At 71.6% G+C, this 95438-nt stretch carries 84 protein-coding genes and 1 riboswitch (1 of these 85 running past the window's edge); of the genes, 37 read left to right on the top strand and 47 right to left on the bottom strand.

Features of this window, described 5'->3' with window-relative positions:
- Nucleotides 1-263: 263 nt before the first annotated feature.
- The 6 genes from ACGFYQ_RS03715 to ACGFYQ_RS03690 all read right to left on the bottom strand — a co-directional run bounded on the left by ACGFYQ_RS03715 (nt 264) and on the right by ACGFYQ_RS03690 (nt 6764).
- Nucleotides 264-1406 (bottom strand): glycosyltransferase family 4 protein, encoded by a 1143-nt coding sequence (locus ACGFYQ_RS03715; protein ID WP_393739507.1) that lies wholly within the window; start codon nt 1404-1406, stop codon nt 264-266.
- Nucleotides 1407-1430: 24 nt separating this feature from the next.
- Nucleotides 1431-2537 carry a hypothetical protein gene (locus ACGFYQ_RS03710; RefSeq protein ID WP_393739505.1) on the bottom strand — a complete coding sequence of 369 codons (1107 nt, stop codon included), beginning with the start codon at nt 2535-2537 and terminating at the stop codon, nt 1431-1433.
- Nucleotides 2538-2562: 25 nt separating this feature from the next.
- Nucleotides 2563-3606: an NlpC/P60 family protein gene (locus ACGFYQ_RS03705; RefSeq protein ID WP_393739503.1), complete on the bottom strand. Its 1044-nt coding sequence runs from the start codon at nt 3604-3606 to the stop codon at nt 2563-2565.
- A 235-nt stretch (nt 3607-3841) separates the two neighbouring features.
- Nucleotides 3842-4867, bottom strand: a complete 1026-nt coding sequence (locus tag ACGFYQ_RS03700) for an NlpC/P60 family protein (RefSeq protein WP_393739501.1) — start codon at nt 4865-4867, stop codon at nt 3842-3844.
- A gap of 252 nt (nt 4868-5119) precedes the next feature.
- Entirely contained in the window at nt 5120-6484 is a 1365-nt protein-coding gene (locus tag ACGFYQ_RS03695) for an NYN domain-containing protein (RefSeq protein ID WP_393739740.1), read from the bottom strand.
- A gap of 40 nt (nt 6485-6524) precedes the next feature.
- Nucleotides 6525-6764, bottom strand: a complete 240-nt coding sequence (locus ACGFYQ_RS03690; protein WP_008738811.1) for a hypothetical protein — start codon at nt 6762-6764, stop codon at nt 6525-6527.
- Nucleotides 6765-6928: 164 nt separating this feature from the next.
- Between ACGFYQ_RS03690 and ACGFYQ_RS03685 the strand changes: the two genes are divergently transcribed.
- Nucleotides 6929-7630 carry a rhomboid family intramembrane serine protease gene (locus tag ACGFYQ_RS03685; RefSeq protein WP_393739499.1) on the top strand — a complete coding sequence of 234 codons (702 nt, stop codon included), beginning with the start codon at nt 6929-6931 and terminating at the stop codon, nt 7628-7630.
- 126 nt (nt 7631-7756) lie between these two features.
- Here the strand turns inward: ACGFYQ_RS03685 and ACGFYQ_RS03680 are convergent, their stop codons facing one another.
- Nucleotides 7757-8089, bottom strand: a complete 333-nt coding sequence (locus tag ACGFYQ_RS03680; protein ID WP_393739497.1) for a hypothetical protein — start codon at nt 8087-8089, stop codon at nt 7757-7759.
- Between the two features lie 52 nt (nt 8090-8141).
- Here ACGFYQ_RS03680 and ACGFYQ_RS03675 point away from each other — a divergent pair, with 52 nt between their 5' ends.
- Both ACGFYQ_RS03675 and ACGFYQ_RS03670 read left to right on the top strand, forming a co-directional pair.
- Nucleotides 8142-9284, top strand: a complete 1143-nt coding sequence (locus ACGFYQ_RS03675; RefSeq protein ID WP_393739495.1) for a hypothetical protein — start codon at nt 8142-8144, stop codon at nt 9282-9284.
- A 42-nt stretch (nt 9285-9326) separates the two neighbouring features.
- The gene (locus tag ACGFYQ_RS03670; protein ID WP_008738815.1) at nt 9327-9608 is read left to right on the top strand and encodes an Lrp/AsnC family transcriptional regulator; all 282 of its coding nucleotides are present in this window, start codon (nt 9327-9329) and stop codon (nt 9606-9608) included.
- 348 nt (nt 9609-9956) lie between these two features.
- Here the strand turns inward: ACGFYQ_RS03670 and ACGFYQ_RS03665 are convergent, their stop codons facing one another.
- The 6 genes from ACGFYQ_RS03665 to ACGFYQ_RS03640 all read right to left on the bottom strand — a co-directional run bounded on the left by ACGFYQ_RS03665 (nt 9957) and on the right by ACGFYQ_RS03640 (nt 17422).
- On the bottom strand, nt 9957-11378 hold the full coding sequence (locus ACGFYQ_RS03665) for an aminotransferase class V-fold PLP-dependent enzyme (protein ID WP_393739492.1): 1422 nt from the start codon (nt 11376-11378) through the stop codon (nt 9957-9959).
- Nucleotides 11379-11598: 220 nt separating this feature from the next.
- Nucleotides 11599-11715, bottom strand: a riboswitch (SAM riboswitch).
- Nucleotides 11716-11992: 277 nt separating this feature from the next.
- Entirely contained in the window at nt 11993-13057 is a 1065-nt protein-coding gene (gene trpD, locus ACGFYQ_RS03660; RefSeq protein WP_393739490.1) for an anthranilate phosphoribosyltransferase, read from the bottom strand.
- A 175-nt stretch (nt 13058-13232) separates the two neighbouring features.
- Nucleotides 13233-14864 carry a cytochrome bc complex cytochrome b subunit gene (locus ACGFYQ_RS03655; protein WP_393739488.1) on the bottom strand — a complete coding sequence of 544 codons (1632 nt, stop codon included), beginning with the start codon at nt 14862-14864 and terminating at the stop codon, nt 13233-13235.
- Complete coding sequence (locus tag ACGFYQ_RS03650; protein ID WP_393739486.1) at nt 14861-15919, bottom strand: Rieske 2Fe-2S domain-containing protein; 1059 nt, start codon at nt 15917-15919, stop codon at nt 14861-14863. The genes ACGFYQ_RS03655 and ACGFYQ_RS03650 overlap by 4 nt, the downstream gene beginning before the upstream one ends.
- Nucleotides 15916-16725, bottom strand: a complete 810-nt coding sequence (locus ACGFYQ_RS03645; RefSeq protein WP_393739484.1) for a c-type cytochrome — start codon at nt 16723-16725, stop codon at nt 15916-15918. Before ACGFYQ_RS03645 ends, ACGFYQ_RS03650 begins: the two co-directional genes overlap by 4 nt.
- 76 nt (nt 16726-16801) lie before the next feature.
- Nucleotides 16802-17422, bottom strand: coding sequence for a heme-copper oxidase subunit III (locus tag ACGFYQ_RS03640; protein WP_393739482.1), 621 nt, complete (start codon nt 17420-17422; stop codon nt 16802-16804).
- A gap of 199 nt (nt 17423-17621) precedes the next feature.
- On the opposite strand from ACGFYQ_RS03640, the gene ACGFYQ_RS03635 reads away from it, so the two are divergent.
- Complete coding sequence (locus ACGFYQ_RS03635) at nt 17622-18026, top strand: hypothetical protein (protein WP_215140598.1); 405 nt, start codon at nt 17622-17624, stop codon at nt 18024-18026.
- Between the two features lie 88 nt (nt 18027-18114).
- On the opposite strand, the gene ACGFYQ_RS03630 is transcribed toward ACGFYQ_RS03635, so the two are convergent.
- The 4 genes from ACGFYQ_RS03630 to coxB all read right to left on the bottom strand — a co-directional run bounded on the left by ACGFYQ_RS03630 (nt 18115) and on the right by coxB (nt 22608).
- The gene (locus ACGFYQ_RS03630; RefSeq protein ID WP_393739480.1) at nt 18115-19359 is read right to left on the bottom strand and encodes an Ig-like domain-containing protein; all 1245 of its coding nucleotides are present in this window, start codon (nt 19357-19359) and stop codon (nt 18115-18117) included.
- A 152-nt stretch (nt 19360-19511) separates the two neighbouring features.
- A complete protein-coding gene (locus ACGFYQ_RS03625; RefSeq protein ID WP_266629969.1) occupies nt 19512-19910 on the bottom strand; it encodes a cytochrome c oxidase subunit 4 in 399 nt (132 codons plus the stop codon).
- Nucleotides 19907-21640: a cytochrome c oxidase subunit I gene (gene ctaD, locus ACGFYQ_RS03620; protein WP_393739477.1), complete on the bottom strand. Its 1734-nt coding sequence runs from the start codon at nt 21638-21640 to the stop codon at nt 19907-19909. The genes ACGFYQ_RS03625 and ctaD overlap by 4 nt, the downstream gene beginning before the upstream one ends.
- A complete protein-coding gene (gene coxB / locus ACGFYQ_RS03615; protein ID WP_393739475.1) occupies nt 21637-22608 on the bottom strand; it encodes a cytochrome c oxidase subunit II in 972 nt (323 codons plus the stop codon). The genes ctaD and coxB overlap by 4 nt, the downstream gene beginning before the upstream one ends.
- A gap of 338 nt (nt 22609-22946) precedes the next feature.
- On the opposite strand from coxB, the gene ACGFYQ_RS03610 reads away from it, so the two are divergent.
- Complete coding sequence (locus ACGFYQ_RS03610; protein ID WP_393739473.1) at nt 22947-24326, top strand: cysteine desulfurase/sulfurtransferase TusA family protein; 1380 nt, start codon at nt 22947-22949, stop codon at nt 24324-24326.
- A 276-nt stretch (nt 24327-24602) separates the two neighbouring features.
- Here ACGFYQ_RS03610 and ACGFYQ_RS03605 read toward each other — a convergent pair whose 3' ends face one another.
- Nucleotides 24603-25577: a carbohydrate kinase family protein gene (locus ACGFYQ_RS03605; protein ID WP_393739471.1), complete on the bottom strand. Its 975-nt coding sequence runs from the start codon at nt 25575-25577 to the stop codon at nt 24603-24605.
- Nucleotides 25578-25709: 132 nt separating this feature from the next.
- Between ACGFYQ_RS03605 and ACGFYQ_RS03600 the strand changes: the two genes are divergently transcribed.
- Both ACGFYQ_RS03600 and ACGFYQ_RS03595 read left to right on the top strand, forming a co-directional pair.
- Complete coding sequence (locus ACGFYQ_RS03600) at nt 25710-25946, top strand: hypothetical protein (RefSeq protein WP_393739469.1); 237 nt, start codon at nt 25710-25712, stop codon at nt 25944-25946.
- A gap of 80 nt (nt 25947-26026) precedes the next feature.
- Entirely contained in the window at nt 26027-27472 is a 1446-nt protein-coding gene (locus tag ACGFYQ_RS03595; RefSeq protein ID WP_393739467.1) for a hypothetical protein, read from the top strand.
- Between the two features lie 87 nt (nt 27473-27559).
- Here ACGFYQ_RS03595 and erpA read toward each other — a convergent pair whose 3' ends face one another.
- Nucleotides 27560-27916 (bottom strand): iron-sulfur cluster insertion protein ErpA, encoded by a 357-nt coding sequence (erpA, locus tag ACGFYQ_RS03590; protein WP_008738845.1) that lies wholly within the window; start codon nt 27914-27916, stop codon nt 27560-27562.
- A 302-nt stretch (nt 27917-28218) separates the two neighbouring features.
- On the opposite strand from erpA, the gene nadA reads away from it, so the two are divergent.
- Nucleotides 28219-29406: a quinolinate synthase NadA gene (gene nadA / locus ACGFYQ_RS03585; RefSeq protein WP_393739464.1), complete on the top strand. Its 1188-nt coding sequence runs from the start codon at nt 28219-28221 to the stop codon at nt 29404-29406.
- Between the two features lie 111 nt (nt 29407-29517).
- On the opposite strand, the gene ACGFYQ_RS03580 is transcribed toward nadA, so the two are convergent.
- The 3 genes from ACGFYQ_RS03580 to cobS all read right to left on the bottom strand — a co-directional run bounded on the left by ACGFYQ_RS03580 (nt 29518) and on the right by cobS (nt 34407).
- The gene (locus ACGFYQ_RS03580; RefSeq protein WP_393739462.1) at nt 29518-32664 is read right to left on the bottom strand and encodes an efflux RND transporter permease subunit; all 3147 of its coding nucleotides are present in this window, start codon (nt 32662-32664) and stop codon (nt 29518-29520) included.
- A 146-nt stretch (nt 32665-32810) separates the two neighbouring features.
- Nucleotides 32811-33548: a response regulator gene (locus tag ACGFYQ_RS03575; protein ID WP_393739460.1), complete on the bottom strand. Its 738-nt coding sequence runs from the start codon at nt 33546-33548 to the stop codon at nt 32811-32813.
- 37 nt (nt 33549-33585) lie between these two features.
- Nucleotides 33586-34407, bottom strand: coding sequence for an adenosylcobinamide-GDP ribazoletransferase (gene cobS, locus ACGFYQ_RS03570; protein ID WP_393739458.1), 822 nt, complete (start codon nt 34405-34407; stop codon nt 33586-33588).
- A 78-nt stretch (nt 34408-34485) separates the two neighbouring features.
- Between cobS and ACGFYQ_RS03565 the strand changes: the two genes are divergently transcribed.
- Nucleotides 34486-35259, top strand: coding sequence for a hypothetical protein (locus ACGFYQ_RS03565; protein WP_393739456.1), 774 nt, complete (start codon nt 34486-34488; stop codon nt 35257-35259).
- Between the two features lie 83 nt (nt 35260-35342).
- Here the strand turns inward: ACGFYQ_RS03565 and ACGFYQ_RS03560 are convergent, their stop codons facing one another.
- Entirely contained in the window at nt 35343-35621 is a 279-nt protein-coding gene (locus ACGFYQ_RS03560) for a hypothetical protein (protein ID WP_393739454.1), read from the bottom strand.
- A gap of 13 nt (nt 35622-35634) precedes the next feature.
- The gene (locus ACGFYQ_RS03555) at nt 35635-36426 is read right to left on the bottom strand and encodes a PspA/IM30 family protein (RefSeq protein ID WP_393739452.1); all 792 of its coding nucleotides are present in this window, start codon (nt 36424-36426) and stop codon (nt 35635-35637) included.
- 317 nt (nt 36427-36743) lie between these two features.
- Between ACGFYQ_RS03555 and ACGFYQ_RS03550 the strand changes: the two genes are divergently transcribed.
- Together ACGFYQ_RS03550 and ACGFYQ_RS03545 are read left to right on the top strand one after the other, a co-directional pair.
- On the top strand, nt 36744-37352 hold the full coding sequence (locus tag ACGFYQ_RS03550) for a DUF3043 domain-containing protein (protein ID WP_393739450.1): 609 nt from the start codon (nt 36744-36746) through the stop codon (nt 37350-37352).
- A gap of 122 nt (nt 37353-37474) precedes the next feature.
- Nucleotides 37475-38182: a class I SAM-dependent methyltransferase gene (locus ACGFYQ_RS03545; RefSeq protein ID WP_393739448.1), complete on the top strand. Its 708-nt coding sequence runs from the start codon at nt 37475-37477 to the stop codon at nt 38180-38182.
- 138 nt (nt 38183-38320) lie between these two features.
- Here ACGFYQ_RS03545 and ACGFYQ_RS03540 read toward each other — a convergent pair whose 3' ends face one another.
- Nucleotides 38321-38533, bottom strand: coding sequence for a hypothetical protein (locus ACGFYQ_RS03540; protein WP_393739446.1), 213 nt, complete (start codon nt 38531-38533; stop codon nt 38321-38323).
- Between the two features lie 104 nt (nt 38534-38637).
- Here ACGFYQ_RS03540 and ACGFYQ_RS03535 point away from each other — a divergent pair, with 104 nt between their 5' ends.
- The 6 genes from ACGFYQ_RS03535 to ACGFYQ_RS03510 all read left to right on the top strand — a co-directional run bounded on the left by ACGFYQ_RS03535 (nt 38638) and on the right by ACGFYQ_RS03510 (nt 45848).
- Nucleotides 38638-39843, top strand: a complete 1206-nt coding sequence (locus tag ACGFYQ_RS03535; protein ID WP_393739444.1) for a bifunctional adenosylcobinamide kinase/adenosylcobinamide-phosphate guanylyltransferase — start codon at nt 38638-38640, stop codon at nt 39841-39843.
- Between the two features lie 35 nt (nt 39844-39878).
- Nucleotides 39879-40775: a DMT family transporter gene (locus tag ACGFYQ_RS03530; RefSeq protein WP_393739442.1), complete on the top strand. Its 897-nt coding sequence runs from the start codon at nt 39879-39881 to the stop codon at nt 40773-40775.
- Between the two features lie 33 nt (nt 40776-40808).
- Nucleotides 40809-41873: a nicotinate-nucleotide--dimethylbenzimidazole phosphoribosyltransferase gene (cobT, locus tag ACGFYQ_RS03525; RefSeq protein WP_393739440.1), complete on the top strand. Its 1065-nt coding sequence runs from the start codon at nt 40809-40811 to the stop codon at nt 41871-41873.
- An 84-nt stretch (nt 41874-41957) separates the two neighbouring features.
- Complete coding sequence (locus tag ACGFYQ_RS03520) at nt 41958-43853, top strand: phosphatidylglycerol lysyltransferase domain-containing protein (RefSeq protein ID WP_393739438.1); 1896 nt, start codon at nt 41958-41960, stop codon at nt 43851-43853.
- A complete protein-coding gene (locus tag ACGFYQ_RS03515) occupies nt 43850-44569 on the top strand; it encodes a hypothetical protein (RefSeq protein WP_393739436.1) in 720 nt (239 codons plus the stop codon). The genes ACGFYQ_RS03520 and ACGFYQ_RS03515 overlap by 4 nt, the downstream gene beginning before the upstream one ends.
- A gap of 100 nt (nt 44570-44669) precedes the next feature.
- On the top strand, nt 44670-45848 hold the full coding sequence (locus tag ACGFYQ_RS03510) for a sensor histidine kinase (RefSeq protein ID WP_393739738.1): 1179 nt from the start codon (nt 44670-44672) through the stop codon (nt 45846-45848).
- 149 nt (nt 45849-45997) lie between these two features.
- Here ACGFYQ_RS03510 and ACGFYQ_RS03505 read toward each other — a convergent pair whose 3' ends face one another.
- From ACGFYQ_RS03505 to ACGFYQ_RS03485, 5 genes are all read right to left on the bottom strand, one after another.
- Nucleotides 45998-46813: an endo alpha-1,4 polygalactosaminidase gene (locus tag ACGFYQ_RS03505; RefSeq protein WP_393739434.1), complete on the bottom strand. Its 816-nt coding sequence runs from the start codon at nt 46811-46813 to the stop codon at nt 45998-46000.
- Entirely contained in the window at nt 46810-47460 is a 651-nt protein-coding gene (locus tag ACGFYQ_RS03500; protein ID WP_393739736.1) for a spherulation-specific family 4 protein, read from the bottom strand. The genes ACGFYQ_RS03505 and ACGFYQ_RS03500 overlap by 4 nt, the downstream gene beginning before the upstream one ends.
- A 26-nt stretch (nt 47461-47486) precedes the next feature.
- Nucleotides 47487-49010 (bottom strand): hypothetical protein, encoded by a 1524-nt coding sequence (locus tag ACGFYQ_RS03495; protein ID WP_393739432.1) that lies wholly within the window; start codon nt 49008-49010, stop codon nt 47487-47489.
- On the bottom strand, nt 49007-50521 hold the full coding sequence (gene pelF, locus ACGFYQ_RS03490) for a GT4 family glycosyltransferase PelF (protein WP_393739430.1): 1515 nt from the start codon (nt 50519-50521) through the stop codon (nt 49007-49009). The genes ACGFYQ_RS03495 and pelF overlap by 4 nt, the downstream gene beginning before the upstream one ends.
- 105 nt (nt 50522-50626) lie before the next feature.
- Nucleotides 50627-52654 carry a hypothetical protein gene (locus tag ACGFYQ_RS03485; RefSeq protein ID WP_393739428.1) on the bottom strand — a complete coding sequence of 676 codons (2028 nt, stop codon included), beginning with the start codon at nt 52652-52654 and terminating at the stop codon, nt 50627-50629.
- 346 nt (nt 52655-53000) lie between these two features.
- Here ACGFYQ_RS03485 and ACGFYQ_RS03480 point away from each other — a divergent pair, with 346 nt between their 5' ends.
- The 8 genes from ACGFYQ_RS03480 to ACGFYQ_RS03445 all read left to right on the top strand — a co-directional run bounded on the left by ACGFYQ_RS03480 (nt 53001) and on the right by ACGFYQ_RS03445 (nt 68845).
- Entirely contained in the window at nt 53001-54536 is a 1536-nt protein-coding gene (locus ACGFYQ_RS03480; protein ID WP_393739426.1) for a leucyl aminopeptidase, read from the top strand.
- A gap of 287 nt (nt 54537-54823) precedes the next feature.
- Entirely contained in the window at nt 54824-56212 is a 1389-nt protein-coding gene (gene lpdA, locus ACGFYQ_RS03475) for a dihydrolipoyl dehydrogenase (protein ID WP_393739424.1), read from the top strand.
- Between the two features lie 53 nt (nt 56213-56265).
- Entirely contained in the window at nt 56266-58050 is a 1785-nt protein-coding gene (gene sucB, locus ACGFYQ_RS03470) for a 2-oxoglutarate dehydrogenase, E2 component, dihydrolipoamide succinyltransferase (protein WP_393739422.1), read from the top strand.
- 131 nt (nt 58051-58181) lie between these two features.
- Nucleotides 58182-59582 carry a hypothetical protein gene (locus ACGFYQ_RS03465; protein WP_393739420.1) on the top strand — a complete coding sequence of 467 codons (1401 nt, stop codon included), beginning with the start codon at nt 58182-58184 and terminating at the stop codon, nt 59580-59582.
- Nucleotides 59575-64509 (top strand): tetratricopeptide repeat protein, encoded by a 4935-nt coding sequence (locus ACGFYQ_RS03460; RefSeq protein ID WP_393739418.1) that lies wholly within the window; start codon nt 59575-59577, stop codon nt 64507-64509. The genes ACGFYQ_RS03465 and ACGFYQ_RS03460 overlap by 8 nt, the downstream gene beginning before the upstream one ends.
- 108 nt (nt 64510-64617) lie before the next feature.
- Nucleotides 64618-65241, top strand: a complete 624-nt coding sequence (locus ACGFYQ_RS03455) for a GntR family transcriptional regulator (RefSeq protein WP_393739734.1) — start codon at nt 64618-64620, stop codon at nt 65239-65241.
- 286 nt (nt 65242-65527) lie between these two features.
- Entirely contained in the window at nt 65528-68212 is a 2685-nt protein-coding gene (aceE, locus tag ACGFYQ_RS03450) for a pyruvate dehydrogenase (acetyl-transferring), homodimeric type (RefSeq protein WP_393739416.1), read from the top strand.
- Nucleotides 68213-68326: 114 nt separating this feature from the next.
- Nucleotides 68327-68845 (top strand): DUF4240 domain-containing protein, encoded by a 519-nt coding sequence (locus tag ACGFYQ_RS03445; protein ID WP_393739414.1) that lies wholly within the window; start codon nt 68327-68329, stop codon nt 68843-68845.
- 9 nt (nt 68846-68854) lie between these two features.
- On the opposite strand, the gene ACGFYQ_RS03440 is transcribed toward ACGFYQ_RS03445, so the two are convergent.
- Nucleotides 68855-69625: an SDR family NAD(P)-dependent oxidoreductase gene (locus tag ACGFYQ_RS03440; RefSeq protein ID WP_393739412.1), complete on the bottom strand. Its 771-nt coding sequence runs from the start codon at nt 69623-69625 to the stop codon at nt 68855-68857.
- An 87-nt stretch (nt 69626-69712) separates the two neighbouring features.
- Here ACGFYQ_RS03440 and ACGFYQ_RS03435 point away from each other — a divergent pair, with 87 nt between their 5' ends.
- Nucleotides 69713-70366 (top strand): TetR/AcrR family transcriptional regulator, encoded by a 654-nt coding sequence (locus ACGFYQ_RS03435; protein ID WP_393739410.1) that lies wholly within the window; start codon nt 69713-69715, stop codon nt 70364-70366.
- Nucleotides 70367-70426: 60 nt separating this feature from the next.
- Here ACGFYQ_RS03435 and ACGFYQ_RS03430 read toward each other — a convergent pair whose 3' ends face one another.
- Complete coding sequence (locus ACGFYQ_RS03430; protein WP_393739408.1) at nt 70427-70987, bottom strand: hypothetical protein; 561 nt, start codon at nt 70985-70987, stop codon at nt 70427-70429.
- Nucleotides 70988-71128: 141 nt separating this feature from the next.
- Complete coding sequence (gene glnA, locus ACGFYQ_RS03425) at nt 71129-72538, bottom strand: type I glutamate--ammonia ligase (protein WP_393739406.1); 1410 nt, start codon at nt 72536-72538, stop codon at nt 71129-71131.
- A gap of 186 nt (nt 72539-72724) precedes the next feature.
- Here glnA and ACGFYQ_RS03420 point away from each other — a divergent pair, with 186 nt between their 5' ends.
- On the top strand, nt 72725-73192 hold the full coding sequence (locus ACGFYQ_RS03420; RefSeq protein ID WP_393739404.1) for an RDD family protein: 468 nt from the start codon (nt 72725-72727) through the stop codon (nt 73190-73192).
- A gap of 99 nt (nt 73193-73291) precedes the next feature.
- Here the strand turns inward: ACGFYQ_RS03420 and ACGFYQ_RS03415 are convergent, their stop codons facing one another.
- The 5 genes from ACGFYQ_RS03415 to ACGFYQ_RS03395 all read right to left on the bottom strand — a co-directional run bounded on the left by ACGFYQ_RS03415 (nt 73292) and on the right by ACGFYQ_RS03395 (nt 76915).
- On the bottom strand, nt 73292-73990 hold the full coding sequence (locus tag ACGFYQ_RS03415; RefSeq protein ID WP_328925326.1) for a DUF4191 domain-containing protein: 699 nt from the start codon (nt 73988-73990) through the stop codon (nt 73292-73294).
- A gap of 10 nt (nt 73991-74000) precedes the next feature.
- Entirely contained in the window at nt 74001-74198 is a 198-nt protein-coding gene (locus ACGFYQ_RS03410; protein WP_069923792.1) for a hypothetical protein, read from the bottom strand.
- A 413-nt stretch (nt 74199-74611) separates the two neighbouring features.
- Entirely contained in the window at nt 74612-75565 is a 954-nt protein-coding gene (gene lipA, locus ACGFYQ_RS03405; RefSeq protein WP_393739401.1) for a lipoyl synthase, read from the bottom strand.
- A gap of 107 nt (nt 75566-75672) precedes the next feature.
- Nucleotides 75673-76473: a lipoyl(octanoyl) transferase LipB gene (lipB, locus tag ACGFYQ_RS03400; RefSeq protein WP_393739399.1), complete on the bottom strand. Its 801-nt coding sequence runs from the start codon at nt 76471-76473 to the stop codon at nt 75673-75675.
- A gap of 43 nt (nt 76474-76516) precedes the next feature.
- The gene (locus tag ACGFYQ_RS03395) at nt 76517-76915 is read right to left on the bottom strand and encodes a hypothetical protein (RefSeq protein WP_393739397.1); all 399 of its coding nucleotides are present in this window, start codon (nt 76913-76915) and stop codon (nt 76517-76519) included.
- Nucleotides 76916-77088: 173 nt separating this feature from the next.
- Here ACGFYQ_RS03395 and ACGFYQ_RS03390 point away from each other — a divergent pair, with 173 nt between their 5' ends.
- Nucleotides 77089-78531 carry a regulator gene (locus ACGFYQ_RS03390; protein ID WP_393739395.1) on the top strand — a complete coding sequence of 481 codons (1443 nt, stop codon included), beginning with the start codon at nt 77089-77091 and terminating at the stop codon, nt 78529-78531.
- A gap of 51 nt (nt 78532-78582) precedes the next feature.
- Here the strand turns inward: ACGFYQ_RS03390 and ACGFYQ_RS03385 are convergent, their stop codons facing one another.
- The 3 genes from ACGFYQ_RS03385 to ACGFYQ_RS03375 form a co-directional block, all read right to left on the bottom strand.
- Nucleotides 78583-79830 (bottom strand): NAD(P)/FAD-dependent oxidoreductase, encoded by a 1248-nt coding sequence (locus ACGFYQ_RS03385; RefSeq protein WP_393739393.1) that lies wholly within the window; start codon nt 79828-79830, stop codon nt 78583-78585.
- 166 nt (nt 79831-79996) lie between these two features.
- Entirely contained in the window at nt 79997-80884 is an 888-nt protein-coding gene (locus ACGFYQ_RS03380; RefSeq protein ID WP_393739391.1) for a TIGR01777 family oxidoreductase, read from the bottom strand.
- 262 nt (nt 80885-81146) lie between these two features.
- Nucleotides 81147-81887, bottom strand: a complete 741-nt coding sequence (locus tag ACGFYQ_RS03375) for a VIT family protein (protein WP_393739389.1) — start codon at nt 81885-81887, stop codon at nt 81147-81149.
- A gap of 87 nt (nt 81888-81974) precedes the next feature.
- Between ACGFYQ_RS03375 and ACGFYQ_RS03370 the strand changes: the two genes are divergently transcribed.
- Together ACGFYQ_RS03370 and ACGFYQ_RS03365 are read left to right on the top strand one after the other, a co-directional pair.
- On the top strand, nt 81975-83060 hold the full coding sequence (locus ACGFYQ_RS03370) for a PP2C family protein-serine/threonine phosphatase (RefSeq protein ID WP_393739387.1): 1086 nt from the start codon (nt 81975-81977) through the stop codon (nt 83058-83060).
- Nucleotides 83061-83135: 75 nt separating this feature from the next.
- A complete protein-coding gene (locus ACGFYQ_RS03365; protein WP_393739386.1) occupies nt 83136-84020 on the top strand; it encodes a thermonuclease family protein in 885 nt (294 codons plus the stop codon).
- A gap of 78 nt (nt 84021-84098) precedes the next feature.
- On the opposite strand, the gene ACGFYQ_RS03360 is transcribed toward ACGFYQ_RS03365, so the two are convergent.
- Nucleotides 84099-84353 (bottom strand): hypothetical protein, encoded by a 255-nt coding sequence (locus tag ACGFYQ_RS03360; RefSeq protein ID WP_393739385.1) that lies wholly within the window; start codon nt 84351-84353, stop codon nt 84099-84101.
- Between the two features lie 106 nt (nt 84354-84459).
- On the opposite strand from ACGFYQ_RS03360, the gene ACGFYQ_RS03355 reads away from it, so the two are divergent.
- Entirely contained in the window at nt 84460-84849 is a 390-nt protein-coding gene (locus tag ACGFYQ_RS03355; protein ID WP_393739384.1) for an ArsC/Spx/MgsR family protein, read from the top strand.
- A 40-nt stretch (nt 84850-84889) separates the two neighbouring features.
- On the opposite strand, the gene ACGFYQ_RS03350 is transcribed toward ACGFYQ_RS03355, so the two are convergent.
- Nucleotides 84890-85867 (bottom strand): transposase family protein, encoded by a 978-nt coding sequence (locus ACGFYQ_RS03350; RefSeq protein WP_393739382.1) that lies wholly within the window; start codon nt 85865-85867, stop codon nt 84890-84892.
- Nucleotides 85868-86545: 678 nt separating this feature from the next.
- Between ACGFYQ_RS03350 and ACGFYQ_RS03345 the strand changes: the two genes are divergently transcribed.
- Both ACGFYQ_RS03345 and ACGFYQ_RS03340 read left to right on the top strand, forming a co-directional pair.
- On the top strand, nt 86546-87055 hold the full coding sequence (locus ACGFYQ_RS03345) for a lactococcin 972 family bacteriocin (protein ID WP_393739380.1): 510 nt from the start codon (nt 86546-86548) through the stop codon (nt 87053-87055).
- Between the two features lie 44 nt (nt 87056-87099).
- Nucleotides 87100-87888, top strand: a complete 789-nt coding sequence (locus ACGFYQ_RS03340; protein ID WP_393739731.1) for a DUF6518 family protein — start codon at nt 87100-87102, stop codon at nt 87886-87888.
- Nucleotides 87889-88235: 347 nt separating this feature from the next.
- Here ACGFYQ_RS03340 and ACGFYQ_RS03335 read toward each other — a convergent pair whose 3' ends face one another.
- A complete protein-coding gene (locus tag ACGFYQ_RS03335; protein ID WP_393739378.1) occupies nt 88236-89051 on the bottom strand; it encodes a class I SAM-dependent methyltransferase in 816 nt (271 codons plus the stop codon).
- A gap of 86 nt (nt 89052-89137) precedes the next feature.
- On the bottom strand, nt 89138-89998 hold the full coding sequence (locus tag ACGFYQ_RS03330; RefSeq protein ID WP_393739376.1) for an alpha/beta fold hydrolase: 861 nt from the start codon (nt 89996-89998) through the stop codon (nt 89138-89140).
- 65 nt (nt 89999-90063) lie between these two features.
- Here ACGFYQ_RS03330 and ACGFYQ_RS03325 point away from each other — a divergent pair, with 65 nt between their 5' ends.
- Together ACGFYQ_RS03325 and ACGFYQ_RS03320 are read left to right on the top strand one after the other, a co-directional pair.
- On the top strand, nt 90064-90525 hold the full coding sequence (locus ACGFYQ_RS03325; RefSeq protein ID WP_393739374.1) for a MarR family transcriptional regulator: 462 nt from the start codon (nt 90064-90066) through the stop codon (nt 90523-90525).
- 88 nt (nt 90526-90613) lie between these two features.
- Complete coding sequence (locus ACGFYQ_RS03320; protein ID WP_393739372.1) at nt 90614-91147, top strand: hypothetical protein; 534 nt, start codon at nt 90614-90616, stop codon at nt 91145-91147.
- Here the strand turns inward: ACGFYQ_RS03320 and ACGFYQ_RS03315 are convergent.
- Entirely contained in the window at nt 91140-92006 is an 867-nt protein-coding gene (locus tag ACGFYQ_RS03315) for a Gfo/Idh/MocA family protein (RefSeq protein WP_393739729.1), read from the bottom strand. The genes ACGFYQ_RS03320 and ACGFYQ_RS03315 overlap by 8 nt on opposite strands.
- Before the next feature lie 323 nt (nt 92007-92329).
- Here ACGFYQ_RS03315 and glnII point away from each other — a divergent pair, with 323 nt between their 5' ends.
- Both glnII and ACGFYQ_RS03305 read left to right on the top strand, forming a co-directional pair.
- The gene (gene glnII, locus ACGFYQ_RS03310; RefSeq protein ID WP_393739370.1) at nt 92330-93349 is read left to right on the top strand and encodes a glutamine synthetase; all 1020 of its coding nucleotides are present in this window, start codon (nt 92330-92332) and stop codon (nt 93347-93349) included.
- Nucleotides 93350-93792: 443 nt separating this feature from the next.
- Complete coding sequence (locus ACGFYQ_RS03305) at nt 93793-94392, top strand: winged helix-turn-helix domain-containing protein (RefSeq protein ID WP_393739368.1); 600 nt, start codon at nt 93793-93795, stop codon at nt 94390-94392.
- Between the two features lie 72 nt (nt 94393-94464).
- Here the strand turns inward: ACGFYQ_RS03305 and ACGFYQ_RS03300 are convergent, their stop codons facing one another.
- Nucleotides 94465-95438: the 3' portion of a PepSY-associated TM helix domain-containing protein gene (locus tag ACGFYQ_RS03300; RefSeq protein ID WP_393739366.1), read on the bottom strand. 514 nt of this gene lie beyond the right edge of the window; the window shows 974 of its 1488 coding nt (coding positions 515-1488); its start codon lies beyond the right edge, outside the window; it ends in the stop codon at nt 94465-94467.

The raw sequence follows: 95438 nt of genomic DNA, 5'->3' as shown, positions 1-95438 counted from the left end.
GCGCGGGTCGCTTTATCGCCCCGCCCAAAATTTCCCCCCCCCGCGGGCTTTGGCGCCGCGGGGGTCTGGGGGCGGAGCCCCCAGCAGCGGCGCCGCACCACTTCAGCCCCGCCGGCGTGTGAGGCGTGGGGGTCCCCCCGGACGGAGTCTGGGGGAGGGTCTGGGGCGGAGCCCCAGCAGCGGCGCCGCAGGTGCGCCGGGGTGGCGGCCGACCCCGCCACGCCGCAGGTGTGCCGGGGTGGCGGCCGACCCCGCCGGAGGCGCTAGAGCAGGGCCCGGAGGCGGTCCGCCAGGAGGTCCCAGCGCCACTTCTCCTCGACCCAGGCACGGCCGGCCGCGCCCATGCGCGCCCGCAGGGCCGGGTCCAGCAGCAGCGCGATGACGCGGTCCGCCGCCTCGTTCGGGGCACCGCCCCGGACGACCCAGCCCGTCTCCCCGTCCAGCACCGCGTCAGGGGCCCCGCCGGAGTCGCCCGCGACCACCGGCAGGCCCGTCGCCGAAGCCTCCAGGTAGACGATCCCGAGCCCCTCCACGTCCAGCCCGCCCCGCCTGGTCCGGCACGGCATCGCGAAGACGTCCCCGGCCCCGAAGTGCGCGGGCAGCTCGGCCCACGGGACCGCTCCCGTGAAGACCACCGAGTCCGCGACCCCCACCGACACCGCCAGCGCCCGCAGGTCCGCCTCGTACGGCCCGCCGCCCACGATGAGCAGCACCGCGTCCGGCACCGCCACCAGGATCCGCGGCATCGCCTCGATCATCGTGTCCTGCCCCTTCCGCGGCACCAGCCGGGAGACGCAGACGACCACCGGCCGGTCGGTCAGTCCCAGCCGCGCCCGGACCTCCGCCCCGCCCGACTCCGGGTGGAAGGTCTTCTCGTCCACCCCCGGCGGCAGTTGCACCATCCGGGCCGCCGCCCGGTCCGTCACCGCCGAGGCGATCCGCGAGCGCGTGTACTCCCCCAGGTAGGTCAGCGTGTCCGTGCCCTCGCCGATCCGCCGCAGCAGCTGCCGCGCGCCCGGCAGCTGGGCCCAGCCCGCCTCGTGCCCGTGCGTGGTCGCCACGATCCGCCGGGCCCCGGCCCGCCGCAGCGCCGGGCCCATCAGACCGAGCGGGGCCGCCGCCCCGAACCACACCGACTCGCAGCCGTGTTCGCGCAGCAGGCCCACCGCCCGCCGCGTCACGCGCGGCGTCGGCAGCAGCATCGTCGTGCGGTCGCGCACGACCTGGAACGGCTGCTCCGCGTCGAAGGCCGCGGTGGCCTCGCGGCCCTCCGCGCTGTGCTTCCACGTGGAGGCGTAGACGACGACCCGGTCGGGATCCAGCCGTAGCGCCATGTTGTGCAGGAAGGCCTGGATGCCGCCCGGTCGCGGCGGGAAGTCGTTGGTCACGATCAGCGTCTTGTGCATCGCCTGCCAACGTACCGGACGCCCTCAGCGCAGCTGCTCCCGCAGTGCCTCCTGCCAGGCCCGCGTCAGCCCGGGCAGGTCCACGCCCAGCGCCCCGTCCAGCGCCACCGGCAGCGGCTCGCGCCCTGCCCGCTCGTAGAGCCGCACCAGTGCCGCCTCCCCCCACCGGTCCGCGATCAGCCGGCAGGCCAGCCACGCTCCCTCGTACGCGCGGGCCACCGCGTCCGGGTCGCCGCCGAAGGCGAAGGCCTCCGCCGGGGGCAGCCCACCGGGCACCTCGCCCCGCCGCACGGCCCGGCCGAGCGCGGGGGCGCCCTGCGCCGGCGTGGTGGAGCCGCCCCGGTACGCCGCCCAGTCCGCGAAGCCCTCGGAGAGCCACAGCGGGGTCGTGGCGGTGGTCGCCGCCCGGGTGGCCACGTGGGTGACCTCGTGGGCCAGTACGATCCGCCGGCCCGCCCCGCCCAGCTCGGCCCACCCCTCGGGGTTGACCACGACCCGGTCCGCGGGGGCGGGTCCGGCGCCCACCCGGCCGGTGGTGACGGCGCCCAGCCCCCGGTAGGCGTCGGCCGTCCCGCCCAGCAGCTCCGCCATCCGCTCCAGGGATCCGGGGACCAGCACCACGACCCGTCCCGCCCACGGCTTCGGCCACGCGGAGCTCGCCGCGGGCACCGCCCGGTCGGCCTCGGCGGCGATCGCGGCCAGGTCGGGGGCGCCCGAGCCGCCCAGGACCAGGGAGTGCTCGCCCCGGACCACCGACACCGGCCCCTGGTCCCACAGCTGCGGCAGCGCGCCCGGAGCGGGCCGGTCCGCGCGGACCCGCCAGCTCCCGCCGTCCATGACCAGGTCGAGCGCGCGCGCCGAGCCGGCCGGGGCCGCGTCGTAACCGGCCAGCCGGTAGCGCAGCTCCGCCCGTACGAGGGCCCGTACGCCGTCCCGCCGCACGGAGGCGACCTCGTACGCCCAGTCCTCGGCGGGGATCCCGGAGAGCTGCGCCGGCGCGGTCCGCGACCACGCGGCCACGGCCCGGCGGACGTCCCGCTCGGCCGTGTCGGCCGGCCGTACCGCGCACCCGGCCAGCAGGACGCACAGCAGGAGCGGCAGTACGCGTACGAGACGACGACCCGGGAGCATCAGCCGATCGTACGCACGGCCCGGGTCAGGGACGCGTCACCGAGGACACCGGCATCATCCCGACGGGGTCGTAGCGGACCCGGGCGCCGGGGTAGGGCGCGTGCACCACCTGACCGTTGCCGACGTACATGCCGACATGGCTGGCGTCCGAGCGGTACGTCACCAGGTCGCCGGGGCGCGCCTGCGACAGCGGGACCTGGCGGCCCGCGTACCGCTGGGCCTGCGAGGTGCGCGGCAGGGAGACGCCCGCCTGGCGGTAGGACCAGACCATCAGCCCGGAGCAGTCGAATCCGGAGGGGCCGGTGGAGCCCCACACGTACGGACGGCCGACCGCCGACCGGGCGGCCATCACGGCGGCCGAGGCGCGGCCGGAGGAGGGTCCCAGGGAGGAAAGGTCGGGCAGGGCTTCGGGGCGGCCGCCCGCGCGCGAGGCGCGCTCGAAGTCGGCCCGTTCCTCGGAGGGCATGGCGTTGAGCAGCCGCCGGGCGGCCGCGAGCTTCGCCGTGACGGAGCGCTTGTGCCGGGCCACGTCGGCGCGCAGGGCGTCGAGTTCGGCGAGTTTGCGGGTGGCCTCCCGGCGCTCCTGGCCGAGCCGGCGCTGCTCCTCGCGGAGTTCGTCGAGCTGGCGGGCCTGGCGGCCGGTCAGCCGGTCCAGGGCGGCGGCCTGCTCCAGGTAGGCGTCGGGGTCCTCGGACAGGATCAGGCCGACGGTGGGGTCGATGCCTCCGCTGCGGTACTGGGCCCCGGCGAAGGTGCCGAGGATGCCCCGCATGGTGTTGATGCGCTCCTGGCCGCGGGCGACGGCGTCCTGGGCCCGGCTGACCTCCGTGCGGAGCCTGTCGGCCTTCTCGCCCGCCTCGTTGAAGTGCTCGGTGGCCTGCTCGGCCTCCTCGAAGAGCCGGTCGACCTGGGCGCGTACCCCGCCCGAGGGCTCCTGCGGCAGGCCCGGGGCCGCGCCCGCGGGTGCGCCCGTCATGACGGCCGCGGCGCCGGCCGCGGCGGCGGTGAGGACGGTGACCTTCGTGTTCCGGTCGAGGCCGCCGAGCCCGGGCCGGCGATGGGATGCCACGTGAAACCGCTCCCTTCCGCTGTGCGGGGCCCGGGTCCGCCCCCCGTGGACGGCCGTGTGCCGGGTTCCGCGCTGGCAGACAGTAGCGGCGCCACCGGGCACCGACCAACGACCGCCGGCGGGCACACACAGTGACGCCCCGCCGGAGACGCAGGTCACCGGCGGGGCGTGTGGTCAGAGCGGGTCCGCGCAATTCGCCCGGATGGGCGGTGTGCGGTGCGTCATCGAGGGAGCGTCAGATGCGGACGCCGAACTGGAACGGCATGTTGTCCATCGACTCGTACTTGATGCCGCCGCGCGGGTTGGAGGCGTGCAGCGTCATGTTGTTGCCGGCGTAGAGGCCGACGTGGTGCAGGTCCCCGTAGAAGAAGACCAGGTCACCGGGCTGGAGCTGGCTGCGGCTGATGCGGGTGCCGTCGTTCGCCTGGGTGTAGGTGGTGCGGGTGATGGTGACGCCGGCCTGCTTGTAGGCCCACTGGGTCAGCCCGGAGCAGTCGAAGGCGCTCGGGCCGGTGGCGCCGGAGACGTACGCGCCGCCCAGCTTGGTCTTCGCGGCGGCGAGGGCGGCACCGGCGCGGCCGGAGGCGCTCACGTTGCCGAGGTCGACGCGGCTGCTGTCGCTGCGGCTGGCGCGCGACTCCTCGTCCTTGAGCGCCGCGCGCTCCTGCGCGGTCAGGGTGTTGAGCAGGGCCTGGGCCTCGGCGAGCTTGTCCTGCGAGACCTTCTTCTTCTCGCCGAGCTCCTTGCGGGTGGCGTCGAGGTCGGCGAGCTTGCCCGCGGCCTCCTGGCGCTGCTGCGCGAGGCTGCGCTGCTTGGCCTGGATCTTCTGGACCGCTTCGACCTGCTTGCCGCTCAGGTGCTCCAGGGTGGAGGCCTTGTCGAGGTAGCTGTCGGGGTCCTCGGAGAGGAGGAGCGCGAGCGACGGGTCTATGCCGCCGTTGCGGTACTGGGCGCTCGCCATCGAACCGAGCGTGCTGCGCAGCTCGTTGAGGTCGCCCTGGCCGCGCGCGACCTGGTCCTGGAGCTGCCCGATCTCCTTTTCGAGCTTCTCCTGGCGCTCCTTGGCCCCGTTGAACTTCTCGGTGGCCTGCTCCGCCTCTTCGTAGAGCTTGTCGACCTGGGACTTGACCTCGTCCTTGCTCGGCTTCGCCGGAGCGGCGGAGGCTCCCTGGGCGGAGAGCACGACGGCCGCGGCCGCTGTCGCGGTCAGTACGGTCACACGAGCGCGGTTCGGCTGCTTGGGTCGACGGTGGGACGCCACGAAGGCGAGCTCCTTCTTCCTAGAGCCGCCGAAGAACGCAACTCGGCAGCACCTCCGCCGCCACCCCGAATGAGTGATCTACCGCACGAAGGTTTGAGCAGACCCTAGTGACCCATCTGTGATCAGTTCAAATCCTGTCGGGAAAAAACTCGGCCGCCGACCAGGTTCTTTACCTACAGCGCACGCTCTGTGCCGGGCACTTGACGATGCGTTCCCTGCAAGCCCTGCCAATTCCGGCATTCAGGCGAGGAGTTACGAAACGCGCGAAAGCCGCTTCAGCAACAAAGCGGACGTCACGGGCCGCGCGCCCGCGGCGGCCACCCCGTCGGCGACCTCCCGGTCCGTGGAGACCACGACCACCGGCCGGCCGGGCGGCTCCGCGCGCACCAGCTGGCGGATCAGCTCGTCCGCCGTCACCCCGGCCTTGGAGAACAGCACCCGTACCCCGCGCGGCGGCGCGAGCAGCACCGGGGCCGCCAGTTCCGCCCCGTCGAAGACGCAGGTCATCTCCGCGCCCGTCTGCGCGGCCAGCATCGACAGCCCGCCCAGCAGCCGCAGCCGCTGCTTCTCCAGCGGCATCGTCGGATAGCCCGTCTTGGTCACGTTGTAGCCGTCGACCACCAGATGCGCCTGCGGCAGCGCCAACAGCTGGTCCAGCAGCGCCGGATCGGTCTCCGACAGGGCCCGCGCCGCGATGTCCTTCGGCGTCATCCGGCCCGGCTCCACCGCCTCCACGGTGTCCGCCGGGCGGGTGGACACCGGCGGCAGCGCCAGCTCGCGGCGCAGCCCCGCCGCCGCGTCCAGCACGGTGTCCAGCAGCAGCCGCAGCCGCATGTCCTCGATGCTGCGTCCCTCGCGGGTGGCCCGGCGCGAGGTCTCCAGCGCCGTCTCCACCTCCGCCAGCCGGGACTTGAGCCGCCGGGTCTCGCTCTCGGCGGCGGCCACCCGCGCGGCCGCCTCGCCGCGGATCCCGTCGATCTCGGCGTTCACCTTGCGCAGGGCCGCCTCGCCGCGCTTGACGTCGCTGAGCGCGCTGCGCAGCTTGCGCTGAAGCGATTCCGCTTCCTTGCGGGCCTCGTCCAGCTCGGCCCGCACCTGTTCGCCGCCGGTGCGCTGCAGTTCCCGTACCTGGGCCAGCTCCTCGCGGAGCCGGTCCAGCTCGCGCCGGGTCTCCTCGCCGACCCGCTCGGCGTCGGCGCGCTGCGCCTCCTCGCCCGCGGCGGCCACCAGCTTGACCCAGCCGACCGGCCGCAGGACGTACGCGGCGGCCGCCACGTCCAGCGGATCGGCGGCGGCGGGCGGGGCGCCGGACTCCAGCGCGGCGGCCAGGTCCGCCTGCGCCTCGCGCAGCTTCTCGGCCACCCGGCCGCGGAACACGGGGTCGGTCTCGACCGCCGCGGCCATGGCGTTGCCCGCGAACTTGGCGCGCCGGGTCGGGGTGAACCGGGCGTACTGGCGCAGCTGCGCCGGAAGGTCCGCGACCGTCAGTCCGCCGAAGGCGTCCGAGACGAGCGCGACGACCCGGCGCCGCACGCCTTCCGGCAGCGGGCGGTCGAGCACCTCGGCGGCGTCGCCGGCCGCGTCGGCCGGCTCAGCGCCGCTTGCTGGCTCCACAATCCGTCACCCCTACCGTGATCTACCTGTGGGCGCGGCTCCCTCAGGAGTCCGCGCCCGGCCTGTCCACGAGCTCGATCTGGTCCACCGCGTTGCACCAGCGGCAGCGGACCGACTCGATGGTCTCATTGACCACCTCGCGCTCCTCGACCTTCGGCTCCCCGGCGAGGTCCAGGTGGACGTACTCGACGACCTTCGACGAACGGGTGACGTCGAAACGCGTGAGGTTGCCGCACAGGGTGCAGCGCCACCGGGTGGTGTCGGTCGGCAGGGGAACCGTCATCAGGCCGCTCACTCCTTCATAGCTGCTGAAGCTGCTGTAGCTGTTGTAGCTGATTCAATTAAAGCCGTCTGCTGAGCCGTCTGCGCCGTTCGGGGAGACCGCAGCTCGTAACCCTACGGCCTGCCACCGCTTCAGGTGGGCCTGGTTGCGTCATGCTCTGTCACATGATCGTAAGGTGGCAGGCCGTTCGCGAGGCCGCCCGGGGACCGGTGGTCACCCATGCGCTGATCGCGGGCTGCGCGGTGGTGTTCGTACTGAGCCCGGCCTCGGGGCTGAACCCGGGCTACGGGACGGGCGACGGGCTGCTGGCCGCCGGGACGGACTACTTCCGGCGCTGGGGCGTGATCCCGGACGAGCTCTTCACGGGCACCCCCCGGGCCTGGCTGACCCCGCTGACCGCGCTGTTCGTGCACGGCAGTTGGCTGCACCTGCTCGGGAACATGCTCTTCCTCTTCGTCTTCGGCGCGATGACGGAGGAGCGGATGGGCCGCCCGGCGTTCCTCGTCTTCTACGTCTGTACGGGGTACGTGGCCCTGGCGGCGTACGCGGCGGCCAACGCGGGGTCCTCGCAGACCCTGGTCGGGGCGTCGGGGGCCATCTCGGCGGTGCTGGGCGCCTTCCTGTACCTGCTGCCGCGCGCCAGGGTGACGAGCCTGTTCCCGTTCCTGTTCTTCCTGCCGCTGCGGTTCCCGGCGTGGATCGTGCTGCTGTTCTGGTTCGCCCTCCAGTGGGTGGCGGCGCACCGGGCGGGCAGCGGGCCGGGGGTCGCCTACCTGGCCCACCTGGTGGGCTTCTCGGTCGGCTTCCTGTACGCGTGGGCGCGCTATCGGCGTACCGCCGAGAGGTGTTCCGTAGTCCAGGAGTAGCCGGTCTCGATGTTGTGGAAGGCGGTGACGGCGCAGGCGGCGTCGTTGATCGTGTTGAAGTCGACGCGACCGCTGTTCAAGTTGTAGCGAACCAGTCACGCAGCGTGCCATTGTCGGCTAATTTCATCACGGGAGGTGACGACGATGCAGGCTGCCCAGGCACGCAAGTTCCGAGGAAAGAACAAAGCCCCGAAGTGGACCAAACCCGATGACGGGATGGTGTCGGTGATGGTGCTGCCGCTGGCCGTCACCGATCCCGCCGACCTCGCCCGGCTGGGCAAGCTCTTCGGCGCGATGTGGAACATCAAGCGAGCCGTCCGGAAGGACGCCCGCGCCAAGGTCGATGCGTACTGGGCCGCCAAGCACGAACGCGGCGAGCACGGGGCGAAGGCCGTACGGCAGCGTCTCGGCCTCTCCCGTGAGGCCCTTGAGCGCCGGACGCGCCCGCTCCCATACCACTGGGAAGAAGTGGGAGACCTTCCGCCTCGTCGGCACTCTCCGCGGGCACGTCATGGCTTACACAAACGGCGGGCAGCACGCGTTGATGCCGCCCCGGCGGATGTCCAAGCCCGAGCTGCCTTCCGGCACGGTGCCCACTGGCAAGACCTCCCCATCGGGCAAACCGCTGATGCGGAAGGCGACGTGGTGGGACCACACCGGCCCCCTCGCCGTCGTCTTCGCGGGCGGACCTGACTCCGGCGCGGGTGACCTTGTGCTCCCGGTACGGATGCCACAGCAGCCCGGCCAGTACGCCCGTGTCGAACACTTCCTCTCCACCCCCGGCCGCTGGCACAAGGTGGATCTCGTCCGCCGCCGGAAGGCGGGTGCGCCGGGCGGCTGGGTGTACGAGGCACAGCCCAAGGCGGTGACGGTTCCGGGCGGTGCCCGCGCAGCCCGGTCCAATGGGGTACCGAAGCAGGCGTACCGCCGTGACCGCCTCTCGGCCGGTTACCGGGAGCTGCGCACCCGACAGGCCGAACACGCCGCCTCCATCGCCGAGCACCGCCGCCACCGCGCCCGCAGCGTGGCTCGCGACATCATCGCCGTCCACGGCGCCGTGCTCGTCGCGGAGGACTGCGACATCCGCAGCTGGTACCGGCTGTGGGGCAAACGCCTCTCCCGGACCACACCCGGCCTGCTCATCGCCGCGCTCGACCGCGAGTGCCGGGCCGCAGGCGGACGGCTCGTCCGCGCCTCCACCTGGTCCACCGCCCTGTCACAGCACTGCCTGTGCGGAGAGCGGGTCAACAAGACGCTGCGGGACCGTGAGCACAAGTGCATCGCGTGCGGCCTCGTCGGCAAGCGTGACCTCGTGTCCGCCGCGCTGGCCGCGTTCGTCCGCCTCACCGACGTGGACGACCCCAAGACCGCGTACCTGGACACCACGATGTCCCGGCACGCACAGATCATCTTCTCGACTGGGCTGGAAGAAGCCCTGTGTGAGTCAACCGCAGCGAGCCAGAACACCTCTCGGGGCGCTGGTCACGTGGCAGTCCCGCCCCAGCGCGGGACCTCTGCTCACCGAACCGCCGGAAAGCGGCCCCGAGCGACCCCGGATGACACACGCACCGTGCGTGACCACGCCGGAAAGCCCGGATGCCGCCCCGGCTGCAATCCTCAGCTCACCTTTGGTGACTTACGGATCAAGTCTTAGAGTGAGGCGACCAGCGACGGCCACCGAGGGAGACAGCCAGCCGTGATCACCGCGATCGTGCTCATCAAGACCAGCGTGGACCGCATCCCCGAGATCGCCGAGTCCATCGCCGCGCTGGACAGCGTCAGCGAGGTCTACTCCGTCACGGGGACGTACGACCTGATCGCGCTGGTCCGCGTGGCCCGCCACGAGAACCTGGCGGACATCATCCCGGGCCGCATCAGCAAGATCCCGGGCGTCGAGGCGACGGACACGCACGTGGCGTTCCGTACGTACTCCCAGCACGACCTGGAAGCGGCCTTCGCGATCGGCCTCGACGCGTAGCGCCTCCCGCGGGGCCTGCGGGTACGCCCCGGGCTTCGCCCCCTGCCCCTCCGCTGCGCGGCCCTGGCTCCGGTGCGCCTCAAGCGCCGGCGGGGCTGGGTTCGCCCCCCGGGCGGGGTCTTGACCGCCGGCCCGGTCCGCGGGGTCCCTCCGGGACGTCTCCTCGGCTCGCGCACCAAGCCTCGTCACGGCGTTCAGCCGTGGTTGCGCGCTCGTCCTGCGGGGACGCCCCTGCGCGCCCCCGCTCCCCCCGGCATGCAAGACCCCGCCCGGGTGCGGGGGGAGTCGATTCACACCCCGCACCCGGGCGGGACCCCGCCCCGCCGGCGATTGAGGCGGACAGCAAGCTCAGACCGCCGGGACGCAGCGGCCCTCTTCCGTGCGGTACTGCCACTTCGCGCCGTCCGCGACGAGTTCCTTCACCGCGCGGACGAAGCGGGCCACGTGCTCGTCGGGGGTGCCGGCGCCGAAGCTGACGCGGATGGCGTTGAGGGAGCGCTCGCCCGGGGCGGCCTCCGGGGCTCCGCACTCGCCCTGGGCCTGGGGCTCGCTGCCCAGCAGGGTGCGGACCAGGGGGTGGGCGCAGAAAAGGCCGTCGCGCACGCCGATGCCGTACTCGGCGGAGAGCGCCGCCGCGAAGTGGGAGCTGTTCCAGCCGTCCACCACGAAGGAGATGACGCCGACGCGCGGGGCGTCGTCCCCGAAGAGGGACAGGACGCGGACCGCCGGGACATCGGCCAGGCCCTCGCGGACCGTGGCGATGAGGTGGCGCTCCCGGGCGACCAGGGCATCGAAGCCCGCCTCGGTCAGGGCCTTGCAGGCGGAGGCGATGGAGTAGACGCCGATGACGTTCGGGGAGCCGGCCTCGTGGCGGGCGGCGGTGGTGTTCCACTCGACGTCCACGCCGCCGTCCTCGCGCCGGGCGACCTTGCGGGAGGCGCCGCCGCCCGCGAGGTACGGCTCGGCGTCACGCAGCCAGTCCGCGCGGCCGGCGAGGACGCCCGAGCCGAAGGGGGCGTAGAGCTTGTGCCCGGAGAAGGCGACCCAGTCCACGTCCAGGTCCTGTACGGAGACGGGGTGGTGCGGAGCGAGCTGGGCGGCGTCCAGGACGATCCGCGCGCCGTGGGCGTGCGCGGCCGCCGCGAGTTCCTTCACCGGCCACAGCTCACCGGTGACGTTGGAGGCGCCGGTGACGCAGACCAGGGCCGGGCCGTAGGGGTCCCGGTCGGCCAGCGCCCGCTCCAGGGTGGCGACGGCCTCGTCCGGGGTGCGGGGCGCGTTGAGGTAGGTGACCTGCGCGTTCGTCCAGGGCAGCAGCGAGGCGTGGTGCTCGGTCTCGAAAACGAACACCTGGCAGTCGGCCGGGAGCACGGCGGCGAGCAGGTTCAGGGAGTCCGTGGTGGACCGGGTGAAGACCACCTGGTCGGAGGGGCGGCAGTCGAGGAACTCGGCGACCGTGACGCGGCTCTGCTCGAAGAGGTCGGTGGAGAGCTGCGAGAGGTAGCCGGCGCCGCGGTGCACGCTGCCGTAGTACGGGGCGTACGCGGCCACGTCGTCCCAGACCCGCTGGAGCGCCGGGGCGCTGGCCGCGTAGTCGAGGGCCGCGTAGGTGACCTCGCCGCCGGTGACGAGCGGGACGGTGACGTCCCGGCCGAGGACCGGCAGCGGCTCGGCACAGGCGGGGTCGACGGCGGTTGCGACGGCGGTGGCGGCGGTGGTCGCGGTGGCGGCGACGGCGGTGGCGGCAGCGGCGTTCAGGGATGCGGACATGGCGGAATCTCCCGGCAGGCAGGGGTGAATGGCTTCGGTGTGCCCGTACGCGACGCGGGTACGGCTCGGCGGCCGACCGGGGTACGGGAAGTCCTCGGACGAAGGCGGGTACACGGAAGTGACCCTGATCCGAGGGTTGAAGAAGGGGCGGAGTCGCCCTATCGCATTCGCTTGCTCACGGAAAACGCTCCTCGAGAGACCAGGACCCCTGGTGTCGAGGGATCCGCGCTTGCCGTAGACCTCGCTGCCTACGACCTGGTCATCACCCGGGGCACCCCGCCACGGAAGGAGGGTTGCCGGACAGCAAGCCGGGGCCTAAACGCTGTCACTCGTGACCTGTCCAGCATCCTGCCACATGATCCCCCGTACGCAAGACCCCGGTCCGAATGGCGGACCGGGGTCTTGGCCGAAAACGATCAATCGGAATCAGGCGCGCTGCGCGCTGCGCGCACGCTACGCGTTGCTCGCCGCCACCCACCGCCGCCTTCTCCACGCCGTGCTCGCACCGCTCGGCCGCGGGCGGCCTCGCGGGCTTCGCCCGGCTGCGCCGGCCTCCGGCCGTCGACACGCGGGGCCGGGTCCGGGAGGCCACGCCCCCCGGACAGCGGCGCACGCTAGGCGTTGCTAGCCGCCACCCATCGCTCCAGCGCCGCGCGGGCCGCGCCCGAGTCGATCGACTCCGCCGCGCGGGTGATGCCCGCCGCGAGCTGCTCCTCCAGGGTGCCGGTGCCCGGGTCCAGCGCGACCAGGGCCGCCGCCGAGTTCAGCAGGACCGCGTCGCGGACCGGGCCCGTCTCGCCGGAGAGGAGGCGGCGGGCGACATCCGCGTTGTACGAGGCGTCCGCGCCGCGCAGCTCCGACACGTCGACCAGGGCGATGCCGACGTCCCGCGGGTCGAAGGCCTGCTCCGAGACCTTGCCGTCCCGGACCCACCACACCCGCGAGGTCGAGGTCGTGGTCAGCTCGTCCAGGCCGTCGTCACCCCGGAAGACCAGCGCGGAGGAGCCCCGCTCGGCGAGCACGCCCGCCACGATCGGGGCCATCCGGGCGTCGGCCACGCCGGTGGCCTGCGCCCTGACCTTCGCCGGGTTGGTCAGCGGGCCGAGGACGTTGAAGGTGGTCCTGATGCCCAGTTCCTTGCGCGCCCCCGCCACGTGCCGCAGCGCCGGGTGGAACTTCACCGCGAAGCAGAAGGTGATGCCGGCCTCCTCGGCGACCTCGACGACCCGCGCGGGGGTGAGGTCGAGGTTGACGCCGAGCTTCTCCAGGACGTCCGAGGCCCCGCTCGCGGAGGACGCGGCCCGGTTGCCGTGCTTGACCACCTTGGCGCCGGTACCGGCGACCACGATCGCCGACATCGTCGAGATGTTCACCGTCTTGGCCCCGTCGCCGCCGGTGCCGACGATGTCCACCGTCGGGCCCGACACCTCGATCAGGTTGGCGTGCTCGTACATCGCCCGTACGAGGCCGTTGATCTCGGCGACCGTCTCCCCCTTGGCCCGCAGCGCGACCGTGAAGCCGGCGATCTGGGCGTCGGTGGCCTCCCCGCGCATGATCTTGTCCATGGCCCAGGCGGTGTCGTCCGCACTCAGGTCCTGGCCGGTCAGCAGGGCGTCGAGAACGCCCGGCCAGCCACGGGCCGCCACGCTGTCGCCGCCTGCCGGGGTCACAACGTTCATGGTCCGCTCCTGCTGCTCATCGGGGATTCCGTCGTCGAATGGGAACGGCTTCAGCCTATCCAGCCACGGAGACGGCAAAGAGCCCCGTCCCAGACACTGGACGGGGCTCTCGCCGTGGCGACACCAGGACTGACCGAAATCAGTCCCTCATTCGATCAAGCGGCCGAACGGGAGATCAGTGGTGGCCGTGGCCGCTCTGGATCTCCTTGTACTCCTCCACCGTGGGCTTCGGAATCTGGTTGCCCTCGGCGTAGAAGCCCTTGCTGAGCTTCGCGCGCAGCTTCTCGCCGAGCTTCACCTTGCGCTCGACACCGTTCTCGTCGACCGTCGGGCCGATCTCGACCGGCTCGTAGGTGACGTACGAGGTGAGCGTGTGCAGCTTGTCCTGCGAGAGCGGCTCGTGGACCTCGATGAACTCACCGTGCGGCAGGCGCTTGATGATGCCGGTCTCGCGACCGTGCAGCACCTTGTCCCGGTCCCGGCGCTGGAGGCCGAGGCAGATCCGCTTGGTGGCGATGAAGGCGAGGACCGGGACGACGAAGAAGCCGATCCGGACGAACCAGGTGATCGAGTTGATCGAGAGGTGGAAGTACTGCGCGAACATGTCGTTTCCACCGCCGATCAGCAGGACGATGTACTCCGCGATCCAGGCGACACCGAAGGCCGTACGGGTCGGGACGTTGCGCGGGCGGTCCAGGATGTGGTGCTCGCGCTTGTCCCCGGTGACCCAGGACTCGATGAAGGGCCAGACGGCGATCGAGCCCAGCACCAGCGGGAAGAGCAGCAGCGGGATGAACACGCCCAGGACGAGCGTGTGGCCCCACAGGTTGATCTCCCAGCCGGGCATGGCTCGGATCAGGCCTTCCGGCATACCCATGTACCAGTCGGGCTGCGCACCGGTGGACACGTGGTCCGTGCGGTACGGGCCGAGCGCCCAGATCGGGTTGATCGAGGCGATGGCCGCGATGGCCGCGATGACACCGAAGACCAGGAAGAAGAAGCCTCCGGCCTTGGCCATGTAGACCGGCAGCAGCGGCATGCCGACGACGTTGTTGTTCGTCTTGCCGGGACCCGCGAACTGGGTGTGCTTGTGGTAGAAGACCAGGATCAGGTGGGCCACCAGCAGGCCCATCATGATGCCGGGCAGCAGCAGGATGTGGATCGAGTAGAACCGCGCGACGAAGTCGCCGCCCGGGAACTCTCCGCCGAAGAGGAAGAACGACAGGTACGTGCCGATGACCGGCACGGACAGGATCGCGCCCTCCATGAAGCGGACACCGGTGCCCGACAGCAGGTCGTCCGGCAGCGAGTAACCGGTGAAACCGGTGAACATGCCGAGGACCAGCAGCAGGAAGCCGAAGATCCAGTTGACCTCACGCGGCTTGCGGAACGCGCCGGTGAAGAAGACGCGCATCATGTGCACGACCATGCCCGCGACGAAGATCAGCGCGGCCCAGTGGTGGATCTGCCGGATGAGCAGACCACCGCGGACGTCGAAGCTGATGTCCAGCGTCGAGGCGAAGGCCTCGGACATCAGGACGCCCTGCATCGGCACGTACGAGCCGTGGTACACGACCTCGTTCATGCTCGGGTGGAAGAACAGCGTCAGGTACACACCCGTGAGGATGATGATGATGAAGCTGTAGAGGCAGATCTCACCCAGCATGAAGGACCAGTGGTCCGGGAAGATCTTGCGCATGTTGGACTTGGCCAGGCTGTAGATGCCCAGGCGGCCGTCCGCCCAGTCCGCTACGCGCTCGCCGGCGGGCGCTTTGCGCGCCGTCTTGGACTCAGTGGCAGTGCTCATCCGCGCTCCCAGAAGGCAGGACCGACGGGCTCTTCGAAGTCGCCGAGCGCTTCGAGGAAGCCTTCGTCATTCACGCCGATCCGCAGCTGCGGAAGCGCGTGACCGGCCGGGCCGAAGATGACACGGGCGCCGTCGGAGAGGTCGAAGGTGGACTGGTGGCACGGGCAGAGCACGTGGTGCGTCTGCTGCTCGTACAGGCTGATCGGGCAGCCGACGTGGGTGCAGATCTTGGAGTAGGCCACGATGCCCTCGTGGGACCACTCCAGCTCCTGCTTGTCCTTGATGTCCTCCGGCTTGATGCGGACGATCATCAGGGCGGCCTTGCCGATCTGGACCTGGAAGTCGTGCTGATCCTCCTCCAGGCCTTCCGGCATGGCGAAGGTGAGCGAACCGACGAGCACGTCCTCGGGACGCAGCGGCTCCATCGTGTTCTGGTTGATGAGCAGCTTGCCCTTGGCCCACAGCGTCGTGCGGAGCGACTTCTCGGGCATCGGACCGGTGTCGCGCAGGAGCATGACGGCGGACAGCGGCAGCACGGCCAGCGCGCCCAGCATCGTGTTGCGGATCAGCGGACGCCGGCCGATGCCGGACTCGTTCGCGCCGTCCGCGAAGTCCTGCATGACCTTCGCCTTGACCTCCGGCGAAGCGGCGATCGGGTGACGGTCGTCGGCGACCTCGACGTCGGACATCAGGGTGCGGGCCCAGTGGACCGCGCCCGCGCCGATGCAGAAGAGGGCCGTGCCCAGGGTCATGCCCAGCGCGAAGTTGAGCGCGCTCACCTTCCCGATGGGGAAGATGTACACGATCTTGCTGACCGGGATGACCACGTAGGACGCGATGAACGCGACCGTGGCCAGGATCGACAGCGTGAACAGCATCGCGACGGTGCGCTCGGAACGCTTCGCCGCCCGCTCGTCGATGTCCTGGATGCGCGGCTTGTGGACCGGAAGGCCCGGGTCGGCGAACGGGTCGTCCGCGACCGCTACGGCACCGTGGTGCGCGTCGCCCTGCTCACTCGGCAGGTGCTTCTCTTCGGGAATCTCTTGGCTACTCATGACTTCTTGGCCTTAGCGGTGTGGGCCGCGACCCAGACGGCGACAGCGATCAGCGCACCCAGACCGAAGATCCAGCCGAACAGACCCTCGGAGACGGGGCCGAGGCCACCGAGCTTCAGGCCGCCAGGGCTGACCGACTTCTCGCCGTTCACGTTCTGGATGTACGCGATGATGTCCTTCTTCTGCTTCTCCGGCATGGTGCTGTCCGGGAAGGAGGGCATGTTCTGCGGGCCGGTGAGCATGGCCTCGTAGACGTGCTTCGGCTCGACGCCCTCAAGGTTGGGGGCGTACTTGCCGTTCGTCAGCGCGCCGCCCTCGCCGGTGAAGTTGTGGCACTGCGCGCAGTTGTTGCGGAACAGCTCACCACCCTTGGCGATGTCGGCACCCGCCGGGTCGTACTGCTTCTCGGTCGGCACGACCGGGCCGGCGCCGAGGGAGGCGATGTACGCGGCCAGCTGGTCGATCTGCGCCTGGGTGTAGATGTTCGGCTTCTTCGGCACCTGGGCGCCGGGCTGCTGGGCGGGCATGCGGCCCGTGCTCACCTGGAAGTCGACGGCCGCGGAGCCGACGCCGACCAGGCTGGGGCCGTCAGTGGAACCCTGACCGCCGGTTCCGTGGCAGCTTGCGCAACCCACGGCGTAGAGCTTCTTGCCCTCCTCGATGGCGAGGGACTGGGCGGTTTCATCGGCCTGCGCCTTGCCCGCGGGAGCAAAGGCGGCGTACAGCCCCCCAGTGGCCGCCAGCGCGAGGAGTAGAACGACGACCGCCGCCAGCGGATGGCGTCGTCGTGCGGAGAGCTTTTTCACGGATTACCCCGGTGTCAGGATCTTCTGCGTCGGTGTGTCTGGATGGAGTGCCGGGTCTGGCCCGGTGACGTGTTCGCTACTTGATCAGGTAGATCGTGGCGAAGAGGCCGATCCAGACGACATCGACGAAGTGCCAGTAGTAGGACACGACGATGGCCGACGTGGCCTGTTCGTGGGTGAACCTCTTGGCCGCGTACGTCCGGCCGAGGACCAGCAGGAAGGCGATGAGACCGCCCGTCACGTGCAGCCCGTGGAAGCCGGTGGTCAGGTAGAACACCGAGCCGTACGGACCGGACGAGAGGCTCAGGCCCTCGTGCTTGACCAGCTCGGTGTACTCGAACACCTGGCCGCCAATGAAGATCGCACCCATGACGAACGTGATGATGAACCACGTCCGGAGCTTCTTCACGTCACCGCGCTCGGCTGCGAATACGCCGAGCTGGCAGGTGAGCGAGGAGAGCACCAGGATCGTCGTGTTCGTCGCCGAGAAGGGCAGATTCAGGAATGAAGCCTGTTCTGTCCAGTACTCGGCGCCTGTCACGGATCGCAGGGTGAAGTACATCGCGAAGAGGGCCGCGAAGAACATCAGCTCGGAACTCAACCAGATGATGGTTCCGACGCTGACGAGGTTCGGCCGGTTGACCGTCGGGTGCGCGTGCCCGGTATCTACTGTCGTTGCTGTCGCCACGACCGACATTATGTCGGTCGCTTATCCCGCCCTCACCCCGGGGGGTGCCGTTCGGAGTGTCCGGGGCGTGTGCAAGGCCCGAACGGCCCATCAGATGTCCCCATGAGCGTCTCGTACGAGGCTGTGCGAACCGATGTTGACAGCGCATCGGGAGGAGTAGCATCCCGCGCAACATCAACGTGATTCACGTGACACGTGGAGGAACGAAATGCGGGCGACTGCGCGGGTTCTGGTCTACAGCGACGACGCGGGCACCCGGGAGCAGGTGCGGCTGGCGGCCGGGCGCAGGCCGGCCGCGGACCTGCCGCCGGTGGAGTTCCTGGAGTGCGCGACGCTGCCGGCGGTCCTGACGGAACTGGACGCGGGCGGCATCGACGTGTGCGTGCTGGACGGCGAGGCGGTTCCGGCCGGGGGCATGGGCGTGTGCCGGCAGATCAAGGACGAGATCTTCCGGTGTCCCCCGGTGCTGCTGCTGATGGGGCGCCCCCAGGACGCCTGGCTGGCCACCTGGAGCCGCGCGGACGCCGCCGTGACCCTTCCGGTGGACCCGGTGGAGTTCGCGGACGCCCTGGCGGCCCTGCTGCGCTCCCGTCTGTCGTCCTCGGCCGCCTGACGGCCGCCTGACGGCCGCCTGACGGGGCGTACGCGGGCCTACGGGGTTCTCGTAGGCCCGCACGGGGCCCCGGCTCGGACGGTGGACCTCAGACGGTGGGCCGCAGGCGGGCCTGGTCGACGGGGGTGCGGCCGTCCTGGGTGCCCTTGAGGAGGGCGCTGCCCTCGCGCCATTCCTTCCAGTCCATGTTCCAGTCGCCGTAGCCGTTGCCGAAGGTGTCCATGTCGTCGCCGATACTGTTGATCACCCTGACGATGTCGCCCTCGGTGATGTTCTCGTAGAACCAGGCGGCGTTGCCGGTGCTCATGCCGGTGCAGCCGTGGCTGACGTTCTCGTAGCCCTGGGAGCCGACGGACCACGGCGCGGCGTGCACGTATTCACCACTCCAGGTGACGCGAGTGGCGTAGTAGACGGGCAGGTTGTAGTACTCGCTGCCGCCGATGCCGACGGTGTCGCCGCGCATCTGGACGAAGTACTGCTTGCCGAGCACCACCTTGACCCCGTTGCGGGTGGAGAAGCCCGGCTTCCCGGTGGTCACCGGAATGGTGTTGATCACTTCTCCGTTGCGCCTGAACGTGAGGTAGTGCGAGGAGGCGTCCGTGGTGACCTCGACGCGGTCGCCGATCTCCAGCTTCAGCGGCTTGGCCGCGGCCCCGTAGAGGTGGTCGGAGATCTTGACGCCCTCCAGGTTGCTCCGTACCGAGACCTCGGTGTTGGCGGGCCAGTAGTCCTTGGGCCGGTAGTGGAGCTTCTTGTCGTCGACCCAGTACCAGGCGCCCTCGACGCCGGCGGGTGCGGAGACGAGCAGGCCCCGTTCGACGATCGCGCGGGCGGCCTTGTCCTTGACGGGTTCGCTGAGTTCGGCCGTGAGGGGCTGTCCGACGCCGTACTTGCCCGCGTCCGGGCCGAATTCGACTTGCAGGACACCTTTGGCCGGTGTGGTGTCGAAAGAGATCGTGCGCTGCCCTGGAGCGCCCTTCCCGTTCTCGGTGCTGACGGTGACCGTGTAGCGGACGCCCGCGGCCATCGGGACCGTGTTGTGCCAGCGGTCCCCCTTGGCGGAGAGTTCGCCCGCCAGGCGGCGGCCGTGGGTGTCCACGACCGTGACGTCGGTGATGCGTGCCTCACCCCCCTTCGTGGTGACTTCGAGGGGCTTGTCGGGGTCCACCGGGCGACCGCCGGTGGCCTGGTTGAAGGCGACTTGATCGCCCGCGTCGTACGGGCGGGCTGACAGCGGGTTGTCGCCGGACCCGCATGCGGTGGCGCCGGCCCCGAGGGACGCGACCAGCAGGGAGCAGCTGAGTACCGTCCAAAGACGCGGTGAGTGCTTCATGGGACCAACGCTATGAAGATATGACTATTACGGCGCGCGGGGTGACTGCAAACGAGGGGCCCGGACTCCTCCGAAGAGGTGTCCGGGCCCCGGGTCCGACGCCGATACCGGTCTTCGCGACGGGTGCGTCGGTGTTGCTGGTGCTGCCGGTCCTACTGGTTCTGGTTCTCACCGCGGTAGTACTCGTACACCCAGCCCCACAGGCCGATCACAATGATCGGGGCCGAGAAGTACATGAGCCACCAGCCGAAGATGACGCCCATGAACGCGAGCGCACCGCCGATGCCCAGCGAGAGCGGCTGCCAGCTGTGCGGGGCGAAGAACCCCAGCTCGCCCGCCTCGTCGGCGACGTCGGCCTCCAGGTTGTCCTGGGCCATCTCGTCCACGCGCTTGGCCGTGAAGGCCAGGTAGTAGCCGATCATGACGCTCAGGCCGAAGGCCAGGAAGAGCGCGGTGGTTCCGACGGGCTCCTTCGACCACACGCCGTACACGACGGCCATGATCAGGATGAAGAAGGAGAGCCAGAGGAACATCTTGCCCTGGATCTTCACTTGCCGGCCTCCTTGCCACCGGTGACGGCCTTGGTGGCGACGCTGTGGTCCTCGAGGTGGTCGAGGGCCGCGATCTCAGGGTGGTGCAGGTCGAACGCCGGGGATTCGGAACGGATCCGCGGCAGGGTGAGGAAGTTGTGCCGCGGCGGCGGGCAGGACGTCGCCCACTCGAGCGAACGGCCGTAGCCCCACGGGTCGTCGACCTCGATCTTCTTGCCGTACTTCGCCGTCTTCCAGACGTTGTACATGAACGGCAGCATCGACATGCCCAGCAGGAACGAGCTGATCGTCGAGATCGTGTTCAGGGCGGTGAAGCCGTCGGCCGCGAGGTAGTCCGCGTAACGACGCGGCATGCCCTCGGCGCCCAGCCAGTGCTGCACCAGGAACGTGCCGTGGAAGCCGATGAACAGCGTCCAGAAGGTGATCTTGCCGAGGCGCTCGTCCAGCATCTTGCCCGTGAACTTCGGCCACCAGAAGTGGAAGCCGGCGAACATCGCGAACACCACGGTGCCGAAGACGACGTAGTGGAAGTGCGCGACGACGAAGTACGAGTCGGAGACGTGGAAGTCCATCGGGGGCGAGGCCAGGATGACGCCGGTCAGACCACCGAAGGTGAAGGTGACCAGGAAGCCGATCGTCCAGAGCATCGGGGTCTCGAAGGACAGCGAGCCCTTCCACATGGTGCCGATCCAGTTGAAGAACTTCACACCGGTCGGTACCGCGATCAGGAAGGTCATGAAGGAGAAGAACGGCAGCAGCACACCACCCGTGACGTACATGTGGTGGGCCCACACGGTCACGGAGAGGCCGGCGATCGCGATCGTCGCGGCGATCAGACCGATGTAACCGAACATCGGCTTGCGGCTGAAGACCGGGATGATCTCGGAAACGATGCCGAAGAACGGCAGCGCGATGATGTACACCTCTGGGTGTCCGAAGAACCAGAAGAGGTGTTGCCACAGCAGGGCGCCGCCATTTGACGCGTCGAACACATGCGCACCGAACTTGCGGTCGGCCTCCAGCGCGAAGAGCGCGGCGGCCAGCACCGGGAAGGCGAGCAGGACCAGGACACCGGTCAGCAGCACGTTCCAGGTGAAGATCGGCATGCGGAACATCGTCATGCCGGGCGCGCGCATGCAGATGATCGTGGTGATGAAGTTGACCGAGCCGAGGATCGTGCCGAAGCCCGAGAAGGCCAGACCCATGATCCACATGTCGGCGCCGATGCCCGGCGAGCGGACCGCGTCCGACAGCGGGGAGTAGGCGAACCAGCCGAAGTCGGCGGCGCCGTTCGGCGTCACGAAGCCGGCCACCGCGATGGTCGAGCCGAAGAGGTACAGCCAGTACGCGAACATGTTCAGCCGCGGGAACGCCACGTCGGGCGCGCCGATCTGCAGCGGCATGATCCAGTTCGCGAATCCGGCGAACAGCGGCGTCGCGAACATCAGCAGCATGATCGTGCCGTGCATCGTGAACGCCTGGTTGAACTGCTCGTTCGACATGATCTGCGTGCCCGGACGGGCCAGCTCGGCGCGCATGAAGAGCGCCAGGAGACCGCCGATGAGGAAGAACACGAACGACGTGACCAGATACATCGTGCCGATGGTCTTGTGGTCGGTAGTGGTCATCCACTTCACGACGACATTGCCCGGCTGCTTGCGCCGTACCGGCAGCTCGTTCTCGTACGAGTCAGCTGCGGCGGCACCCTGGGATTCGTTGAGGATGCTCACAGTTTGTTCGTCTCCGCATTCCGGGCCGGGTCGGTCTGCTTGATGCCGGCCGGAAGGAAGCCGGTCTGACCCTTCTCCGCCAGATCCTTCAGGTACGCCTGGTACTTCTCGGGCGAGACGACCTTGACGTTGAAGAGCATCCGGGAGTGGTCGACGCCGCAGAGCTCGGCGCACTTGCCCATGAAGGTGCCTTCTTGGGACGGGACGACCTCGAAGACGTTGGTGTGGCCCGGGATGACGTCCTGCTTGAACAGGAAGGGAACCACCCAGAAGGAGTGGATCACGTCGTTCGACGACAGGATGAAGCGGACCTTCTCGCCCTTGGGCAGGACCAGGGTCGGCCCCGGGTTGCCCGTCTGCGGGTTCTGGTCGCCGGGGACGCCCTTCTGGTAGACGCCCTCGGCGCCCGCCGGGAAGTCCTTGGTGAAGCGGTCCGGGATGTTGGCGAGCTCCTTGGGAGTCGCACCCGCCTTCGGGGTCGCCGCGTCGCCGTCGACGTTCTCGATGTAGTTGAAGCCCCAGCTCCACTGGTAGCCGATCACGTTGATCGTGTGCGCCGGCTTCGAGAGGGCGAGCAGCTTCGACTCGTCACGCGCGGTGAAGTAGAAGAGCACCGAGACGATGATGAGCGGGACCACGGTGTACAGCGCCTCGATGGGCATGTTGTACCGGGTCTGCGGCGGGACCTCCACCTTCGTCCGGCTGCGCCGGTGGAAGATGATGCTCCAGACGATCAGGCCCCACACCAGGATGCCCGTGATGAGCGCGGCCGCCCAGGATCCCTGCCACAGGGAGAGGATGCGCGGCGCCTCCTCGGTTACCGGAGTCGGCATTCCGAGGCGGGGGAAGTCTTTCCATGTATACGAGCAACCAGTGGCGGTCGCCAGGACCACGCCCGCAGTCAGCGCCTGCAGCAGCTTCCGCCGCATCGGGCGCCGCGGCGAGCGGTCGGAGCCGTAGGGACTCACGTAGCGCCTTCCCGAGAGTCTCGGCCCGCGCGGCCGGCCGCGGCCGTGTTCGGGTCGGTCGCCGGCCCTGACGCAGGCAGGGGTTTGGATGTTTATGCGGACCAAACCCTACTGGACGCTATTTGGGGTCGCGCGGGGAGGGTGCCCAACGCGCCGCTACTGCCCCCGAAGGGATGGATCCGCCGTACGGGGGACGGTGCGAATGGCCCTGAATGGTGGGCTCCGGGGCCCATCTGACGCCCTCTGACCTCGAACGTCGTCGGGCTCCGTCCCGCCCGCCTCCCGACCGCCGCCCCTCAACGGCGTCCTCCGCACGGCCCCTGCCTTACGGTGACCGGATGCCGTACTTCGACAGCGCGTCCGCCGCCCCCCTGCACCCCGTGGCCCGGCAGGCGTTGCAGGCCTCCCTGGACGAGGGCTGGGCCGATCCGTCCCGGCTGTACCGGGAGGGCCGAAGGGCCCGGCTGCTGCTGGACGCGGCGCGGGAGGCGGCCGCGGAGGCGGTGGGATGCCGCGCCGACGAGCTGGTGTTCACTCCTTCGGGGACGCACGCGGTTCACACGGGGGTGGCGGGGGTCCTCGCGGGCCGCCGCCGGGTCGGCGGCCATCTGGTCCTATCTGCGGTCGAACACAGTTCTGTACTCCACGCGGCGGAGGCGCACGAGGCGCACGGCGGGACGGTGACCGAGGTCCCGGTGGACCGTACGGGCGCGGTGACGGCGGCGGGTTACCGCGACGCGGTGAGGGCGTCCACCGCCCTGGCCTGCCTCCAGTCCGCCAACCACGAGGTGGGCACGGTCCAGCCGGTGGCGGAGGTCGCCGAAGTCTGCGCGGAGGCGGGGGTGCCGCTGCTGGTGGACGCGGCGCAGTCGCTGGGCTGGGGGCCGGTGGAGGGCGCCTGGTCCGTCCTGGCCGGGAGTGCGCACAAGTGGGGCGGTCCGCCGGGGGTCGGCCTGCTGGCGGTGCGCAAGGGGGTCCGCTTCTCACCCCAAGGCCCCACGGACGAACGGGAGTCGGGCCGCTCCCCCGGCTTCGCGAACCTCCCCGCGATCGTGGCGGCCGCGGCGTCCTTGCGGGCCGTACGCGCCGAGGCCGACGCGGAGGCGGCCCGGTTGCGGATCCTGGTGGACCGGATCCGGCGCCGGGTGGTCCGGCTGGTCCCCGACGTGGAGGTGGTCGGCGATCCGGACCGCAGGCTTCCGCACCTGGTCACGTTCTCCTGCCTGTACGTCGACGGGGAGATCCTGCTGCACGAGCTGGACCGGGCGGGGTACTCGGTCTCCTCGGGCTCCTCGTGCACGAGCTCGACGCTGACCCCCAGTCACGTGCTGCGGGCGATGGGGGTGCTGTCGGAGGGGAACGTACGGGTGTCCCTGCCGCCGGGGACCACTGCGGAGGAGGTCAACGGATTCCTGGAGGTGCTGCCGGGGGTGGTCTCCGGGGTACGGGAACGGCTGGGCGTGAGCGAAACCGTCCCGGTGGCCCCGGAGTCGGAGTCCCTGGAGCTCGACGCGCTCGGGCTGCGCTGCCCCCAGCCGGTGATCGAACTGGCCCGGGCCATCGTCCGGGTCCCGGTGGGGGGCACGGTCACGGTCGTCTCCGACGACGAGGTGGCCCGCCTGGACATCCCGGCGTGGTGCGCGATGCGGGGCCACGAGTACGTGGGCGAAGCCGAACGCCCCACGGGCGTCGCGTACACGGTCCGCCGCCTCGCCTGACCCCCGCTCCGCCGGGCACCGGGCTCCGCCCGGACCCGCGCCTCAAACTCCCCCAGACTCCGTCCGGGGGGACCCCCAGGCGGGGCTGGAATTGCCCGGCGGGCAATCCAGCCCCGCCGGGGGCAGGCTGCAGGCTGACGCCGGCCAAATTCCAGCCTCGCCGGCGATTGAGGCGCGGGGGTCCGGGGGCGGAGCCCCCGGCAACGGCGGCGCGCCCGGCCGGCCTGGGGCAGGGCCCCGGACCGGCCAGGCAAGCGGCAGCGGCAGCGGCAGCGGCTAGGCCAGGTGCGACTTGACCTCGGCGGCGGCCTCGTCCCCGTACGCCTTCGTGAAGCGCTCCATGAAGTGGGCCCGGGCCAGGGTGTACTCCTGGGTGCCGAGCGTCTCGATGACCAGCGTCGCGAGCATGCAGCCCAGCTGCGCGGCACGCTCCAGGCCGACGCCCCAGCTCAGCCCGGTCAGGAAGCCGGCGCGGAACGCGTCGCCGACACCCGTCGGGTCGACCTTCGCGGTCTCCTCGGGGCAGCCGACCACGATCGGCTCCTCGCCGACCCGCTCGATCCGCACGCCCTGCGAGCCCAGCGTGGTCACCCGCGTGCCGACCTTCGCGAGGATCTCCGCGTCCGTCCAGCCCGACTTCGACTCGATGAGGCCCTTCTCGTACTCGTTCGAGAAGAGGTACGTCGCACCCTCCATCAGGGTGCGGATGTTGTCGCCGTCCATCCGGGCGATCTGCTGCGAGAAGTCGGCGGCGAAGGGGATCCCCCGCGTCCGGCACTCCTCCGTGTGGCGCAGCATCGCCTCGGGGTCGTCCGCGCCGATCAGGACGAGGTCCAGCCCGCCCACCCGGTCGGCGACGGACTTGAGCTCGATCAGCCGGGCTTCGCTCATCGCGCCCGTGTAGAAGGAGCCGATCTGGTTGTGGTCGGCGTCCGTGGTGCACACGAAGCGCGCGGTGTGCAGGACCTCGGAGATCCGGACGGACTCGGTGTCGACTCCGTGCCGGTCCAGCCAGGCGCGGTACTCGTCGAAGTCGGAGCCGGCGGCTCCGACCAGGACCGGACGGCTGCCCAGCTGCCCCATGCCGAAGCAGATGTTCGGGCCGACACCGCCCCGCCGGACGTCGAGGTTGTCGACGAGGAAGGAGAGGGAGACCGTGTGCAGCTGGTCCGCGACCAGCTGGTCGGCGAATCGGCCGGGGAAGGTCATGAGGTGGTCGGTGGCGATGGAGCCGGTGACTGCGATGCGCACGGCGTGGACGCTCCTGCGGAGGACGGCAAGCGGACAGTCAAAACTACCCGGTCGAGCGCCCCGGGCCGAACGGCCGAAACTACCCCGTAGTAGGTCTTTCTTCACGTGAGGCACGGTGCCTACGGTGCCTCCATGACCTATACCGACGGCTTCGGCTACTCCGAGTACACCTCCGACGCGCGCGTCGCGGAAGGCGCGGGGCGGCCCGGCTTCGCGCGTCTGCTCGGCGATTGCGCCCGGATGGCCCCGCACTGGGCGGTCCCGGCGGGCCCCCGCCCGGTCCGCGTGGCGCCCTCGCAGATCCACGGGATCAGCGTCCCGCCGGCCTCGGCGCGGCTGATCGCCTCCACCGCGGCCTACGGGGACTGAGCGGGGGCAGGGGAACCGGTTGCGCGTCTGTTCCGTCACACCCGCATCAGGCAGGACGGAACAGGTGAAGGAGCGATGCGGTGACCAGCGAAGAACCCGACACATCACGCGGCACACGACGGCGGCCGTCCTGGGCCATCGGCTCGATCGCGGCCGCCGTCCTGCTGACCGGCGGCGGTACCGCGTACTGGGCGTCCACGGCCCACGGGGACGCGTCGGGCAGCCGTACGGAGAACAGCGCGGCCTCGGCGCCCCGTGACGCGGGCAGCCCCACCGGGCCCGGCATCGCGCCCGGGGAGCCCGACCCGTCCGGCGGCGGGGTGGTCTACCGGGCCGACGTTCCGCTGCCGGAGGCTCCGGCGTCCGCGCCCGGCTTCACCGCGTCGGGGGAGGTCACCTCGGCGGAGGTGGCCCGCCTCGCGGCGGCCCTCGGGATCTCGGGCGCGCCGCGGCTGAACGGGGACGTCTGGGTGGCCGGGGAGGCCGCCGACGGCTCCGGGCCCCGGCTCACGGTGACCCGTACGGCCCCGGGGACGTGGAACTTCAACCGCTTCCAGGCGTCGGGCAACGGCGCCGGGGACGACTGCGTGCGCGGCAAGGACACCTGCGGTCCCGCCACCCTGCCCCAGGACGCGGGGAACGCGGGTTCCGGCAAGGCCGGCGCGTCCGGCACGCCGGTGTCCGAGGAGGCCGCCAAGGCCGCCGCGCGCCCGGTGCTGGCCGCCGTCGGCCAGGAGGGGGCCACGCTCGACGCCCGGCTCACGCAGGGCGCGGTACGGGTGGTGACCGCGGACCCGGTGATCGGCGGGCTCCCCACCCAGGGCTGGTCCACCAAGGTGAGCGTGGCCGGCGACGCGTCGGTGGTGGCGGGCAGCGGCGAGCTGAAGGCCCCGGTACGGGCGGCCGACCAGCAGGTGGTCGGCGCCGTGGAGGCGCTGGCCCGGCTGAACGCGAAGTCGGGCGGTTCGGACGGCACCGGCCCCGGTCCCAGCGGCTGCGCGACCTCGGTCCCGCTGGATCCGGACAACCCGCCGGGGCCGACGGACACACCGCCGTGCAACCCGGAGCCGCGGCCCATGAAGCCGCCGCGCACGGAGACGGTCAAGGGCGCCACGCTCGGCCTGGTCCCCGGGACGGTGGACGGGGCGCGGGGTCTGGTCCCGGCCTGGCTCTTCGCGGTGGCGGGCCAGGGCGGCGCCCCCGGCCACACGGTGGCCCAGCCGGCCGCCGCGCAGGAGACCACCCCCGGCCCGAAGGACGGCCGTACGGTGCCCGGATTCTCGTACGCGCAGGCCGACCGGAAGCTGACGGTGAACTTCTGGGGCAGTGTGTGCAGCACCTACGCCCTGGAGGCCCGTGAGGAGTCCGCCTCGGTCCTGGTGAAGATCACGGACACGCCGAACCAGCCGGGCCAGGCCTGCATCATGCTCGCGCAGGAGATGTCCCTGACGGCGACGCTCAAGGAGCCGCTGGGCGACCGCAAGGTGGTCGACGCGACCTCGGGCAAGCCGCTCCCCCGGCAGTGATCCCGCGGACGGCGGACATGTGACGAGGGCCCGCCTCCGGTCTGATCAGACCGGAGGCGGGCCCTCGTCGTGCAGCCTTGAGCAGGCTTAGCTGAACGAGTCGCCGCAGGCGCAGGAGCCCGTGGCGTTCGGGTTGTCGATCGTGAAGCCCTGCTTCTCGATGGTGTCGACGAAGTCGATCGAGGCGCCGTGCAGGTACGGGGAGCTCATCCGGTCGGTGACGACCTTCACACCGTCGAAGTCCTTCACGACGTCGCCGTCGAGGGAGCGCTCGTCGAAGAAGAGCTGGTAGCGCAGGCCGGAGCAGCCGCCGGGCTGGACGGCGACGCGCAGCGCCAGGTCCTCGCGGCCTTCCTGCTCCAGCAGGGTCCTGACCTTCTCGGCGGCGGCGTCGGACAGGAGGATGCCGTCGCTCACAGTGGTCTTGTCGTCCTGTACGGACATCTGCATTCACTCCCGAAGTGGGCGGCTCCCCGCCGGAGGCAGGGAAACGTCGGACTCTTGCCGTCGGTGGCAACGAGCGGGACCGCGGATTCATTCCGGGACCCGACGCTTGTTTCAGACATTCATGCTCGCACACCGCGGGACGGGCGGGCCGGTGGACCGACCGGCTGATGCGTCACATTGACGCTATCGGCATCGTCAAAGTGACGTGAAGAGGTTATGATAGATAACGTCAAATAGACGAGAAGTCGAAGCGATAGCTCCAAAAGTCCCCAGAAGTCCCTTGTCGCAGAACAGAAAGGGTGCGTGTCGTGACCACCGCCCAGCCTTTGGACGTCCAGCCGACGCCCCTTGCCCTGCTGCTGCTCGGCCGTGAGGCCGACCCCAAGAGCGAGCGCGGGGTGGAGTGCCCCGGCGACCTGCCCTCGCCGTCGGACCCGGACCTCGTGGCACGTGCCCGCGCGGCCAAGGAGAAGCTCGGGGACAAGGTCTTCATCCTCGGCCACCACTACCAGCGTGACGAGGTCATCGAGTTCGCCGACGTCACCGGCGACTCGTTCAAGCTGGCCAAGGACGCGGCCGCCAAGCCGGAGGCCGAGTACATCGTCTTCTGCGGCGTGCACTTCATGGCCGAGTCCGCGGACATCCTGACCTCGGACGACCAGAAGGTGGTCCTGCCGGACCTGGCCGCCGGCTGCTCGATGGCCGACATGGCCACCGCCGAGCAGGTCGCGGAGTGCTGGGACGTGCTGACCGAGGCCGGGGTCGCCGGTGCGACCGTCCCCGTCTCGTACATGAACTCCTCCGCCGACATCAAGGCCTTCACCGGCAAGCACGGCGGCACGATCTGTACGTCGTCCAACGCGAAGAAGGCCCTGGAGTGGGCCTTCGAGCAGGGCGAGAAGGTGCTCTTCCTCCCGGACCAGCACCTGGGCCGCAACACCGCCGTCCGCGACATGGGCATGTCCCTGGACGACTGCGTGCTCTACAACCCGCACAAGCCGAACGGCGGCCTGACCGTCGAGCAGCTGCGGAACGCCAAGATGATCCTGTGGCGAGGGCACTGCTCGGTCCACGGCCGGTTCTCGGTCGACTCGGTCAACGACGTCCGCGCCCGCATCCCCGGCGTGAACGTCCTGGTGCACCCCGAGTGCAAGCACGAGGTCGTCGCGGCCGCGGACTACGTCGGCTCGACGGAGTACATCATCAAGGCGCTGGAGGCGGCCCCGGCCGGCTCCAAGTGGGCCATCGGCACCGAGCTGAACCTGGTCCGCCGCCTGGCGAACCGTTTCGCCGCGGAGGACAAGGAGGTCGTCTTCCTCGACAAGACGGTCTGCTTCTGCTCGACGATGAACCGCATCGACCTCCCCCACCTGGTGTGGACCCTGGAGTCCCTGGCCGAGGGCACCCTCGTCAACCAGATCCAGGTCGACAAGGAGACGGAGAGCTTCGCGAAGCTCGCCCTGGAGCGGATGCTCGCGCTGCCGTAGTCCCCGCTCCCCCACCGCGTGACGCCCGAAGGGCCGCCCTCCCCACAGGAGGGCGGCCCTTCGGCCTTCGTGCACGCGGTCCGGCGGTCCTCCGGTCCCGCTGTCCCGCGGTCAGACGCGAGCCGGCGACTCGTCCTCGTCCGAGGACTCCTGCGGGGCAGGCACCACCGTCAGGCGGGCCTCGCGCTTGGCCGAGCGCTTGGCGCGCCGGCGCTCCTTGCGGAGTTCCACCATCGTGTAGAGGGTCGGCACCAGGAGCAGGGTCAGCAGGGTGGAGCTGACCAGGCCGCCGATCACCACGACCGCGAGCGGCTGGGAGATGAAGCCGCCCTCCCCGGTGACGCCCAGCGCCATCGGGAGCAGCGCGAAGATCGTCGCCAGGGCCGTCATGAGGATCGGGCGCAGTCGGTGCCTGCCGCCCTCGACGACGGCTTCGACCACGCCGAGGCCCTGGGCCCGGTACTGGTTGACCAGGTCGATCAGGACGATCGCGTTGGTCACGACGATGCCGATGAGCATCAGCATGCCGATCATCGCCGGGACGCCCATCGGGGTGCCGGTGGCGATCAGCAGGCCGAGCGCGCCGGTCGCCGCGAACGGGATGGAGACCAGCAGGATCAGCGGCTGGACCAGCGAGCGGAACGTCGCGACCAGCAGCATGAACACGATCGCGATGGCCGCGAGCATGGCGAGGGCGAGCGAGCCGAAGGCCTCGTCCTGGTCCTCCGAGACGCCGCCGATGGAGGCCGTGGCGCCCTCCGGCAGGTCCAGGGCCTTGAGCTTGGTCTGGAGCTCGGCACTGACCGCGCCGGTGTTGTCGCCCACCGGCTTCGCGGTGACGGTGGCGGCGCGGGCGCCGTCGATCCGGGTCATCGCGACCGGGCCGGGGACCACCTTGACCTCGGCGATGTCACCGAGCTTGAGCGGGCCGACCGGCAGGGCCTGCAGCTCGGCCAGGGTGGTGGCCGGCTGCGCGGACTTGATGACGATGTCCCGCTCGGTGTTGTCCAGTACGGCCTTGCCCGCCGGGTTGCCCCGTACGGCCTGCGCGACGAGTCCGCCGAGCGCGGCCTGGTTCAGGCCCGCGTCCGCGGCCTTGGGGGTGGCGGTCACCGAGATCCGCGGCACGGACTGGGACAGGTCGCTCTGGACGTCGGTGACGTTCTTCAGCGTGGCCACTTCGGCCCGCACCTGCTCGGCGGCCTTGGCGAGGACCTCGCCGTCACCGGCCTTGACGACCACGCTGAGGTTCTGGCTGCCGAAGCCGTCGCCCGCCGCGATGCGGGTCTCGCCGATGCCGTCGAGCGCGGCCAGCTTGCCCTCGATCTGCTTCTTGACGCTCTCGGCCTTGCCGGAGTCCTTCAGAGTGACCTGGTACGAGGCCTGGTTGGAGCCCGTACCGCCGCCGAAGGCCGCGAGGAAGCCGGAGGAGCCGACGGTGACCTGGTAGCTCTTGACGCCGTCGACCTGGGCCAGCGCGCCCTCGACCTTGCGGCTCGCCTCGTCGGAGGCGGCCAGCGAGGTGCCGGGGGCCAGTTCCTGCTTGATGGTCAGGACGTCCTGCTCGCCCTGGTCGAAGAAGTTGGTCTTCAGCAGCGGGGTCATCCCGAAGGTGCCGACGAGGACGACGACCGCGATGGCCACGCTGGTCAGGCGGCGCCGGGTGGCGAAGCCCAGGACGCGGACGTACAGCTTCTGGAGGCGGCTGCGCGCCTCCTTCTCCTCGGCCTCGCGCCGCGCCTTGGCGGCGCTCGCGGCGTCCCCGGCCGTCACGCCCTTCGGGGCGCTCATGAACCAGTACGAGAGCACCGGCACGACGGTGAGCGAGACGAGCAGCGAGGCCAGCAGGGACGCGGTGACGGTCAGCGAGAAGGAGCCGAAGAGCTCGCCGATCATGCCGCCGACGAGGCCGATCGGCAGGAAGACGGCGACGGTGGTGAGCGTGGAGGAGGTGACCGCGCCGGCCACCTCCTTGACGGCGGTGAGGATGGCCTGTTCGCGCTCCTCGCCGTAACCGAGGTGGCGCTTGATGTTCTCCAGGACCACGATCGAGTCGTCGACGACGCGGCCGATGGCGATGGTGAGCGCGCCCAGCGTCAGCATGTTGAGCGACAGGTCGCGGGTCCAGAGCACGATGAGCGCGAGGACGACGGACAGCGGGATGGAGACCGCGGTGACCAGCGTCGAGCGCAGCGAGCCCAGGAAGACCAGGATCACGATCACCGCGAAGAGCAGGCCGAGCAGGCCCTCGGTGGTGAGGCTGGAGATGGACTTGGCGACGGCCGGGCCCTGGTCGCTGACGACGGTCAGGTCCGCGCCGGAGCCGAGCGTGGAACGCAGCTCGGGGAGCTTGTCCTTGACGGCGTCCGAGATGGCGACGGCGCTGCCGTCCTTGTCCATGGTGAGGACGAGGGCGAGGCTGGGCTTGCCGTTGGTACGGGTGATGGAGACGGCCTTGGCGGCCTCCTGCTTCACCGTGGCCACGTCGCCGAGCCGGACGGCCGGCCTGCCCGGGCCGGGGCTCAGGCGCAGGTCCTCCACCTGGGCGAGCGAGGTGTAGCCGGCGCCGACGCGGACGGTCCGGTTCTTGCCCTCCTCGTCGAAGGAGCCGGCGGGCACGGTCGCGCCGCCCGCCTGGAGGCCCTGGGCGAGGGCGGCGCCGTCGAGGCCGGCGGCCGCGAGCTTGGCGTTGTCGGGGGTGACGGTGACCTGGAGGTCCTGGACGCCGTCGACGGTGACCTGGCCGACGCCCTCGATGTCCGAGAGGACGGGGACGACGGAACGTTCCAGCTGGTCCGCGAGGGCCTGCTGGTCCTTGTCGGAGGTGACGGCGAGGATGACCGTCGGGATGTCGTCGGTGGAACCGGCCACCACCTGCGGATCCACCTCGGCGGGCAGCCGGACGCGGGCCCGGTTGACGGCCTGCTGGACGTCGGCGACGAGCTGCTTGGTGCCGCTGTCGCCGTAGTCGAAGGTGGCCATGATGAGGGCGTTGCCCTCGCTGGCGGTGGAGGTGATGCCGGTGATGCCGTCGACGCCCTTGAGCGTGGCCTCGATCGGTTCGACGACCTGCTTCTCCACCACGTCGGGCGAGGCGCCCTGGTACGGCGCGAGCACGGACACCATCGGCAGTTCGATGGAGGGCAGCAGCTGCTGCTTGAGCTGCGGGATGGCTATGGCGCCGAAGAGGAGCGCGACGATCGACACGAGGCCGATCAACGCCCTTTGGGCAAGGCTGAAGCGGGACAGCCAGGACATGGGTATGAGATCTCTCTGCAGTGGCGAACGCGAGGGCCTTTCCAGCCTTTCGTACGCCGCGGCGCCGTTGCGTCGCTCGCAGGTCCCGTCCTTATGTGCGGCATACCGCGTCCGCAGTACGCCGCACTACTCCGTACTGCCGCGCGCTACTCCGCGCGCGGCCGGACCAGTCCCGATTCGTAGGCAATGACCACCAATTGGGCCCGGTCGCGGGCGCCGAGCTTGGCCATGGCCCGGTTCACGTGGGTCTTGACGGTGAGCGGGCTGACCTCCAGCCGTCCGGCGATCCCGTCGTTGGACAGCCCCGCCGCGACGTGTACGAGGACCTCGCGCTCCCGGACGGTCAGCGCGGCGAGCCGCTGCGCGTGCGATCCGGCGGTGGCCGCGGCGGCGGCCGGGTCCGCGCCGCCGCCCTGGGCGAGGAAGGTGGCGATGAGCCCCTTGGTGGCGGCCGGGGAGAGCAGGGCCTCGCCCGCGTGCGCGACACGGATGGCGTTGAGGAGGTCCTCGGGCTCGGCGCCCTTGCCGAGGAAGCCGGAGGCGCCGGCCCGCAGGGCGGCGGCGACGTACTCGTCGACCTCGAAGGTCGTCAGCATCACCACGCGCACGGCGGCGAGTTCCGGATCGCCGCTGATCATGCGGGTGGCGGCGAGCCCGTCGGTGCCGGGCATCCGGATGTCCATGAGTACGACGTCGGCGCGCGTCTGCCGGGCGAGCGCGTAGGCCTGCGCCCCGTCGGAGGCCTCCCCGACGACCTGCATGTCGGGTTCGGAGTCCACGAGCACCTTGAAGGCGCTGCGCAGCAGGGCCTGGTCGTCGGCGAGCAGGACCTTGATCGGCGCGCTGGGCGCGGCGGGGGTCGGGTCCGTCGGAGTGTGGTCCACGGGGTGAGAGTACGTGGGCCCGTGCCGCCGGGCCGGGTCAGCCCAGGGCGAGGACGATCAGCGCGGTGGTCGCCGCGACCTCGGCCAGGGCGCCGAAGACGTCGCCGGTGACCCCGTCGAAGCGGCGTACGCAGCGGCGCAGCAGCAGTTCGGCGGCGAGCAGGGCGGCCAGGACCGCGGCGGCGTGCAAGGCGGCTTCGGGCAGGCCGAGCGGGAGGGCGGCGGCTGCCGCCAGGACCACGGTCAGCGCCGCGATCGCGGCGGCCGCGGCGCGCGGGACCACCCCGGCGACCGCCGCGCCGAGCCCCTCGGGGCGGGCGGGCGGAACGCCCTGGCGGGAGGCGAGGGTCATGGCGAGGCGGGCGGTCACGGCGGCGGTCACGGCGGCGAGGGCGCCGCGGATCCAGCTGTCGGCGTACACGTCGGACAGGGCGGCCACCTGCACCAGCATCATGATCACCAGGGTCACGACGCCGAAGGGGCCGATGTCGGACTGCTTCATGATGCGCAGCGCGTCCTCGGCCGGTTTGGCGCTGCCCAGGCCGTCCGCCGTGTCCGCGAGCCCGTCCAGGTGCAGCCCCCGGGTCAGCGCGGCCGGTACGGCGACGGTGACGGCCGCGGCGAGCAGCGGGCCCCCGCCGAGTACGAGCAGCAGCACCCCGGGCACGGTGGCGAGCAGGCCGACCACCAGCCCGGCGAGCGGGGCGCAGGCCATGCCGGTGCGGGCTGCGGGGCGGTCCCAGCGGGTGATGCGGGCGGGCAGCACGGTCAGGGTGCCGAACGCGAAGCGGACACCGTCGAGGAACGAGGCGCGTTCCGGGGGCGGTGTCAGGAGCGGATCGTCGAACGAATCTTTCATCGGCGCGAACGCTACCCGCTCACCACGGGCACCACGGGCGGTAAATTACCCCATACGTTCCAAACAGGGAGCAGCGGGATGGGTCACTGGTGGTATCGGAACATCATCGAACCGGGGAAGCTGCCGCTGCTGCTCGCCCTGCTCTCGTTCGTGACGTCGTTCCTGGTCACCCGCGTGATCACCCGCATGATCCGGGCCGGGCGGGGGCCCTTCAAGAACATCACGCCCGGCGGCATGCACATCCACCACGTGGTGCCCGGGGTGATCCTGGTGATCATCGGCGGTTTCGGGGCGGTCGGCAGCGGCCGGTACAGCTTCGGCGCGCTGGTCTCCGCCGTGATCTTCGGGCTGGGCGCGGGCCTGGTGCTGGACGAGTTCGCGCTGATCCTGCACCTCGACGACGTCTACTGGAGCGAGCAGGGCCGCAAGAGCGTGGAGATCGTGGTCCTGACGGCCGCGCTGGTGGCCCTGGTCCTGGGCGGGTTCCTGCCCTTCGGGGTGAACGAACTGACGCCCGACGAGCGGCAGAGCCGCGGACTGGTCGTCATGAACACCGCCACCAACTTCTTCCTCGCCCTGATCGCCCTGTGGAAGGGCAAGGCGCGGACCGCGATCTTCGGCACGGTCGTCCCCCTCGTGGCGCTGATCGGCGCGATCCGGCTGGCCCGGCCCGGGTCCCCGTATGCGAAGAGGTTCTACGCGAAACGCCCGCGCGCCCGGGCCAAGGCCGGGCTGCGGGCCTTCCACCACGACCGGCGCTGGGCGCGGCCGCGCCGCAAGTTCGAGAACTTCATCGGCGGAACCCCCGACCCGGAGCGGGCGGCGGCGGTGGAAAATCCGCCCGGGCAGTGAACCGGGCAGTGAATACGCGGTACGACGACGGGCCCGCCCCCGGGAAAAAGGGGCGGGCCCGTCGTCGTACCGTGCTCAGCCGGTCAGCCCGGGATCAGGCCGCCGTCGCTGAGCATCTCCTTGACCTCGTCGAGGGTCGCGTCCGGGGCGGGCAGGATCAGCTCGGACGGCTCCAGCGCGTCGTCGGGCAGCGGCTCGCCGAGCCGCCGTACAGCTTCGAGCAGTGCGCCCAGCGTGCGCCGGAAGCCTTCCTCGTCGCCGCTCTCCATCTCCGCGAGCAGTTCGTCGTCCAGCTTGTTGAGCTCGGTGAGGTGCTCGTCGCCGAGCTTCACCTGGCCTTCCCCCATGATGCGGACAATCATGACGGACCCCGTCCTACTGCTTGTCGAAGCGGTGCTGGGTCTGGGGCTGCTGGCCGGTGCCCGGGGCGCCGCCCTCGATGGACTGCTGCTGCGCGGACGGGCCGCCCGCCAGCTCGGCCTTCATCCGCTGGAGCTCCAGCTCCACGTCCGTACCGCCCGACAGGCGGTCCAGCTCGGTCTGGATGTCGTCCCTCGCCAGCCCGGACTGGTCGTCCAGGGCCCCGGAGGCCAGCAGCTCGTCGATCGCGCCGGCGCGGGCCTGGAGCTGGGCGGTCTTGTCCTCGGCCCGCTGGATGGCCAGGCCGACGTCGCTCATCTCCTCGGAGATGCCGGAGAAGGACTCCGCGATGCGGGTCTGCGCCTGCGCCGCGGTGTAGGTGGCCTTGATGGTCTCCTTCTTTGTCCGGAAGGCGTCCACCTTGGCCTGAAGGCGCTGCGCGGCGAGGGTCAGCTTCTCCTCCTCGCCCTGCAGGGTCTGGTGCTGCACCTCCAGGTCGCTGACCTGCTGCTGGAGCGAGGCGCGGCGGGACAGGGCCTCGCGGGCCAGGTCCTCGCGGCCCAGGGCGAGGGCCTTGCGGCCCTGGTCCTCCAGCTTGGCGGACTGCCCCTGGAGCTGGTTGAGCTGCAGTTCCAGGCGCTTGCGGGAGGTCGCCACATCGGCGACTCCGCGGCGCACCTTCTGAAGCAGCTCGAGCTGCTTCTGGTACGAGTAGTCAAGGGTCTCGCGCGGGTCCTCGGCCCGGTCCAGGGCCTTGTTCGCCTTCGCGCGGAAGATCATCCCCATACGCTTCATGACACCGCTCATGGGCTTCGCGCGCCCCCTTCTAGACGGACTTCGCTCCAGGACACCAACAGTTGCGATCCTCGATCACTCGAGTGATCGCCGTAGAACCCACAGTACGGGCCCTGTCTCCATTACCGCACTGTTCGAGTACGGATGCGCTCCTCCTCCAGGACGACTGCGTCCCCGCCGTATCAGGCGTGAGGAGTAGGTGAGCCCCCCGACCGGTACGGCCCGGTGCCGGGAGCGCGCCCCCGGCACGAACCTTGCACTGGGAAGACGCCCGCCGTTGCCGGATCGTTCCCCGCCGGGGTGGGGCCCATGCCCGCAACCACGTAGGCTTGGGTTTTGTGTTTGGTAGCCGCTCCTCCAAGGAAGAGAAGGCCGCCGCCACCGACAAGGTGAGCGCCGACCTCTCGCAGCCCCGTGACCCGCAGGCCCCGAAGGGCCGCCCTACGCCGAAGCGTGCTGTGGCCCAGTCGCAGCGCAAGGCCGTGGTGGCCTCGACCGGCAACCGCAAGGAGGATGCCAAGCGAGCCCGAGAGCGCCGTCGCACAGAGATGGCCAAGCAGCGCGAAGCGCTGGCCAGCGGCGACGAGCGTTATCTGCCCGCGCGTGACAAGGGCCCCGTCCGCAAGTTCGTCCGCGACTACGTGGACTCCCGCTTCTCGGTCGCCGAGATGTTCCTGCCCCTGGCAGTGATCATCCTGGTGCTCAGCATGGTGCGGCAGCCGCAGATCCAGAACATCGCGCTGCTGCTGTGGCTCGGCGTGATCGCTCTGATCATCCTCGACTCCATCGGCCTGGTGTTCCGCCTCCGCAAGGCGCTGGGCGAGCGCTTCGCGAACGAGCCCCGCCGCGGCGCCGTCGCGTACGGCCTCATGCGCACCCTCCAGATGCGCCGGCTGCGCCTGCCGAAGCCGCAGGTCAAGCGCGGGGAACGGCCCTGAGCGGAGGGACGCCCGGAGCATCGGGGGCGTCGGGGGAAGGTTTCTCCTGGGGAGGCCCGGGGGGAGCCCGCCTGTGGCTGGAGGGCCTGGGCGGACTGCGCAACGCCGTCCGCCAGGAACTCGTGGGCCGGCAGGTCGACGAGCAGATCGCGCACCGCTTCCCCGTGGGGCAGCGGCTGCGCGTCCTCGACGTCGGCATGGGCCAGGGCACCCAGGCGCTGCGCCTCGCCCGCGCCGGGCACAAGGTGACGGGTCTGGAGAAGGACCCGGGAATGCTGGCCGTCGCCCGTGAGGCGCTGGACGCGGAACCCGCCGGGATCCGCGACCGGGTCCGGCTCATGGAGGGCGACGGCCGCGAGACCGGCGCCCACTTCCTGCCGGGCAGCTTCGACGTCGTGCTGTGCCACGGGGTGCTGATGTACGTACCCGAGCCGGACGCCATGCTCGCCGGGCTCGCCCGCATGCTGGCGCCCGGCGGACTGCTGTCCCTGCTGGTGCGCAACGGCGACGCGCTCGCCATGCGGCCGGGGCTGAGCGGTGACTGGGACGGCACGCTGGCCGCCTTCGACGGCGTCGAGTACACGAACCGGCTGGGCCTGGACGTACGGGCCGACCGGCTGGCCGGACTGACGGCCACGCTGAACGGCATCGGGGCGCCGCTGGGTGCCTGGTACGGCGTACGCGTCTTCACGGACGGCACCGAGGCCGGCGAGAGCCTGCCGCCCGAGGACGAGCTGGAGCGGCTGCTGGCCGCGGAGGAACGCGCCGGGCGGACCGACCCCTACCGGGGTGTGGCCGCGTTGCTGCACCTCTGTGGGGTGCGGGGCTGACCCCCGCTGCGCGGGGCGTTTGCGGGGGCTCCGCCCCCACACCCTCCCCCAGACTCCGTCCGGGGGGACCCCCAGCGCCTCAAACGCCGGCGGGGCTGGATTCGCCCTGCGGGCAAACCAGCCCCGCCGTTGGAAGCCTCAGGCCCCCAGGGCCTCGCGCAGGCTCATCGTGTAGAGCTCGGTCCCGGCGTCGTCGGACAGCTTGACCTGCTCGACGCCGCCTTCCAGCAGGTCCTTCCAGTACTCACCGATCCAGGACTCCGCGTCCCCCTGCGTGGTGAACTCCTCCGGTACCACCGACGGGCTCGTCTCGGTGCCTTCGGCCGTCTCGAACCGCCACGTCCACGCCATGTCCGCCTCCGTTGCTCGTCCGCTGCTCGCACGCTGCTCACCTTGAGTCTGCCCGCAGAGTAACCGGGCGCGCAGCAGTCTCGGCGACGCGGGAGGATCATCCTGTGGAACTCACTCTGCTCGGCACCGGCACACCCGAGGGCCTGCCCCGCCCCGGCTGTCCCTGTGCGGCCTGCGCGGTCTCCGTCGGCATGCGGTCGCGTGCCGCCACGGCCGTCCTCGTCGACGGGGCACTGCTGCTCGACCTGACCCCCGGGGCGGTGCTGGCCGGCGCCCGGGCCGGGCATTCGCTGGCCGGCGTACGGCAGGTCCTGCTCACCCACCCGCACGACGGGCCCGCCATGGAGCTGCCGCCCGGGCTGCCGGCCGCGGGGCGGGTGCCGGACGGGCGGGAGCTCTCGGTGATCTCCGGGCACCGGGTACGGGCCGTGCCGATGGACGCACCGGGCACCGGGTACGAGGTGACCGGCCCGGACGGCGGCCGGCTGCTGTACCTGCCGCCCGGCGGCGCCCCGGCCGGAACCAACGGCAGGACGGGCCTGCGTCCGTACGACATGGTCCTCGCCGACGTGCTGGGACGGCCCGAGGCCCTCGCCCGGCTACGGGCGAGCGGCGCGGTGGGCCCGGCCACGGACGTGATCGCCGTCCACCTCGACCACGACACCCCGCCGGGCCGGGAGCTGGAGCGCCGGTGCGCGGCCGCCGGGGCCCGGGCGGTGCCTGACGGGACCACCGTGATCGTCGGGGAGTACCACGCGGTACCGGACCTGCCGCGCCGGACGCTGGTTCTCGGCGGGGCCCGCTCCGGCAAGTCCTTCGAGGCGGAGCGGCGGCTGGAGTCCTTCCCCGAGGTGGTCTACGTGGCCACCGGCGGCACCCGCGACGGTGACGCCGAGTGGGCGCAGCGGGTGGGCCTGCACCGGGAGCGCAGGCCGGCGAGCTGGCGGACGCTGGAGACCTGCGAACTGGTCCCGCTGCTCGCCGAGGGAGGACCGCCGCTGCTCATCGACTGTCTGGCGCTGTGGCTGACGGACGCGATGGACCGGGCCGGCGCCTGGGACGACGCGGTGTGGGCCAAGGGCGGGCAGCACCAGCTGCGCGACCGGGCCGCCGAGCTGGTGGCGGCGCTGCGCGCGACCCGTCGCCGGGTGGTGCTGGTCAGCAACGAGGTGGGCTCGGGGATCGTCCCCGCGACGGCCTCGGGCCGCCGCTTCCGCGACGAGCTGGGCCGCCTCAACACCGCGGTGGCCGGGGAGTGCGAGCAGGTGCTGCTGGTCGTCGCGGGGCAGGCGCTCGTACTCAAGGAATAGCCGAGGAACAGCCGAGGAACAGCCGGGGTGATCCCGTGAAGCCCTCACGTACCGCCGGAGAGAGAACCGGTCTCGCCGCCTTCGCCGGGTGCTGCCTGCTGGGCGGCGGCAACGCGGTGGGGGTGAGGTTCAGCAACCGCGAACTCGACCCGCTGTGGGGCGCGTCGGTGCGGTTCGGGGCGGCCGCGGTGGTGCTGCTGGCCGTCATGGCCGTCATGCGCCTCGCGCTGCCGCGCGGGCGGGCGCTGGCCGGCGCCGTGCTGTACGGGGTCCTCAACTTCGGGGTGACCTTCGCGCTGGCCTACTACGCGCTGGTCCGCGTCCACGCGGGGCTGGGTCAGACGCTGCTGGCCCTGGTTCCGCTGGTGGCGCTGCTGCTGGTGGTGGCGCAGCGTCAGGAACCCTTCCGGAAGTCCGCGCTGCTGGGCACGCTCGTCGCGGCCGCCGGGGTGGCGCTGGCCTCGCGGACTCCGCTGCAGGGCGATGTGCCGGTGCTGTCCCTGCTGGCGGTCCTGGGCGCCGTACTGTCCTTCGCCGAGGCGACCGTGCTCGTGCACCGCCTGCCGCCGGTCCACCCGGTGACGATGAACGCGGTGGGCATGACGGCCGCGACGGTGGTGCTGCTCGCCGGCTCCTTCGTCGCCGGGGACACGTGGAGGCTGCCGGAGCGGACGGCGACCTGGTGGGCGCTGGCCTACATGGTCGTGGCGGGCTCGGTGCTGACGTTCGTCTTCTATCTGGTGGTGGTGCGCCACTGGGGCGCGTCCCGCGCGGCGTACGTCTTCGTCGTCATCCCGGTGGTCACGATCGTGCTGTCGGCATGGCGCGACGACGAGCAGCTGACGGTGGGTCTGCTGCTGGGCGCGCCCCTCGTCATGGCGGGCGTCTACACCGGGGCCCTGAGGCCCGGCCGGCACCGGGACACCCCCTGAGGGGAGGGCCTCACCGGCTGTACTCTCTGGCAGATGAGCACGCTGAATCTCGACGACTTCTCCGATCTGATCGAGCGCCCCGACGGGGGCGTCCGGCGTGATGCCGAGGAACGCCGTGAACGGCTGGCCGTACCGCCCGGCGCGCTGGGCCGGCTCGACGAGCTCGCCGAGTGGCTCGCCGCCGCTCAGGGGCAGGTGCCGGTCAAGCCGATCGAGCGCCCCCGCGTGGTGCTGTTCGCCGCCGACCACGGGATCGCCGCCGAGGGCGTCTCCGCCCGGGCCGCCTCCTCCGCCCACGAGCTGGTGCGGGCCGTGCTCGACGGGGCCAGCCCCGTCTCGATCCTCGCCGGGCGGCTCGGGGCCACCGTGCGGATCGTCGACGCCGGGCTCGACTGCGACCCCGCGCTGCTCCCCGAGGACGTGGTCAGGCACCGCGTCCGGCGCGGCAGCGGGCGGATCGACGTGGAGGACGCGCTCACCGTCGAGGAGGCCCGGGCGGCCCTGGAGCTCGGGATCCGGATCGCCGACGAGGAGGCGGACTCCGGTACGGACCTGGTCGTCCTCGGCGATCTCAGCGTCGGCGGCACCACGGTGGCCGCCACCCTCGTCGCCGCCCTGTGCGGAACCGACGCCTCCGTGGTCACCGGCCGCGGCGGCCTGCCCATCGACGACCTGGCCTGGATGCGCAAGTGCGCCGCGATCCGCGACGCGCTGCGCCGGGCCCGGCCGGTCCTCGGCGACCAGGTCGCGCTGCTGGCCGCGGTCGGCGGCGCCGACCTGGCCGCCATCACCGGTTTCCTGCTCCAGTGCGCGGTGCGCCGTACGCCGGTCATCCTCGACGGCGTCGTCTCGGCGGCCTGCGGTCTGGTCGCCCAGCGGGCCGCGTTCCGCGCTCCCGACTGGTGGCTGGCCGGTCAGGCGAGCGGCGAGCCCGGCCAGGCGAAGGCCCTGGACCGGATGGCGCTCAACCCTGTGCTCGACCACGGCGTCACAGTGGGCGAAGGTACCGGGGCATTGCTGGCACTCCCCCTGGTCCAGGCCGCCGCCGCACTCGCGGCGGAACTCCCTGAACCGGCGGCGCAGGAGCCGACGGAGTGAGCCACCGGGGCCCGCGGTCCTGACCAGTCCGCGAACCCCGGACCAGCCCACTATGGACAGCGACGCCCCATATGATCGCTTTTTATGGGAGAGGTCCGTTTGACCAGCGCAGAAACCGACCGCGGCGCCGTACCGGTGCCCGGGCCGGCATCCGGAAGGAAAGAGACCGGCGGCGATCCCGCCGGCAAGGCGGCGGGGGGCGGCCGGGAGACCGGCCGGGGGAGCGCCCGTTCACGGCGGGGGGCCGCGTTCGCGGTCTGGTACCTGCGCGTTGTCACCTTCGTCAACTTCCTCAGCGCGGTGTGGGTTTCGCTCGGGCAGGATCTGCGCCGGCACAACACCGACGACTTCTACACCCCGTACCTGCTCACGGCCGGCTTCGCCTCCGGGCTCTTCTGCCTGCTGCTGGCGGTCACCATGGGCCGCCGCAAGCGGGCCGCCTGGATCCTGAACCTGGTGCTGGGCGGGATGATGCTGCTCGACTTCGCCCGCGCGGCCTTCGTCCCGTGCGACGGCTGGTCCCCCGGCGACTGCTACCCGGCGTTCCGCGAACACGCGCAGAACTGGGTCTCCCTGGGCCTGACCGCGGCCTTCGTCGCCGCCCTGCTGCTGGGCCGCCGGGAGTTCTACGCCAAGGGCGACCGCTCCAACCCCGCACTCGCCACCGTCGTCGCCGCCGTCGGCCTGCTGTTCACCTCGCTGGTCGCGGCGCTGCTCGTCGGCGCCACCAACACCGCGCCCGACGCCGCCGATGCCACCTTCCTGACCCGCTGGCGGTACGGCGCGATGCGGCTCATCACCCTGGACCCGGACGCCAGGGCCTACAGCACCATCACCACGCCCGGCTGGGTGGACGTGTTCGTCAACGTGGTGTCGATGCTGCTGCTGCTCGCCGTGCTGTTCGCGGCCTTCCGCTCGCGCCGCGCCGTCGACCCCCTCTCCGAGGAGGACGAGGAGCGGCTGCGGGCGCTGCTCGCCAGGCAGGGCGACCGCGACTCGCTCGGCTACTTCGCGCTGCGCCGCGAGAAGTCCGTCATCTGGTCCCCCACCGGCAAGGCCGCCGTCACCTACCGGGTCGTCGGCGGGGTCTCGCTGGCCTCCGGCGACCCGATCGGCGACCCCGAGGCCTGGCCCGGCGCCATCGAACCGTGGCTGGCCGAGGCGCGCGAGCACGGCTGGGTACCGGCCGTGATGGGCGCGAGCGAGGAGGCCGGGCAGATCTACGCCCGGCACGGCCTGGACGCGCTGGAGCTCGGTGACGAGGCGATCGTGGAGACCGCCGAGTTCACCCTGGAGGGCCGCGCCATGCGGACCGTCCGGCAGGCGTACAACCGGGTCAAGCGGGCCGGGTACACCGTCCGCATCCGCCGCCACGCCGACATCCCGGCCGAGGAGATGGACGAGCTGCTGCGGCGCGCCGACGACTGGCGCGACGGCGCGACCGAGCGCGGCTTCTCGATGGCACTGGGCCGGCTGGGCGACCCCGGCGACGGCCAGTGCGTGATGCTGGAGTGCACCGACGGCAACGGCGATCTGCGGGCCGTGCTGTCCTTCGTACCGTGGGGGCCCAAGGGCCTGTCGCTGGACCTGATGCGCCGTGACCGGGACTCCGAGAACGGCCTGATGGAGTTCATGGTCATCGAACTCCTCGAACGCTCCAGGGAGATCGGCGTCACCCAGGTCTCGCTGAACTTCGCGATGTTCCGGTCCGTCTTCGAGCGCGGGTCCCGGCTCGGCGCGGGTCCGGTGCTGCGGATGTGGCGCTCGCTGCTGAGCTTCTTCTCGCGCTGGTGGCAGATCGAGTCCCTCTACCGGGCCAACGCCAAATACCGGCCGATCTGGGAACCGCGGTTCATGCTCTTCGAGAAGAGTTCGGACCTGCTGCGGATCGGAATCGCGGCGGGCCGGGCCGAGGGCTTCCTGGAAGCCCCCGGTCTGCCGAAGTGGCTGCACCGCAGACACCTGGAGACCCGCCGTTGACAGCGTGGACCACCTCCTCACCGCGGCGGTTCGCGCGCCGCGAGTGGGGGCCCCTGTGCCGGACCGTCCGGGACGCGCTCGTCCACGAGAAGTGGCGGGCGGTCCCGATGACCCTCGGCGCGGTCTGCCTGACCTCGGTCTTCCAGATCGTGCAGAACACCTCCTGGGGGTTCCAGCCGGTACAGAACCTCGGATCGGTCAAAGCCGTCGACCCGCTGTGGCTGGCCCTGCTGCGGACCCCCCTGTCGCTGTTCGTGCCCGCCCTGGACCTGCCGGTGTGGGGGGCGCTCGCGCAGATCCTGCTCGTCCTCGGCATCTCGGAGATCTGCATCGGCTGGTGGCGCACGCTGGTGATCGGCTACGTCGCCACGCTCGCCGGGACCACCTACGCGCGGATCGGCCTCTCGCTGGGCCCCGACCACCCCTTCGGCCTGCCCGTGTCCGACCGGATCGTCAACGACACCGGGCCCTCGGCGGCGGTGGTCGGCCTCGCCATCTACGTCTGCTGGCGCTACCGGGCCTACCTGACCGGCGCGGTGGTGGTGCTGGCGATGATCGGTGAGGTGCTCGTCAAGGACAACCTGGCGGGCAAGGAGCACCTGGTGGCCATCGCCGCCGTGATGGCCGTGTGCGTGGTCCGGGCGAGATGGGGGCCGGAGCGCTCCCGGCTGCCGCTGGGCGGCCGCCCGCCGCCGCTGGACACCCGGCCCGGATGAGCCGGCCCGGATGAGCCGGCCCGGATGAGCCGGCCGGGGCAGGCCGTACCGTATCGGGGTGACGACAGACCTCGGGCGGTTCGCGCCCACCCGGCAGTGGATGCGGGCCCACCCGCTCGCCACCGATGCCGTGCTCGCGTTCGGGGCGTTCGTCTCCATGGTCGTCGGGTCCTTCGCCGATCCGCACGGGCCGCACGGGCCCACCTTCGGGACGCGGACCCCCGAGCCGTTCTCGCTGCTGCTGATGCTGCTCGGCGCGGCCGCCCTGGTCTTCCGGCGCCGACGGCCGCGCACCGTGCTCGCCGTGACCTGCGGGCTCTCGCTGCTGGAACTGACCACCGGGGAACCGCGGGCGCCCGTCGCCATGTGCACGGTGATCGCCCTGTACACGGTGGCCGCGCGCACCGACCGGCCCACGACCTGGCGGATCGGGCTGCTCACCATGGCCGGGCTGACCGGCGTGGCCATGCTCGCCGGGCCCCTGCCCTGGTACGCGCAGGAGAACCTCGGGATCTTCGCCTGGACCGGGATGGCCGCGGCCGCGGGTGACGCCGTACGCAGCCGGCGGGCCTTCGTCGACGCCATCCGGGAACGGGCCGAGCGCGCCGAGCGGACCCGGGACGAGGAGGCGCGGCGCCGGGTCGCCGAGGAGCGGCTGCGGATCGCCCGGGACCTGCACGACGTGGTGGCCCACCACATCGCCCTGGTAAACGTGCAGGCGGGGGTGGCCGCGCACGTCATGGACAAGCGGCCGGACCAGGCCAAGGAGGCCCTGGCCCACGTACGGGACGCCAGCCGCTCGGCGCTGAACGAGCTGCGGGCGACGGTCGGGCTGCTGCGGCAGTCCGGCGACCCGGAGGCGCCGACCGAGCCCGCGCCCGGACTGGCCGTCCTGGACGAGCTGGTGGACACCTTCCGGCACGCCGGGCTGCCGGTGGAGGTCATCGTCCAGCTGGGGCGCGGGGAGGGCCCGCTGCCCGCCGCCGTGGACCTCGCGGCGTACCGGGTGATCCAGGAGGCGCTGACCAACGTACGCAAGCACGCGGGCCCGGGGGCGCGGGCGGAGGTCAGCGTGGTGCGGGTCGGGCCCTCGGTGGAGGTGACCGTGCTCGACGACGGGGGCGTCTCGGCGGACCCGGCCCCGGACCCCGCCGACCCGGGCGGCGGCCACGGCCTGCTCGGCATGCGCGAGCGCACCGGCGCCCTGGGCGGCTCCTGCTTCGCGGGGCCCCGGTACGGGGGCGGCTACCGGGTCCACGCCATCCTGCCGGTGGCCTAGCCTCGCCCCTTCAGCCCCGCCTGGAGGGCGCCCTTTCGCCGGGGCCATCCCAGCCCGCCAGGGGGCGAACCCAGCCCGGCCGGGGGTGACCCGGCGAAGCTGGGTTTGCCCGGGCGGGGCCGGGTCTGCCCAGGCAGGGCTCGGCGTGGCTAGGGGCAGGTCTTGCGCCAGCGGCCGAGGTCCTCCCGCTTCTGCAAGGAGCTCAGCTTCAGGTCGCGCGAGCGCTCGCAGAAGCGGCTCGCCGGAAGCTCGTACTCGACGTGGAAGACCGCCTTCCCGGCCTCGATGAACGGGCTCAGCCGCTCGCACTCCCCGTACTGGGCGCACTGCTCGTTGACCGCGAAGTCGAACTCCCCCACCAGCTGCGGGATCTGGTCGAGGTCGTTCTTCAGGCCGACCGCCAGGCCCCGGTCGTGGGCGAGCTTCGCGATCAGCCGGTTGTAGCGCAGCTGGTCCTCGGCGGTGAGCGGGAAGCCCGAGGTGTTGGCGTAGCCGTCCATGTTGTCCGGCTCCACCGCGTCGAAGCCCTTGTCCCGGCACATGTCGAACCGCTTGGCCATCAGCGGCTCCAGCTCCGCGACCCGCCGGATGTCCAGCCAGCGCTCGCCGTCCCAGCCGTTGCCCTCGCCGAGCATCGACTCGGGGAACGCGGCGGCGTCCGGCCGGAAGTCCTCCCAGGCGCCGGTGGACAGGTAGCAGACGGTCCGGCGGTCGGCCCGCTTCAGCGCGGCGACCTGCTCCTTGGTGGTGTGGAACCCGTCGACGTCGTACACCGCCGCCTTCACCGAGGTATCGAGCTTCCCGGTGAGCTGCCATTGCCAGCTGACGCCGGGCCGGGGCTGCCAGCGCTCCCCGGGCGCCGGGGCGGGCGACACGTCGTCGGGCCCCTCGTCGGACCCCACGACGGTGCAGGCGGCGGCGAGGAACAGGAGCGGAACGAGCAGCAGGAGCGGTCGGCGTCTCATGCCGTGGCCTCCAGGGCGTACGGGAGGGTCCCCCACGGGTGCGCGCCGGTCCCGGGGACCGCGCAGTGCACCGCGGCCCGCCGCTGCTCGGCGAGTTCGGCGGCGGGCGCGCCCGGCGGGACGGCGTAGACGAGGTGGCAGAACCGCTGGGCGGGGTGGTCGGCGGTCCAGGGCGGTACGGCGCCCGCGTCCCGGTAGGCGTCCCAGGGGCCCTCGAAGGTGACGAGGAGGTCGGCGAGGTCGGCGTAGCCGGGGTGCGGGTGGACCCCGTGGTTGAGGACGAGGGTACGGGCGCCCGCGGCCCGGGCGGCGACGGCGAGCCGCCCGTAGTGCGGCAGCAGTTCCGGGTCGGAGGCGGCCTGGTCGAGGAAGGCCCCGTCGGTGCCGTACCAGTCGCGGTGGCGCAGCAGGTCGCGCACCACGGCGGCGTGCGGGCGGCGCCCGTAGTCGGTGTCGGTGTAGCCGAGGACGGCCACCCCGGCCGCCCGCAGCCGTTCGGCGACGAGGGCGAACCGCTCGTCGGGGGCGTCGCCCGGCCCGCTGGCGGGGTTGAGCACCACCGAGTGGAGCCGGCCCGCGGAGCGGATGAGCCGCTCCCAGTCCTCGGGCCGGTCGGCGGGATGCTCGTAGAGGGGCACCAGCAGCATGGGGTCCTTCTTCGCCTTCACGTCGTTCACCGGTGGGCCGTCGCACGGCCCAGGAGCAGGCAGACCAGGACGGCGAGCGTGGCCGCGGCGGCGGCCGCCACCACCAGCTGGACCGCCCGGGGCGCTCCCAGCCCGGTCAGCAGGGCCAGGCTCTGCGCGACGGCGGCCGAGGCGCAGACCACGGCCGCGGGCCGGACCGCCCCGAAGGACTGGAGCAGCAGCCCGGTCCACATCACGGCGCCGAGGAGGAGCAGGGTCAGGGCACGGACCCCGGTCAGGGCCGGGGCGCCCGGCCAGAGCAGGGTGCCGGCCAGCCCCAGGGCCAGCAGCACCGCCAGGTACGCGGCGAGGCACTGGGCCAGTGTGGAGAGCATCCGGCGCCGGAAGGCCTCGGGCGAGCGGGCCGCCCGGAGTCCGGCGAGGCTGCCGCTGCGGAACCGGTGCAGGAGCCATTCCGCGGGGCCCATGCTGAGGGTGAGGGCCACCGCCGAGGGGGCGGCGACGGCCTCGGCGGGACCCCCGGCGAGCACCTCCCCGAGGGCGGCGTACAGCACGAGCAGACCGGTGCCGAGGCCGAAGACCCCGTACGGGACGGAGTCCCCCAGCCGCGGCCCGCGCGGGGCGAACTCCTCCTCGGGGCCGCGCAGCATCCGCCAGAGCACGGGGCCGGCTCCGGGGCGGCGCGCCGCCCAGCCGCGGACGCGGGCGGCGGCGGCCCGCGCGCCCTCTGCCAGCGGGAGTTCCCGTACGGCCAGGGTGCAGGCGGCCAGCAGGGACAGCACGAGCAGGGTCACGCGGACCCGCACGGGCAGGTCCACGAAGAGCGCGAGCAGGGCCCCGGCGGCCATCGGGCCGAGCGCGGCGAGCAGCACCCGCTCCCGGCCGAGGACGAGCAGGACGGTCGCGGCGCCGACGTAGAGGGCCTGACCGGCGGCGAAGGCGTACGAGAAGGGCGGCCCGCCGGGTACCGCCAGCGCGGCGGCGGTGCCCAGCAGCGACCCGGCGGGGGCGCCGGCGAGCAGCGTCCGCCCGGCGGCGGCCCGGTCGCCGAGCCCGAGCCAGGAGTAGGCGCGGTGCGAGAGGGTCTGGTCCCATACCCAGCCGATGAGCGCCCCGGCGAGCAGGGTCAGGGTCCCGGCGGGCAGGCCGAGGCGGTCCTTCGGCCCGTCGAGCAGCGGTGCGCCGAGGACGTAGGCCAGGCCGGGCAGGGCGAAGATCACCCCGCGCAGCAGGCAGGCGGTGAGCGAGACCTTCCAGGGGTCGGGGACCTCGGGCTCCGGGAAGGAGCGCGGCACCCGGGCGTAGAGCTCCTCGGCGAGCGCGAAGGAGTCGTGGCGGCCGTAGGTGAGCCGGATGTACTCGTCGGTCATGCCGTCGGATTCGAGGACGGCGGCGATCTCGTCCGGGTGGACGGCCGCGGCGATGAACACGTCGAAGCGTTCGGCGAGTTCGTCCATGGGATCGGCGGCCGGAGGAACGGTACGCCGGGGCCGCGGGATCGCGGGCAGCGTGTCGCCGCCCGGGATCTTGAGCCAGAGGGATCCGCTCACCACAGGCTCCCGTCGGCGGCGAGTTCGCGGTACCAGGGGTCGGCGAGCCGCTGGGTCCAGTCGTCGCCCTCGCGGACGGGCAGGACGGGCTGGCCGGCGAGTTCCCGGTAGATGTGCCGGAAGCCGTCCACGGACTGGTGGAGGGTGAACTTCTCCACCACCCGTTTGCGGGACATCCGGCCGAGCTCGGCGCGGCGTTCGTCGTCGCGGAGCAGGGCGAGGGTGGCGCGGGCCATGGTCTCGGGCTCGCGCGGCGGGACGACGAGGCCGGTGTCGCCGACGGCCTCGCGGACTCCGCCGACATCGGTGGAGACGGTGGTGCGGCCGCAGGACATGGCCTCGATGATGCTGAAGGGGAAGCCCTCGCTGATGGACGAGAGCATCACGACGCTGCCGGCCGCGTACGCCTGCGCGACCTGCTCGATGCGGCCCTCGAACGAGATCCCGTCGGTCACCCCGAGCTCGGCGGCGAGCTTCTCCAGGCGGAGCTTGTACGGCTCGCAGCCGGCCGGGACGGGGCCGAAGAGGCGCAGTCGCAGGGCGGGCAGCTCCGCGCGCATGAAGGCGTAGGCCCGGATGAGGGTTTCGAGGTCCTTGATGGGGTCGATGCGGCCGCACCAGCTGAGCGTGGGCACCTCGGGCTCGGGGCCGGCGTCGGGGAAGGCGTGCGGGTCGACGCCGTTGTAGACGGTGCGGATCCGGTCGGAGGCGGCGCCTCCGCGCTCTTCCCAGCGGCGGTTGTACTGGTTGACGGGGGTGATCAGGTCGGCCTGCCGGTACCCCTCGGTGTTGAGCTCGCGGTAGAAGCCGAGCATGAGCGCCTTGACGGGCCAGCGCTGTGCGGCGCTGCGGTAGCCGAGGTAGCGCTCGCGCAGGTAGATGCCGTGCTCGGTCAGGAGGAAGGGCACCTTGTCGAGGTAGGCGGCGGCCAGGGCCGGGAGGGTGGCGAGGCCGCTGCTGACGGCGTGCGCGACGCTGTCGGGCGGGATCCGCACGGCCAGCGGGCGCAGCGCGTGCTCCAGCAGGTCGGTGGCGGTGAGCGCGTCGTGGATGGTGGGCTCGGCGGCCGCGGTGGCGAGGCCCGGGCGGGTCCACACGGTCATCAGCAGGCGCAGGACGGACTCGGAGCGCAGGGCCGGGGCGAGCTTGCCGGCCCGGGCGAGGACGGCCAGTTCGCGCAGGGCCCCGGAGAATCCGCCGTGGCTGGGGTCGAGCAGGGAGAGCAGGAAGGTTTCGTAGACCTCGGTGAAGCTGCGGTGGGCCTTGCCGCGCAGGGCCGATCGGCGGCCGCGTCGGGGCGTGGGGCCCCAGAGCGGTACGACGGTGTGCCGGTAGACGTTGCGCGGGAGTTCCCAGGTGACCGGCTCGCGTCCGGAGCCGGTCAGGGCTATGACGTTGAAGTCGACCTCAGGCATGCCTCGGACCAGTTGGTCGCACCAGGTGCTGACGCCCCCGTGGACGTGCGGGTAGGTGCCTTCGGTGAGCATGGTGACATGACGCCCATGGCTCATGCGGTGTGTCCCCCCAGGACGGAAAAGGGGCCGGCGCCCGTGGGTTCGCGGAGCGCCGGCGCTAGGTCGTTCTCGTGGCGGCTTACTGCTGTTCGGCCCGGACGGTCAGCTGGGCAGCTTGAGCGTGACGGCGCTCTGGAGCAGCTCGGGCTGGGTCCAGGTGGAGCGGGTGCCCGCATAGGCGGTGCCGAAGTCGGCCGTGCCGAGCAGGAGTTGCTTCTTGGTCCCGTTGGGGGCGGTCACCGGGGCGACGACCCCGGAGGGCGCCTTGACGGTGACGGTGGTGCCGACGCGGTAGGCGGTGACCTTGCCGGCCGCGAGCGCCTTGTCCCAGGCGGCGCGGCGGCCGAGCTCGACGCCGGTGTCCTTCATGCTCTGGTTGACGATCGGCGCGCTGGGCGCGTAGAGGGTCCGGTACGTGTCGAGGACCTGGTCGAGCACCGGGTAGAGGGTGCGGTCCTCGGCGAGGTTGGACTGGTGGACGTAGTGCGGGCGCGGGTCGTTGGCCAGCACGTGGCGCAGGGCGGTCCGGGCCTCCTGGGGGACGATGTGGTTGAGGTAGCCGGTGTTCGGGTCCACCGGGGCCGGCAGGCAGGTGGACGTCGCCGGGTTGTCCTCGCAGACGCCGCTGCCGCCGTCGGCGCGGCTGGTGTAGATCCAGTTGTACTCGTCGGCCATCTCCGCGTTGGTGCCCGTGTTGTAGTACACGTTCATCGGGTGGCGGGGCACGGTCAGGGCGGCGCCTACCGCCCGCTGCGCGGGTTCGCGGGAGTTGTCGCTGCCCGCCCACTTGATGCCGTTGTCGGCGAAGGCGCCGGCCAGGTTGGGGTTGTCCTGTTCCTGCTGCGGCGAGGTCTTGAGGCCCGAGTGCTCGCCGGTGACGATCTCGGTCCGGTCGGTGGTGATGCCCTTGGACGCGGCCCAGTTGTTGTTGTCGCGGATCTGCGCGGAGATCTCGGCCCGGCTCATCCACTGGATGGCGCCCTGGGCGTTCTTCACGCAGCTCCAGGGCACGGTGGTGGTGTTCTGGACGCAGCCGAGGAAGGGGTGCGTGTAGGTGTGGTTCATCCAGCGGTACTTGGCCCGGTCGGCCACCAGCTGGGCGGTCAGGGCGTCGGTGCCGCCGTTCTCGGCCTTCCACTCCTCGCCGGCGCCCGCGTTGAAGAGCATGTCGAGCTTGAAGCTCTTGGTCTGCTGCCACTGCGCCGCGTACTGGGCGTCGGCGGCGGTCATCCGGATGGTGCTCTCCTTGCCCTCGCCCCCCGCGCAGGCGTAGTCGCCGGGCGTGCAGTTGAGCTCCTTGTTCCAGCGCGCGTCCGGTGCGAAGACGTCGTCGACGTGGACCGCGAAGTAGTTGCGGCTCTGGCCGAGGTGGACCCCCTGGGTGAGCCACTCGACGATCCCGCGGGCCAGCAGCCGGAACTGCCGCTGGTACTGGTTGTAGCCGAAGGTGACGACCAGCTCGCTGCGCCCGTCGTGGGTGTACTCGCCGAGGAGCGAGGCCCGTCCGGAGCCGACGGGGGCGTCGAGGTAGCTGGTGTAGCCGGCCCGCGGCTTGCCCATGAACCCGAAGCTCTCGGGTACGAGCGCGGAGTTGTCCTCGAAGGCGACCTGTCCGCCGAGGTAGCCGAAGGGTCCGGCCTTGCCGGCCGCGGTGACCGCGGCCTCGGTGCCGTCGAGCTGGCCGCTGAAGCCGCCGTTGTCGGTGTACTCCAGCCCGACGCCCGGGTGGGCCCAGGTGTAGGCGTCCACCTGGCGGATCCCGTACGTCGTCTCGTACGCGGTGAGCGCGGCCATCTCGGCCGAGCCCTCGCCGAAGGGGTTCTCGTTCGGCAGGACGACGCCCTGGTACTTGGCGCGCGGGCGGCCGTCGACCGTGTCGCTGAGGAAGCCCGCGTTGATGACCGGGCGGCCGCTGCTGCCCAGCTGCACACGGGTGTACGGGACGCCGGTGTCCCGCAGTTCCGCGGTGATCGCCTCGACCGAGCTGCCGCCGTCGTCGACGACGAGCACCTTCAGGTCGATGCGCGCGGCCGTGGCCGCCTGGGCGGTCGCGGCTGGTACTGCCACGGACACCAGGGCTGCCGCGGCCATGGCGGCGGCGATCCTGTTCATCCGGTTCTTGTTGACCATTTCGGCCTTTCCCCCCGCAGGCATCCCTCGACACGGCCCTGTGGCGGTCGGCCGGGCCGGGGAGGCTCTGTGGAAATCATGCAAAGGAACCCCGCGTCCCCTTGCGAGAGTGGACCGAGTCTTTCGGACCTCGTCAGGTCTACGAGGCAAACCTGGAGCAGAGTCCACAGATGGGTGAACCTGATGGCCCCTTGATCGAACAACTTGCCAAACCTTCGAGTGACGTACGGAAGAGCCCGTGCGCGTAGGCTCATTTCTGGCGGCCGTCGGGCCCGAATACGATCGCTACGGATGGCCGTCCACCCACTCGGCCCACACACACAAACGGAAGCGAGACTTCACCACCGTGACTGCTCTGACTCTCAGCACCTCCGGCGCGGCGACGCTGCGCGCCGACGCCCTCGTCGTCGGTGTCGCGAAGGGCCCCAAGGGCCCGGTCGTCGCCGCGGGCGCCGAGGCCGTGGACAAGGCGTACGACGGTAAGCTCGCCGCCGTGCTCGACGCGGTCGGCGCCTCGGGCGCCGAAAGCGAGATCACCAAGCTGCCGGCCCCGGCGGGCCTGAAGGTCCCGATGGTGCTGGCGGTCGGGCTCGGCCCCGTTCCGGAGAAGGACGAGTCGTTCGACGAGGAGGCGCTGCGCCGCGCCGCCGGCGCCGCCGCCCGCGCCCTGCACGGCTCCAAGAAGGCCGCCTTCGCCCTCCCCCTGGACGACGCCTCCGCCGTCACCGCCGTCGCCGAGGGCGCGCTGCTGGGCGCGTACGCCTTCACCGCCTACCAGGGCGGCGAGAAGAAGGCCGCCGGCGACAAGAACGGCGGCCCCAAGCAGCCGCTCGCCGAGATCGCCCTGCTGGGCGCCAAGCCGCGCGACAAGGAGCACAAGGCCGCGGCCGAGCGCGCCACGGTCGTCGCGACCGAGGTCAACATCGCGCGTGACCTGGTCAACACCCCGCCGAACGACCTGACCCCCGAGGCCTTCGCCGCGGTCGCCTCCGCGACCGCGAAGGAGCACGGCATCAAGGTCCAGGTCCTGGACGAGAAGGCGCTCGTCAAGGGCGGCTTCGGCGGCATCATGGGCGTCGGCAAGGGCTCCGAGAACCTGCCGCGCCTGGTGAAGCTCACCTACACCCACCCCAAGGCGGAGAAGACCCTGGCCTTCGTCGGCAAGGGCATCACCTACGACTCCGGCGGCATCTCCCTGAAGCCGGCCGGCCACAACGAGACGATGAAGTGCGACATGGCCGGCGCCGCCGCCGTCTTCGCCTCCGTCGTCGCGGTCGCGAAGCTGGGCCTCCAGGTCAACGTCACCGGCTGGCTCGCGCTCGCCGAGAACATGCCGTCCGGCTCCGCCACCAAGCCCGGTGACGTGCTGCGCATGTACAGCGGCAAGACCGTCGAGGTGCTCAACACGGACGCCGAGGGCCGCCTGGTCCTCGGCGACGCGCTGACCAAGGCCTCGGAGGACAACCCGGACGCCATCGTCGACGTGGCCACCCTGACCGGCGCCATGGTGCTGGCCCTGGGCAACCGCACCTTCGGCATCATGGCCAACGACGACGCCTTCCGTACGTCGATCCACGAGATCGCCGAGGAGGTCGGCGAGTCCTCGTGGCCGATGCCGCTCCCCGCGGACCTGCGCAAGTCCATGGACTCCCCCACCGCCGACATCGCCAACATGGGCGAGCGCATGGGCAGCGGTCTGCTGGCCGGCCTCTTCCTGAAGGAGTTCGTCGGCGAGGGCATCACCTGGGCCCACCTCGACATCGCGGGCCCGGCCTTCCACGAGGGCGCGCCGTACGGCTACACCCCCAAGGGCGGCACCGGCTCCGCCGTGCGCACCCTGGTGCGGCTGGCCGAGCGTACGGCCACGGGCGACCTGGGCTGACGCACCACATGTGAGACGTGACTCGCCCCGGGACCATGATCAGGTCCCGGGGCGCGTTCAGCTGTCGACGAAATCCGTAGGTTTCTACGCTTCGGTAACCCCTGCTTCGGACAGAAGCACCTCCCACAGACCGGGCCCGGCGTCCCGCGTTCCCCCGACAAATGCGAAGATGGGTTCTCGGCAGGACAGGGCCCCCACCACAGGGCCGAAGAAACAAGCGGCCGATTACCAGCCGCCGCCCGGTCACAGAGGACCGGTGCCCGGCGCACATGCATGGAGGACGTGACGTGGCGAACGACGCCAGCACCGTTTTCGACCTAGTGATCCTCGGCGGTGGCAGTGGCGGTTACGCCGCGGCGCTGCGCGCATCCCAGCTGGGTCTGGACGTTGCCCTGATCGAGAAGAACAAGCTCGGTGGCACCTGCCTGCACAACGGCTGCATCCCCACGAAGGCTCTGCTGCACGCGGGTGAGATCGCGGACCAGGCTCGCGAGGCCGCCCAGTTCGGTGTGAAGACCACCTTCGAGGGCATCGACATCGCGGGTGTCCACAAGTACAAGGACGAGATCATCTCGGGCCTGTACAAGGGTCTGCAGGGCCTGGTCGCCTCCCGCAAGGTGACCTACATCGAGGGTGAGGGCCGCCTCTCCTCCCCGACTTCCGTCGACGTGAACGGCCGGCGCATCCAGGGCCGCCACGTCCTGCTGGCGACCGGCTCCGTGCCGAAGTCGCTGCCGGGCCTGAACATCGACGGCAACCGCATCATCTCCTCGGACCACGCGCTGGTCCTGGACCGCGTGCCCGAGTCCGCGATCGTCCTGGGCGGCGGCGTCATCGGCGTCGAGTTCGCCTCGGCGTGGAAGTCCTTCGGCTCCGACATCACCGTCATCGAGGGCCTCAAGCACCTCGTTCCGGTCGAGGACGAGAACAGCTCCAAGCTGCTGGAGCGGGCCTTCCGCAAGCGCGGCATCAAGTTCAACCTCGGCACCTTCTTCGACAAGGCCGAGTACACCGAGAACGGCGTGCGCGTCACGCTGGCCGACGGCAAGACCTTCGAGGCCGAGGTGCTGCTGGTCGCCGTCGGCCGCGGCCCGGTCTCGCAGGGCCTGGGCTACGAGGAGCAGGGCGTCGCGATGGACCGCGGCTACGTCCTGGTCGACGAGTACATGCAGACCAACGTGCCGACCATCTCGGCCGTCGGTGACCTCGTCCCGACCCTCCAGCTCGCGCACGTCGGCTTCGCCGAGGGCATCCTGGTCGCGGAGCGTCTGGCCGGTCTCAAGACCGTCCCGATCGACTACGACGGTGTCCCGCGCGTCACCTACTGCCACCCCGAGGTCGCGTCCGTCGGCATCACCGAGGCCAAGGCCAAGGAGATCTACGGCGCGGACAAGGTCGTGGCCCTGAAGTACAACCTTGCGGGCAACGGCAAGAGCAAGATCCTGAAGACCGCGGGCGAGATCAAGCTCGTCCAGGTCAAGGACGGTGCCGTGGTCGGCGTCCACATGGTCGGTGACCGGATGGGCGAGCAGGTCGGCGAGGCCCAGCTGATCTACAACTGGGAAGCCCTGCCGGCCGAGGTCGCGCAGCTCATCCACGCGCACCCGACCCAGAACGAGGCGATGGGCGAGGCCCACCTGGCCCTGGCCGGCAAGCCGCTGCACGCACACGACTAATCGTCACGGGCGCGACGACCACTTCCGCACTTTCGTAAGGAGCAACTGAAACCATGTCGGTTTCCGTAACCCTTCCGGCGCTCGGCGAGAGCGTCACCGAGGGCACTGTCACCCGCTGGCTGAAGGCCGAGGGCGAGCGCGTCGAGGCTGACGAGCCGCTGCTCGAGGTCTCGACCGACAAGGTCGACACCGAGATCCCCTCCCCCGTGGCCGGCATCCTGGCCTCCATCAAGGTCGCCGAGGACGAGACCGTCGAGGTCGGCGCCGAGCTGGCCGTCATCGACGACGGCTCCGGCGCGGCGGCCGCGGCTGCCGCCCCGGCGGCCGAGGCCGCTGCCGCTCCGGCTCCGGTCGCCGAGGCCCCCGCGGCTCCGGCTCCGGCTCCGGTCGCGGAGGCTCCCGCCGCCGCTGCCCCGGCCGCGTCCGGCACCGATGTCGTGCTCCCCGCCCTGGGCGAGTCCGTCACCGAGGGCACCGTCACCCGCTGGCTGAAGCAGGTCGGCGAGTCCGTCGAGGCCGACGAGCCGCTGCTCGAGGTCTCCACGGACAAGGTCGACACCGAGATCCCGGCGCCGGTCTCCGGCACGCTGCTGGAGATCCTGGTCGGCGAGGACGAGACCGCCGAGGTCGGCGCCCGGCTGGCCGTCATCGGCGTGGCCGGCGCTGCCCCCGCCGCCGCTCCCGCCGCTGCCGCCCCGGCGCCGGTCCAGGCCGCCGCCCCGGTCGCCGCTCCGGCTCCGGCCGTGGCCGCCCCGGCCGCTGCCGCTCCGGCTCCCGTCGCCGCCCCGGCCCCCGTGGCCGCTCCGGCTCCGGTCCAGGCCGCCGCCCCGGTCGCCGCTCCGGCTCCGGTCCAGGCTGCCGCTCCGGCTCCGGCCGCCCCGGCCGCTCCCGTCGCCCCGGCCCCGGCCGGTGACGAGGGCGCCTACGTGACCCCGCTGGTGCGCAAGCTCGCCTCGGAGTCCGGCGTCAACCTGTCCACGGTCTCGGGCACCGGTGTCGGTGGCCGTATCCGCAAGCAGGACGTCCTGGCCGCCGCCGAGGCCGCCAAGGCCGCCGCCGCCCCGGCTCCGGCCGCGGCTGCTCCGGCCGCCAAGGCTCCGGCCGCCGCGGTCTCCGAGCTGCGTGGCCAGACCGTCAAGATGACCCGCATGCGCAAGGTCATCGGCGACAACATGATGAAGGCCCTGCACTCGCAGGCGCAGCTCAGCTCCGTGGTCGAGGTGGACATCACCAAGATCATGAAGCTGCGCGAGAAGGCCAAGGGCGCGTTCCTGGCCCGCGAGGGCGTCAAGCTCTCGCCGATGCCGTTCTTCGTCAAGGCCGCTGCCCAGGCGCTGAAGGCCCACGCGGTCGTCAACGCCCGGATCAACGAGGACGAGGGCACCATCACCTACTTCGACTCGGAGAACATCGGCATCGCCGTGGACTCCGAGAAGGGCCTGATGACCCCGGTCATCAAGGGTGCGGGCGACCTCAACCTGGCGGGCATCTCCAAGGCGACCGCCGATCTGGCCGCCAAGGTCCGCGGCAACAAGATCACGCCGGACGAGCTCTCGGGCGCGACCTTCACCATCAGCAACACCGGCTCGCGCGGTGCGCTCTTCGACACGGTCATCGTGCCGCCGAACCAGGTCGCCATCCTGGGCATCGGTGCCACGGTGAAGCGCCCGGTGGTCATCGAGACCGCCGAGGGCACCAACATCGGCATCCGCGACATGACGTACCTGACCCTGTCCTACGACCACCGCCTGGTGGACGGCGCGGACGCGGCCCGGTACCTCTCGGCCGTCAAGGCGATCCTCGAGGCCGGCGAGTTCGAGGTCGAGCTCGGCCTGTAAGGCTCTCCGCACAGCATCAGCTGTCACGAACGGCGCCCCCGCCCGGAATACCCTCCGGGCGGGGGCGCCGTCGTCCTACGCTGGGTCGTCCGGGACGACGTTGCGGGGGGCTCTGCATGGAACTCACTCGGGTGACCGATCTTGTCGTGGTGCTGCCGGGCATCATGGGCAGCACGCTGGCGAACGCCGACGGCACACCGGTCTGGGACCTGTCGGGGGGCGCCCTGTGGCGGGCCGTCCGCACCTTCGGAGGGGCGGTGAAGCGACTGCGCCTCCCCGCGGACATCGGGGACGACCATCCGGGCGACGGGGTCGTGGCCGTCGGCCTGATGCCCGACCTGCATGTGATCCCCGGGATCTGGCAGCCGGTGGACGGCTACACGGAGTTCGTGGACTGGCTCGAGGAGGAGTTCTTCCTTTCCCGCCCGTCGGCCGCGGCCCCCGGGAACCTGCTGGCGTTCCCGTACGACTGGCGCCTGTCCTGCCGGTACAACGCGGAGCGCCTGAAGCACCGTACGGAACGCGAACTGGAGCGGTGGCGGGCCTCCGCCCCCGACCGCCGCGACGCCCGGGTGATCTTCGTCTGCCACTCCATGGGCGGACTGATCGCCCGCCACTACGTGGAACGCCTCGGCGGCCACGGGATCACCCGCCGTCTGATCACCCTCGGCACCCCGCACCGCGGCTCCCTGGACGCCCTCGCCCACCTGGTGAACGGGATGCGCAAGGGCTGGGGCCCGCTCGGCGTCGACCTCAGCGCCCTGGCCCGCAGCCTGCCCTCCCTGCACCAGCTGGCTCCCGACTACGCGTGCGTGGAGGGTCCGGGCGGGCTCGCGTACGCCCGTGACCTGCCGGGGCTGCCAGGTGTCGACCCCGAGCTGCTGAAGGACGCGGGCGAGTTCCACGCCGCGCTGCGCCGGGCCGCGGACCGGCCCGTCCCCACCGAGCTGCACGCCGTCACCGGCGTCCGCCAGCCGACCGCCACCACCGCCGCGTACGACGACGACCGGCTGACCCCGCTGTGGGAGATCGACGGCACGGACGAGGGCGGCGACGGCACGGTCCCCCGCCTCTCGGCCCGTCCCGCGAACGCCTCGGGCGACGGCTACCCGGTGTCCGAGTCGTACACCCCGTGCGAGCAGCACGGCTCCCTCCAGAACCACGGCGGAGTACGGGAGGCCCTGTGGGGGCTGCTGACCGGCGAGCCCCGGTTCCACCGTGGCGACGAGGGCACCGCGCCGCTGCTGGGCGTGCTGGCGCCCTCGCTGCCCGCACCCGGCGAACCGTACGAGGTGGCCGTCACCGTCCCGCCGCGGACGCGCGGCCACGACGAGCTGCTGGTCATCGCGGAACTGCGGCCGGCCGGCGACGGCCCGCCGGTGTCCCGCTCCCTGCGCAATCTCGGCGGCGGCCGGTACGGTACGGCCTTCCCCGCCCCGGCGCCGGGGGCGTACCGGCTGGCGGTACGAGCGAACGGGCACGCGGAGTCGACCGTGACGGCGCTGGCGCTGGTGGGCGGTCCCGGTGAGTGAGCCCGACGAGGACGTCCGGGGGACGGCTCTCGGGATCGTGGTCGAGCACTACGAGAGCCCGCGGTTCCGCACGCTGACCGACGCGACGGCGCGGTTGCGCGAGCTGTGCGCGTTGCTCGAGGGGCACGGGTACCGGCCGACGGTGGTGGAGGACCCCGGCCGCGACGCCCTCCGGGCCTCGGTGACGGCCTGGAGCGACGACTGGAACGCGACGGGCGGACACGGCCCGGCCATCGTGGTGTGGTCCGGGCACGCCGTGCTCGACGACCGGGCGCTGCGGCTGATCGTGCGCGACACCCGTGCCGAGCGGGACGCGGACGGGGCGTACTCGGCCGATCGGCTGGCGTCGGCGGCCCTGTTCAGCGGGGCGGACCAGATCCTCATGCTCATCGACACCTGCTACGCGGGCGCCGGGGTCATGGAGTCCTTGCGGGAGGCGCTGGGCAAACTGGCCAAGACGAGCCTGCCGCCGGGCCGGACCGCCTGGCTCGGCATCGTGGCGAGCTGCCGCCCGCTGGAGAAGGCCGAAGCGGGCGGCATCCTGGTGAAGACCGTGACCGAGGTACTGCGCGACGGACCGCGGTCCGCGGAGTACCGCCACGAGTGGAGCCGCCGCAACGGGAGGGTCACCGGGTCGGCGGTCATGCGGGCGGTGGCCGACCAGTGGCCGCAGGAGGCCGGCCAGCGTCCGGTCCCCGCCACCATCGGCGAGGACCTGCCCATGTTCGGCAATCCGCGCCGGCGGGCCGCCCCGGAACCGGAGCTGGTGGAGCACCTGGTCCGGGCCGCGCGCGGGGCCGACCGTGTCGATGAGGGCTGGTTCTTCAGCGGCCGCCGGCGGGTGCTGGGGGAGATCGTGGAGTGGCTGGCGGCCCGGCAGCCGGGGCTGTTCCTGGTGACGGGCAGCGCGGGCAGCGGCAAGTCGGCGGTGCTGGGCCGGATCTCGACGCTGTCCGACCGGAAGCACCGGGCCGACATCCTGGAGCACGACGCCCTCGGCCCCGACGACCCGGACCCGGGCCCGGACGCCGTGGACGCCTCGCTCCACCTGCGGGGCTTCACGGTCCAGCAGCTCGCCGAGGCCGTCGCCCGCGAGCTGCGGCTGCCCCCTCCCGCCACCCCGGCGGCCCTGATCGCCGAGGTGGAACTGCAAGGGCCGGACTCCCGCCGGGGCCTCGTGCTGGTCCTGGACGGTCTGGACGAGGCGGCCCCCGACCAGGCGGGCCCGATCGTCGAGCAGCTGCTGGCACCGCTGAGCCGCCTGGCGTTGATCCTGCTCGGCTCCCGGGACCGGCCGTTCCAGCCCCAGGCCGCGCCCGGGGAGCCGCTGGACCGGGCGCTGGGCCGCCTGCTGGACACCAGGGTCCGGGCGTCCGATCTGGACGAGGAGCCCGACACGCGGCAGGACATCGAGGATTACGGCCACCGCCGCCTGAAGGCCGGAGGCCTGCCGCCCGAGGACGCCGGGACGGCGGCCCGGCTCATCGCGCAGCGGGCGTCCACGAGCCACGGCGGCTTCCTGTTCGCGCGGATGGCGACGGGCTCGGTGATCAGGCAGTTCGCCGCTTCCGGTGCGTCGGAATGGGAGCAGTCCATCCCGTCGTCCATCAGCGCGGCCTTCACCGAGGACCTGAGGGACGACCCGGCCGCGCAGGACCTGCTGACGGCCCTGGCCTGGAGCGCGGGCAACGGCATGCCGGCCCGGGGCGTCTGGGAGGCCGCGGCCTCGGCGCTGAGCGCGGAGGGTACGGAGTACGGCCCCGCGGACGTGGACCGGTTGCTGAACACCTACGGCCGGTACGTCGTGGAGGACACCGACGGCACCCAGGCCGTCTACCGTCTCTACCACCGCGAGTTCGTCGCCCACCTGCAGCGCCGTCCCGTCCCGGATCCCGCCCACCGGGTGGCCCGCGCGATGGTCGGCCTCCTGCGCAGCCAGAGCGAGGAGGGCGCCGCGATCGAGAAGGCTAACCCCTACTTGCGCAGGTCGCTGGCGAAGCACGCGAGCGCGGCGGGCGACGGCGGGCTCGCGCTGGTCCGGGAACTGGCCGAGGTGCGGGAGGAAGTGTTCCGCCCCCATCTCGCGCAGACGCTCATGGACATCGCGGTCGCACGGTCCAGGGCCGGTCTGCGGGAGGCCGTCGGCCCGTCACAGGAAGCCGTCGACCTCTTCCGGACCCTTGCCGGGGACAACCCCTCCGCCTACCTGCCCGAGCTCGCCATGGCCCTCAACAACATGTCCGTGCACCAGAAGGACGACGGGGACCGCCGCGGTTCGCTGGTCAGCATCACGGAAGCGGTTGCCATCCACCGGACCCTCGCCGAGAGCGATCCCGCTGCCTACCTCTCCGGGCTCGCCGTCTCCCTCAACAACCTCGCCATGCGCCAGGCCAAGGACGGGGACCTGTCGGCCGCACTCGCCACCAGCACGGAAGCGGTCGACCTCTACGAGGACCTGGCGCGTCTCAGCCCCGCCGCCTACCTGCCGGAGCTGGCCGCCGCCCTGAACAATCTCGCCGTCCACCACGCCGGCACAGGAGATCGGAAAGGATCGCTCCGCATCAGCATCAGAGCCACCGAGATCTACCTGACCCTCGCCAAGGACAACGTGGCCTATACGTCCGAGTTCGGCAGGTCCCTCAACAACCTCTCCATGAGCCATGCCGACAACGGGAACTGGCAGGCGGCGCTCAAGACGGGCAGCGAATCCGTGGCCCTCCACCGCGTCCTCGCCGAAGAGAGCCCGGCCGCGCAACTGCCCCACCTCGCCGCGGCCCTCAACAATCTGGCCGGGCGCCAGGCCGTGGCCGGAGACGTGCCGGGCGCCCTCGCCACCAACACGGAAGCCGCCGGCCTCTACCGCGCCCTCGCCGAAGAGAACCCGGCCGTCCACCTTCCCGACCTCGCCACCTGTCTCAACAACCTGGCCAGCCGCCAGGCCGACAGCGGAGACCTGCACGGGGCACTCACCACCAGCACCGAGGCCACCGACCTGCACCGCACCCTCACCCAGGAGAACCCGGCCGGCCACGGGACCCACCTCGCCGCCGCCCTCACCAACCTCGCCATCCACCAGGCCGCGGCCCGAGACCTCGCGGGCGCCCTCGCCACCAACACGGAAGCCGCCGACCTATACCGCGCCCTCTCCGTGGACAATCCGGCCGGCCACCTGCCCAACCTCGCCACCTGTCTCAACAACCTCGCCAGCCGCCAGGCCGCGAGCGGAGACCTGTACGGGGCACTCGCCACCAGCACCGAGGCCACCGACCTGCACCGCGCCCTCGCCGAGGAGAACCGCGCCTACCGGGTCCAGCTCGCCGCCGCCCTCGGCAACCTCGCCATCCACCAGGCCGAGGCCGGAAACGTGCGGGCCGCGCTGCGCACCAGCGGCGAAGCCGCCGACCTGCAGCGCGCCCTCACCGAGGAGAACGGCGCCCACCGGGCCCAGCTCGCCGCCGCCCTCCACAACCTCGGCATCCGGCAGGCCGCGAGCGGGGACCTGACCTCCGCACTCGCCTCGAGCACCGAGGCCGCGGCCCTCTACGAGGCCCTGGCCCGGGAGAACCCGGACGCCCACCGGGCCCACCGGGCCTCCGCCCTCGGCTCCCTGGCCGCCCGTCAGACCGAGACGGGAGACCTGCACGGCGCAGTCACCACCAGCGCCGCGTCCGTAGCCCTCCTCCGCGTCCTCGCCGAGGAGGACCGGGCCGCCCACCTGCCCCAGCTCGCCGCCACCCTCAGCAACCTCGCGAATCGCCAGGAGGCGGTCGGCGACCCGCGGGCCGCGCTCACCAGCGGTACCGAGGCCGTGGGCCTGTTCCTCGCCCTCGCCGTGGCCGACCCCGCCACGTACGTCCTCAGCCTCCGCGCGGCCCTGGGCGGCCTCGCGCGCCTGGCCCCCGCCGACCAGGCGTTGGCGGCCTTCACGGAGGCGGAGAACGCCCTGGCGGCACACCCGCGGGCCGCCCGCCTCCTCGCCGTCGAGCGAGCGGAACTACAGCTGCGCCGCGTGGACGCCGACGCCGGTGTACGCGCGCTCATCGCCCTCGCACCATCGGTACCCCCCGCCGGGACGCCCGACCCCGAAGCCTTCCGGGCACGGCAGTTGCTGCGCGCCCACAGCCGTGCCGGAACCGCACGCGCCGACCGGGTCACCGCCTTGTGGCGCGAGACCACCGGCACCGGACCGCCGGGCTGGCTGCACCTCCCCGCAGCCGCGCTCGACCTCGCCCACTCCTGGCTCGACTGTCCCGACTGGGCCACGGCTCGCGCCTTCTGGGACGAGCACGACGCCTCGCTGCGCTCGCCCGAGGTCGCCTCCGCGCTGGAGGAGCTGGCTCTGGCCTTCCCCGCGGCCTCGACCTTCCTGTGGATCGTACGAACGGCAGCGGCCACCGACGCGGACAGCGCGTTCCGCCCCTTCGTCACCGGGGAACTCCTCATGGTCTGGAGCGGCCTCCCCTCCTGGGAGGAGTCCCGCGCCTTCCTGTCCGAGCACGCCCCGGTCCTGCTCCACGACCTGGCGCTCGAACTGCTCGACTCCGCCACCGAGACACCCGAGGCTTGCGTGCATCTGGCGCTGCTCGACTTCGCCCGCGCCGACGGGATCCCCTCCTCGTACGCGTACCTCGAGAGCCTGGACGTTCTGCGGGACCGGATCCGGCAGCTCCTGGCCGCGTCCGAGGCGCGACCCGGGCTCCTGCGCGCCGCCGGGCTGTTGGAGTTCTACGTGCACGGGGAGAAGTTCACCGGCGTCGCCCATCTCCACGTCGCCTCCGTCCTGGGCGGCGGTCCGCAGGATCCCGCCTCCTGGCCGGCCGCCGAGCCCGCGGCGCGGGACCGCGTCCTCGGGGAGATCGCCGCCCTCATCCGCCGCCACCCCGCGCACGCCCCGGCCCTGGGGGCCCTGATCGAGAGCCTCTTGTAACCAGCCTCACCCACCGTCCCCCACCAGGAACACGACCGGCCGGGCTACTCCGCCGTATTGTCTACGCATCGACGCGATGCATGCCCAACAGGAGATGAAGCCCCGATGATCACCCCACCCGTCGTGCACTCGCTGCGCGAGCAGATCCGCGAGCACATCGTGGAGGGGATCGTCAGCGGGCGCTGGAAGCCCGGCGAGCGGATCGTCGAGCGCCGGATCGCGGTGGAGCTGGAGGTCAGCCAGACGCCCGTACGCGAGGCCCTGCGCGAGCTGGAGACGCTGCGGCTGATCGAGTCGGCGCCCAACAAGGGCGTGCGCGTACGGAATCTGTCGGCGGCGGACCTGGAGGAGATCTACCCGGTCCGGGCCGGCCTGGAGCAGATCGCGGCCGAGCTGGCGGCTCCCCGGCTGGCGACGGACTGCAGCGCCCTGGAGCCGCACGTCGCCGCCCTGTGGGAGGCCGACCGCAGCAAGGACGGCACGGCGCAGGTACGGCACACGGTGGGCTTCCACCGCGAGATGGTGCGCGCGGCCGGGAACAGCGTGCTGCTGCACACCTGGGAGAGCCTGGGCATCGAGGTGTTCACGGCCCTGTCCATCCGGTGGCTGGGAACGGTCCAGAAGTCCTACGCGGAGGAGCACGAAGCCCTCGTCGAGGCGTTCCGCAGTCAGGATCCGGACATCGGTCTGCTGGTGAAGCGGCACGTCCTGGGATGCGCTCCGCGCGCCTGACCACCGCCTGATCACCGCCCGACCGGCGCCCGACCGGCGCCCGATCACCGCCCGACCGGCGCCCGACCGCTCCGTATCGTCCCGATTTGCCCGGCACCGCGTGCCTTGCTTCCTGGCACGCGGTGCCGACTTTCGCCAGATGGACGTTTCTTCGTCACTTTTATTTGATCGATCATCGATCAGCGATTTACAGTCATCGCGGACCTCAACCAGGTCCGACGACCCTGTCCTGCCCGTCAGGGATTTTTTCACCACCTCTCCTTTGTCCGGAAGGCGGCGCACACCGATGTCCGACCCCGTAGGAAAGCTTCCGAGCGAGCTCGACCAGCTCCCGGACCGCGACACCGAGGAGACCGCCGAATGGGCGGCCTCCCTCGACGCCGTCGCCCAGGCCGCCGGTACGCGCCGCGCCGAATACCTGCTCCGCCGCACCCTCCAGCACGCCGAGGCCGCCGGCCTCGCCCTGCCGAAGCTGCTGGAGACGGACTACGTCAACACCATCCCCACCGCCGCGGAGCCCGAGTTCCCGGGTGACGAGGCGATGGAAGCCAAGATCACCGCGTGGAACCGCTGGAACGCGGCCGCCATGGTGACCCGCGGCTCCAAGTACGGCGTCGGCGGCCACATCGCCACCTTCGCCTCCGCCGCGTGGCTGTACGAGACCGGCTTCCAGCACTTCTTCCGCGGGAAGGAGGCCGACGGATCGGGCGACCAGCTCTACATCCAGGGCCACGCCTCCCCCGGCATCTACGCCCGCGCCTTCCTCGACGGCCGGATCTCCGAGCAGCAGCTCGACAACTTCCGCCAGGAGTCCGGCGGCAACGGCCTGCCGTCCTACCCGCACCCGCGGCGCCTGCCGTGGCTGTGGGAGTTCCCGACGGTGTCCATGGGCCTCGGCCCGCTCTCCGCGATCTACCAGGCGCGCTTCAACCGCTACCTGCAGAACCGGAGCATCAAGGACACCGCCAACTCGCACGTCTGGGCCTTCCTGGGCGACGGTGAGATGGACGAGCCCGAGTCGACCGCCGCCCTGGCCCTCGCCTCCCGCGAGCAGCTCGACAACCTGACCTTCGTCATCAACTGCAACCTGCAGCGCCTCGACGGTCCGGTCCGCGCCAACTTCCGCGTGGTCCAGGAGCTGGAGGCCCAGTTCCGCGGCGCCGGCTGGAACGTCATCAAGTCGCTGTGGGGCTCCGCCTGGGACGAGCTGTTCCAGCTCGACACCACGGGCGCCCTGGTACGCCGCCTGCGCGAGGTACCGGACGCGCAGTTCCAGACGTACGCGACCCGCGACGTGGCCTACATCCGCCAGCACTTCTTCGGCGCCAACGCCGAGCTCGTGCAGCTGGCCGGTGTGCTCTCCGACGCGAAGATCGCCGAGTGTTTCCACAGCTCCCGCGGCGGCCACGAGCCCCGCAAGGTCTACGCCGCGTACAAGGCCGCCCTGGAGCACAAGGGCGCGCCGACGGTCATCCTGGCGCAGACCGTCAAGGGCTACACGCTGGGTGCCGGGTTCGAGTCGAAGAACGCGAACCACCAGATGAAGAAGCTGACGATCGACGAGTTCAAGGACATGCGCGACCTCCTTGGCCTCCCGATCCCGGACAGCGCCTTCGCCGACGGCGTCGTGCCCTACGGCCACCCCGGCGCGAACAGCCCCGAGGTCCAGTACCTGAACGAGCGCCGCGCGGCCCTCGGCGGCCCGGCTCCGGCCCGCAAGGTCAAGCACGTGGCCCTGCCGGCTCCGGCCGACCGCTCCTTCGCCCCGCTGATCAAGGGTTCCGGCAAGCAGGAGATGGCCACCACCATGGCCTTCGTCCGGCTCGTCAAGGACCTGATGCGGGACAAGGAGACCGGCAAGCGCTGGGTGCCGATCGTCCCCGACGAGGCCCGTACCTTCGGTATGGAGTCCCTCTTCCCGTCGGCCGGCATCTACTCGCCGCTGGGTCAGACGTACGAGCCGGTCGACCGCGACCAGCTCATGTACTACAAGGAAGCCAAGGACGGCCAGATCCTCAACGAGGGGATCACCGAGGCCGGCGCCATGGCCGACTTCATCGCCGCCTGCACGTCGTACGCGACGCACGGCGAGCCGATGATCCCCTTCTACATCTTCTACTCGATGTTCGGCTGGCAGCGCACCGCCGACCAGATGTGGCAGCTCGCCGACCAGCTCGGCAAGGGCTTCATCGTCGGCGCCACGGCCGGCCGCACCACGCTGACCGGTGAGGGCCTCCAGCACGCGGACGGCCACTCGCACCTGATCGCGTCCACGAACCCGGCGTCGCTCAACTACGACCCGGCCTTCGCGTACGAGATCGCGGTGATCGTCAAGGACGGTCTGCGCCGGATGTACGGCGAGAAGCCGGAAGACGTCTTCTACTACCTGACGGTCTACAACGAGCCGAAGGTGCAGCCGGCCATGCCCGAGGGCGTGGAAGAGGGCATCCTCAAGGGCCTCTACCGCTTCAACACGGCGGCCGACCTGGCGGAGGCGGCCCCGGCCGCCGACGCGCCGAAGGTCCAGCTGATGGCCTCGGGTACGGCGATCCACTGGGTCCTGGAGGCGCAGAAGCTGCTCGCCGCCGACTGGAACGTGGCCGCCGACGTCTGGTCCGCCACCTCCTGGGGCGAGCTGCGGCGCGACGCGCTGGAGTGCGACGAGGCGCTGCTGCGCGGCGAGCTCCGCACCCCGTACGTGACCCGCGCGCTGGAGGGTGTCACCAGCCCGGTCCTCGCGGTGTCCGACTGGATGCGTCAGGTCCCGGACCAGATCAGCCAGTGGGTGGAGCAGGACTGGACCTCGCTGGGTACGGACGGCTTCGGCCTGTCCGACACCCGTGAGGGTGCCCGCCGCCACTTCGGTGTCGACGCCCCGTCGATCGTGGTGGCCGCGCTGGCCCAGCTCGCCCGTCGCGGCGAGGTTCCGGCGTCCTCCGTCAAGGAGGCCCGGGAGCGCTACGGCCTCTGAGCCGTGGACGACCGACCGTGAAAGGCCGGTGTTCGCCCCTTGGGGGGTGGACACCGGCCTTTCGCCGTGTGCGAGGTGGCGGCGCGGGGTCCGACCCGTGATGCTGGAGCGGTGATGGACGAGACGGAGTTCTGGGAGATCGTCGACCGTACCCGCGAGGCCGCCGACGGCGACCCCGAGGAGCACGCCGAGCTGCTCGTGGAGCGGCTGGCGCAGCTCGACCCGGACTCCGTCCTGGACTTCGCCCGGCACTTCGAGTCGCGGTACAACCGGGCGTACACGTGGGACCTGTGGGGCGCGGCCTGGGTGCTGCTCGACGGCGCGAGCGACGACGCCTTCGACTACTTCCGCTGCTGGCTGATCGGCCAGGGGCGGGAGGTGTTCGAGGGCGCGGTGCACGACCCGGACCATCTCGCGGAGCTGCTGGGCGACTTCGACGAGGAGATCGACGGGGACGGCGAGGAGCTGGGGTACGCGGCCGACGAGGCGTACGAGCAGCTGACCGGGTCGGTGGCGCCGGATCTGGGTGTTCCGCTTCAGTCGGCAGAGCCGGAGGGCACCCCGCTGGACTTCGAGAACGAAGCCGTGCTCGCGGAGCGCTTCCCCCGGCTCTGGGACCGCTTCAGAGGCTGAGCCCGCCGCTCAGTAGTGCGTGCCTCCGTCGATGCGGATCTCCGTACCGGTGATGAAGGCGCCGTCCTCGGAACCCAGCATGGCGACGACGCCGGCCACGGTCTGCGGTCCGGCGAAGCCCTGGCCGATGGCCGGGGCCAGCTTCGCGAAGAGGGACCAGTCGGTGTCCTCGGGCAGGCCGGGGCCGTTTCCGGTGGTCATGCCGCTCTCGATGGAGCCGGGCGCGACGGAGACGAAGCGCAGGCCCTGCTTGCTGTACTCGGCGGCCAGCGCATGCGTCATGGACTGGATGCCGCCCTTGCTGGCCGCGTAGGCGGACATGTAGGGGTGGGCGAAGGACGCCGAGGTGGAGCTGAAGTTCACGACGACCGGCTGGTCGCCCGCGAGCAGCGCCGGGAGCGACTCGCGGATCATCAGGAAGGTGCCGGTCAGGTTGACCGCGATGACCTTGTTCCAGAAGTCGAGCGTGGTCTGGTGGGTGTGCGCGGAGCGCAGGATGCCGGCGGCGTTGACCAGGACGTCGATCCCGCCCAGGGTGCCGACGGCGACGGCCACGCCCTCCTTGACTGCGTTCTCGTCGGATATGTCCAGGACGCCGGTGGTGAGCCGGTCCGCGACCCCTGCCGCGGCGGCCTGGTCCGCGGTGTCCTTGAGGCCGGTTTCGCTGACGTCCACCGTGTGGACGCGGCCGCCCTCGGCGAGGATGCGGTGGACGGTGGCCCGGCCGATGCCGGAGCCGCCGCCGGTGATGAGGACGCGACGTCCTTCGTAACGGTTCATGGGGTGAGCGTACCGAAGCGATGACACGTTTTGCCAGGGTGACAAAGCATGTAATCAATGCTGATCGCGGGAGGTACGCTTCACCACGTGAGATCCCCTCGTCCGTACTCTCCCCAGGCAGGCGCCGGAGCCCAGTCGCTGACCGAGCGCCGCAAGGCCGCCACCCAGCTCGACATCGCCCGCGCGGCCTGCGAACTGTTCGCCGAGCACGGCCCCGACGGCACGACCGCCGAGGACATCGCCCACCGCGCGGGGGTGGCGCTGCGCACCTTCTACCGCTACTTCCGCAACAAGCAGGAGGCGGTGGCCCCGCTGCTGGCGGGCGGCGGCGACGCCTGGCGCGCGCTGCTCGCGGAGGAGGATCCCGGCACGCCCCTCGCCGAGGCCCTGGAGCGCGCCGTCACACGGTCGCTGAGCGACTCCCAGGCGGTCGAGGAGGGCCTGGAGGTGACCCGCGGCCTGCTGCGCGCGGCGGCGACCGACCAGGCCCTGCGGGCGGTCTGGTACCGCGTGAACCAGGACTCCGAGGAGCGCCTGGTCCCGGTGGTCGCCCGGCTGGCCGGCCCGGGCGCCGACCCCCTGGGCGTCCGCCTGCTCGCCGCGGCGGCGACGGACGCGATCCGGATCTCGCTGGAACTGTGGTCGACGACGGACGACCCGGTCTCGGGTCCCGGCTCCCCCGCCGAACTCGCGGTCCGCTGCCTGCGCGACCTCACCGGCGCGATGCCCCTGCTGCGCTGAGATCAGCGCAGCAGGGGCATCACCCCGGTCCCTACCTACCCCTCCGTGTCCTGGTCGGCCTCAGCGACCTCCGCCGCCGCCCCAGCCACCGTCGCCGCCGCCGCCGTTGCCGCCGCCCCAGCCACCGTCGCCGCCGCCGCCGTTGCCGCCGCCGCCCCAGTCACCGTTGCCGCCGCCTCCGCCGCCGCCCCAGTCACCGTTGCCGTTGCCGCCACCGCCGCCGTTGCCCCAGTCACCGTTGCCGCCGCCGGAGTCGTTCCAGTTCCCGTCACCGCCACGGCCGGAGTCGTTCCAGTTCCAGTTGCCGTCACCGCCACGGCCGGAGTCGTTCCAGTTCCAGTTCGAGTCGTTCCAGTAGCCCCAGTCGTAACGGTCGTAACGGCCGTCGCCTCCGTTGCCGCCGACTCCACCGTCGTCCCAGCACCAGCTGGGGCGGTCCCGCCAGTCGCGGTTGCAGCATTCGTCCCAGCGCCAGTCGTTCCAGCGCCCGTCCGAGCACCTCCACGCACCGCCACCGCCACTGCCACCGGTGGAAGCGGCCGAGGCCGTGCCGACCGGCATCAGGCCGATGGCGACTCCTGCGGCGCCCGCCATGGCTGCCGCGACGATCCTACGGCGCATGTTCATGCACCTCCGAACATAGCTCGCTTATCCGGCCTTTAGGTCATTTCCACCCTCACTCGGCCTCGGCGCGCTGTCAAAGCAGAAAGGCCCCCTGCCGCACTCCGTGGAGTGCGGCAGGGGGCCTCTCATCAGGCGTTTTTAGATGTCGAAGTAGAGCTCGAACTCGTGCGGGTGCGGACGCAGCGCGATCGGGGCGATCTCGTGCGTGCGCTTGTAGTCGATCCAGGTCTCGATCAGGTCGGGGGTGAAGACACCGCCGGCCAGGAGGTACTCGTGGTCCGCCTCCAGGGCCTTGAGGACGTCCTCGAGGCTGGTCGGGACCTGCGGGACGCTCGCGTGCTCGTCGGGCGAGAGCTCGTAGAGGTCCTTGTCGATCGGCTCCATCGGCTCGATCTTGTTCTTGATGCCGTCGAGGCCCGCGAGGAGCAGCGCCGAGAAGGCGAGGTACGGGTTCGAGGACGGGTCCGGCGCGCGGAACTCGACGCGCTTGGCCTTCGGGTTCGAGCCCGTGATCGGGATGCGCATGGCGGCGGAGCGGTTGCGCTGCGAGTACACCATGTTGACCGGCGCCTCGAAGCCCGGCACCAGGCGGTGGTACGAGTTCACCGTCGGGTTGGTGAACGCCAGCAGCGACGGGGCGTGCTTGAGGATGCCGCCGATGTAGTACCGGGCGGTGTCCGACAGGCCCGCGTAGCCGGCCTCGTCGTAGAACAGCGGGTCGCCGTTGGCCCACAGCGACTGGTGCACGTGCATGCCCGAGCCGTTGTCACCGAAGATCGGCTTCGGCATGAAGGTCGCGGTCTTGCCGTTGCGCCAGGCGACGTTCTTCACGACGTACTTGAAGAGCATCAGGTCGTCGGCCGCGGCGAGCAGCGTGTTGAACTTGTAGTTGATCTCGGCCTGGCCACCGGTGCCGACCTCGTGGTGCTGGCGCTCGACCTGGAGGCCCTGGGCGTCCAGCTCGAGGGAGATCTCGGCGCGCAGGTCGGCGAAGTGGTCGACCGGGGCTACCGGGAAGTAACCGCCCTTGTAGCGGACCTTGTAGCCGCGGTTGTTCTCCTCGGAACCGGTGTTCCAGGCGCCGGCCTCGGAGTCGATGTGGTAGAAGCCCTCGTTCGCGGAGGTCGCGAAGCGCACGCTGTCGAACACGTAGAACTCGGCCTCGGGGCCGAAGAACGCGGTGTCGGCGATGCCGGTCGAGGCGAGGTACGCCTCGGCCTTCTTCGCGATGTTGCGCGGGTCACGGCTGTAGGCCTCGCCCGTGATCGGGTCGTGGATGAAGAAGTTGATGTTGAGCGTCTTGTCCTTGCGGAACGGGTCCAGGCGCGCGGTGGTGATGTCGGCACGCAGCGCCATGTCGGACTCGTGGATCGCCTGGAAGCCGCGGATGGAGGATCCGTCGAAGGCGAGCTCCTCCGCCGGGTCGAACGCCCGCGCCGGGATGGTGAAGTGCTGCATCACACCAGGCAGGTCGCAGAAGCGGACGTCGACGAACTTGACGTCGTTCTCCTCGATGTACTGCTTCACTTCGTCGGCGTTCTGGAACATCCAACTCCTCCTACTCCCGGTCCCCGGGGGAGGGACGGGCTTTATAGCTCGTGGTGCGTCAGTGCGGTGCCGCACGCTGACCCGACCATAAGCAGACGGGATTTCTCAAGCATGACCCATTTGTTTCGCACAAGTTAACCAGGGTCCCGCCCTAGGGTCGCGAGGCCGCACCGGTACCGTGGTCGGGTGGACAACAGGCAAGCATTCGGATCCTGGCTCTCCGGCCCCCGCGCGGCCGCGGAGGAGATGGGCGTCGACTTCGGCTATCCGGGCCAGCAGCTCGGCCTGCCGCAGCAGGGGCCCGGCTCGGTGGCGCGGTTCGGCCGCCGGCTCGCGGGCGTCGCCCTCGACTGGACCGGCTGCCTGCTGATTGCGTACGGGCTGATCACGGGCGGCGACATGGTCGCCGCGCGCGGCTGGACGCTGTGGCTCTTCCTGGCCCTGAGCCTCCTGACGGTCGGCACCGTGGGCTTCACCCCCGGCAAGCGGATCGTGGGACTCCGGGTGATCTCGGAGGACGGCGGCCGCCTCGGCATCGTCAGGGTGCTCGTGCGAACGCTGCTGCTGGCCCTGGTCATCCCGGCACTGATCTGGGACCGCGACGGCCGCGGCCTGCACGACCGGCTCGCGCGCGCCGTCCAGGTACGCGTCTAGGGCCCACGACGCGCGGACGCACACGGACACAGGGGCGCCCCCCGAGCCGCTCGGCTCGGGGGGCGCCCCTGTGTCGTATACGAAAATCAGGTGAGCGGGTCAGCGCATCTTTCCGCCGCGCGGCATCTTCATGCCCTTGGGCATCGGGCCCTTCGGCAGCGGCATGTTGCTCATGAGGTCACCCATGGCCCGCAGCTTGTCGTTGACCTGGGTGATCTGCGGTCCGGCCAGCACGCGCGGCAGCTTGAGCAGGGTGGTGCGCACCTTCTTGAGCGGCACCTCGCCCTCGCCCGTACCCACGATGAAGGTGTGCACCGGCACGTCCGGCATGATCCGGGCCAGCTTCTTCTTCTCGTTCGCGAGCAGCGGCTTCACGCGGTTCGGGTTGCCCTCGGCGATCAGCACGACGCCGGCCTTGCCGACGGCCCGGTGGACGATGTCCTGCTGCCGGGTCATCGCGACGGCCGGGGTGGTCGTCCAGCCCCGGCCCACGTTGTCCAGTACGGCCGCGGCCGCGCCCGGCTGCCCCTCCATCTGCCCGAAGGCAGCCCGCTCGGCCCGTCGTCCGAAGACGATCGCCATCGCGAGGAACGCCACCAGGAAGCCCAGGATGCCCAGGTAGACCGGGTGGTCGATCAGGAAGCCGATCGCAAGAAAGACACCGAAGGTGACGATTCCCACGCCCGCGACGATCAGACCGACCTTCGGGTCGGCCTTGCGCGTCATCTTGTACGTCAGGGCGATCTGCTTCAGTCGCCCGGGGTTCGCAGCAGTCTCTGCGTTTGACTTCCTCGCCATACAGCGAAGTTTACGTGGCCTGCGGGGTCCGGGTCGCCGCAGCCTCAAGTACGTGTTCGGTTTCGACCCGGTCCTTCGCCCGACGGCGGTCCTCCAGCACCGCCGTCCAGGCGTTGCGCCGGGCGCCGCTCATGAGCAGCGACTCGATGCCCCGGAAGGCGTCGGAGAGCGTCGGGATGGCGATGGCGCGTACGGGCGCGGCCTGCATGATGTCGATCCCTTTCACGGAACTCACGTCGGCAGTGCGATTGCGGTGCGTGGATTCAGCGTCACTGATTGGTGTTACTACTGCATGACCGGCCAGTCAAATGTGATTGACACGTTGCAAACACTGACGCGGCCCGCCGGGCTCTTCCTCGAAAGAGCCTAGGGGCCGCGCCAGTGCGTGTTACTGCCTAGTAAGGTTTTGTGCGCGAGTTCACACGCTCGCCGCGCGCTTCTCGGTTCTGCTGGTCGAGCTCCGCCTCGCTACCGCTCCGGCCGCGTGCCTGCCCTCGTGCCTCGGACAGACCCGCAACCTACGCTCCAGCTCGGCTGCGCTTCTCGGTTCTGCTGGTCGAGCTCCGCCTCGCTACCGCTCCGGCCGCGTGCCTGCCCTCGTGCCTCGGACAGACCCGCAACCTACGCTCCAGCTCGGCTGCGCTTCTCCATCGCCTGCGTGTAGAGGCGCCCAGCCCTGTACGACGACCGGACCAGCGGGCCGGACATCACGCCGGAGAAGCCGATCTCCTCGGCCTCCTTCGCCAGCTCGACGAACTCGGCCGGCTTCACCCAGCGCTCGACGGGGTGGTGCCGCGGCGAGGGCCGCAGGTACTGGGTGATGGTGATGAGCTCGCAGCCGGCCTCGTGCAGGTCCTTCAGGGCCTGCGAGACCTCCTCGCGCTCCTCGCCCATGCCGAGGATCAGGTTCGACTTGGTGACCAGGCCGTAGGCGCGCGCCTTGGTGATCACCTCGAGCGAGCGCTCGTAGCGGAAGCCGGGGCGGATCCGCTTGAAGATCCGCGGCACCGTCTCGACGTTGTGCGCGAAGACCTCGGGGCGGGAGGCGAAGACCTCCTCCAGCAGCTCCGGCACGGCGTTGAAGTCGGGGGCCAGCAGCTCGACCTTGGTGTGGCCGGCCTCGCGGCCCGCCGTCTGCTGGTGGATCTGGCGCACGGTCTCCGCGTACAGCCAGGCGCCGCCGTCGGCCAGGTCGTCGCGCGCGACGCCGGTGATGGTGGCGTAGTTCAGGTCCATCGTGACCACGGACTCGCCTACACGGCGCGGCTCGTCCCGGTCCAGGGCCTCGGGCTTGCCCGTGTCGATCTGGCAGAAGTCACAGCGCCGGGTGCACTGGTCGCCACCGATGAGGAAGGTGGCCTCGCGGTCCTCCCAGCATTCGTAGATGTTCGGACAACCGGCTTCCTGGCACACCGTGTGCAGTCCTTCGCCCTTCACCAGGGCCTGCATCTTGGTGTACTCGGGACCCATCTTCGCCCGGGTCTTGATCCACTCGGGCTTGCGCTCGATGGGGGTCTGGGCGTTACGGACCTCGAGGCGCAGCATCTTGCGTCCGTCGGGTGCGACTGCGGACACGACCGGCTCCCTGTGACTTCGATTCTTCGGCGCCCACCAGGGTACGCCCGTAAATTCGTACGCTCTTACGTCCGCCAACCTGGGGGCTGCCGGACGCATTCCCGCGGCTAGGAGCCCACGGCCGGTTCGATCTCCCGGGGCCGCAGTTCCGCGTGCTCCAGTACGCCCTTCAGGTGACGCTCGACGACCGGCAGCACCTCGGTGATGGTGATCTCCCGCTCCAGTTCGTACGAGAGCGAGGTCACACCGGCGTCCCGGATGCCGCAGGGGACGATCCGGTCGAACCAGGTGTTGTCCGGGTTCACGTTGATCGCGAAGCCGTGCATCGTGACGCCCTTGGCGACCCGGATGCCGATGGCGGCGAGCTTGCGGTCCTCGCGGCGCTGGCCGGCGTTGGACGGGGCGTACTCGGGGCCGTTCAGCCGCGCGTCGAACTCGTCGTCGCCGATCCGCGGGTCGAAGTCCAAGGAGAGGCCGCCGATCTTCGGGCGCTCCTCGACGGGGTCGCCCAGGACCCAGACGCCGGAGCGGCCCTCGACGCGGGTGGTCTCCAGGCCGAACTCGGCGGCGGTGCGGATCAGCGCCTCCTCCAGGCGGCGGACGTGGGCGACCACGTCCACCGGGCGGGGCAGCTTCATGATCGGGTAGCCGACCAGCTGGCCGGGGCCGTGCCAGGTGATCTTGCCGCCGCGGTCCACGTCGACGACGGGCGTGCCGTCGAGCGGGCGCTCGCTCGGGTCGGTGCGCCGGCCGGCGGTGTAGACCGGCAGGTGCTCCAGCAGCAGGCAGGTGTCCTCGACCTCGTCCGCGAAGCGGGCCGCGTGCACCCGGCGCTGCTCTTCCCAGGCCCGGGTGTACTCGACGGAATCCGGTCCGAAGCCCAGATGGACAAATCCAAGCTCAGCCACCGCAGCGCCTCCTCGTTGAACCTGCTGTGTGCACGTATCGCACTCAGCAAGGGTACGGCGGCCCGTCCGGGGGCCCGGGCGCGGGCTCCGGCGCGGGATCGGGGGCGGGATCGGGCGCGGGATCGGGGACGAGATCGGGGGCGGGCTCCGGCGCCGACTCCGGCTCCGGCTCCGGCTCCGGCGGGGGCCACGGCAGCTGCTTCGGACGGCGCCGGCCCTTCGGCGGCCGGTCCGGGTCCTCGTCGGCCCGCGGCAGCCGACGGTGGCCCTCGGAGTGGTCGTTGACCCAGCCGCACACCCCGCAGGCGTACCGGCCGTCGAGACCCGCGATGTACGTGCCGCAACGCCTGCACTCCGCCTCGGTCAACTCGGGCGGGGGAAGCGGAGCGGTGGATTCGGAACGCTCCTCGGGGAGGCGCGCCCGGTGGGGCCTGCGGGTCATGGGCCGCAGCCTATGCGGGCGGAGGGGGTCGGTCCGTAAAGAGCCCTACCCATTCTGCACACGATCGGATGAATGTGGGGCAGAGAGGGCGGCTCGGGCTGGGTTCGCCGCTACATTCACGCCGTTCACAGGGCCGGGACTCCGGTCCGTCACGTCAGGAGACCGTGGAGCCGATGACGGAACGACCTGCCCAGCGCGTCCCCAACAGGCAGCTCGCGGCACTGATCGCGGAAGCCGGGTTCTCCAACGCCGGGCTCGCCCGCCGCGTCGACCAGCTCGGCCTGGAGCACGGTCTCGATCTGCGCTACGACAAGACCTCCGTGACCCGGTGGCTGCGCGGCCAGCAGCCGCGCGGAACCACCCCCGCGCTGATCGCGGAGGTCTTCACCAGACGCCTCGGGCGACGGCTCTCCGCGCAGGACCTGGGCCTGGACGCGTGCGCCCCCGTGTACGCCGGGCTGGAGTTCGCGGCCACCCCGGAGGAGGCCGTCGACATCGCGAGCGGGCTGTGGCGCAAGGACTCCGGCTCCCACGCCGAGCTCCGGAAGATCGCCTTCACCCCGGCCGGGCTGGTCGTGCCCAGCCGGGACTGGCTGATCGGGCGGGCCGACGAACGGGTGGGCCGGGGCGCGGAGCCGCCCGCGGCCCGCGTCCCGGTGCAGGGGCGGGGAGTCGCGGTGCCCCGGCAGCGGCAGATCGACCGCGCGCCCGGGCAGCGGGTGACGGGCGGGGACATCGCGGCGCTGCGCTCGGTGAGCGAGCTGTTCCGCACCCTGGACCACGCCTACGGCGGCGGGCACGCCCGGCAGGCACTGGTGCGTTACCTGGAGCACGAGGCCGAGCCGATGCTCCGCGGGACCTACGGGGAGACCACCGGACGGCGGCTGTTCTCGGCCGCCGCCGACCTGACCCGGCTCGCGGGCTGGACCTCGTACGACATCGCCGCGCACGGGCTCGCCCAGCGGTACTTCGTGCAGGCGCTGCGCCTGGCCCAGGCGGCCGGGGACCGCCCGTACGGCTCGTACGTGCTGGTCACCATGAGCCGGCAGGCGGTCTACCTGGGCCACGGCCGGGAGGCGGTGCAGCTGGCCCGCGTCGCCCAGCAGGGCGTCGGCTCCGGCCCCCCGCCGGTGGTGCAGGCGCTGCTGCACTCGGCGGAGGCGCGCGGGCACGCGGTGCTCGGCGAGGTGAGGGCGTCGACGGCCTCGCTGGTGCGGGCCGAGCGGGCGCTGGGCGCGGCCCGGCCCGGGGACGACGTACCGCACTGGGCGCGGTACTTCGACGAGGCGCAGCTGGCGGACGAGTTCGGGCACTGCCACCGGGACCTCCAGCAGTACCGGGCCTCGGCGCAGCACGCGGAGCGCTCGCTCCAGTTGCGGGCGCCGGCGTTCGCGCGGTCCCGGCTGTTCTGCCGGGTGGTGCTGGCCACGGCCCGGCTGGGGCTGGGCGAGCTGGACCAGGCGTGCGCGCTGGGAGCGGAGGCGGCGCAGCAGGCGATGGAGATGCGGTCGGTGCGCGCGGTGGAGTACGTACGGGACTTCGAGCGGCGGCTGGAGCCGTACCGGGACGCCTCGGCCGTGCGGACGTACCGGGACCGGGTGGCGGCCTTGTCGTGAACCCGGGGCCCGGCTCCCCGGCGGGATGCCGGGCCCCTCACGTGGTGGTTCTCAGGCCGCCACCGGGAGTGCGGGCTCCGGCGCGGCCGGGAGCGGGATGCCGAAGTCGCGCAGGACGGCGGTGGTGGCGCGGCGGGCGGAGTGCAGGGCGCCCTGGACGGTGTTCGTGTCGCGGTGGTCCCCGCACACGTACAGCCCGGCCAGGACGCGCACCGGGCGGCGCACGTCGTACGGCGGGGGCATCGCGGGGACCGCCTCCGGGGTGTGGTGGACGGCCAGCGGCTCCCAGTCCCGGGTCGCGGTGTCGTAGAGACGGGCGAGGCGGGAGGCGACCGTACGCGCGGGCGGCGGCGGGCCGAGCACGGTGGTGGTCACCAGGCTCCGGCCGGCCGGGGCCCGCGTCGGGTCGACCGCGCTCATCACGGTGGTGTGGGAGACGGGCCACTTGGGGTCGCCGTCCAGCAGTAGCGAGCCGTCCCAGGGCAGGGGCGCGTCGGTGGCGTGGTGCAGGACGGTGACCTCGTGGAAGCCGGGCACGCGCAGGCCGGGCAGGAGTTCGGCGGCGGCGCGGGCTCCGGTGGCCAGCAGGACGGAGCGGCAGCCGAAGTCGCCGTGCTCCTCGGTGGTGACCAGGTTCGTCGCCACCGACCGGACCCGGACCCCGGTACGGACGGTGCCGGGCGGCAGGGCGCGGGCGAGCAGGTCGGGCAGGGCCGCCGCGCCTCCCTCGGGCACGGCGAGGCGGCCGCGCGCGAAGCCGCGCAGGGCGAGGTCGGCGACCCGGCTGGAGGTGGTGAGCTCCGGGTCGCGGAGCAGGGTGGAGAGCAGCGGCCGGAGAACGCCCGTCACGGTGCGCGGCGGCAGGCCGCGGCTGCGCAGGGCGGCGAGGGCGGTCCGTTCGGGCCGGGCGAGCAGGCGTTCCTCGGGCAGCGCGGCGAGCCGCCCGAGCGCGGCGCTGAGCCGCGCCTGGTCGAGGGAACCGCTGGCCAGGGCCCGGGCGGGGGTGAGGGCCCCGGCCCGGAGCTGTTTGCCGTCCGTGTGGACCAGGACCCCGGGCGCGAAGGACCTCAGGGTGAGGCCCTGGAGACCGGGGGTGCGTTCGAGCTCCGTGTACGAGGTGTTGAGCAACTGGCCGACCCGGTCCAGCCGGAACCCGTCGGCCGACACGGTGGCCATCCGGCCGCCGGGATCGCCGGCGGCCTCCAGGACGGTGACCGTGACCCCTGCTGCGATCAGGTGGTGCGCGGCCGCGAGTCCTGAGACTCCGGCTCCTACGATGACGACGTCCGCATTGAGCACGTGCCCCTCCCCGAGGTCGGCGCGGCTGTGTGGGAATCCTCCTTCCCCCAACGGACTCCAGGGGAACCCGAGTTGGCATGGGTATTACGGTCGACTCCGGTCGCACGGCGGTCGCATCCGGGTCACAAACGGTCGCACGGTGGTCGCACGCCTCCGCACCGCGGCGCTACATGGCGGCGCGGATGGCCTGCTCGATGCCGGGGTCGCGGAAGACGAAGCCGGACTCCAGCAGCCGGGTGGGGGTGGCCCGCTGACTGCCGAGCACGTCCTCGGCGAACTCCCCGAGCACGACGCGCAGGGCCACCGCCGGTACGGGCAGCAGCGCGGGCCGGCGCAGCACCCGGCCCATGGCGGCCGTGACCTGGCGGTTGGTCAGCGGTTCGGGGGCGGTGAGGTTGACCGGGCCTTCGATGCCGGGGGTGTCGATGATGTGGCGCAGCGCCGCGATCTCGTCCCGGAGGGAGATGTACGACCAGTACTGGCGGCCGTTGCCGAGCCGGCCGCCGATGCCGGCCCGGAAGACCGGGAACAGCCGGCCCCAGGCTCCGCCCTCGCGGGCGACGACCAGGCCGGTACGGGCGAAGGCGGTCCGGATCCCGGCGGCACGGGCGGGCTCCGCGGCCGCCTCCCACTCCACGCAGACCGAGGGCAGGAAGCCGTGCCCGGCGGGGGCGCCCTCGTCGACGGCGCGGTCGCCGGTGTCCCCGTAGTAGCCGACGGCCGAACCGCTGACGAGCACGGCGGGCGGCGCGTCGAGGGCGGCGAGGGCGTTGGCGATCGCGGCGGTGCCCAGGACCCGGCTGTCGCGGATCTCCTTCTTGTACGCGGAGGTCCACCGGTGCTCCCCGACCCCGGCCCCGGCCAGATGCACGACGGCCCCGCAGCCGGCCAGCCCGGCGGGGTCGACGTGACCGCCGGCGGGATCCCACCGCGCCTCGTCCCCGGCGGCGGGCTCCCGCCGCACGAACCGCACCACCTCATGCCCGTCCGCCCGAAGGGACCGCACGAGGGCACTGCCGATGAGCCCGGTCGAACCGGTGACCGCGATACGCATGCCCCCATCCTGTCGGGTCACCACGGCAGACGAAGCCAAACCCAGCCTCGTCGGCGTTTGAGGCGCGGGGCACGGGGCGGAGCCGCGGTCTTTCAGCCCCGCCGGCGATTGAGGCGCGGGGTACGGGGCGGAGCCCCGGTCCTTCAGCCCCGCCGGCGATTGAGGCGCGGGGTACGGGGCGGAGCCCCGGTCCTTCAGCCCCGCCGGCGTTTGAGGCGCGGGGGTCCGGGGGCTGGCCCCCGGCCGCTGCGCCGCAGCCGCATCAGGTGCCGAGCCAGGTGCCCACCGCGTAGGTGACGGCCATGGCCAGCGCGCCCCCGGCAACATTGCGCAGGACCGCGCGGAGCGCAGGCGCGCCGCCCAGGCGGGCACTGACCACTCCGCACAGGGTGAGCGCGGCCAGAACGGCCGCCACCGTCACCGGAACCCGCGCCGACGACCCGGGCAGCACGATCGCGAGCAGCGGCAGCAACGCGCCCACCGTGAAGGCGACCAGGCTCGCGAAGGCCGCGTGCCACGGATTGGCCAGCTCGTCGGGGTTGATGCCGAGCTCCACCCGGGCATGGGCCCGCAGCGCGTCCCGCTCCGTCAGCTGCTCGGCGGCCTCCCGCGCCAGGGCCCGGCTGAGCCCCCGCGCGGCCAGCAGGTCGGTGAGCTCCTCCAGCTCCGCCTCCGGCTCCTCGGCCAGTTCCCGCCGTTCCAGTTCCAGCGCGGCCCGTTCGGAGTCCCGCTGCGAGCTGACGGAGACGTACTCCCCCGCCGCCATCGACAGCGAGCCCGCCAGCAGCCCGGCGACGCCCGCCGCCAGGATCGCGGAGCGCGAGGTGGTGGCCCCGGCCACGCCGACCACCAGGCCCGCGGTGGAGATGATCCCGTCGTTGGCGCCGAGCACCCCCGCCCGCAGCCAGTTCAGCCGCGTGCTGATCTCCGCGCTCGCCGGGCCGCCGCCGCGACCGCCGTGGGCCTCGATGTGCGCCCGCGTCGGGGAATCGTCTTCCGTCACGCCACCACTGTCGTGGCACGCGTCCGGCAGGGCCACCCGGCGGCCGGTCCGGGTGCGCGGGCCCGGCCCCCGTACCAGGGTGGAGGGGTGAGACGCGGACGCGAGGAGCCGGGCTGGCTGCGCGGGGAGCCACCGCCGCGCTGGGCCCGGCTCGCACCCGTCGTGGCCCTCGTGGTGCTGGTCCTCGCGCAGGTGCTCACGCCGGGCGACGTGGAGCTCGGGTACTTCCTGGCCGGTCTGCCGCCGGTGGCCGCCTTCGCGTACGGGGCGGCCGGGACCGCGTTCTTCGCCGCCCTCGTCCTCATGCTGCTGGGGGTGCCCGCCCTCGGCATCGCCCACGCCCGGGGCTCGGACCTGGCCACGGTGGCCACCGTCGGGCTGCTGAGCGTGGTGATCGCGTGGGTCCGGCGGCGCCGGGACGCGCAGCTGGTCAGCGTACGGACGGTGGCGGAGGCGGCTCAGCTGGCGGTCCTGCCGCCGGTGCCGGAGCGGGTGGGTCCGGTGCGCTGTTCCGGCCTCTACAAGGCGGCGCAGCGCGGCACCCTGGTCGGCGGGGACCTGTACGACGTACGGGCCGGGCCGTACGGGGTCCGGGCGCTGGTCGGGGACGTGCAGGGGCACGGCCTGGCGGCGGTCGGCACGGTGGCGGCGCTGCTCGGGGCCTTCCGGGAGGCGGCGCTCGACGACGCGGAACTGGCGGCGGTCGCGGCCCGGCTGGACCGGCGGCTGACGGCGGACGCGACGGCCGCCTCCGACGGGCACCCCGAGTTGTTCGCGACGGCCTTGCTGCTGGAGTTCCCGCCCGGGCTGGACCTCGTACGGCTCGTCTCGTGCGGACATCCGCCCGCGCTGCGGCTGCGCGGGCCGGCGGTCGAGGAGGTGGCGGTGGAGCCGGGTCCGCCGCTGGGCCTGGGGCTCGCGGGGCTGGCCCCGCCGCCGGTGACGGAGCTGGCGGTACGGGCCGGGGACCGGTTCCTGCTGCACACCGACGGGGTGACGGAGGCCCGGGACACGGCGGGGCACTTCTATCCCCTGGCCGCGCGGCTGCCCGTGGTGGCGAGGGAGCCGGCGGGCCCGGTCACGGGGGTGTGGCGGGACCTGGTGGCGTTCACGGAGGGCGGCCCCCGTGACGACGTGGCCCTGCTGCTGCTGACACTCCCCGGCCCGGCATGACCACGACGCCACACCCGCGCATGTACCGTACGTAACCGTCGAGCACACACAGTGATGGCTACGGTGGGAGACGCCATGTTCATGCTGCTGATCAAAGGCACGTTCCGGGTACCGGCCGATGCCAAGCCGGACGGCGACACCGTCCCCTTCATCCCGGACAACGTGGCCGATTGGAAACTCGTGCCCGGGTGCAAGCAGATCGCGCCCAAGGCGGACGGCCGCGTCAGCGTCCGGCTGGAGGCCGTCGACGCGCTGGAGACCCACTACGAGGGCCCCTACGGAACGGAGCAGCATCAGCCGCTGGACTTCGCACACCGGGCCGCGAACGAGCTGCTGGCGTGGGTCGGCTTCGACAGCGTCGACCGTCACGAAGACGAGACCGTCGCCACCATCCCCGAGAGCGTGCCCGGCTTCATCCTCACCCGGGGTGCCGACATCTACGGCCGCTGCGTGGCCCTGGTCGGCCGCGGCACCCCGCCCGCGTGCACCGGCTACGAGGTCAGAGTCGACCAGGAACTGCTGAGGAAGACGGCCAACTTCCACCTGATCTCGCTCGGCCTGGCCTACCCGACCTTCTACGCGGGCTTCCCCAAGGAACTGCGCGAGTTCCTCACCACCACGGCCCAGCAGGCGAGGGCGGCCAAGAAGGGGCTGTGGGCCGACGACGTCGACGTGACCATGAAGGGCGCGAAGGTCACCGGAATGTCCTCCATCACGGCGGCGAACGGGGCGGTCATGCTCCCGAAGCTGTTCCGCCGGCTGAAGGAGTACCTGGACCTCAAGCCCTCGGAACCGTTGCTGAACTGCTTCCCCTCCTACCTGGCCGGGGCCGGGGACACGTTCCGCATCACGTCGGAACGCGAGGAGATGGTGGGTCTGCACCGCGTGGTCGAGGTCACCAACGGCCACACCGTGAGGATGACGCGCCAGCCCGAAGAGATCGTCTTCGAAGAGAAGTGACCATCGCTCCACCGGCACCGACGCCGGCCCGCCGGGGCCTCCACCCCGGCGGGTCGACGCCCGCCCCGCTCGGCGAGGTCAGCTCGCGCTGACGATGAACGCGCGCACCATCTTGCAGGTGACATTGGACGGCCGGTGGATCCCCGTCCGGACGGCCATCGTCCGGATCTTCCGGTTGGTGGCGCGCCGTGCGTCATACGTCCCCGAGTCGAGCAGGGATATCGCCAGCCGCATCGCCTTCAGCCGGCGGTTGTGGCTCTCGTACCACTCGCGGGGAAGCCCCGCCGGCAGCGGCTTCTTCTTGACGTGCTGGATGGTGGTGGCAGTGGCCATCTACAGCCTCCCAAACGGTAGTTGGCGTCCTGTCGTTCTCCCTCGATTTTACTGGGGACCACTGACAAAAGCCCTGGCCGGGCAGGCTCTGGATAGGCTGGGGGCCATGGAGATCTGGATCAACCCCGCCTGTTCCAAGTGCCGCAGCGCGCTGACCCTGCTGGACGCGGAGGGGGCCGACTACACCGTGCGCCGGTACCTGGAGGACGTGCCCTCCGAGGACGAGATCCGTGAGGTGCTCGGCCGCCTCGGCCTGGAGCCGTGGGACATCACGCGCACCTCGGACCCGCTGGCCCGGGAGACGGGCGTACGGGACCTCCCGCGCGAGGAGACCGACGCGGCGCGGGGCCGCTGGATCGCCCACCTGGCCGCGCACCCGAAGCTGATCCAGCGCCCGATCATCACCGCCGAGGACGGCACGGCCGTGGTCGCCCGCTCCGAGGACGCCGTCCGCGAGGCACTGTCCCGCACGGCTTGCGACCTCGGGGGAAATTGAGGTCTGGGCGTGCTGGCCTGGCGGTTCGGCTGGTGGGTGATCAGCAAGCGGTGCCGCGGGCGAGGACGAGTTCGGTGCTCGTCTGGCGGCGGGTGGGCCGCCGGGCGGCGCGATCGGAGACCAGACCGGCGATCGCCAGGTGGGTCTCGGCGTAGGTCTCGCGTCGTCCGGTGAAGCGCCGCAGGGGTGCCCACTGCCGTAGCTCGGCGTTGGTGTGCTCGACGCAGATCCGGGCCGAGGACTGACGCCGCCGCGCCTCGCGCCAGGCCCGCTTTTCGCCGTCGCACGCCTCGTCCTTGGGCTTCTTCGGCGGGGCGGTGACCCGGCCGGGGAACTCCTTGGCCAACCCTGCGTACCCGGAGTCGACCTTGGCCTTCACCCACGGCCTGAGGCGGAACTGCTCGGCGATGCCCTCGGTCCGCACGGCGGTCTGGTCGTGCATACGGCCGGGCCGGACCACACCGGCCAGCAGCATCCGGCCCTGGCCGTCGCTGAACGTGGTCGACTTGATGGTGTTCTGCTTGCGATTGCCGGAGACGAACGCCCGGCGCCCGGGGCGGTCGGCCTGCGGGCGGCGGACCTGGGTCTCGGCACCGTCGAGCCGCAGCTCAACGTCCTCCGCCTCGGCGTAGGCGAAGACATGCTCCAGCGTCTTCAGCCGCACTCCGGGACGGTCGGGCACGGCGAAGCCACGGGCCGCGAGCAGCCGCCGGACCTGCCGGACGGCCTCGGAGACGGTGGAGCGATCCACCTCGAAGAGCTTGCCGAGCACCTCGTGCGGCAGCTGGTAGCGCAGGTTCACCAGGGTGATCAGCAGCCGGTCGAAGAAGACCAGCTTCGGCTTGCGTCCGGCCCCGGCCGCCCGCCGGCGTGGACCACCGCGTGCCGCCTGGAGTGCGGACTGCCGTGCGGCCTCCCACGGACCGGCGAGCTCGGCGAACAACTCGCCGAAGTGTGCGCAGGAGACCCCGGACAGGGCAGGATGGGAGCAGGCCGTGCGGGCCCAGGTCGGCTTCACAACTCACCCAACCCGCACGGCCCTTCTTATGTCACGGCCGACTACCCACCCGGAATTTCCCCCGAGGTCGATAGCCCCGCTCGGGGCAACAGAGTGCGTTTCTTGCCAAATTCGGGGCTGCTGTGACGCCTGGGGCGCCCCGGCGGCCGGCGCTATGCTGCCCGGTCTCCGGGGGTGCCGCCGGTCATGCCGATGCAGCGGCCGGCGGGCTCCCGGGTCAGGCCAACGGCCAGCTGTGGGCCTGCTGGTCGTGCTCGACGATCGCCGTGGTGATGCGCTCCTACTGAGCCCTTGCGCGGGCGGATGCCTCCCAGCTGGCGGCCGCGGTGACGCCCCTGGGTCGGGTGGGGCGGGAGGGCCAGCGCCTACGGCTGGGTCGCCGCGTCCAGGCCGGGGCTCTCATTGTGGAACCCAGTCACATCCGCAGGTCAGAGCCGTTTTCAGATCGCAGCTACCACAGTGCCGCGTGCCCGCCCGCCATGAGGTCAGCCCAGCCAGAATGGTCCGCACCATCCGGAACAAGACACCGCACACGTGCCCTGCCGGGATGCCCGCCAGGGGCCTTGTAGAAGCGGTGCATCTAGATCCAGACAGTCCATCAAAGCTGTTTGACTTCCGCCAACAAGCCAATGATGATCGCCATGCAACTTTCACGGGGGAGTTGCGGAGGGGGATCTCATGAGGAAAATTGGTAGATTGATAGCCGTCGGCTTCGCGAGTGCCGCAATCGCGATGTGCAGCTTGGCCACGCCGGCCGCTGCAGACGACTCTCACGCTGCAATCGTTACTGCGAACGGCGCTATCATCACCGCTGATGGAGCGAAGGTCGGCCAGGTCACGCTTCATAAGCGCGGTGACGGCACCAAGCCGCCCGCCGAATTGGGCAATCCCTCTGAATGGGGTGTAGCCGCGATCAAGGTACCCACCTCAGCGGGCTCCTTCGGCACCCGAGGGTACACCTGCCTTGACAATGTCAGTGGCGGAAGGTGGTGCCAGGGCTATGAACTCGTCACCGCCGGCAAGCGCTGCTTCTCGAACTATCTTCACGGAACCAAGACGCACAGGTCCTCGGTGAAGCTCGCAGGTGTTATTGACACCAGTGGCTGGGTGGACCCTGGGCAGGTCGCCAACGCCTGGTATACGGCGGGAGCCGGCTACACCTGCTACACCTACTACGCCATCCAGTAGGCTGCGGGGCCGAACCTGACGGGGTGGGACTGGCTCAGACACCCATGAACCCCACATCACAGGTAACTCCACAGCGCATGAGGCAGGTTGGCTTGTCACTCTATGGGGCTGTGCGGACAACCGCGCAGCCCCATAGTGGAACCATCGCCACCTCGGGCTTGCCCACGGAGCAGGGAAGGGAAAACGTGCGCATTCCGCACACTCGCCTCGTACCAGTCGTGGCGCCTCTTGCAGTGGGGCTACTGCTGGGACTAGCTGGCCCAATTGCCAACAAATGGGACAATCCCGCCTGCGTCGCCCTCGGGCTCGCATTTTCCGGCGGATGGTCGTGGGCTTGCTTTGCATTCCTAGTGGGTTATTTCCGTCGATCAAAAATTGAGTCAACGGTGCTGGCGTCCCTCGGATTGACCGTTGGCGTATTGACTTACTACCTCACCAAGAGCATCAGTCCAACCCTCCCAGCCGGAATGGACGGCGCCGAGGTTGTTAGTAGCGATAATTCTTCTGGGGTGCTTTTTTGGGGGCTGGCCGCTTTCATTATTGGAGGGCCTCTAGGATTCTTCGGCAACGTAGCTCGAACATCAGACATCTACGGCCTTCTGTTCCGACTGATCGTTCCTCTCGTGGCCTTTATTGAGACCTCTATGAGATTGACTAACGAGGCGGACGATCAAAGTCCTGTCACCGTAGTAACTTGGACCTCGATTCGCTTTATCGCAGTCGCTGTTGCGCTGGCCTTGGTGGGACACTGGATTTGGGGTTGGCGGCGCGCTCGGCATAGTCGCTCGTCGAGGTTGGACGATCCCGCCAGAAAGGGAGTTACACCTACCTAAGAGCTCGTAACACAACCTTGTTGAAGTCTCCTGGCCAGCCGTGACAGGTGTGACGATTCGGCCGTTCGTGATGGCGTGAGCACTCGGCCTTGGATCGTGGAGTGGACGCGCGTTGTGGGCATTGATCGAACCGCAACTCCTGCCGCTTGAGCTGAGGCTCCGGGCATCTGGCGACGCCTGGAGCGGTGGCAGCAGGCCGGGGTCTTCGACCAGCTGCACCGGATCCTGCTCGCTGAACTGAACGCCGTCGGTGAGCTCGGCTGGTCCAGGGCGTGTGTGGACGGATCCGCATCCGGGCGAAAAAGGGGGAGCCGACACCGGCCCGTCGCGGGTCGACCGGCGGAAGATTAGACGCGGCGCGCGATGACCTCCATGCACGCGCGGTAGCGCTCGCTGACCGCGTAGTGCAGGGGTTCGAAGCCGTGCTCGTCCAGCAGCTCGTAGAGGCGCCTGCGGCTGAAGTTGTGGAAGTGCTCCAGCTCTCCCCAGTAGGGGTTGGCCTCGGCAGCGTCCAGCAGCCGCCAGACCGCGCAATCGTAGTTGGGCATCGACGCGAAGATCACGCCGTCCTCCCGCAGCAACCGGTGCGCGGCGACCAGGCCCTCGCCGGGATACGGCATGTGCTCCAGCACATCGGCCAGGCTGATCACGGAGTACCGGCCGGGCGCGTCGAGCGTCGTGAGGTCGGCGCAGTGCGCCTCGATGCCGAGTCGGCGCAGTCCCTGGGCGGTCGAAGGCCGCAGATCGAGGCCGTGCGGCTCGAAGCCCCACTCCTCCGCCGTGAACAGCAGCGAGCCGTTGCCGAAGCCGACGTCGAGCCAGCAGCCGTCCGCGACGTAGCGCGCGACGCGCTCCACGATGCGCGCCGAGAGGTAGCGGTTCTGCTCGAACCCCGCGCCCGGCTGCTGGTTCGGGTTGGTCGAGGAGAAGATCTCCGCCGACACCTCGTCCGTGAAGTAGCCGTCGGTGAAGACGTGTCCGCACGCGGCGCAGCGCATCCAGACCATGGTCGGCCCGACCACCGGCTTGTACAGCGGATGGCCCGAGCAGTCGCCGGTCCTCAGCGTGGAGATCTCGGCGGCGGAGCAGAGCGGACAGGCGTCGTAGAGCAGACGCGGCTGGTTCGTGACAGGAGTGGCCGCGATGGCGGGGCTGGCGGACATGTCAGGAAAATACATGCGATGACGGTCGCCGCCGTGATGGCGCGCTGGGTGCGCCGGCTACACCCGGGCGGCGGGCCGGACACCGCCTAGGCATCGAACAGGCGGGCGACCTCCGGCGCCGCCGTCAGCGGCAGCGCGTGGTGCGAGACCCCGGGCAGTACGTCGACGCGCGCGCCCGGGAGCACGCCGCGCGCGGCCCGGGCCGCGCGGGCGGCGTCGTGGCAGCGGGCGCGGCCGGCGAACAGGATGTGGACCGGCAGCTCCCCGAGCCCGGTCGGGTCCGGGCGCGGCCCGGTCACCGGCCGGACTGCGGGGAAGGCGGCGGTCTCGTCCTGGAGCCGGAGCCAGGCCGGGTCGAGCGGGGCCCCGCCGGTCTCCCAGGCGAGGAACGAGCGGATCCGCCGCGGGGTGGGCCGTACCAGCATGGGCAGCGCGCGCAGCACGTAGCCGGGGCGGAGGCCGGCGAAGACCTGGGTGGGGTCGAGAAGTACGAGGCGGCCGAGCCGGGGGGAGCGCCGGGCGGCGTCGGCGGCCGCGTAGTGGGCGGCGATCCAGGCCCCGTACGAGTGTCCGCCGAGACCGACGGGACCCGGGGCGCCCAGCCCATCGAGGACCGCGTCGAGCCAGCCGACGAGGTCCTCGGCGGCCCGTATCGCCCGCCCCGGCGCCGGCACGCTGAGGCCCGGGTCCCCGACCAGGTCCACGGCGTGCATCCGGTGGGTGCGCGCGAGCCCGGCCGCGGCGCAGGCTCCCCACACCGTGGAGGTGGCTCCGCCGCCGGGCAGCAGCACCAGCGGCGGGGCGCCGGCCGGACCGCAGCTGTTGACGCGGGTGACCCCGTACGGGGTGGGCAGTTCGACGGCCTCGGCCGGCCCGGGCCACCGGCCGAGCACCTCGTCGTAGGCGGTGCGGAAGGAAGCGGCGCGGAAGGAAGACGTCCGGGACATGGCTGGCTCCAATGCCTCGCTGGGCGATAATCTCGCTCAACGAGAGACTTTAGGCCGGAGGCGACGTGGACGACAACCGGGAACCCGACAACCTGCACCTGGTGCACCTGCTCCGCGCGGTGACCGTCGAATTCGGCCTGCGCCAGGCGGAGTTCGCCGCCCGCAACGCCATGCATCCCACCGACGTACGGGCCCTGATCTGCCTGCTGGACGCGGCCCGCGCCGGCGAGCCGGCCACGGCGGGACTCCTCGGCGCCCGGCTCGGCCTCAACTCGGCGGGCACCACCGCCGTGATCGACCGGCTGGAACGGCTGGGCCACGTGGCGCGGGTCCGCGACGACCGCGACCGCCGCCGGATCCTGCTGCGCGTGGAGCCGGAGGCGATCCGCCTGGGCCGGGAGTTCTTCGGCCCGCTCATCGACGGACTGCTCCAGGTGCTGGACTCCTTCGACCCCGCGGAACGGGACACCGTCCGCCGCTTCCTGACGGCCGCCCACGCCGTCTTCACGCCGGAGCCGCGCACATGACCTCCCCGCCACTCATCTCGCCCTCACCCGTGACCTCGTAGGGTGAGCCCAGCAGCAAATCGGTACGTACCGCATCAAAGGACCCGGCGTGAACGAGCAGCAGCAGCCGCAGGCAAGCCCCGTCGGGACCCCGTTCCCCCCGCCGCGGCGGGGGGCCGACTGGATGTTCGGCGGCGTGTACGGGACGGTGCTGGCCAGTGGGCTGCTGGCCGCGCTGGACCGGAAGGGCGGGGACTACACCCCGTACTACGACGCCAGCTGGGTGCTCGTCACGGCGGCGACGGCCGGGCTCGCGCACGGCTACTCGCACCACATGACCACGCATCAGCAGGGCTCCGTCGGCCACCGGTGGCGGGTGCTGGCCCGGGCGCTGTGGCACGAGTGGCCGATGATCGCGGCCACTCTGCCCACCGTGCTGCTGCTGGTCCTCGCGGGGCTCACGGGCTGGGAGTCCTACGGCGTGACCGCCGTAGGACTCGGCCTGAACGCCGCCCTGCTGTTCGCCTGGGGCGCGATCGTGGCGGTCCGGGTCGGCTACCGGCTGACCTCCGCGCTGTTCATCGGCCTGGCCGACGCCGCGATCGGCCTGGCCATCATCGTCGCCAACGCCCTCATCAAGTAGGGAGCTGCGCCTCCGCCTCCGCCAGGATCTCCGTCAGCCGGGCGCCGAACTCCGCTCCGCGCGGATCCGGCACGCCCGTCCGGGCCGCGGTGAGCAGGGCGTCGAGGGCCCGCCCGTAGGCGCCGGGGACATCGCTCCAGCCGGGCAGCGCATGGACGCCCTCGGCGCCGCGCAGCTCCAGCCCCACCCCTGCGGCCGCGCGCGGCGCGCCCAGGCTGAGCACGGCGGTGCTGGCAGCGCCGGAGGCGTGGCGCAGGGCCAGCTGGACCACGTCGGAGGGACCCCGGGTGGCGCTGACGGCGGTGACCTCGCCGAGGATCGGGATCAGTACGGAGAGCGCGTGCGGGCCGACGTCCCACAGCCCGCCCTTGGCCTTGCGCCAGGGCGACGCGGCGTACGCGCTGGGCGTGCCGTCGGGCGGGAAGACGGCGCCGAGCCAGTGGGCGGACGCGGTGAACCAGCCCGGGCGGGCGGCCTGTTCCACGACCCAGCCCGCGGTGGGCTCGGCGAAGCGGAGGGTGAGGAAGACGACGGAGGCGACCCCGTGCCGCGCGGCCGCGTCGGCGACGGCCCGGGCGTCCCGGGCCGTCGTCGCGACGGGTTTGTCGAGCAGCAGGTGACAGCCGGCGGCGGCCGCGCGCACGGCGAGCGGGGCCTGGACGTCCGGCGGCAGGGCGAAGGCCACGGCGTCACAGTCGGCGAACAGTGCGTCGGGGTCTTCGTACACCTTCACGCCGAACGCGTCGGCCAGCTCGGCCGCGGCTTCGGGCCGGCGGCCCCACACTCCGGCGAACTCCGAGCCGGTGTGCGCGGCGAGCGCGGGGGCGTGGGTGCGGTGCGCCCAGGGGCCGGTGCCCAGAAGTCCGACCCGGGGCCGTGGGCCTGCGACGGCCCGATCGGCGGCGCTCTCGGCGGGGTCTGCGGCGCGGTCTCGGTCGGGGTTTCCGGAAGGGTTCACATCAGACAAAATGCTCACCGGACCAGTGTGCCCCACTCGGACGGGTGTGCCGTCGTCAACCCGCTGCCTACCCGCACAACCCACCCGACCTGCGGTGCAAACCTCGGTAACACGGGGTTCACACACGGGCAACGGAAGGGAAATCGCGGGCGGGCACGCTGCGGTCATCACCGCAGCGATGAAGCAGCGACCAGCAGCACCCGCAGAGTCTGAGGATGGGGCCCGTGAGCTACAAGGCTGAGTACATCTGGATCGACGGCACCGAGCCGACGGCGAAGCTTCGCTCCAAGACGAAGATCCTGGCCGACGGCGACGCGCTGCCGATCTGGGGCTTCGACGGATCGAGCACGAACCAGGCCGAGGGCCACGCCTCCGACCGCGTGCTCAACCCGGTGTTCTCCTGCCCGGACCCGATCCGCGGCGGGGACAACGTCCTCGTGCTGTGCGAGGTCCTGAACATCGACATGACCCCGCACGAGTCGAACACCCGCGCGCTGCTGCGTCCCGTCGCCGAGAAGTTCGCCGCTCAGGAGCCGATCTTCGGCATCGAGCAGGAGTACACCTTCTTCGACGGCAGCCGCCCGCTCGGCTTCCCGGTCAACGGCTTCCCGGCGGCACAGGGCGGCTACTACTGCGGTGTCGGCTCGGACGAGATCTTCGGCCGCGACATCGTCGAGAAGCACCTGGACCACTGCCTCGCGGCGGGCCTGAGCATCTCCGGCATCAACGCCGAGGTCATGCCCGGCCAGTGGGAGTTCCAGGTCGGCCCCGTGGGCCCGCTGGAGGTCTCCGACCAGCTGTGGATCGCGCGCTGGCTGCTCTACCGCACCGCCGAGGACTTCAACGTGTCGGCGACGCTGAACCCGAAGCCGGTGAAGGGCGACTGGAACGGCGCGGGCGCGCACACCAACTTCTCCACGAAGGCGATGCGCGAGGACTACCGCGCGATCATCTCCGCGTGCGAGGCGCTGGGCGACGGCAGCAAGCCGATGGACCACGTGAAGAACTACGGCGCCGGCATCGACGAGCGTCTGACGGGTCTGCACGAGACCGCCCCGTGGAACGAGTTCAGCTACGGCGTCTCGGACCGCGGCGCGTCGGTGCGCATCCCGTGGCAGGTGGAGAAGGACGGCAAGGGTTACATCGAGGACCGCCGCCCGAACGCGAACGTGGACCCGTACGTGGTGACCCGCCTCATCACGGACACCTGCTGCACCGGCCTGGAGAAGGACGGCCTGGTCTGAGGACCCACAGCACGCCGCCCCACCCCGAACACCCGACGACGCCCGCCGCGCCTCACAGGCCCGGCGGGCGTCGTCAGTGGCGGGCGCTCGCGGAGCAGTTGCCGGTTTGTCCGGGATTGATGGGGATGTGGTCCCGGAATATGAGATGTTGATCCATGACGTGAGACGGGGCCTGCCCCGGGGCGCGTCCGTCTGTTTGAATGGGACCCATGGCCAGCCATTCGCACACCTCGTCAGGTCGCAGCGACCTCGAGCCGTTCTGGCCGTCCCGTCAGGATCATGATTTCGACCGGGAGTGTTGCCGCGCGAAGAACGCGCCGGCCCTCTAAAGCCTCCGGGATCTCCCACCCGACCTTCCCCGAGGCCTTCGGTCTGCGCGGTACGACATCGACGACGTACGTACGTCTCCTGCCGACCACTCCGCGTGAAAGAGCTGACCACTCATGGCGAACACCCGCTCCCTCACTTCCGCCTCCGCCGCCTCCGCCGCGACCGCTTCCCTGACCTATCCGCCCAGTCCGCGCCACCGGCTGCGTGCCGTGGACCGGGACGAGGTGGCCCGAGTGGTGGACCTGCTGCCGCCCGGCGCCACCTGGCTGCCCGCCCCCCAGCACACGCTCCCGACGGTCCCCGGACAGCCGCCGATGGTCGGCTACCTGGTCCTGGTACCGGCCGACCAGCAGCCGCCCGTCGCCTTCGCCCCCCAGGCCGTCGCCGCTCCGGCGGCGCCGTACGCCCCCGAGCCCGCGGCCGCCACGGGCGACGCCCTGGTCCGCATCGACTCGGCGCAGCGCACCGCCGAGGTCGACGGACAGGTGCTCGACCTGACCTACCTGGAGTTCGAGCTCCTGGCCCACCTGGTGAAGCACCCGCACCGGGTGCACAGCCGGGACCAGCTGGTGACCACGGTCTGGGGCTACGGCCACGTCGGCGACGGCCGAACCGTCGACGTCCACATCGCCCGCCTGCGCCGCAAGCTGGGCGCGGCCCACCGCGGCGCGATCCAGACGGTGCGCCGGGTGGGCTACAAGTACGCGCCCTGACCGGCCGGTCGACCGCACACGACGGGCCCGCACTCCCCTCGGGAGTGCGGGCCCGTCGGTTTCCTGGGCCTTCTAGGCCGGTTGCGCCGCCTTCGCGCGGCGGCGGGCCACGAAGCCGAGCAGCACGTCGACCGCCAGGAACGCCACCAGGCTGATCCCGAGCATCGGGACGAACCAGCCGACCACGGCGGTCACCGCGGCCAGCGGCAGCAGCACCGTCACCGGCAGCTTGCGCCAGGCGCCGCGCGGCTGGGCGCGGCCGACGGAGAGCGTGCGGTCCTTCGTCGGGCGGCGCAGCCACCACATCCGGTAGCCCCAGAAGACGAGGAACATCAGCGCGACGGCGAGCGCGGCCAGCGCGAGCTGGTTGACGAGCCCGAAGGTCTGGCCCATGTGCAGGTCGATGCCGAATCGGGTCATCTTGGCGAGCAGCGGGTAGTCGGCGAAGCGCAGTTCGTCCATGACCCGGCCGTCGGCGGGGTCGATCGAGACGGCGTCGAGGTGCACCGGCACCTGCTTGTCCTTCTCCTTGACCACGTAGCCCTTGCCCTTGGCCGGGAGCGTCACCTGGAGGTACTCGGTGACCCCGGCGGCCCGGGCGGCCTCGACGGCCCGGTCGATGCCGATGTCTGCGGTCGGAGCCGGCGGCGGCATCTCCTCACCGGGGCCCATGGTGTGGCCCGCGTGCTCGTCACCTGCGGCGGAGTCCGCGCCCGGCTTCAGCTTCGCGGAGACCGCGGGGGTGGCCCCGCCGAGGCTGTCCTGGAGCTGCCCGATGTTCTCGCCGGCGTACTTCGACCAGGTCAGGCCGGTGGCGGAGAGCACGACGAGCCCGGCGACGGACCAGAGGCCGATCACACCGTGCCAGGACAGGGTCCGGCGGCGGCCCTTGGCCCCGCGGACGGGGAGAACCATCCCCCAGCTACCGCTGGGAGGTGCCCCCACGGCCTTCCGCTTGCGGCGGCGGCCGATCCACAGGGCGAGCCCGCCGAGGGCGACCACCCACAGCCAGCTCGCGGCGAGTTCGCTGTAGTTCCGGCCGAAGT

Source organism: Streptomyces sp. NPDC048258 (assembly GCF_043201995.1).
Lineage (GTDB): Bacteria > Actinomycetota > Actinomycetes > Streptomycetales > Streptomycetaceae > Streptomyces.
This window is presented reverse-complemented; position numbering and strand designations above follow the sequence as displayed.

Bases quoted from the DNA above. Each gene is read 5' to 3' on its own strand.
- ACGFYQ_RS03715 (WP_393739507.1), bottom strand. From the start codon at position 1,406: ATGCACAAGACGCTGATCGTGACCAACGACTTCCCGCCGCGACCGGGC.
- ACGFYQ_RS03710 (WP_393739505.1), bottom strand. From the start codon at position 2,537: ATGCTCCCGGGTCGTCGTCTCGTACGCGTACTGCCGCTCCTGCTGTGC.
- ACGFYQ_RS03690 (WP_008738811.1), bottom strand. From the start codon at position 6,764: ATGACGGTTCCCCTGCCGACCGACACCACCCGGTGGCGCTGCACCCTG.
- ACGFYQ_RS03685 (WP_393739499.1), top strand. From the start codon at position 6,929: ATGATCGTAAGGTGGCAGGCCGTTCGCGAGGCCGCCCGGGGACCGGTG.
- ACGFYQ_RS03675 (WP_393739495.1), top strand. From the start codon at position 8,142: ATGGCTTACACAAACGGCGGGCAGCACGCGTTGATGCCGCCCCGGCGG.
- ACGFYQ_RS03665 (WP_393739492.1), bottom strand. From the start codon at position 11,378: ATGTCCGCATCCCTGAACGCCGCTGCCGCCACCGCCGTCGCCGCCACC.
- trpD (WP_393739490.1), bottom strand. From the start codon at position 13,057: ATGAACGTTGTGACCCCGGCAGGCGGCGACAGCGTGGCGGCCCGTGGC.
- ACGFYQ_RS03655 (WP_393739488.1), bottom strand. From the start codon at position 14,864: ATGAGCACTGCCACTGAGTCCAAGACGGCGCGCAAAGCGCCCGCCGGC.
- ACGFYQ_RS03650 (WP_393739486.1), bottom strand. From the start codon at position 15,919: ATGAGTAGCCAAGAGATTCCCGAAGAGAAGCACCTGCCGAGTGAGCAG.
- ACGFYQ_RS03640 (WP_393739482.1), bottom strand. From the start codon at position 17,422: ATGTCGGTCGTGGCGACAGCAACGACAGTAGATACCGGGCACGCGCAC.
- ACGFYQ_RS03635 (WP_215140598.1), top strand. From the start codon at position 17,622: ATGCGGGCGACTGCGCGGGTTCTGGTCTACAGCGACGACGCGGGCACC.
- ACGFYQ_RS03630 (WP_393739480.1), bottom strand. From the start codon at position 19,359: ATGAAGCACTCACCGCGTCTTTGGACGGTACTCAGCTGCTCCCTGCTG.
- ACGFYQ_RS03610 (WP_393739473.1), top strand. From the start codon at position 22,947: ATGCCGTACTTCGACAGCGCGTCCGCCGCCCCCCTGCACCCCGTGGCC.
- ACGFYQ_RS03600 (WP_393739469.1), top strand. From the start codon at position 25,710: ATGACCTATACCGACGGCTTCGGCTACTCCGAGTACACCTCCGACGCG.
- erpA (WP_008738845.1), bottom strand. From the start codon at position 27,916: ATGTCCGTACAGGACGACAAGACCACTGTGAGCGACGGCATCCTCCTG.
- ACGFYQ_RS03580 (WP_393739462.1), bottom strand. From the start codon at position 32,664: ATGTCCTGGCTGTCCCGCTTCAGCCTTGCCCAAAGGGCGTTGATCGGC.
- cobS (WP_393739458.1), bottom strand. From the start codon at position 34,407: ATGAAAGATTCGTTCGACGATCCGCTCCTGACACCGCCCCCGGAACGC.
- ACGFYQ_RS03565 (WP_393739456.1), top strand. From the start codon at position 34,486: ATGGGTCACTGGTGGTATCGGAACATCATCGAACCGGGGAAGCTGCCG.
- ACGFYQ_RS03560 (WP_393739454.1), bottom strand. From the start codon at position 35,621: ATGATTGTCCGCATCATGGGGGAAGGCCAGGTGAAGCTCGGCGACGAG.
- ACGFYQ_RS03555 (WP_393739452.1), bottom strand. From the start codon at position 36,426: ATGAGCGGTGTCATGAAGCGTATGGGGATGATCTTCCGCGCGAAGGCG.
- ACGFYQ_RS03540 (WP_393739446.1), bottom strand. From the start codon at position 38,533: ATGGCGTGGACGTGGCGGTTCGAGACGGCCGAAGGCACCGAGACGAGC.
- cobT (WP_393739440.1), top strand. From the start codon at position 40,809: ATGAGCACGCTGAATCTCGACGACTTCTCCGATCTGATCGAGCGCCCC.
- ACGFYQ_RS03520 (WP_393739438.1), top strand. From the start codon at position 41,958: ATGGGAGAGGTCCGTTTGACCAGCGCAGAAACCGACCGCGGCGCCGTA.
- ACGFYQ_RS03510 (WP_393739738.1), top strand. From the start codon at position 44,670: ATGCGGGCCCACCCGCTCGCCACCGATGCCGTGCTCGCGTTCGGGGCG.
- ACGFYQ_RS03505 (WP_393739434.1), bottom strand. From the start codon at position 46,813: ATGAGACGCCGACCGCTCCTGCTGCTCGTTCCGCTCCTGTTCCTCGCC.
- ACGFYQ_RS03500 (WP_393739736.1), bottom strand. From the start codon at position 47,460: ATGCTGCTGGTGCCCCTCTACGAGCATCCCGCCGACCGGCCCGAGGAC.
- pelF (WP_393739430.1), bottom strand. From the start codon at position 50,521: ATGAGCCATGGGCGTCATGTCACCATGCTCACCGAAGGCACCTACCCG.
- ACGFYQ_RS03485 (WP_393739428.1), bottom strand. From the start codon at position 52,654: ATGGTCAACAAGAACCGGATGAACAGGATCGCCGCCGCCATGGCCGCG.
- sucB (WP_393739422.1), top strand. From the start codon at position 56,266: ATGTCGGTTTCCGTAACCCTTCCGGCGCTCGGCGAGAGCGTCACCGAG.
- aceE (WP_393739416.1), top strand. From the start codon at position 65,528: ATGTCCGACCCCGTAGGAAAGCTTCCGAGCGAGCTCGACCAGCTCCCG.
- ACGFYQ_RS03445 (WP_393739414.1), top strand. From the start codon at position 68,327: ATGGACGAGACGGAGTTCTGGGAGATCGTCGACCGTACCCGCGAGGCC.
- ACGFYQ_RS03440 (WP_393739412.1), bottom strand. From the start codon at position 69,625: ATGAACCGTTACGAAGGACGTCGCGTCCTCATCACCGGCGGCGGCTCC.
- ACGFYQ_RS03430 (WP_393739408.1), bottom strand. From the start codon at position 70,987: ATGCGCCGTAGGATCGTCGCGGCAGCCATGGCGGGCGCCGCAGGAGTC.
- glnA (WP_393739406.1), bottom strand. From the start codon at position 72,538: ATGTTCCAGAACGCCGACGAAGTGAAGCAGTACATCGAGGAGAACGAC.
- ACGFYQ_RS03415 (WP_328925326.1), bottom strand. From the start codon at position 73,990: ATGGCGAGGAAGTCAAACGCAGAGACTGCTGCGAACCCCGGGCGACTG.
- ACGFYQ_RS03410 (WP_069923792.1), bottom strand. From the start codon at position 74,198: ATGCAGGCCGCGCCCGTACGCGCCATCGCCATCCCGACGCTCTCCGAC.
- ACGFYQ_RS03395 (WP_393739397.1), bottom strand. From the start codon at position 76,915: ATGACCCGCAGGCCCCACCGGGCGCGCCTCCCCGAGGAGCGTTCCGAA.
- ACGFYQ_RS03390 (WP_393739395.1), top strand. From the start codon at position 77,089: ATGACGGAACGACCTGCCCAGCGCGTCCCCAACAGGCAGCTCGCGGCA.
- ACGFYQ_RS03380 (WP_393739391.1), bottom strand. From the start codon at position 80,884: ATGCGTATCGCGGTCACCGGTTCGACCGGGCTCATCGGCAGTGCCCTC.
- ACGFYQ_RS03365 (WP_393739386.1), top strand. From the start codon at position 83,136: ATGTTCATGCTGCTGATCAAAGGCACGTTCCGGGTACCGGCCGATGCC.
- ACGFYQ_RS03360 (WP_393739385.1), bottom strand. From the start codon at position 84,353: ATGGCCACTGCCACCACCATCCAGCACGTCAAGAAGAAGCCGCTGCCG.
- ACGFYQ_RS03355 (WP_393739384.1), top strand. From the start codon at position 84,460: ATGGAGATCTGGATCAACCCCGCCTGTTCCAAGTGCCGCAGCGCGCTG.
- ACGFYQ_RS03345 (WP_393739380.1), top strand. From the start codon at position 86,546: ATGAGGAAAATTGGTAGATTGATAGCCGTCGGCTTCGCGAGTGCCGCA.
- ACGFYQ_RS03340 (WP_393739731.1), top strand. From the start codon at position 87,100: ATGAACCCCACATCACAGGTAACTCCACAGCGCATGAGGCAGGTTGGC.
- ACGFYQ_RS03335 (WP_393739378.1), bottom strand. From the start codon at position 89,051: ATGTCCGCCAGCCCCGCCATCGCGGCCACTCCTGTCACGAACCAGCCG.
- ACGFYQ_RS03330 (WP_393739376.1), bottom strand. From the start codon at position 89,998: ATGTCCCGGACGTCTTCCTTCCGCGCCGCTTCCTTCCGCACCGCCTAC.
- ACGFYQ_RS03305 (WP_393739368.1), top strand. From the start codon at position 93,793: ATGGCGAACACCCGCTCCCTCACTTCCGCCTCCGCCGCCTCCGCCGCG.